Here is a 112620-nt window from a genome sequence, read left to right as displayed (position 1 = left end):
TCCAGATCGGGAAACATCGGGGTCGTTCCTCTCAGAAAGTCAGCGGCGGCGACGCTTCGGGCAGGCGCACGCCGAACGCGTGCCCACCCGTCCGCACCGGTCGCACTGGCGCAGGGGAGTCGACTTCGGGGCGCTCACCCGGATGCAGTTGGCGAGGTTCATGGGGATCACTCCTCGAAACGAGAGTCCCGGGTCGGCACACGGCACGGCCCGGGACCATCCGTCAGGGGGTGCGGCTCGAATCCGCACGTGGGTCGCCTTATCAGCGGAGGCGACCAGGCCATATGGGGCGATATCAACGAACCTGCGCACGGCGGGCCGTGGGCGCGCGGCACCGCGAGGTACCGCCTTCCCCGACAACCGTCGGCAACTTCGGTGCTCGCCACCTGAGAGGTGGCGCTTGTTTCAGCGCTAAAATTAGCGCTTACGTTGTGCGTAGTCAACCCATAGGAGGGCTACGATCAACGGCGTCAGGTCAGATGAGGTGGAGGCGCAGGGTGGAGAACTGGCAGGCCGTGGCCAACGCGATCAACGACCGCATGACTGAACTGCCCTTGTCGCAGAAGGAGTTGGCCGACCGGTCGGGCGTGTCGGTGGCCACGCTCCGGGAGTTGCAGCACGCCAAGGCCACCCGGAAGCGGTCCGCGCGTACGCTCGCCGCGATCTCCCAGGCGCTCGGCTGGCCGGACGGATACCTGCAAGCCCGGCTGACCGGAGGTGCACTGCCGGCCGGTGGCGGTTCGACCGCCTCGGAGAGCGAATTGTCGATTGTGCTGGCCAGGCTCGATGAACTGCACGTTGAGGTTCGCCGCCTGGCCGACGCTGTCGACCGCATCGCGGACGACGGTAAAGCCCGGTAGCGGCTGTCCCTGTCTTGTGTCGTTCATGCATCAAGGACACCAGTTGACGACTCACGATCGAACGGTCTTCGCACGTCAGCCAGGTGCACCAGGTAGGCACCGAGTAGGCACGACGGACTACGGCGCTCGACGCGGCCAGAGCCGAGGGGGTGACGGCCGTGCCGGCACGGGCGAGTGACGCTACGCCGAATCTCGCGCTCTACAACCTGCGTGACGCGGCTGGCCAGACACAGCAGGACGTCGCCGATGCCCTGAACCGCCTCGGCAGCCAGCGTGGCAAGCGGTTGGCGGTGACCGCCAACCAGATCAGCCGGTGGGAACGGGGCGTCACCCATCCGTCAGCGCTCTACCGCCAGCTCCTCGCCGAGCACTTCGAGGTATCCCTACAAGACCTCGGCCTGACCCGGCAACGGATCACCCCGACCACACCCGATACGTCAGAGACGGACACTCCCGGAGGCTTCGCCATCTACGACGTAGACACCAGACCCCGTCCCCGGGTTGAGGCCAGCCAGACGGAATGGCGCGCGGTCCGTCGAGCCCTGAACAGCCACCGCGTCCCGCTCGCCCGTCAAGCGGCCCACCTGTACGAACCGGAGAACCGCGTCGGCGACACCGGCCTGATCGCCACCCCTGCCTGGCTACCGGCATCCCCTGTGGACCTGACCCGGTTCGGAATCGGCCTGTCGCCCAACGGCAACACCCCGCCCGAGATCACCGGATCAGAGGATGCCTCGGCCGGCGTACGCCCGCTCGACTACACCGGCCAGCGCCACCAGCGTTACAGCCTCGCACTACGCGACGTCGAGCAGCCGCGACTGTTCGACAACCGGCTCTCCTGGTACCTCACCGGCGTCGACTGGACCAACCCGGAACAGGTCTTGACCTTCGGCACAGGCACATACTTCGGCGGGGTCGACGTCTCCGAGGCCCTGGCCCACGAGATGGCCAGCTTCCACGTGGCCGGCGACGGCAGCGGCATCGTGCCCGCGACCTGGCGCAACCTCACGTTCCGGCGACTGGTCGGCGACCCGTTCACCCCGCACCGCCGGCCAACCGTGCCATCGATCAACACCCTGACCCTACGGGCCGACGACGACGGCGTTACCTTCGTCCTGCACAACCGTGCCGCCGGCAACGTCGCGGTAGCCGGCGGGATGCTGCACATCATGCCGGCCGGCGTCTTCCAGCCGTCGAGCATCCTGCCCGCGGCCCAGGCCAACGACTTCGACCTGTGGCGCAACATTGTCCGCGAGTACAGCGAGGAATTCCTCGGCAACGCCGAACACGGCGGCGACGGCCAACCCGCCGACTACCGGACCGAACCCCTTGCCTCACTCGATCGCGCCTACCAGGCCTGCGAGGTCCGGGTGTACTGCCTCGGCGTCGCGCTCGACGCCCTGACCCTGTGGGGCGAGATCCTGACCGTCGCCGTCTTCGACGGCGCGGCCTACGACCGGCTGTTCGCCGACATGGTCAGCACCAACACCGAGGGCACCGTCGTCAAGACCGGCCGACTCAAACCCACCTCGGCGCTGCCGTTCACCCGGCACAACATCGAGGAACTGAACGCCAGCGGACGCCTCGCCCCGGCCGCGGCCGGGTGCCTGCAACTGGCGTGGGAGCATCGCAGGACCATCCTGGGGAGGAACTGACGTGGACGTTCTGGTCACCGGCGGACTCGGCTTCCTCGGCCACGCCGTCACCGTCGACCTGCTCGCCGCCGGCCACGAGGTCACCGTCATGACCCGCGGTCGAACCGATGCAAAGCCACCGGCCGGCGCCGACCTGGTCACCGGCGACATCCGCGACCGCGACCGGGTCGCCGACATCGTTAAGACAGGGGAGTACGACGGCGTCGTACACCTCGCCGCCCTGACCAGCGGCCGGGACTCCCACGCCGACCCGCTGACCTACTTCGACGTCAACACCGGCGGCACCCTGAACCTGCTCATGGCCCTCGACGCGGTCCGCGACCACCGCCCACCCGCATCCCTGGTCTTCGCCTCCACCAACATCGTGTACGGCTCCCAACACGCCGGAGCCCTCTCCGAAGACCTCGACCCACACCCCGAAAGCCCGTACGCCGCGTCCAAACTCGCCGCCGAGCAACTCGTAGCCGCCTACGCCTTCACCGGAGCAATCGGCGCGGTAACCGTACGTCCCTTCAATATCGCCGGAGCCGTTGACGGAGTCGGCGACACCGATCCCGCCCGCATCATCCCCAACATCTTTCGCGCCATTACTGGCCAACTTCCCCACGTCACCGTCAACGGCGACGGATCAGCAGTACGCGACTTTGTGCACGTCGCAGATGTAGCCGGAGCATTGCGCGTTGCGCTTTCGACGTGTGTTCCGGGTAGACACAATATATTCAACATTGGCTCCGGGGTCGGAGTGAGTATGGCGGAGGTCATTGCCACAGCGGAGCGACGTGCCGGAGTCGCGATCGCAATTAAGCACAACCCGCCCAAATCTGAGCCGCCTTATCTCACCGCAGATGTCGCTCAGGCGCGTGCCCAACTCGGCTGGAGTCCCAAGCGTTCGGATCTTTCACGAATTATTGATGACGCTTGGGCGGCGTGGCGGAAGCCTGGCCGCGTATCGGCAATGTGATGCGCGGTGGCTGGTCGAGGGAAATTTCTCGACCGGCCACCGCGATCGCCAGCAGTGTTCGCTTAGGAGTGGGCGCGTATCTTGCGGATCTCTACTAGAGTGGCTTGCGTGAGGCTGCCTAGATCAGCTCTAGGGCTGAATATCTCGCCAGGATGCGATGATTCGAGTAGTGTCGCGGAGACCTGCAAATCCCCTACTGGCTGGCGCCAGCGCTTTGCGGAGAGAGACGCTGATCATTTGCGCCATCTTAATGTATCCCTGAACTTCCTCTATCTGCTCGAAAGGTATGTTGGTGTCATCTAGTCCAGCTCGGATCTTCTCCAATTGTTCAGACATCTGCTCCTTCAGGAAGGGTACTTCGGAAGCTTGTATCTCGGCGACAACCTGTCGAATGGCAGCGTCAGCTCGTGAGGCGTGAACGGCAACCTCGGCGCCTGAGATGCCAAAATCGCTCGATGGTCCCTGAAGGGATTGCGCCATGACTGGTGCAGCTTTGGTTACGGCTTGAGGGCTTGGCTTGCTGCCGAGGCTCTCGAATTGTTCGGCGAGAACGCGGCTAAATTCTGCAAAATCTGCGAAGGCCTTATCGCCGCTCTCTGTCATCAGTTGGCACTCGTCTGTAAATATCTGCATCAGCTCGAACAAGCCTGGAGCATCGTCGGGTTCCGCTGATGGGGCGCCCGACTCATCTTCGATTGCGTTGGAGGTTGGAGTAAGCACGCTCTGATTTGCGGTGCGTCCGTTGCTGCGCTCTCTTTCGGCCAGATGGGTCTCTGCCTTCTCTACTGACCGAATGAGATTTAGTGTAATATCGTTCATTCTTGTCAACCACGCTCCGGAGTTGTACCCCTCTAGCATGGCTGTCTCTATGCTTTTGTGGTTCAGTTGTTCAATGATGCGCACTTCTTTTCGTTCGTCATCTGCGCGAATCCTATCGCCTCCGGCCAGGATGACCGGCAAGATGAGTCCCGTTACTTCCATGATTCGAGCATTCTCGTAGAATGCCATCAATTCTTCGCGGCAGCGTGGGCGCGTAAAATACTTCATTGAAATCATGGGTATGAAGGCGGTGGCCGACTTTACTGCTTCTGTTATCCCTGACCGCCAATCGTCGCCCCACCCCAAGTCGTCGCGATCAACAAAGACCTCCAGGGTTCTTCCGGTCTTGGCCTCATACATTCCCTGGAGGCTCTTTTTGAACTGATCGACAACGCCGTTGAATGTTTCATTATCTGACCGTGCGTAGCTAATGAAGCAGCGTATGGGGTCGTGTTGTTCGACAGTGTCCGTGGTAGGCAAGGTTCCCCCATGGTGAAGTAATTCGGATTCCGCGTTTGTATTGTGTGAAGAATGCTGCGCCTTACTGAAACGGGCAACGCGGCTCGAAGATTATATATTAGATCCACTGTGGATGCAAGTGGGATAATGGTCTATGTGCGGTGAGGGCTTGATCGCAACGTGCGGGTGGCAAATGGGTTGCGGGGTGCGTGGTGACAAGGGCGGGTCTCTTTGAGATCATGGGGTCGTGCCAGCAGAAGCTCACTTGCAGATGATTCAAACCGTAATTTCTCGACTAGCGTCGCAGTCGACGACTGTCAAGGGGTGGTGTGTGACGGTTACTGCCGCCATCCTTGGGGCTGCGGCCACGACTTCGGCTCATCCCGTGGTGGCGGCTATTGCAGGGTATGCCGTGTGTGCGTTTGCGCTCCTGGACGGATATTACTTGTCTCTAGAGCGGGCGTATAGGCGCCTATATGAGGCGGCGGTTGACGACGATTGTCCTCAGTGGAGCCTTGTGGTCGATCGCCCTACATGGCGGAAAGTGTTTAGGGCTACTGTGAGTCCGTCAATTATTGCGCTATATGGCGTGTCGCTTTTGGCTGCGGTTTCGGTGGGTATTTTCTTGATGTCAAAGTAAAAAATGAGTGGGTGGGTTGGGGTTGATTGCCTCGCATTTGTCCGACAGTGCGCAAGATCCTAGTTCTCTGCGGGCGGCACGTAAGGGTCTGCAAGCAAGCCTCTTTCGGGACATGCTCCGCGGGTGTGGATCGGCATCCAGATCCACGTAGTTAGTGAGAGTCGGCGTGCCAGATCCATGCCAGGAGCCCTGGTGATTGATGGGGTGAAGCGGGGACGGGCGGCGAGTTGGTGGCGGGTGGCGCGGCTCAACCCTGTGGCGGGTCGCCGACTGTCGTGAGATCGCCACTGGCAGTGTGGGGGTCAGGGGTTCGAGTCCCCTCGGCTCCACCCGTAAGTATCGAAGGCGTTCGTCAGACATGGCGGACGCCTTCGGTCTTCCCCCGGTCCGGTGGTCGCCGGGCGACTCGATCCGTCAGCGGCATTCACTTCAGCGTGTACGTCACATCGGCCGGATGATTCCCGGAAAGCGCCGTGGTGATCGACCCGAACTCCCGTACGGCCGCATTGCTCGCCTGGTGCGGAAACTCATTGATATCGGCCGTGGTCACGCGTGGGTCGGAGGACACTCACGCCATGGCTACGGTTACGTTGATTCGGGCTAACCCCGTGTTTCAGGCGTACGGCGAAGCGGCTTGGAACGTGGTCGCGGGTGACCGTGACAACTATTTCGGGTGGTCGGTCCGCCCGTTCCAGGCGAGAGACTCGGCGCTCCTGACCGGGGTCGCCGCCCACTCCGACAACAATCTCAACCAGAGCACCGACCTGATCGTGCGGCTCTCGCCCAATCAGGGGCCGGTCGGGTCCGGCGGACTGATCCGCATCACCGGGGTGATGGTCAGATGAGACTTCGGGTCGTCTACGACGAGGGCGGGCGTATCGTCGCCGCGGCCGCCGTACCGGAACGGGGCGACGACAGCGTCGTGGTGACGCCGCTGGCCGGACCTCGCCAGGTCGCGGCCGAGGTCGAGGTGCCCGACGAGATGGCCGGCGAAGAGCTTGACGTGATCTGTACCCGGATGCGGGTGGACCCGACGAACGGACGACTCACCGCCGACGAGACCGGCCGATGAGTCGGCGCCGCCCGGGGGCACCGCCCGGGGTGGCGGGTCCTGGTGGCAACCAGCCGCGACGGCGGCCGTGGTCGGATCGCGCCGACCACGGCCGCCGTACGCCGGTCAGCCCAGCTTGCCGGCGCCGGCTCCGGCGCGTACGAGGGACGGCACGCTGGACGCCGGGTCGAGCCGGTAACCGTAGTACGTACCCGGTTCGATGACCGAGCCGGCCGTTTCCGGTACGCCCGAGTTGACGAAGATGTTGTCGCGCTGCACCGCCCGGCCCGGCCCGCTGTCGGCGTAGCCGCTGGCGGAGAAGATCGGGTACGGCACGTTCTCGAAGTAGTTGCCCTCGACCACCACGCCCGCGTTCTCGGTCGACGCGACCGCGTACAGGTCGTTGTTGAGGAAGTAGTTGTTGTAGACGTGGACGGGTTCGGCGAACCGGATCCGCGGATGGCGCTGCCGGCTGTTGTCGAAGAAGTTGTGGTGGATGCTGACCTTCAGCTTGCCGATGTCGGTCGAACCGGCGCCGTCGGAGTGGCTGATCAGCATGCTCTTGTCGGCGTGGTCGAAGTGGTTCCAGGAGATGGTGACGTAGTCGGCGCCGCGGACCACGTCGATGGAGCCGTCGACCGCGCCGGTGAAGGTGTTGTGGTCGATCCAGATGTGGTGTGACTCCTGGCCCACGTTGATCGCGTCGTCGTCGGCGTCGGTGAACCGGATGTTGCGGACGATCACGTTGTACGACCGGTAGAAGTCGAGCCCGCCGCCGGTGATCTCGGCGGTGGAGCCGATCCCGATGATGGTCTTGTTGGGCCGTACGCCCTTCTTGCTGCTGATCCGGATCACCCCCTGGACCTGGATGACCAGCGGGCCGATCGTGTCGATGTATTCGAGGAAGTCGGTGGCGTTGGTGGCGGTGACCACCGGGCCGCCGGCCCCGCCGGTAGTGCCGTTCTGCCCGAGGGCGTTCAGGCTCGCGAAGCCGCCCGGCCGGTCACCCGCGGCCGGCGGCGGCGTGGTGGGTGGTGGCGTGGTCGGCGGTGGGGTGGTCGGGGGAGGAGTGGTCGGCCCCACCGTCGGCGTCACGGTCGGCGTCGGACCCGGCGTGACCGTGGAGACGGTCACGTCGTCGAAGTTGGCGCTGGCGTTGAAGGTGGCCAGGCCGACGCCCCCCGAGGCATACCGGGTGTCGGTGGCGACCAGCGGCGTGCCGCCGTCGACCTGGCCGGTCAGGGTGGTGCCGGACACCCGCAGGCTCAGCGTGTACCAGGTGCCGGCGGAGACCGGCACCGAGGCGCTGGCCAGCGTCGTGCTCGACCCGCCGGCCAGCCGCTTCAGCTCGACGGTGTTGTTGCCGCGCAGCGCCAGGTAGTAGTAGCTGGTGGTGGAGGTGACCCGGGCGAGTACGGCGGCGAACCGGTCGCTGCCGCCCAACGCCGTGGGCTTCACCCGGGCGGTCACCGTGTAGTCGGTCCAGTTCGCGGCGCCGGCCCGCGCCCTGGCGTTGGAGCTGGTGCCGGCCTGGCGCAGCACCGGCCCGCCGTCGGCGGCCACCGACCAGGTGCCGCCGGAGGTCGTCCAGCCGGTGTGGTTGCCGTCGTTGAAGTCGTCGGTGAACAGCGTCGCCGCCTGGGCGTTGCCGGCGACCGTGAGCATGGCGGTGGTGAGCAGTGCCGCGAGTCCGGCGGCCAGCGCGGCCCGGCGCCGTACGGAGGTTCGTCTCATCGGGTCAGCCCAGCTTTCCCACCCCGGCACCGGCCGGGACGATCGTCGGGATGTCGGCCGCCGGGTCCAGGCGGTAGGCGTAGAACCCGCTCGGTTCGGGCACCGTGCCCCGGGTCTCGATCGGATGGTTGCAGTCGACGAGGATGTTGCCGCGTTCGACGATGCGGCCCTGGTCGCCGCTGAACACCACCCGGCCGGGGTTGTTGACGCTGTAGAAGTAGTTGTTCTCCATCAGCACGGCGGCGTCGTACGTCGACGCGACGCCGTAGCTGTTGTCGAAGTAGTAGTTGTTGTAGACGTGCGCCGACGCGGAGAACCGGACCCGCGGGTTGCGCTGGTCGGAGCGGTCGAAGAAGTTGTGGTGGTAGGTGACCCGCAGCCGGCCGGTGTCCTGTGCCCCGGCGTCCTCGTCGTGCCCGAGCAGCAGCGTCTTGTTGTGGTCGAAGAAGTGGTTCCAGGAGACCGTGACGTGGTCCGACCCGCGCTTGATGTCGACCGCGCCGTCGTCGCCGTTGGAGAACGAGTTGTGGTCGACCCAGATGTGGTGCGAGAACATCTGCACGTTGATCAGGTCGTCGGTGGCGCCGGTGATGTGCAGGTTCCGGATGATGATGTTGTGTACGGCGTTCGCCGGCGGCGCGGTCACGTTGTCGTCGACCGGCAGGCCGATGTTGAGCCCGCCGCCGCTGAGCGTGGCGTTGCCGCCCAGGCCGACGATCGTCTTGTCCGAGGTCACGTCGTACATGCCGTCGCTTGCGCCGGTCGGCAGGTTGATGGTGCCGGCGACCTGGATGACGTACGGGCCGGGGCGGGCGATGTAGTCGAGGAAGCCGGCGGTGTCCCGTACGGTGACGACCGGTCCGCCGGCCCCGCCGGTGGTGCCGTTCTGCCCGAGTCCGGCCACGCTGGCCCACCCGTCGGGCTGCCCGGCGGGCGGCGGCGTGGGGTCGGGACCCGGCGTGGTCGGCGAGGGCGTGGGGCTGGTCGTCGGGCTCACGGTGGGGGTCGGGCTGACCGTCGGTTGTGGACCCGGGGGAGCGGTTTCGACCGTCACGTCGTCGAAGCCCGCGGCGGCGTACCGGGCCACCAGTCCTGCCTGACCGGTCAGGTAGGCGGCGTCGGAGGCGGTGAGCGTCGGCCCGCCGGTGACCCGGCCGGTGAGGCTGGTTCCGGAGACCTGCAGGCTCAGCGTGTACGCCGTACCGGTCGTGACGCCGAGCGCGGCGGTGGCCAGCGTGGTCAGCGTGCCGCCGGTCCGCTTGCCGAGCACGAGACCGCCGGCGGTGACGCCGAGGTAGTAGTAGTTGCCGCTGCCCTGGACCCGGGCGGCGACCCCGGCACCCGCGTCGGCGCCGCCCCACGTGGTGGGACGTACCTCTGCGGTGACCGTGTAGTCGGACCAGCCGGCCTGGCCGGTGCGGACCCGGGCGTCGGCGCTGGTGCCGCGCTGCACGAGCGCCGGGTCGCCGGCGACCGGCTCGACCCGCCAGGAGCCGCCGGACGAGCTCCAGCCGTTGTGGTTGCCGTCGCCGAAGTCGTCGGCGAACAGGGTGGCGGCCTGGGCCGGTGGCGTGACGGCCAGGACCAGGGCGGTCAGTGCTCCGGCCAGCCCGGCGGTGGCCGGTACGCGCCAGCGTCGGATGTTCACGGGTTGATCCTTCCCACGCCGGCGCCGGCCGCGACGAGCTGCGGGACCTGGGCCGCGTTGTCCAATGTGTACGAGTAGTAGGCGCCCGGTTCGCCGACCGAGCCGTTGACCTCGCAGGTGCCGGAGCGGAGGAAGACGTTGCCGCGCTGGACCAGCCGGCCGGGGCCGGAGTCGGCGTACCCGCTGGCCGAGTGGCAGGGGAAGGCGACGTCCTCGAAGTAGTTGCCCTCGACCAGGACACCGGCGTTCTCGACCGAGACGACGCCGTAGAGCCCGACGCCCTTGTAGTAGTTGTTGTAGACGTGCACCGGGTCGCCGAACCGCACGCGCGGGTGGCGCTGGTTGGAGCCGTCGAAGTAGTTGTGGTGGTAGCTGACCTTCAGGTATCCGATGTCCTGGGGGTAGGAGTCGGAGTGGCCGAGCAGCATGCTCTTGTCGGTCTGGTGGAACCTGTTCCAGGAGACGGTCACGTAGCTGGACCGGTGCTTGACGTCGACCGAGCCGTCGAAGCCCGGGTGGAACTCGTTGTGGTCGATCCACACGTGGTGCGAGCCGTTGTGGACGCTGATCGAGTCGTCGGAGGCGTTCCGGAACGTGATGTTGCGGATGATCACGTTGTTGCCGGGCCGGGTGGTGGTGCCCATCTGGAGGCCGCCACCGGTGATCTCGGCGGTGCCGCCCAGACCGAGGATGGTCTTGTTGGCGACCACGGTCACCATGCCGGAGACCTGGATCCGGCCGGAGACCAGGATGACGTACGGAGTGTTCGCCCCCGCGTAGGTGGCGAGGTCGGCGGCGGTGGTGACGGTGACGGTCGGGCCGCCGGCGCCGCCGGTGGTGCCGTCGAGCCCGAGCGCCGGCACGCTCGCGTAGCCGTCCGGCTGCCCGGCCGGCGGCTGCGGGGGCGGGGTCCCGGTCGGTGTCGGGGACGGGGTGGGGGTGCCGGTCGGCGGGGTCGTCGGCGTCGGGCCGGCGGCGTCGGTCACCCGTACGTCGTCGAAGGAGGCGCTGGCGTAGTAGGTGGCCAGCCCGATGCGGCCGGAGCCGATGGTGCCGTCGGTGGCGCTGACGATGGGGCGGCCGTCGACGAAGCCGCGCAGGCTGGTGCCGAACGCCTCCAGGCGCAGCGTGTACCACGTGCCGGTGGTGACGGTCGCGGGGGCGGCGGCGAGCGTGGTGTGCCCGCTCGATCCGCGCCGGCCGAGCAGCACCTGCCCGTCGCCGCCGAGCGCCAGGTAGTAGTAGGTGGTCGTGCTCTGCGCCCGGGCGAGCACGCCGGCGAAGCGGCCCGCGCCGTTGAACGCGGTCGGCTTCACCCGGGCCTCGACGGTCTGGTCGGTCCAGGTGTCACCGGCCCGGGCCTTGGCGTCCGAGCCGGTGCCCGACTGCCGGTAGACGGTCGACCCGTCGGTGTCGATCGACCAACTGCCGCCCGACCTGCTCCAGGCGCCGGCGTTGCCGTTTTCGAAGCTGTCGGTGAAGAGGGTCGCGGCGTGTGCGGAGGTGACGCCGGCGGCGGCCAGGGCCACGGTGACCGCGCCGGCCACCGCCACGGCCAGACCGGCCTGCCGGATAGATGATGAAAAGATCATATAAATCCCCCTCTCTAGCCGCGAGCGGATGCGCGCGGGCGAACGGTGATTCCGGAAAGGGTGGGACGGGCTGGTGTTAACACGGCCGTAACCAGCACTTCCAACGTAAGGAAAGGGCTTTCCTTGAGTCAAGGGCATAGACGTGCAAGAATGTTGCACCGCGTCGAGGCGGGGCGATGGGTGCTGTCGCCAAGGTCGGAGAGCCCGCCCGGTTTGTAGCCTCTCAACCCTTTCGCAGTCATCCCGGTTTGCAGTCCGGTTGCCGTGCCGGCCCGCCGGGGATCTCCGTGCGGCCAGGTCGCAGCGCTGTGGGAGGCTTTGGTCCATGGCGCACCCAGCGGGCGAACGGCAGCCGAGGATCGCGATCGCCGGTCTCGCGACCAGCCATCCCTTCTCCGACGCGGCCACCATCGGGCGGCTGCGCCCCGGCGCCGCCTTCGACGTGTGGGACGCCGACACGGACCGGGTCGCCGAGTTCGAGCGGCGCAACCCCGGCCACCACGCCCACGACCGGCTCACCGACCTGGTGGACCGCAAGCCGGACGGGATCATCCTGACCGTACGGCCGGACCAGGTCGCGGCGGCGCTCGACGTGCTGCTCCCGCTCGGCGTACCGGTGTTCGTCAACAAGCCGGCGGCCGCGACACGGTCGCAGCTGCGGGACCTGACCGCGCGGTGCGAGCCGGTCGCGCACCGCGTCCTGACCTCGTCGGTCCTGCGTTTCGCGGCGCCGGTGGCCCGCCTCGCGGGGCGGCTCGACCGCGACCGGGTGCTGTCGGCGCGGGCGGTGGTCCGTCACGACGTCGGCCGCTGGGCGCAGGGGTCGACGCCCTGGCAGGACGATCCGTCGGTCGGTGGCGGTGCGATCGTCACCATGGGCCTGCACGGGGTGGAACTGCTCGTCGCGCTGCTCGGCCGGCAGGCGCGGACCGTCGCGGCGACCAGTGCCCGCCGCGTCTATCCCACGTTGCGCAGCGCGGACTCCGCCACCCTGCTCCTGAACTGGGCCGACGGTGTGCAGGGCACGGTCGACGTGGTCGGTGCCGCAAAAACCGAGAGCTACGGCGTCAGCGTCGAGACGGCCGACGGCCCGATCGGGTTCGACCTGCCCGACGGGTCCGCCGACCCGTTCGGATACGCGCGTACGGTCGAGGAGTTCCTGGCGATGGTCGAGGTCGGCGCCCCCTCGCCGGTCGCCTGGCCGGAGACCGTCGCGATCCTCGACCTGCTGATCAGCGCGGTGGAGCTGGAGTCGCGCTCCAGTCGATGAGTTCCGCCAGGCGTTGCCGCGTCGCCGTGCTCCCGCCACCCTCGTGCCCGTTGTACGGCCACACCGTGATCCGCTTCTCGCCCGCGTAGTGGTTGTAGGCGGCGAAGACCGTCGACGGTGGACAGACCCGGTCCATCAGGGCGACCGAGAAGTGTGCCGGCGTGCTGGCCCGCGCGGCGAAGTTCACCGTGTCGAAGTACGACAGCGTGCGGAACACCTGCTCGGCCGCATCGTGTCGGGCGCCCAGGTAGCGGGTGATCTCGGCCCGCGAACCGGCCGCCCCGATCTCGATCGCCCGCCGGAACCCGGCGAACGCGGGCACGTCGAGCAACGCGACGCCGAGGTCGGTGCGTAGCCCGGCCAGCGCGATCCCGACCCCGGCGCCCTGGCTGCCGGCCACGATCGCCGTACGGGTGACGTACGGGGCGGCGACGGTCAGCGCGTCGACCGCCCGGTACGCGTCGACGTAGAGCCGGCGCAGGTAGGACGTCTCCGGCGACGCGATTCCGCGGGTGAGGAAGCCCGGCACCTCGCTCCCGGTGGCCTCGCCGGGGTCCGGGGTGCTGCCCGGGTGGTCGGACTCGGCGCCCTGGCCGCGTACGTCCATGACGAGGACGGTGAACCCGGCGGCGGCGAACGGCAGCCACTGGTGGGGCCAGCCACGGCCACGGCCGTACCCGGGCAGGTGCAGCACCCCGACGTCGCGGCGCGGGCCGGCGGTCGGGGTGAGCAGCCAGCCCCGGACGCGCTGCCCGCCGAATCCGGCGTAGTCGACGTCGTCGACCGCGATGCCGGGAAAGAGGGCCGGCTCGGGGTGCAGCCGTACGTCGGGGGTGCCGGCGTGCTCGTCGAGGGTGCGCCGCCAGAACCCGTCGAAGTCGGCGGGTTCCTCGCGCTCGGGCCGGTGTTCGCGCAGCACGTCGAGCGGCAGGTCGAACCAGCTCATGACCGGTCGGCTCCTTCCTGGTCGCGGGGGAGCGGCCACCAGTCCAGCAGCGACCGCGCCGAGTCGTCGTCGATGGTGGTGCCACCGGCGTCGCCGGTGACCGCGATGGCCGCGTACGGCGGTCCGCCCCGGTGCAGCGTGCGTTCGGTCGCCTCGGCCAGGTCGTCGGGGTGCAGGGCGGCGAAGGCCGGGCCGCCGTCGAGGGCGAGCCGGACGGCGGGGTCGGTCGGTGTGGCGGCCGGCGATTTCCAGAGTGGCCAGAGGGCGGCGGTGGTCGGGTGGCCGAGCCGCAGCGACGTGACGGTGAGCCGTTCGTCGGCGACGGCCGCGCAGGCGGTCTCCGCCAGGCGCTTGCCGAGGCCGTACGGCTGGGTCGAGTCGGGCCGGTCGTCGCGGGTGATGCGGCGCCGGCCATAGTCGCGGAACACCGACAGCGAGCTGACGTGGACGAACCGTGGCACCCCGGCGGCGTGGGCGGCGTACAGGGACTGGACGACGCTGCCGACGTTGACCCGCAGGGCGAGGTCGACGACGCGGGGGTCGGTGGCCGCCGCGCCGCGCGGGACGACGGCGGCGAGGTGCACGACGGCGTCGTGCCCGGGTACGGCGGCGCGCAGCGCCTCGGCGTCGGTGGCGTCGAGGGTCACCGGCCGGATGCCGGTGGTCCGGGGCGGGCGCAGGTCGGCGACGGTGAGTTCGTGCCGGTCCCGCCAGGCCGCGGTCAGCGCGGTGCCGACCGCGCCGGCGCCGCCGATCAGCAGGATTCGCATCGTCGGGTTCCTTCCGATGGTCAGGGGCCGAAGGCTATCTTGACATTAACGGTCCGGGCCGTAAATATGAGGTGACCCGACGTCGCTCGGACGTCGCTGCCTTTCGAGGAGAAGACCCACGATGACCGGGGACCATGGGGCACCGGCCGACGAGCGGGCACTTGAGCACCGATTGTCGGGCCCGGGTGCCGACCTCATCGACGACCTGAGCAAGCTCGACGGCGACCTGGTCGTGCTCGGCGCCGGCGGCAAGATGGGCCCGACGCTGTGCCTGATGGCCCGCCGGGCGCTGGACGAGGCCGGCCGCGCCGACGTCGCCGTACACGCCGTGTCGCGCTGGAGCGACGGCGCCGTACGGGGCCGGCTCGACGCCGGCGGCGTCGCCACGGTCGTCGCCGACCTCGCCGACCCGGCCGCCGCCGGAAAGCTGCCGGACGCCGGCAACGTCGTCTTCATGGTCGGGGCCAAGTTCGGCGTGACCGGCCAGGAATACCGGGCCTGGCTGACCAACGCGGCCCTGCCGCACACGGTCGCCCAGCGCTATCCCGACGCCCGGATCGCCGCCCTCTCCACCGGCAACGTGTATCCCCTCACCGACGTCCGCACGCCGTCACCGACCGAGCAGTCGCCGACCGGCCCGGTGGGCGAGTACGCGATGAGCTGCCTCGGCCGGGAACGGATCTTCGAGGCCGCCGCCGCGACCCGCGGCACCCGGATCTCGCTCGTCCGGCTCAACTACGCGGTCGAGCCACGGTACGGCGTACTGGCCGACCTGGCCCGCACCATCGTCGCGGGCGAGCGCGTCGACCTGAGCACCGGCTTCGTCAACATCGTCTGGCAGCGCTACGCCAACGAGGTCGTCCTGCGCTCGCTCGGGCACGCCGACCGCGAGCCGTTCACCCTCAACCTCACCGGACCCGAGACGCTCGCCGTACGGACCACCGCCGAGCAACTCGCCGCCCTGCTCGGCCGCGAGGTGAGCTTCGCCGGCCAGGAGTCGGACTGCGCGCTGCTCTCCGACGCGCGCCGATGTCACGAACTCTTCGGCTATCCCGACGTCGCGGCCGGCACGCTGATCCGCTGGCAGGCCGAGTGGATCGCCGCCGGCGGGACCCTGTGGGACAAGCCGACCAAGTTCCAGCGCCGGGACGGCCGGTTTTGAGCGCCGCCCCGCGCGACCGCATCGCGCCCTCCCGGATGCTCGCGACCCTGCGGGCGGGGCTCGTCGTACCGGCCATGCCGCTGGCCCTCGACGACGACCGGCGGTTCGACGAGCGCTACCAGGCGGCCCTGGCCAACTACTACGCGGCGGCGGGTGCCGGCGGCATCGCGGTCGCCGTGCACACCACCCAGTTCGAGATCCGCGATCCGGCCACCCGCCTGCTCGAACCGGTGCTGGAGGTGGTGGCCGACACCCTGGCCCGCACCGGCGGCGACCTGATCCGGATCGCCGGCGTCGCCGGCCCGACCGGCCAGGCGGTCGCCGAGGCCCGGCTCGCCGAACGCCTCGGGTACGACGCGGTCCTGCTCTGCCCCCCGATGGGCGGCGCGATGGACGAGCCGGGGATGCTCGACCGGGCCCGCGCCGTCGCCGAGGTGCTGCCGGTGATCGGCTTCTACCTCCAGGAAGCCGTCGGTGGCCGGCGGCTCTCGGCCGAGTTCTGGCGCGGATTCGCCGAGATCGAGGGGGTCGTCGCGATCAAGATCGCGCCGTTCGACCGTTACCGCACCCTCGACGTCGTGTCCGCCGTACTGGAGTCCGGCCGGGCCGACCGGATCGCCCTCTACACCGGCAACGACGACAACATCGTCCACGACCTGACCACCCCGTTCGAGACCCCGGACGGGGACCGCTGGATCGACGGCGGGCTGCTCGGGCAGTGGGCGGTCGGCACCAACGCCGCCGTACGACTGATGGAACTGGTCCGGGCCGTACGGGCCGGTGACGCCGCGAAGGCCGACCTGCTGAGCCGGCGGGCACCACAGCTCACGGTCGCCAACGCCGCCGTCTTCGACGCCGCGAACGCCTTCCGGGGCTGCATCGCCGGCGTCAACTACGTGCTCTGGCGCCAGGGCCTGCTGCCGAGCATCCGCTGCCTGAGCGATCGCGAGGTGCTCTCCCCGGGGCAGGCCGAGGCGATCGACGACGCGTTCCGGCGCTACCCGTGGCTGTCGGACGACGACTTCGTCAACGAGCACCGTCACGGGTGGTTCGCGTGACGCCGACGGGGCACCGTGCGCGGTCGCCCCGTACCGCACCACCGGCACGCAGTGGCTGCGAGGACGCACCACGCCATTGCACTAGGAGGACCAAGTGAGATCCCGTTTCCTGACGGCCGTGGCGCTCGCCGCCACCGCCGCGCTCGCCCTTACCGGCTGCGGTTCCGGAGGATCCGGCGACGGCGGATCGGAAGTGACCCTGTGGATGTACCCGGTCATCCCCGACCAGGACGCCAGCCAGAAGTTCTGGGCCGACTTCGAGGCCGACTTCGAGGCCGAGAACCCGGACACCAAACTGACCATCGAACTGCTCCCGTGGGACAACCGCGAGGAGAAGATCGGTACGGCGATCGCCGCCGGCAAGGGCCCCGACCTCGTCCTGCTGACCCCCGACCTGACGGCGAACTTCCACTCGACCCGCGGCCTCAAGCCGATCGGTGCCGCCGTCGACGACAAGTCGAAATACTTCGAGGGCGCGCTCGCCGGCGGCACCGTCGACGGCGAGATCTACGGCCTGCCGATCTACCAGACGTCGACGACCACGGTCTACAACAAGGCCGCCTTCGCCGATGCCGGGATCACCGACCTGCCGAAGACCTGGGACGACGTCCTCGCCGCCGCCCCCGCGCTGGCCGCCAAGGGCATCGCGGTCATGGACTACTCCGGCTCACCCGAGGTGACTCTCAACCAGAGCTTCTACCCGCTGCTGTGGCAGGCCGGCGGCACCGTCTTCACCCCCGACGGCAAGGACGTCGCCTTCGACGGTCCGGCCGGGGTCGCCGCCCTGCAGTTCCTGCTCGACCTGCAGGCCGTCAGCGGCCTGCCCGCCGACGCCGCCACCAAGCCCAACAAGGTCGAGGGCGGCCCGCTCGGGCTCGGCAAGGTGGCCATGGGCTACGCGGTCTCCAAGCCCGAGGCCCAGCAGATGCAGGCCGGCGTCGGCGCGGCCGAGGTCGTGGTCGGCCAGCCGCTGACCGGCGCCCAGCAGCGCTCGTTCGGCACGCCCGGCCTGATCACGCTGACGACCATCAACTCCGACGACAACGAGGAGGCCGCGCTCGCCGTCGCCCGCCGGCTCGCCTCGCCCGAGGTCCAGCACGAACTCAACGTGGCCTCCGGCACGTATCCGTCGCGGACCGACGTGCAGGCGCCGGGCACCGACGAGATCACCACCGCCTACCTGGAGGCGCTGAAGTTCGCGAACCCCGGCGAGGCCCACCCCGGCGCCCGCCAGGTGATGGCCGCCCTCGCCCCGCACCTGCAGGGGGCACTGCAGGGCAAGCGCACGGCCGCGGAGGCGCTCGGCGACGCGGCCACCGAGGCCCGCGGCATCCTCTCCCGACTGCGCTGAGTGGCGCCGTCGTGGGACGCCGACCCGGTCGACGCCCCACGGCGGCACCCGCCCGCCGGACCGAAAGCAGAGCCTTGACATCCTCCCCGTCCTAAAGGGAGGGGATTCCCGTGGTCGCCCTCGGGTTTTCCTGCTTCACCGTCGGCTGCCCCGAACGGAGGTTTCCCCGTTGAGGTCTTACACCTTCTCCACAGGCTGTCACCGCCAGTCCGGCGGCCAGAATGTTGCGTGAACGCGGCCTGCAGGTGCCGCAGCACCTGTTGCAGCGGCACCGAGGAGACGTCGTTGAGGAACGCCAGCTCGTCGGTCTTCTTCCACCCGGTCAGCATCGCCGACGTGGCGTTGTAGCTGACCCGCTCCCGGCGCAGCGTCCACGCCTCGGTACGGGCCGCGAGGGCCATGTTGTAGACCAGCCGGACGCACCCGAACGTGCGGGCAAGCTCAGCCGCCTGCGCGTTGCTGGGGTAGAAGCGGTACCTGAACGCCCGCTTCACCGCCTTCCTGGTCACGGCCCACAAACTAGCGGGCCAGCCATCGAACCTTGCGATGCCGCGCGGACAGACGCCCATCCACCCTGGCGGCGGATCAGCGATCCCCGCCCCGCTTCGCAGGAGTTCCGTTTCCTCTCCGGCCTGAAGACCGGAGTATCCGCAGAAGGAATCCGATGACCTCAATCTCCGCGCGGAGGCGCCCGTCGGCGACCCGACGTCGGTGGGCGAACACGAACGGCATGTGGGCCGGGATCCTGTTCGTGCTGCCGATGCTCGTACTCTTCGTCGTCTTCCGCTTCGTGCCCAGCTTCGGCGCGATCGGCATGAGTTTCACCGACTACCGGCTCAACGGGGACTTCGAGGTCATCGGCTTCGAGAACTACAGCCGGCTGGTGTCCGACCCGATCTTCCGCAACGCCCTGGTGACGACCCTGATCTACGCCGCGTTCTACGTGCCGCTGATCGTGGTCGTCTCGATGTTCACCGCGGTGGTGCTCGACAAGCTCGTCTGGGGCGTCGGCTTCTTCCGCGGCGCGCTGTTCCTGCCGTACGTCACCTCGTTCGTCCTCGCCGGTGTGATCTGGTACTGGATCTACTCGGCCGACGGTCTGGTCAACGGGCTCCTGCAACGGTGGGGGATCGACGCCATCCCGTTCCTGTCCGGCGACCAGTGGCAGGTGCTGGGGTCGCTGTCGGTGGTCTCGGTGTGGCGGGGGTTCGGCTATTCGATGCTGATCCTGCTCGCCGGCCTGAAGACCATCCCGACCGAACTCACCGAGGCGGCGAAGCTCGACGGGGCGAACGCCGTACAGCGCTTCTTCCGGGTGACCCTGCCGCTGCTGCGACCGGTCGTCTTCTTCGTGGTGGTCATCGAGACGATCGCCGCGTTCCAGGTCTTCGACACCGTCTACGTCATGACCGGCGGCGGCCCGGCCCGCGCCTCGTACTCGCTGGTCTACGCCCTGTACGACGAGGGCTTCAAATTCTTCGACTTCGGCTACGCGGCCACCATCGGCGTCGCCATCTTCGCGCTGGTGTTCGTCATCTCCATCATCCAGCGCCGCTTCCTCGATCGGGACGAAACATGAGCATCGCCGTTCGCGACCGCACCGCACACCAGCCCGGGCGCGGCCAGCAGCAGTCCGGCGGCCGCCCGCGACGGCCGCGCCGTACGGCGCAGATCTGGCTCGTCGTGCTCGCGAGCCTGCTGGCCCTCGGTACGGCCATCCCGTTCCTCGCCGTCTTCGTCCTCGCGTTGAGTCCCGAGGGTGCGCGGACGATCCCGTACCAGTTCCCGGACAGGTGGACGCTCGACAACATCGTGTCGGTGCTGTCGGCGCAGAGCTTCCTGCGCTGGACCTTCAACTCGCTGGTCTACTCGCTCGTCTCCGTCGTGCTCGTGCTGATCACGGCGGCGATGGCCGGCTACGCGTTCGCGAAGAAGCGGTTCCCCGGCCGGGACGCGCTGTTCTGGTCGTTCCTCGCCACGCTGATGGTCCCCGCGCAGGCGACGCTGATCCCGATGTTCGTGCTGGTGTCCAACCTGGACGGCATCGACACCTTCTGGGGGCTCATCGTGCCGACGCTGGCGAACTCGCAGTCGGTGTTCCTGATGCGGCAGTTCATCCGTGGCCTGCCGGACGAGCTCTTCGAGGCGGCGAAGGTCGACGGGGCAAGCGAATGGCGGATCTTCTGGCAGATCGTGCTGCCGCTGACCAAGCCGATCCTGGCGACGCTCGGCATCTTCGTGTTCCTGTGGCACTGGAACGACTTCCTGTGGCCGCTGATCATCGCGCAGACCGACGAGATGCGTACGCTCACCGTCGGCCTCGCCTCGCTCAACTCGGAGTCGGTCTCCGACGCGCGACTGATGGCGGCCGCCGCCGTCACCGTCATCCCGTGTCTGCTGATCTTCGCGGTGTTGCAGCGTTACATCGTCAACAGTGTCGCGTCGAGCGGGATCAAGGGGTGAGTGGGGCTCACAACCGCAGAAGGTATTGCGTGCGGGGACGGCCGGTGCTGCCGGTCGTCTCGATCCCGGCCCGCTCGGCGTAACCGGCGTACTCCAGCCGTTGCAGCATCCGCCGCGCGGTGCGCAGTTGCACGCCCAACTCGGCGGCGACGATCCGGGACGTGATCGGGGCGCCGGTGCCGCCCTCCCAGAGCTGCTGGAGGCGACCCAGCGTGGCGGCGGACAGGCCGACGCGGGCGGCGATGACGCCGATGGCGGGCGGGCCGGCCTCGTCGCCGCCGGGCTGCCGGCCACCGGAGGCGAGCAGCAGGTCGATGTCGTTGCGGAAGGCGGCGACGGCGGCCGGCCCCTTGTGCGCGTGCGCGCGGTTGAGCGCCCGGCGGGCCAGCCGCTCGGCTTCGGCGGCGGTGCGGCCGAGCCCGAACCCGACGTACGCGTCGATCGACGCCTCCTCGAAGCGGCGCAGGAACGGCGCGTCGGTGAAGTCGTTGGTGGCGCCCGCGAGCGCGCCGCGTGTCGTGACGAGCAGGTAGGTGCCGTCGCCGGTCCGCGAGAGCGTGCCGGCGAGCGCGGACACCTCGGCCGCCAGCCGTTCGGTGACGGCGCTGTCGGCGGCCCCGGCCGCGTCGACCAGGCCGAGGACGACCTGGGCGTCCTCGTGGATCTGGTTGGTGGTCGCGAGCAGGAGCTGGTGCAGGGCGGTGCGGACCGCGTGCGGCGACGGTGCCAGCCGGATGATGGTCATCTCGTCGCGCAGGGCTTCGTGGACGCTCGACACGCAGGTGATGGCCGACCAGGTCGGGTCGGGGTTGCCCCGGTGGAAGGCGATCAGCTGGGCCGAGTCGATGTCGGGCCGGTAGGCGACGGACCGGATGGCCGCCGGGTCGATCCCGACGGCGGTCGACAGGTCGCGGATCTCGGTGGTGCGGACCGTGTCGATCGACGTACGGGCGATGTCGCGGCCGGCGCTGGCCAGCCGGACCCAGGCTTCGAGCACCGTCTCCCGGGTGTAGTCGACGAAGGCGGACGGTCGCGGTGAGGCGTTGCCGGCCAGCGTGTAGGGCACGATGCCGGTGAAGAGCCACGCGTCGACCTGTGCGGAGTGGTCGCGTACGAGGGCGGGGGCGTCGGTCTCGTGGGCGTACGGGCAGCGGACGACGCTGACGCCGGGGGACTGCTCGCAGAGTGCGGCGACGCTGTCGACGAGGTCGACCGGGCCGACGATGCCAACGATGGTGGACAATCCGCTCCCTTCCGCCGGGGGGATTCATCGTCGCACACGATTGCGCCTGTTCCCCGGTCCCGCTAGCCTAGGGCGTCAATTACGGTCCAGACCTAAAGTCGAGCGGAGAATCGATGAGACTTTCCCGACACCGACGACTCCTTCTCACCACAGCACTCACCGCCGTGGCCGCCATGACGCTGTCCGGCACGCCCGCCCTGGCCGAGCCGCCGGCCCCCGCGCCGCCGCGCACCTCCGTCCAGCCGGGGCAGGAGGAGAACCTCGGGCAGACCATGCCCGACAAGATCCTTTCCCAGGACCAGTCCCAGGGCGTCGACGCCGCCGGAAACCCCCAGGTCTACTGGGTGACCGCCGGCAACGACGAGACGACCGCGATGTTCCAGGCCACCGACGTGCGCACCGGCCGGATCGTGTTCGCCGAACGGCTGCCCCGCGGCGTCAACAGTTGGGCGAACACGTTCTCGCCGGCCGAGGGTGCGGTCTACTTCGCCACGACCGAGGGCTTCTTCTACACCTGGACGCCCGGCGACCAGAGCGTCACCGCCATCCCGTTCCCGTACCCCGGGGAGGGGATCTGGCGGCTGGCCGCCGCGCCCGACGGGATCATCTACGGCGGGACGTACCCCGGTGGCCGGCTGTTCGCCTACGACCCGGCGACCGCGCGGTTCACCGACCACGGCCAGATCATCCCCGGCGAGACGTACGGCCGGGCACTCGCCATCGACGACGACCACGTCTACTTCGGCACCCAGCCGCGCGCCAAGCTGGCCCGCTTCGACCGGGCGACCGGCGAGGTGCTCCAGATGCCGCTGCCGGCCAAGTACGCCAACGAGGAAGCCGTCTACGACATGACGCTCGCCGGCGGCTACCTGCTCGCCCGCGTACAGAAGGTCAACGACCTGCTCGTCTTCGACACCGCCACCGCACAGCTCGTGCACGTGGTGCCGGCGATCGACGGCCGGGCCATCTCCGGACTCGACCCCACCGGGCCGTACGTCTACTACCGCCGGGTCAGCCAGGGCATCGTGCAGCTCAACCTGGAGACGTTCGAGGAAACGCCGCTCGGCTGGCGGCCCAACGCCATCCCCGGCACCTGGGCCTGGATCGACATGCAGTCGCCCGACTTCCCGGGCCTGTCGCTGTCGATGACGTTCTACAACGGCCGTATCTACGTCTACAACCTGCAGACCAAGAGGAACAAGTACATCAGCGAGGCCGGGCTGCAGGGCGCGCCGACCCCGCTGCAGGCGCTCGGCGTCGACCGGGCCGGCACCGTCTACTCCGGAGGGTTCCTCACCCCGCCCGGCATCTCGGCCTACAACCCCGACACCAAGGCCTTCCGCCTGCTGAACGGCGGCGGCCAGGTCGAGGGCTTCGGCCAGTTCGGCGACGACCTCGTCTACGGCCGCTACCCCGGTGGCACCCTCTACCGCTACGACCCGGCCCGGACCTGGTCGATGGGGACCAACCCCGGCGAGCCGGTGACGATCGGCCAGGAACAGGACCGCCCGCAGGCACTCGTCCAGGTCGGTGACCGGGTCGTCGTCGGCAGCGTGCCGATCTCCGGCCGGCTCGGCGGCGCGCTCAGCGTCTGGAAGCCGGACACCGGCGAGATCACCGTGCGGCGCGGCATCGTCGCGGACCAGAGCGTCGTGTCGCTCGCCGCCCGGGGCGACCTCGTCGTCGGCGGCACCTCGATCAACGGCGGGTTCGGGATCGACCCGGTCGCGTCACAGGCCGAACTGTTCGTCTACGACGTCACGACCGGGACCGTACGCGAGTCCCGGGTCGTGGTCCCCGGCGCACAGTCGATCAACGGGCTGCGCTTCGACGACGACGGCGTGCTGTGGGGCATCGCCGACGGCACGCTCTTCGCCGCCGAGGTCGACCCGGCCACCGGCACGATCGACGTACTGCGGGCGGAGAACCTGTTCGGCCTCGCCCGCACCATGTACGGGCAGGACCGGGCGCTCGCGTTCCGCGACGGCATGATCTACGCCACCTACGGCGGCCGGCTCTGGTCGGTCAACCCGGTGACGTGGAAGGCGCGGGTGCTCGCCGGTTCCGGGGCGGAGCACCTGGTGGCCGGGGTCGACGGCAGCCTGTACTACACCCGCGGGTTCACCCTCTACCGCTGGGTCTTCGACCCGGTCGCGGCGCCGCCCGCGTGCACCGAGACGATCACCGGCGGGCACCGTGGCCCGCTCCAGGTGTCCCGCGGCGTCACCTGCGTGATCGGTGGCCAGGTCAGCGGGCCGGTCACGGTCCGCCCCGGCGCCGGTCTCGTCCTCGACGGGGCCCGGGTCGACGGGCCGGTCACCGCGACCGGCGCCAGTCACCTCAGCACCTTCGACACCGAGGTACGCGGCCCGCTGAGCGTCAGCGCCTCGACCGGCCCGGTACGCGTCGACTCGTCGACCGTACGTGGCCCGGTGACCCTCACCGCCAACCGTGGCGGCGAGGTGACCGTGACCGCCACGACGGTCGGCGGCCCGCTCGCCTGCACCGCGAACACGACGACACCGGCCAACGCCGGCGTCGCCAACACGGTGTCCGGCCCGCGTACGGGGCAGTGCGCGGCACTGTGACCGACCGGCCGGTCCGCCCCGCCGCCCTTCCCCGGGTGGTGGGGCGGACCGGCCGCCCGTTCAGCGGGGCGAAGTCCCGGCCGCCTCGACCTCGTCGAGCAGCCGCCGGGTGAGGGCCAGCAGTGGGGCCCGCTCGGCGTCGCCCAGCCCGGCCGGCCGCCCCGGGTCGACGGCGAACTCGACGGGGATCCGCCCCTCGTCGGCGGCGATCCACGACATCCGCTGCACGTACCCGTCGTAGGGCGGGCGGAAGGTGGCCGCCGCGAACTCGTCGAGAATCCGCGACGGCGCGAACAGTTCGGCGCCCGGCTCGTGCGCGGCCCGGAACGCCGTACGGGTCAACGGCGTCGCGGCGGCGGCCAGCCCGACCAGCGCCCCCCGCGCACCCCACAGCAACGACGGCACGAACATCCGGTCCTCGCCGGTCAGCACCGTGACCCCGGCCGCCACCGCCGACCAGATGCCCGCCTGGCAGGCGATGGCGTCGGAAAGGTGGGCCGGCTTGTACGCGGTGACCGCCGGGTGGCCGAGCACCGCCGCGAGCGTCGCCGGGGCGTACGGGCCGGTGTAGAGGTCGAAGGCGATCAGGTCGAGCCCGCTCGCCCGGCTCAACCGGTCGAGCCGGCGCAACTCCACCCCGGGGTCGTCGCGGGCGGCCGGGGCGACGAGCAGCGCCGTCGCGCCCGCGTCCGCGGCGAGCCGACCCCAGCGGTCCAGGTCGTCGTGCGGCCACACGGCGGTCACCACGGTCGGGGTGAGCGCCCGGGCCGCCCCGACCAGCGCGGCCCGTACCGGCAGCGGCAGCCGGTCGCCCCGGCCGGTGTGGACCGCGACGGCCAGCCCGTCGGCGCCGTCGGCGACCACACCACGGAAGTACGCCGAGGTCACGTCGGGGTCGGCCGCCCCGCCGGCCGTCGTCGGGGTGAGCACGGCCGCGATGAGCGGGGCGGGTACGGGAAACCCGGCCGGCGGCGCGCCGGTCCCGCCGCCCGCACCGGAACCACCGCTCGTCTGATCATCGTTCAACATGGATCCGCCTCCGCCGACCGTGCCGGTCAACCACCCATCCTCCCCCTGACCTGGGACGATGGGGAATTGTCCACGGTCGTGCCGGCCTTCCTCAAGCCGGTGCCGGCCGGGCGGAGGTGCCGCGCCGCCGTTGCGTCCGCCAGCGTCACGGTCCGGTCGCCGTCGGTGTCGAACGGGCCCCGGAAAGCGCTCCCGCGAAGGCCCGGCCCGGCGCCGGCCGCCGACAAACGCAATTTCTTCTCAATGCTGGGCGGAGAGGGTTCCGCTGCGGCCGGCCGGCGGGACACCGTGATGGACACCACCACGCAGTCAAGGTGCATCCGGGAGCTGGCCATGAGAGCGATCCTTGAACCGCCACCCGCGCCACCGGGCACGGCACCGGCGGCCGCCGTGCCGCTCGACCGGCCCCGGCTGGCCGGCGCGTTCGAACTGGCCTGCCTGGTCCGGGCCACCGCGCTGACCCGGCCGTCGGCGACCCGGACGATCCGCTCGCCGTGGTTCGGGCCCGATCCGGGCGTCGTCGAGTTCAACGTCGAGGCCGCCGCCCGCCGTACCGCCCAACTGCTGCGCTACCTCGACGTGCCGGCGTACCAGGAGGCCTCCGTCGCCGGGCTGCGCCGGCGCTACGAGCTGTACCGGATCATCGTCCCGGAGGCGCACCGGACCGCCTACTCCACCCTCGTCGGCGTCGCCTGGCAGCAGGGCCGGGCCTCGGTCCTGAGCACCGTCGCGCTCGGTACGACCGCACCCGCCAACACCTGGCGGCTGCGGATGGCAGGCGCGGCCTGGCGCGGCGTCCTGCTCACCGCCGGGCGGCACATGCGCAAGCACATCCTCGGCGTACGGGTCACCGACCAGGACCTCGCCACGGTCCTCGTACGCGGCGCGCAACTGCTCGACGCCCACGCGTCGCTCGTCCGCCGGGGCGGCTCCTTCCTCATCAGCGTGCCGAACGGCCCCGCCGCCGGCCGGCTGCTGCGCGGTGCCCAGCTCTGCGACGCCGCGGTGCCCGAATCGACCGCCGGAGGCCGCCAGCCGTAGGACCGAGGTCGCCCTGCTTGCCGAACTGCCGTAGGTTCGGCAGCACTGCCGTGCCGACACCCCGGTCGGCCAGGCGGGAAGGGGCGACCGATGAGCCGATGTTGGCCACGGCGCCGGCCTCGGCCGGGCCGGTGCCGCGCCGGCCTGGCCGCCGTGCTTGCCGCCACCACCCTGCTCGGCCTGGCCGGCTGCACCGACGCCGCCACCGAGCCGATCCGGCTGGACATCGCCACCGGCAGCCGGGCCGGCGTCTACTACGTGTTCGGCCAGGCGTTCGCGGCCGTCATCAACCGGGAACTGCCGCACGTACGGGCCGACGTCGTCGTGACGACCGCCTCGGCCGAGAATGTCGCGCTGGTCGGCAGCGGCCGGGCCCAGTTGGGCTTCACCCAGGCCGACATCCTGCCGCCGACCGGAAACGAGGTCGTCGCCGTCGCCCGCGTCTACGACGACCTGCTGCACCTGGTGACCCGCTCCGACGGGCCGATCCGGCGGCTGGAGGACCTGCGTGGGCAGCGCGTCTCCGTCGGCGCCTCCGGCTCGGGCACCGAGATCACCGCCAACCGCCTGCTCGACGTCGCCGGCCTGGCCGACCGGCCGGGCGACCGGCACCCCGTACGGCTCGCCTACCTCAACCTCGACGCGTCGGCGGAGGCACTGCGCGACGGGAGGATCGACGCGTTCTTCTTCTCCGGCGGGCCACCGGTCAAGGCGGTCGAGCAGCTCGTCGCCGCCATGCCGGTGCGCCTGGTCGACCTGGAGATGTGGACCGAGCCGCTGCGCGAGCGCTACAGCGAGGTCTACGTCGGGCGGGACATCCCGGCGACCGCGTACGGCATCGAGCCGATCAGCACCGTCGCCGACCCCAACTACCTGGTCGTCGGTCCGTCCGTCCCGGAAGACCTGGTGTACGAGCTGACCCGGCTGCTGATGCAGCACCGCGACGAACTCGGGATCGCCCACCCGGCAGCCGGGCGGATGAACCTGCAGTCGGCGATCGCCACCGCGCCGCTGGCGCTGCATCCGGGCGCGGCCCGCTACTACCAGTCGGTCAAGCCCTGACCGGCTCGGCGGACTGGAACCACAGCCGGGCCTCGAGCCCGCCGCCGTCCGCCCGGCGCATGGTGAGCCGCCCCCCGGACGCCTCGACCAGCACCGCGACGATGGCCAGGCCCAACCCCGAACCGTCGATGTTCTGCGCGTCCGGGGCCCGCCAGAACCGTTCGGTGGCCTGCTCGAGCTGCGCGTCGCCGAGCCCCGGCCCGTCGTCGCGGACCTGCACCGCGACCCCGCCCTCGGTCGGGACGACCGACACCTCGATCGACCCGTCCGGGCCGCCGAACTTGACCGCGTTGTCGATGAGCGCGTCCAGGCTCTGGTCGAGCGCCGTCGGCACCGCCTGGACCAGCGCCACCGGTGGCGCCGGAAGCAGCGTCAACCTGATCCCGCCACGACGCGCCAGCGGCTCCCAGGCCGCCACCCGCGACTCGGCGACGGCGACCGCGTCGACGGTGACCAGCCGCCGCTGGCCGCGCTCGGCACGGGCCAGCGTCAGCAGCCCGTCGAGCACCTTGGCGAGCCGGTCGGTCTCCTCCAGCGCGAGCTGGTGCTCCTGCCGGCCGTAGTCGTCGGTCAGGCTCGGCCCCAGTTCCTCGACCCGCAGCCGCAGCGCCGTCAGCGGATTGCGGAGCTGGTGGCTGGCGTGGGCGACGAAGGCCCGCTGCCGCTCCATCGCGTCCGACACCGCGCCCGACATGTCGTTGAAGCTGCGGGCCAGGCGGCGCAGCTCGGGCGGGCCGGCCCGGTCGGAGATCTGGGTCCGGCCGTCACCCGCCGCGATCTCCAGGGTCATCGCGTCGAGCACCGTCACCGGCCGCAGCACCCAGTTGGCCATGCCCCAGGCGGTGACCACACAGGCAACGGCGGCGAGCAGACCGAAGCCGGTGAAGACCAGCAGCCACAGCATCACCGCCTCGCGGCGCCGGTCGGTCGGCGACACGGTGATCACCATGCCGAGGACCTCGCCGCCGTCGCTGATCGGCACCGCGACGACCAGGGGGTCGTCGCTCCACGGCCACAACTGCTCCTCGGACGCGTACTGCTGCCCGGCCAGGGTGACCCGCATCGCGGCGTCGAGTTGCCCGGTGTGCGGTCGCCGGCTGCCCGACCGCACCGCCGTACGGCCCTCCCGGTCGACGACGGCCGCGCCGATCCCGTACAACTCGTCGTAGCGGCGCAACTCGGCGGTGATGGTGCCGAACGCCTCCGTACGCAGCGCCGGCCGGGCCAGCGCGGCGAACCTCGTCGCGTCGGCGAGCCGGTCCGCCCGCAGCAGTTGGGTCTCCCGGCTGACCAGCGTGAACGCCAGCGGGATCTCCAGCGCCAGCAGCACCAGGGCGAGCAGCAGCAGATAGCTGAGCGCGAGTCGGCGACGCACGGGGGCTATTCGCCGCGCAGCCGGTAGCCGACGCCCCGCACCGACTCGATCAGCCGGGCGTCGCCGAGCTTCGTACGCAGCGAACCGATGTGCACCTCGACGGTGTGCCGGGCCACCCAGGTGGTCTGCCACACGTCGAGCTGGATGCGGTCGCGGGTGATCACCAGTCCGGGCTGGCGGGCGAGGGAGAGCAGGATGTCGAACTCCTTGCGGGTGAGCGTGACCGGGCGGTCGTCGACCGTCACCGTCCGGGCCGCGACGTCGATCCGCAGCCGGCCGGTGGCGATCACCTCCGGTTCCGGGGCGGCGTACGACGCGCGCCGCAGCACCGCCTCGATCCGGGCCTGCAACTCGTCCATGGAGAACGGCTTCACCATGTAGTCGTCGGCGCCGACACGCAGGCCGACGACCCGGTCACGTTCCTCGCCCCGGGCCGTCACCGCGATGATCCCGAGCCGGGCACTGCGTCCCCGCAGGGTACGACACACGTCGAGGCCGTCCCCGTCGGGCAGCGACAGGTCGAGCAGCACCAGGTCGCAGGGGGCGGCACTCAACGCCGCGGCGGCGGTCGCCGCGTGCTCGACGTCGTAGCCCCGGCGGGTCAGCGCCGAGTTCAACGCGGTGGCGACCCGCCTGTCGTCCTCGACCAGCAGAATCCGCATGCGTCAACTCCTCGGGCGGTGCGCCGGGCCAACGGGCGACCTTGATCGTGGCGCGGCCCGCACCCGGACAGCACACTCCAGCGTCAATGATCGCCACTTCGTGGTGACAATTGTCAACACCGACCGCAACGGCGGCCCGGACGGGCCGGCTGATCAGCCATGGCCGGGCCGACCGTCGGTGGCCGTTGCGCCGGACGTTTCGCGACGGGCGACGAGCAGCAGGTCGGCCACCTCGGTGTGCCCGCCGCGTACCGCCCAGTCCAGCGGAGAGCGGCCGGTGCCGTGGTCCTCGCGCCGGTCCGGGTCGGCCCCGTGGGCGAGGAGTTCGCGTACGACGTCGACATGTCCCCAACTCGCGGCGGCGCACAGGGGAGTGCCCTGATCGCCATGGCCGCTCTCCAGGTCCGGTGCGGCGCCGGCCGTGAGGAGCAGGCGGACAGCTTCGCCGGAATTCTGCACGGCGGCCACGTACAGCGGTGTGGTGCCGTCCCGATCCGGTGCGTCCGGATCGGCGCCGGCACGCAGGAGCCGCGCCACGGTCCGGGTCTCGGCGGTCAGGGCCGCCTCGACCAGCCGCCGTGCGTACTTCTTCCGCCGCCTGTTGTCGATGCCGGGAGCATACGTAGACGCGCGGGCCACGGCTGTCGGGCGCCGGACGCCCCGGCCAGGTGGCCGCGTGGGCGGATCAGCCCAGGGACTCGTCGTAGCGCTGCCGCAGCGTCGACCAGCCGTACTCCCGGGCGGCCTCGCCGACCACCCGGTCCACCTCGTGGCCGTCGAGCACCGTGGCGAGTACGGCGAGCGCGATGTGCCAGCCGGCGGCGTACATCCCGCGACCCGGGTGCTCGTCGAAGGTGTGCTCGAGGGTCAGCAGCGATCCGTCCGGGGTCGGGGCGAGGGTCCAGCGCAGCAGGTGGCTGCCCCAGCGGTGGACGAGTTCACGCGGCGGGTCGCAGACCAGCACCTCGGCGTCCTCGGGGTCGTCCTGCGGCGTCTCCCGGCTGGTGGCCGGCCCGACGGAGTCGAGGGGGCGGTCCGGCCCGACGGGCGACCAGGTGCGCAACTGGTCGGGCTCGGTGAGTTTCGGCCAGACCCGGTCGACCGGGTGCGGCAGTGCCCTGGTCATCGTCAGCACCCAGCGCCCGGCGACCTCGGCCAGCGTGGCGCCGGTGGCGTCGTCGTCGATCCGTGCGGTCACCGTCGAATCGGTCGCGGGCGCCGTGGGCCGTTCGCGTTCACTCACTTACTTCTCCTCGTCGAGGTCGCGCGCCAGCCGGTCGAAGCTGGCACTCCACATCTGGCGGTACGGCGTCACCCAGGCCAGCACGTCGGGAAGCGGGTCGACCGCCAGCCGGTAGACCCGGCGCCGGCCGGCGACTGTCGCGGTCACCGCGCCCGCCTCGCGCAGCACCCGCAGGTGTTTGGAGACCAGCGGCTGGGGCAGCCCGAGAGCGGTGATGAGCCCACCGACGTCGTACTCCTCGGCCCGTAGCAGGTCGAGGATGCGGCGCCGGGTCGGGTCCGCGATGAGGGTGAAACCGTCCACCAGTGAATCATGCCTCAGAGGTTATATGAATTTCAAGGCATATGTTGGTGCCCCGCGGCCGGACGGTCGCCGCGGGGCACCGATGCCGTCAGACCCGGCTCAGCGTGCGGCCGTGCTCGCGCGCCGACGACTCGGCGTCGGCCCGCAGTTGTGCGGCGAGGTCGCGGAAGTCGGCGAGCGCCGGGTTCTCACCGGCGAGGGTGAGTTCGGCCTCGACCACCTTCAGGTCGAGCTGCCACAGGTCGGCGAGGACCCGCCGGGTGTACGGCGTCGCGTGGTCCCAGCCCTCGCGCGGGGTCCCGGCTCCGTACCCGCCACCGCGGACCGTCACCAACACCGCGGGCTTGCCGGCGATCGCCGGCGGAACTCCGGCGGCCAGCCGGGGGTCGGTGATGGCCAGGTCCGTGTACGTCTTGAAGTGCTGGGACACCCCGTAGTTGTAGAGCGGTACGGCGAACAGCAGCGCGTCGGCGGCGACGAGTTCGTCGACGATGGCCGTGGCGAGCGCCTTGGCCGAACGCTGGCCGTCGCTCCACTTCTCGGCGGGGGTCTGTCCCGCGCTGACCGCGTCGGCCCATGCGGTGGCCGGGACCGGCTCGAGTCCGATGTGCCGGCGGGTGACCGGGGCGTCCGGATTGGTCTCGCGCCAGGCGGACTCGACGGTGTCGGCGATCTCGCGGCTGTGCGAACCGTCGATCCGGATGCTGGCGTCCAGGCGGAACAGGGACATGGCGCTCCTTAGGTAACGGACGCGGGAGCACTAGCCGCCCGCGTGGTACTAGCTAAAAGCTAGCATCCTCGGAAGAGCTAGTTCGCAGGCCGTTAACATGAACACATGCGGGCAGGGCAGCACGATGCGGCGAAGGGCGAGTTGCGGTGTGCCGGCGCCCTTGTCCGGGTCTTCGAGATCCTTGGCAAGCGCTGGAACGGCGTCATCCTCGCCACCCTGAAATCCGGTCCGGCGAGCTTTTCCGAGATCGCCCGCTCGGTCACCGGCATCAGCGACTCCGTGCTCTCCGACCGGCTCAGCGAGCTGGCCCGGGTGGACCTCGTGATCCGTACGGTGGTCGACACCCGCCCGCCGGCCGTCAGCTACGCGTTGACCCCCGCCGGTGACGCGCTCGTGCTCGTGCTCGACGAGCTTGCCGGCTGGGCCGAGGAGCACCTGCCGGACGCCTGAACCGCGCCCAGGCCACCCGCCCCGACGATCTGGCCCGACGATCTGGCCCGCGCCCAGGCCACCCGCCCCGACGATCTGGGCGGCAGAGACCTTATCCCCGGCGGATAACGTCCCTGCCGCCCAGATCAACGAGGTTGCCCCTCGGCCACATCAGCCGATCCGGACATCCGGGCGATTTACGGGCCGATCGTGACATCTGTCGGCCGGCTGCCGGGTGGAATGGCCGCCGGGTCGGGGGCGTTGTGCATGACCGCGGCCGAGGTGGCAGCACCCCGCCAGCCATCCGACGCCCCGGCTGGAAGTGCGGGCCGGAATGGCCCGGGCCGGCGGTGCGTTACACCCGGTCCGGACGTGCCTGGAAGTGCGGCCGGAATGGCCCGGGCCGGCGGTGCGTTACACCCGGTCCGGACGTGAGCAGCACCCCCGCCGCGTCGCGTCCGCCACAGTTTTGCCCCGCGTGAGAGGCATGCGTGAGGGCGGCAGCCCGAACACCCCCCGTTCGGTTGCCACCATCCCCCTCGAACAAAGGACACCCCGATCATGACTGTCTTCGCCACGTACACCCGCAAGGCCCTGCTCGCCACCGCCGGCATCGCCATGGCCGCCGGCCTGGCCGGCCCGACCAGCGCCGCCCTGGCCGCCGACCCCACCCCGACGCAGACCGTCGCGGTCGCGCAGGCCGTGGCAGAGCAGGCGGACAAGCCGACCACCGAACAGCTGATGCCGAACGGTGTCCCGGGCAACCAGTCCAGCTTCACCCCGAACCCGGAGCAGCTCGACAACGCCCGCAAGATCATCGACGCGGGTAAGGACCTCAACCTGCCGCCACGCGCCTGGACCATCGCGATCGCGACCGCGTTGCAGGAGTCGAAGCTGGAGAACCTCGGCCACCTCGGCGACCGCAACGACCACGACTCCCAGGGCCTGTTCCAACAGCGCCCGTCCAGCGGCTGGGGCAGCGTGGAACAGATCACCGACCCCGACTACTCCGCCAAGGCGTTCTACAAGGGCCTCACGCAGGTCGACGGCTGGGAAGACATGCCCCTGACCGTCGCCGCCCAGACCGTACAGGTCTCGGCCTACCCCGACCACTACGCCCAGTGGGAGAAGATGGCCGCCGACATCATCACCGACACCACCAACAAGTAAGAAGACACGCCACGACGTGGGCGCCTCCCTGTTCAGGGAGGCGCCCACGTTCGTGTGTCAGCCCGCCGGCCGGCCGTCGATCGGCAGCCGGAACAGCGCGTACGGCTTGCGCCGCAGGTCCTGGCCCAACTGGAACCTGGCCTGCCGGTGCAGTTGGTTCGCGGTGACGTAGAGGTAGCCGTCGCTGCTCACCGACATGGCGTCCGGCCACAGCAGGCGGGGATCGTGGGCGACCGTCTCGTACTCGCCGTCGGTGCGTCGGCGCAGCACCGCGTCGTGCTCGTACGCGGTCAGGTAGACCCGGCCCAGGTGGTCGGTCTCCAGTCCGGCGGCACCGCTGCCCTTGTCGCCCTCGTCGACGACCGTCGCCGCCACCGATGCGTCGTCGAGCGTGGGGTCGGCGAGTGCGTCGATCGAGACGCTGTAGAGGTGCCGGGACGCCAGCGGGCAGTAGTAGAGCCGGCTGCCGTCGGGCGAGATCGCCAGCCCGTCCGCGCCGACCGTGACCGGCCGGGCCGGCCCGTCGAGCGGCCGCTCCACGAACGGCCGGCCCTCCACGACCGGCCGGAACGTGCGCGGCCCCTCGGCCCGGGTCGACGGGTGACCCTCCAGCCGCCGCCAGGCGGCCCCGCTGACCAGGTCGACGACCACGATCGCGTTGGGTCCCTTGTCGGTGGCGTCGGTGACGAACGCCAGGCCGCCGGTACCACGTCGCAGGTCGATCCGTACGTCGCCCAGGTACGCCGTCGGTGGTGCCACCTCCGGCCCCAGGACGATCGTCTCCACGACGGTGTCGTCGGTCAGGTCGACGCAGACGAGCTTCGGCCCACCGGTGACCACCGGCCGGAACATCGGGCTGCCGGAGTCGAGGATCCACAGCCGGTCGGCGGTGTCGACGACGACGCTCTGCGCCGAGACGAAGCCGCGCGGATCGTCGTCGGTGCCGGGGGAGTTCCACCGCCGGTCCGGGTACGGCTCGCAGTGCCGGTTTCGTAGTTCGGTGACGGTGGCGGGTGCCTGCTCGTCCCACTGCGGGAAGTTGACGAAGATGCGCCCGGCGCGGGACACCGCCACCCCGGCCGGCATCGCCCCGCTGAAGGTGGCGACCAGTTCCAGGGGCACCACGGGATTCTCGGTGGTCAGTGGGACGCTCATCCTTCCCCTTCCTTCACCCGGTCCGGCTGCCTACCCGCCCGGCGGGCCGGTGAACCCGGTCAGGGCTTGAACTCGCTGCGCAGGCGCGGCAGCCACTCGGGATGCTTCTCCCGCAGGTACTGGATGAGCTTTTCGCGCAGTTCGCAGCGCAGGTCCCAGGCGCTCGGCCCGTCGCTGGCCGAGGCCAGGACCCGGATGCAGATCGACGTGTCGCTGCCGTCGACCACCTGGAGCACCCATTCGGACTGGTCCCACAGCGGGGTCTGCTCGAGCAGCCGGTGCGTCTCGGCCCGGATCTCGTCGATGTGTGCGGTGAAGTCGAGGTGCAGGGTGACGGCGGCCAGCACCCGGGCCTCGTGCCGGGTCCAGTTCTGGAACGGTTTGTTGGTGAAGTAGCTGGTCGGCAGCATGAGGCGGCGCTCGTCCCAGAGCCGTACGACGACGTGGGTGAGCTTGATCTCCTCGACCCGGCCCCACTCGCACTCCACGACGACGACGTCGTCGATGCGCAGGGCGTCGGTGAACGCCAGTTGCAGACCGGCGACCGCGTTGCCGAGCGTGGTGTGCGCGGCGAAACCGAGGATCACACCGGCGACACCCGCCGACGCGAGCACCGACGCCCCGAACGCCCGTAGCGGGCCGAAGGTCATCGCGGCGGTGCCGATGGTCAGGATCGTGATGACCAGCGCGGTCATCCGGCGCATCAGCCCGATCTGGGTACGGGCCCGGCGTACCCGCCGGTTGTTCGCGACGTTGACCGGCAGTCGCCGGAACGCGACATCTTCGGCGACGAACAGGTATTTGATCAGCAGCCACCCGGTCGCGGCGATCAGCCCGATCTGCACCCCGTGCCGGTAGCCGGCCAGCTTGCCGGAGGAGATGCCGGTGGCCGGCAGTACGTAGTACAGCGTGCCGAAGACCAGCATCGTCGCCCACGGCCAGAAGCAGGCCCGGTGGAACTTCATCAGGAACGGCTCGTAGCGGCGCCGGGCGATCCACCGCACCGCCATCCCGGTCAACCAGGCGACGAGGCAGGCGCCGGCGATCGCCGTGGCCACGACCAGGAACGCCTTCATCGCCGGCCCGCTTTCCCGGGTCCGGCCGCCTCTAACGTACGCCGGGCGGCCGGACCGGGAAGGTCAGCGGAGGCCGGTGACGGCGGCGTCGCGGGCACCCCGCCAGACGATGCCGGCCTCGCGGAAGCCGGCGGCGCGCAGTGCGTCGAGATGCCAGGAGAGCGTCGGGTCGGACTCGGTCGTGTGCCGGTCGGCGAAGACCTTTCGCCGTTCCTCCAGCAGCGGGCCGAGTTCCGGGTCCTTGGCGACGTGGTCCCACCACGCCTCCCACGACAGCACCGCGCCGGCGGCGTAGCGGGCCTCGCGCCGGGTCCGTTCCCGGTTGCCGAGCAGGACGGTCAGTTCCGGCAGCCCGTCGTCGGGCATGTGGTCGACGTTGATGAAGACCCCGCCGGGGCGGAGCACCTCCCGGATCTCGGCGTAGAGCGCGGCCAGCCGGTCCGGGGCGATCCAGTGCAGGGCGGTCGCGGTCAGCACCGCGTCGTAGTCACGGTGCGGCAGCGCCGTCGCCCAGTCCGGCGTACGCAGGTCCGCGGTGACCACCGTCGACCGGTCGTCGAGCGACTCCCGGGCGATGGTGAGCAGCACCGGGTCGACGTCGAGCAGGGTCGTGGTCGCGTGCGGGAACCGGCGCAGCGTACGCAGCGAGATCGAGCCGGTGCCGCCGGCCAGGTCGAGCACGGTCGGGGCCTGGCCGAGGCTGGTCGCCTCGACGGTGTCGAGCAGCGCCGCGAAGCGTTCCTCGCGGTCCGGCAGGTAGGCCTCCTGCTGCCGGTCCCAGCTCTCCTGCCAGGCCGCAGCATCGATCTTGTAAGGAGTCATAAGCGGTAGGGTAGTTACGTGCCGATTCGCTGTCGAGTGCGGGCACTCTAAGTCGCACCGCGCTAGCGTTTCGGGGGTGACTGGAGACACCGACACGGTCCTGCCCACCCCGCCCGCCGACCTGCCCCGCACCGTGGGCGAACTGCGTGCCGCCGGGCACTCTTACCGCACCGTCAAGCAGGAGCTACGGGAGAACCTGCTGGACCGGATGCGCTCCGGCGAGCCGCGCTTCCCCGGCGTCGTCGGCTACGACGACACCGTGCTCCCCGAGGTCGAACGGGCCCTGCTCGCCGGCCACGACCTGGTCCTGCTCGGCGAGCGCGGCCAGGGCAAGACCCGGCTGCTGCGCAGCCTGGTCGGTCTGCTCGACGAGTGGACCCCGGTGATCGCCGGATCGGAACTCAACGAGCACCCGCTGCACCCGGTCACCCCCACCGCCCGGGCGCTGGCCGCGCAGGCCGGCGACGACCTGCCGGTCGGCTGGCTGCACCGCTCGATGCGGTACGGCGAGAAGCTCGCCACCCCGGACACCAGCGTCGGCGACCTGATCGGCGACGTCGACCCGATCCGGGTCGCGCAGGGCCGGACCCTCGGCGACCCGGAAACCATCCACTTCGGACTCGTGCCGCGCACCAACCGCGGCATCTTCGCCGTCAACGAGCTGCCCGACCTGGCCGAGCGCATCCAGGTGTCGCTGCTCAACGTGCTCGAGGAACGCGACATCCAGGTCCGCGGCTACCAGCTCCGGCTGCCGCTCGACCTGCTCCTGGTCGCCAGCGCCAACCCCGAGGACTACACCAACCGCGGGCGGATCATCACCCCGCTCAAGGACCGGTTCGGTGCCGAGGTCCGCACCCACTACCCGCTCGACCTCGACCTCGAACTCGACCTGATCCGGCAGGAGGCCGACCTGGCCGCCGCCGTACCGGAGCACGTCCTCGAGGTGCTCGCGCGGTTCGCCCGGGCGGTCCGCGAGTCGCCCTCGGTCGACGCCCGCTCCGGGGTCTCGGCCCGCTTCGCGATCGCGGCCGCCGAGACCGTCGCCGCGTCGGCGCTGCGCCGCGCCGGCCTGCTCGGCGAGACCGACCCCGTCGCCCGGGTCGGCGACGCCGTCTCGGTCACCAGCACCCTGCGCGGCAAGGTCGAGTTCGAGAGCGGGGAAGAGGGGCGGGAGATCGAGATCCTGGCCCACCTGCTGCGTACCGCCACCGCCGAGACGTTCCGCGCCCGGCTGGCCGGCCTCGACCTGTCCGGCTTCACCGACCTCGTCGCGCGGGGCGACGTCGTCGAGACCGGGGAACTCGTCGCCGCCGACGAACTACTGCGCCAGGTCGGCACCGTACCGGGGCTGGCCAAGGTGCTCGACCGGCTCGGGCTCGGCGACGCGCCCACCCCCGGCGAGGCCGCCGCCGGCATCGAGTTCGCCCTCGAAGGGCTGCACCTGACCCGCCGGCTGGCCAAGGACCTGACCGACGACGGCCGCACCCGCTACGGCGTACGCGACCAGGGACGGGGCTGAGCCGTGACCGGCGGCAACCGCTACCGGTACGGCTCCTGGCGCGGCGGACCCGACCCGCTCGCCCCGCCGTACGACGTACGCGCCGCGGTCGACCAGGTCGGCGCCGAGGTGCTGGCCGGCGGCAGCCTGCGCCAGGCGCTGCGGGACCTGCTGCGCCGCGGGCCGCAGGGGCGGGGCGGCCTCGACGACCTGACCGCCCGGGCCCGGCGGCTGCGCCGCGAGGCGATGCGCCGGGGCAACCTCGACGGCGCCGTCACCCGCGCCCAGGCCCTGCTCGACCAGGCGCTCGCCGCCGAACGCGACGAACTCGCCGGACGCGACGACGACGACGCCCGGTTCGCGCAGGCGCGACTCGACAACCTGCCCCGGTCCACCGCCCGGGCCGTCGAGGAACTCGCCGACTACCGGTGGAGCAGCGACGAGGCCCGCGGGCTCTACCAGCAGATCCTCGACGGGCTCCGGGGCGACGTACTCGAACAGCGGTTCGCGGGCATCCGCGACGCGCTGCGCGACCCGGACCCCGCCGCCCGGCGCCGCCTCGAAGAGATGCTCACCGACCTCAACGCACTGCTCGACCGGCACGCCCGCGGTGCGGACACCACCGACGCGTTCACCGAGTTCATGCGCCGGCACGGCGACTTCTTCCCGGAGAAACCCGGCTCGGTCGACGAACTCGTCGACGCGCTCGCCCGCCGGGCCGCCGCCGGCGAGCGGCTGATGCGGTCGCTGTCCCCGCAGCAGCGCGAGGAACTGTCCCGGCTGATGGACCAGGCGTTCGGCGACGGGGCGCTCGCCGACCGGATGCGTGACCTGACCGCCAACCTGCGCACGCTGCGGCCAGACCTCGGCTGGGACCGCGCCGAGCGGGTCCGCGGCCGGGAAGACCTCGGCTACGGCGCCGCGGCCGGCGCGCTGGAGGAGATCGGCGAACTCGACGACCTGCTCGACCAACTGGGGCAGGAGCATCCCGGGGCGACGCTCGACGACATCGACGTCGAGGCGGTGCAGCGGTCGCTCGGCCGGGAGGCGGCCGACGACGTACGCCGGCTGCGGGAACTCGAACGCGAACTGCGCCGGCAGGGCTGGGTCACCCGCGACGGCGACGGGCTCACGCTCAGCCCGAAGGCGCTGCGCCGGCTCGGCGGGACCGCGCTGCGCCGCGTCTTCAACGACCTGTCCGGCCGCCGCCGCGGCCAGCACGACCTGCGCGACGCCGGAGCGGCCGGCGAGGTCACCGGCGCGTCCAGGCCCTGGGCGTACGGTGACGAGCAGCCGCTCGACGTCGTACGCACCGTCTCCAACGCGCTGCGGCGCGGGGCGGCGGTGCCGGTCCGGCTGGAGGTCGACGACTTCGAGGTGGTGGAGACCGAGCGCCGCGCGTCGGCGGCGGTGGCACTCTGCGTCGACCTGTCGTTCTCGATGATCTCCGAGGGCCGGTGGGGCCCGATGAAACAGACCGCACTGGCCCTGTCGCACCTGGTCGCGACCCGGTTCCCGCAGGACGCGCTGCAGATCGTCGGCTTCGGCCGGCACGCGCTGCCGTTGTCCCGGGAGCAGTTGGCCGCCGTCGAACCCGACCTCGTGCAGGGCACCAACCTGCAACACGCGTTGAAGCTGGCCGGCCGGCACCTGCGCCGACATCCCGGCGCCGAGCCGGTCGTGCTGGTGGTCACCGACGGCGAGCCGACCGCCCACCTCGAGGACGGCGAGGCGGTGTTCTCGTGGCCGCCGACGCTGGAGACGGTGCAGGCGACCGTGGTCGAGGTGGACGAACTGACCCGGTTCGGGGCGACGCTCAACCTCTTCATGCTCGGCGAGGACCCGGGTCTGCGCCGCTTCGTCGAGGCGGTGGCCCGGCGCAGCGGCGGCCGGGTCTTCACCCCGGACGCCGACGACCTCGGCCGGTACGTGGTTTCCGACTACCTGCGCGCCCGCCGCGGCCGCCGCGCCCGCTGACCGGGGAATCCTGCGGCGGGCTTATGCGGTGGGGGAGACGGCGTCGGGGGTGGGGTCCGGCCGCGGGCTGCCCGGCGGGCGGAAGGTGCGGCGGTACGCCGTCGGGGCGACCCCGATCGACCCGTGCAGGTGCTGGCGCAGCGAGGTCGCCGTACCGAACCCGGCCTGCCGGGCGACCTGGTCGACGCTCAACTCGGTCGTCTCCAGCAGCAGCCGGGCGTGGTCGGTGCGGTGCCGCAGCAGCCAGCGGGCCGGGCTGACCCCGGTCTCCTCCCGGAACCGGCGGGTGAACGTGCGTACGCTCATGTTGGCGTGCGCCGCCATCGCCCGCAGGGTGGGCGGGTCGTCGAGGCGTTGCAGCAGCCAGGTCCTGGTCGGCGCGGTCGTGGTGTCGTCGCCGGCCGGCACCGGCCGCTCGATGTACTGCGCCTGGCCGCCGTCCCGCCACGGCGGCATCACGCAGCGCCGGGCCGACCGGTTCGCCACCTCGCTGCCGTGGTCGGTGCGGATGATGTGCAGGCACAGGTCGATGCCGGCGGCCACCCCGGCCGAGGTGAGGATGTCGCCGTCGTCGACGAAGAGGACCTCGGGGTCGAGCCGTACGGACGGGAAGTGGTTGCGGAACCGGGCCGCGTACGCCCAGTGCGTGGTCGCCGGCCGGCCGTCGAGCAGTCCGGCGGCGGCGAGCACGAAGGCGCCGGTGCAGATCGACATGATGCGGGCGCCGCGTTCGTGTGCGGCCCGCAGCGCGTCGGTCAGTTCGGGGTCGAGGGTGCCGTCGGCGAGCGGCGGCCCGCCGTGGATGCCGGGCACGACGACGGTCTGCGCGGTGGTGAGGGCGGCCAGCCCGTGGTCGGGCAGCACCCGGTAGCCGGCGGTGCTGCGTACCGGGGCGGCGTCCTTGGTGCAGGTGGTGACGGTGTAGAGGTCGTCGCCGCCGGTCGGGGTCCGGGCGGTGCAGAAGACCTGGGCGGGGGTGCCGAGGTCGAGGCCGACCACCTCGTCGAGGGCGAGCACGACGACCCGGTGCGGGTCGGTGCCGGTGCCGTCCGCCGGCCGTGCCGGACCCGATCCGCCCCGCCGTTTTCCGTTCGCCGCTGTCATGGCCTGATTATTGCGCATGATGGCTTCCCGGCCACTGTCGCCGGACCTCCGGCCCGGCCAAGACTGGCCCGGTGAGTCGTACCCGTCTTGTGCACCCCGCCTGGATCGTCGCGGTGGTCGCCTTCGTCGCGCTGGTCGGCGCGGCCGGCTTCCGGGCCACCCCGGCCGTCCTGCTGCACCCGCTGCACGCCGAGTTCCGCTGGCCGCTCGCGACCATCTCGGCGGCAGTCTCGATCAACCTGCTGCTGTACGGCCTGACCGCGCCGTTCGCCGCCGCCCTGATGGACCGGTTCGGTATCCGGCGGGTGGTCTCGTACGCGTTGCTGATGGTGGCCGCCGGCAGCGGCCTGACCGTCTTCATGACCGCGAGCTGGCAGCTCATTCTCTGCTGGGGCGTGCTCGTCGGCCTCGGCACCGGCTCGATGGCCCTGGCGTTCGTGGCCACCGTCACCGGCCGGTGGTTCGTGAAGCGGCGTGGGCTGGTCACCGGGGTGCTGACCGCCGGTGGGGCGGCCGGCCAGCTCGTCTTCCTGCCGGTGCTGGCGAACGTGGTGCAGGCGTACGGGTGGCGGGTGGCGGCGCTGATCGTGGCCGGGGCGGCGCTCGCGGTCGTACCCGTGGTGGTGTGGCTGCTGCGCGACCACCCGGCGGACCTCGGCCTGCCGCCGTACGGCGGCACCGAGGTCGTGCCGCCGCCGGCCCCGGCCGGCGGGGCGGCGGCGCGGGCGGTCGGCGCCCTGGCCGCGGCCGCCCGCACCCGGGCGTTCTGGCTGCTCGCCGCCGGCTTCGCGATCTGCGGCGCGACCACGAACGGGCTGGTCGGCACCCATTTCATCCCGGCGGCGCACGACCATGGCATGCCGCAGACGACCGCGGCCGGGCTGCTGGCCCTGGTCGGCCTCTTCGACATCGCCGGCACGATCGCGTCCGGCTGGCTCACCGACCGGGTCGACCCGCGAGTGCTGCTCGCCGTCTACTACGGGCTGCGCGGGCTCTCCCTGCTGGTGCTGCCGAGCCTGTTCGCCGAGGCCGCCGGGCCGAGCATGCTGGTGTTCATCATCTTCTACGGGCTCGACTGGGTGGCGACGGTGCCACCGACGGTCGCGCTGTGCCGGGAGTACTTCGGCGACGCGGGTGCGGTCGTCTTCGGCTGGGTCTTCGCGTCGCACCAGCTCGGTGCGGGCTTCGCCGCCACCGCCGCCGGTCTGGTCCGCGACCAGCTCGGCACGTACGTGCTGGCCTGGTACGTCGCCGGCGGGTTGTCGATCGGTGCGGCGGTGCTGTCGATGATGCTGCGCCGCCGGCGGTCGGACGGCGGCGGGCGGCCCGAGGTCGCGGTCCTGCCGAAGTCGGACGCGCTGACCTGAGCCGGCCGGCTCAGGTCAGCAGCTTGGCCCGGAACGCGTTGGCGACCGCGTGGGCGCGGTCGTCGGCGCGGAGCTTGCGCAGGATCCGCCGTACGTGGGTCTTGACCGTCTCGCTCGACAGGTTGAGGTCGCGGGCGATCTGCAGGTTGGACCGGCCGTCCGCGATCAGCCGGACCACCTGCACCTCGCGGTCGGTCAGCCGGGACTGGCCGGGTTCGGTGGTGTTGCAGCGCTGGGTGGGGATGGTCGCCCGGGAGGCGTAGTGGTCGCCGCCGTTCGTCGCCCGGCGGGCGAGCAGCGGCGTCAGCCCGTTGGCGCGCGGGTGGTCGGCCGGCGCCTCGCTGGCGCAGAAGACGAGCAGGAGGTTGGCCAGTGCCGCCAGGCCGTCGTAGTCGACGCCCTGCACCCGGATCGGCATCGGGGACACCGGTATCGGGCCCGGCCGTCCGGACTCGCAGACCAGGATCCGGGCGGTCGGGAGCTGGAAGGCGATCCGGCGCAGGGCGGCCCGACGGTTGTCGCCGAGCGCGGTGGCGTCGAGGACGACGAGGTCGACCCCCTCGTCCGGGGCGCCGAACGGTTCCCGGCCGGTGACCCGCGCGGTGAGCACCGACGAGATCCCGAGTCGCATTGCGTAGGCGTTGATGCGGTCGGCGGTGCCGGCTGCCTTGACGCCGAGGACGACAGTTGGCATTGCGCCACCCCTTCAGAGCCTGCCGACGACATTGAGCAGACTAACTCCGGGAATCCCATTCTGTCACGCTTGCGTTACAGTCAGGTCGTCACGTGAATGGGTCGGGCTGGTGGCGGCGCGGCCCGTCTCAGCCGTGCGTCGCGGCCGGCCGGGGCGGCACCCCGAGCGCCGCACACGATTCGTGGTACATCCGCACCACCTCCTTGCGGACCTGCGGGCGTTGCGTCAACCGCTCGCCGAACGGGACCCGTACCGGCACCGGCTCCCCGTCGACGGTGGCGACGAAGTCGATCCCGTCGGCGTCCATGCCCGTCATCCGAGCGGCGGTGGCGGTCGGCCGGCCGCCCAGCGCCCGGCAGATCAGCAGCGAGTCGGCGGGGTGGTCGTCGTTCATGTGCCGGCTGATCGCGGCCACCACCTCCGCCGGGAACGGATCGACCGTACGGCCCAGCTCGGCCAGCACGGCCGTGTTGTGCCGGTACGCCAGCACCACCTCCTGGATCAGCCGGTCGAACTCGGCCTCCGGGATCGGCATCGCGTCGAGCCGGCGGCGGTAGGCGTCCTTGTAGGCCCGGGGGTCGTCGATGGCCGGGAAGCGGTAGAACTCGACGCCGCCGTCGTCGCCCAGCCCGTACGCCTGCGCGACCGCCCGGCCGACGAACAACCCGCCGGACAGGTCGCCCAGGTACCGGGTGTAGTGGTGGGCGACGAACCCGGCCGGCCAGGTTTGGCAGACCTCCCGCATCCGCTGCACGTACGCCGCCGTCGCCGGATTCGGCGCGATCCGGTCCGGCCAGCCGGCGCCGAACAGGAACTCCAGGTCGGCCACGAGCGACGGCAGCCGGGTGAGCGCGTCGTCGACGAAACCACCCGCGACCGGATCGCCGGCCATCGCGCCGGCGGCCTCCTCCAGCACCTCGTAGATGAAGTAGTGCTGGGCGACCAGATCGGCGTACGCGGCCCGGCTCAGCTCGCCGGCGGTGAGGGCGGTGACATAGCGTTCCGACTCGGCGGCCTCGTGGTCCTGCCGGGTGGCCGACCGCAGTCGCGCGGAGTACGACTCGCTTCGCTCGCTCATGGACCTTCCTCCGGGTGGGGCGCCGCCGGGCCGGCGACGGGCCTGGTCCGCGGGTGGCGGATCCCGCGTCCTCGGAGCCTGACACACCACCAGCGGCACACCAAGGGGCCGCGGCAGCGGTCGGAGTGGCGGCGGCCGGCGGTCAGTCGACCTTGAGCGTCCGGAACGGCTCCGGCACCCCGGTGTACGCCACCTCCGGATCGAGCAGCACCGCCCACGCCGGCCGGAACCGCGGGGCCCGGCGGTCCATCTCGATCCGCAGGTCGTCCAGCCACGGTCCGGTGATGCCGTCGGACCTCATCCAGCCCGGCCAGGAGTCGTAGTGCCGCTCGACGGTGTGGTCGTCGGCCGAGACCTCCAGCCGCAGGAAGATCCAGTGGCCGTGCGCCGGGTCGGCCTCGGCCTCGGCCTCCCATAGTTTCCTCGCCAGGTCGGCCGCCTCCCGGGCCACCGCCCACCGGTCGTCGTCCGGACGCTCGACCGGCGGTGCCTCGCCGGGACCGAAGCGCTGTGCGTGGTCCAGCACCTCGAACCGCAGCGAGCACCGGCCGTCGGGGCGGGCCCGGGATCGGGCCCACCCGATCAGGGCGGCCAGTTCGGCGGTCGGTGCCGGCGCCGGCCGGGGCAGTTCGGCGGTGGCCCGCATCGCCGCCCACACCAGGTCCTGCCGTTCGTCGTCGCTGAGCAACCGGACCCGGCGGGGTGGCTCCCCGCTCCCGGCCGGCACGGTCGGTGCCACACTGCCCGGAACCAGCCCGAACCCGGCCGCCGCCGCGACCCCGGCACCGAGGTCGACCGGGAGGCTGCCGATCCGGCCGACCAGTCGCTCCAGCACGCCGGCGTCGACCGTACGGGTCGCCGCGGCGTCGAGCAGTCGCGTCGCGGCATCGGCGACGGTGGCCCGCTCCGCGGCATCGTCCGGCTTGTGGCGCGCCCAGCCGAAGACGACCTCGCACAGGGCCCGGTGGGCCCGGTCCGCGCTGAGCACCGCCGGCAGCGCCGCCGCCAGTCCGTCGGCGAGCCCGTCGGGGTACGGCACCCGCGACCACCCGCCGTCGTACCAGTAGACGAACCCCAGCTGCTCGTCCTCGACGGCGCGGACCAGGTCGGCCCAGGGCAGCCAGGCCGGCCCCCCGGCGAGCAGATCGATCGGGGGGCTGGCGTCGACCGTCGCGGAATACTCGTGGTCGAACCCGTAGAGCACCGCCCGGCCGCCCTCGACCGGCACCAGGCGGCCCCAGTTGCCGCCGTGGTCGTCGCGGTGCGCGGTGCCGCCGTCGATCCACCACACATCGTCGTGACCGAGCGTGGTCAGAGCGGAGGCGATCGCGCCCCAGCGGGCTAGCAGTACGTCGGGTTCAGCGAGGTCGATCTGCACGTCGCCACCCTGCCAGAGGGTCGCAAACCGCTGTCGGCTATGAACGACGAATGGCGCGCTACCTGCTCTTTCCCGGTCGTCACCACCTCCTGACCCGATTCCAGGCCGAATATCTGAGCCGGCTGGCCGGCGCCGACCGCACGGTGGTCTGGGCTGTCACGTCCGCGAACCATGAGAACACGAAACGTAATCCGGTCCCGTTCCACCGGCGGGAGGCGGCGATCGAGCGGTTCAGCGTGCTCGCCGGGCTGCGGTCGGTTGTCGTGCCGGTCTTCGACACCGCGGCGACGGACCGGTTCGCCGAGGTCACGTGCAAGAACGTCGAGGCCGTCACCGGCCTCACGCTGACCCCGGACGACACCGTGGTGGCCTGCTCGACCCCGGAGGTGGCCGCGATGTACGCCCGGCTCGGCTTCCCGATCGCCGGGGTGGAGGCCGATGTCGAGCCCGCGCCGGACCGGCCGTGGGACGTGCTGCTGCGGCTGGCCGCGGGCGACCCGACGTGGCGCGAGCTGGCCCACCCGGCGTCCGTCGACGTCTTCGACCGCTACCAGCTCGACGAACTCGTACGCGCCGTCGTCAACGATCCGGTCGTCGGGGACGAGGGCGGGCTGACCGCGACCCGCGACTACCGGACGTACGCCGAGGCGTTCGCCGACGCGGCGCAGCGCAAGTGGGCCGCGGTCCGTGACCACGTACGGCCGGGCCGGATCGTCGACATCGGCTGCGGCGCCGGCGCGGTCCTCGAACTCGCCGATCGGGAGCCGGCGCTGCGGGAGAGCGACCTGATCGGCGTGGAGGTGGCCCGGCACCTGTTCGAGGAGTGCGTGCACAAGAAGGCGCAGGGCTTCTTCGCCAACCCCAACGTGTTCTTCTACCGGCGCAACGTCCTCGGCGGGGCGGTGTTCGCGCCGCGGTCGGTCGACACCACGATGACGTTCGCGCTCACCCACGAGATCTGGTCGTACGGTGACCGGATGGCGTCGTTGCGCCGCTTCGTGCGGGCGATCTACGACCACACGGTGCCCGGCGGAGTGTGGATCAACAGCGACGTGTGCGGACCGGACGGCCGTGACCGCCCGGTCCGGCTGCGGTTGTCCACCTCGGACGGTGCCAACCCGGCGCGGCCCCGTGACGACCTGGCGGCGCTGCCCGTGCCGGAGGTCGCCACGTACGTCGGCGGCCTGTCCACCCGGGCCCGGCTGGACCAGTTCGCGGTGGACTACCGCTTCCCGTTCGACCACCGCCCGGTCGACGGCGAACCGGAAACGGTCGAGTTGGCGTTCGGCGCCGCGATGGACTTCCTGACCCGCAAGGACTACACCGACAACTGGCTGTCGGAGACCCGGGAGCAGTTCTGTGGACTGGAGTACGCCGACTGGAAGGCGTTGCTCGCCGACGTCGGCTTCGAGGTCGACGCGGCCAGCGGGGCGTACCGCAACGACTGGATCGTGACCAACCGGCTCGCTCCGGTCGCGGATCTGTCCACACCCGACGGTGATCCGATCGGGTGGCCGGTGACCCATGTCCTGTCGGTCGCCCGCCGCCCGCTGAACACGTGAGCGGACGGTGCCGTACCGAATCCCGCCGATAAATCAAGATGGGGCGAATTTTTGACAGTTCCACCAGCGCAACCCCCATGAATGCTTCTGCCGTGGATAGGTTGGTCGCACTCCGGGTGTAGGTGGTCGCGGCCGTCCGCCAGTGCTGAGCCATACGCCCGGTCTGTTGGGTCGGAGCACGAGTGCCGGTCGTATTGGAGACGCTCGTTGGACAACGCTCAGATCAGGCCAGCCGAAACCCGGAACTGGCCCTCGGCCACCCTGCTCGGCCGACTCCGGGTAAAGACCAGGCAACTTCTGTTGGCGACGGGAACCGAAAAGAGATTTCCCGCCGAACAGGTGATTATTCGACAGGGCGACGAGGACGAGCACGTCTATCTTCTGCTGTCCGGGCTGGTCAAGGTGACCGCGCTCGATGCCGATCAGGAGACGTTCCTGGCGATCCGGGTCGGCGGCGATGTGATCGGTGAAATGGCAGCGCTGGAGAAGCGGCCCCGGTCGGCCAGCGTCGTCACGTCGGTCCCCACCGAGGCCCGGGTGATCCAGCGCGCCGAACTCCAGGCGTTCATCGAGCAGTGCCCGGACGGTGCGATCGAGTTGATGCGGATGATGAGCGAGCGGCTGCGGTGGTCGAACAGTCGGCGCATCGATCTGACCACGCGTAGCGCGACGGCCCGGGTGAGTCGAATTCTCTACGAGATCGCCCAGATCTACGGCAGGGAGGTGCCGGCGGGCTGGGATCTCGGTGTTCCGCTCACCCAGGCGGAGTTGGCGTCGCTGGCCGGCGTCGCGCGACGCACCGCGGAAAAGGTGCTGCATGATCTCAGCCAGCGCGGGCTGGTCAGCCCGGGTTATCGCCGCCTCGTTATCACTGACGTGCAGGGACTACGTGCCGAAGCGGAGGCGTCACCGTAAATTACGGGCAAGATCCCGCACTGGGGCGGATTGATCGTCGGGGATCTGGGTCAGCATGGGCGGCGCAAGGCTTCCCGACTCGGTGAAAGGCCCATCGGCGTGCCCCGATCAACACAGTTCGACCGGCGCTTCTGCGTCGGAGTGGATATGCAGGGATATGGCGGTCGCCCGGATCGCCGACAGAGCGAACTACAAAAGGATCTTGTCGCCATTCTGGACCGGGCGGCCGAGGCCGCCGGTCTGGACCGGTCGCGGTGGGTGACCCAGCCCAGTGGCGACGGCGAATTCGCGGTGCTCCCGCCGGACGAGCCGGAGCCGCGTGTCGTGGACGACTACGTCCGCGAACTCGCGACCGAACTGCGCCTGTTCAACGAGGGCCGACTGCCGGACTGGCAGATCCGGCTGCGGCTCGCCGCGCACCACGGCGTGGCGTACTCGGCCGCCAACGGTTACGCGGGCAACGCCCCGGTGACCGTCGGCCGCCTGATCGACAGTGATCCGGCCCGGCGGGCGCTGGCCGCCGCCCCCGAGGCCCCACTCGCGGTCATCCTGTCCCGGCTCGTCTTCGACGAGATCGTGGCGGGTGGCCACACCAGCCTGCGGCCCGACGACTTCCAGCCCGTTCAGGTGCGGGTCAAGGAGTACGCCGACCAGGCCTGGGTGCGGGTACCCGGGGTGGATCCCGCCCGGCTGCCCGGTGCGCAACCGCCCGACGACTCCGCCTACCGGCACTCGGCCCAGCGGGCCACCGTCGCCGGCGGCGGTGCGGTGCACCAGGCGGACCGGGACATCGACGCCAGCTCCGAGGTCCGGCACGGGCCGACGTACGTCAACCGGACCCGCATCGACGGCTCGGTGCACGCCCAGGTGTTCGGATTCAACTTCGCCGACCTGTCAGGCGGGGGCGGGACGCCGGATGAGTGAACCGGCCGCCGATGGCAGGGCACCCGCGGACGCCGGACCGGCGTCCGCCCCGCCGGCCGGACCCGATCCGGCGCCGGACCGGGCCGAGGACCTCGACGACGCGCTACACGGGGAGCTGCGTGACTCGGCCCGGTTCGTCAACGTGCAGTACTTCAACGGCAGAGTGGACGCGTCGGGTGCGACGTTCGGCGGTTCGTTCGGCCCCGGTCGCCGCCCGGGTAGCGCGACCGGCCCGCTGCGCCAGGAGGACGTCGACGCAGCCCTGCGGCACTACGTACGGCCCGAGCCGTACGCGCGGGCCCGCCGCCTGCTCCTCGACCGGCGCCTCGTCGTCCTGTGTGGACCGGCGGGGATCGGTAAGTACAGCGGCGCGATCGCGCTCCTGCGCGACGTCGCCGGTCGCGAGGGGCTGCCCACCAACCTCTCTCCGGCGCTGGCGTTCAGCGAACTCGCCGGGCAGAAGTTCGGCAACGCGAGCGGCTACATCGTGCGGGACCAGGCCCGGGACGCGAACACCGTCGCGGTACAGCAGTTCGAGATGCACCGCCTGCTCGGTGCCCTGAAGAACCGCTCCTACCTGGTGATCACCGTCGATCTCGGTCTGCGGCCACGTGGGCAACTCGCCGACCTCATGGTCGACTGGTCCGCGCCGGACAGCGATGAACTCTTCGACACCTGCACGGCGCACCTCACCGACCAGCTCCGGCACGGTCCGGGCACGGACGAGGTACGCGAACAGGTCCGCCGGCTGCACTCGCCGGGCGAGGTCGTCGCGGTCTGCGAACTGATGGCCGACGGCCCGCGGAAGGCACTCGCCGCTTTCGAGGACTCGCAGCGGGGCCGGGTCGCGAGCTGGTTCGACCAGGACCCGGAGTGGCCGGAGGTGCTGGCCGTCGCCGCGCTGGCCTTCGTCGAGGGCACCCCGGAAGCCGACTTCGAGCGGCTGGTCGCCCGGCTGGCGGAACTGCACCGCCAGGCCAGCGCGGCTTCGGCGGCGCTTCCCGCCGCGGGCCAGCCGCCGGACGCCGCCCCCACCCGCCAGGTCCGACTCGATCGCCGCCGGGCCGGTGGGCTGATCACCGTCCGGCCGTCGCCGCAGGCCGGTGCCGGCAATCCGGCGGTCGAGTTCCAGACCGACGACATGCGTCCCCTCGTCCTCGGCGAACTGCGCGAACGTTACGGCTACGCCCTGTGGGAGCCGCTGCGCAACTGGCTCCACGAGATCGCGGCGACCGCCCCGGTGTCCGACCTGCAGGTCCGTCTCGGAATGGGCATGGCGGTCCTGAGCCGGTTCGACTTCCAGGAGGTCGAGCACACCTTCCTCGACCGGTGGGCCGCCGGACTCGTCGCCGAACGGGCGGCCGCCGCCTGCACGCTGTCCTGGATGGGGTTCGACGGCTCGCACGCCGCGTCGGCGTTGACCGTCACCAAGCGGTGGGCGCTCAACTCCGGCCAGCGCCGGGCGGTCACCGCGGCCACCGCCCTGGGTGGGCCGCTCGGCCTGCGCTACCCCTCGGACGCGCTGCGCTGGCTGTGGACGCTCGCGATGCGTAACGCGCGAATCAGGCCGATCGCCTGCGACGCCCTCGGCGTCCTGTTCGCCGTAACGGCATCCGACCCGGCAGCGACCCGCAAGGTGCTCAACTTCCTGCAGCGGCAGATGCGTGACGTGATCGCCGACGGGGCGAGCCAACGTGATCGCCGGGCGACGTACGAGACCGTGCTGGAGATCATGGCCGCCCGGGACCCGCGGACCGACGAGCCGGTCGCCGCCCTGGTGCTGCGCGGCGAGCCGCGTAACGCGGACCGGCTCGGGGCCCTGTGGGCCGACCTGCTGGCCAGCGGTCCGCACCGCCATCAGGCCCGAACGGCGTTGCTGGTGGCCCTCGGCGCGCTGTCCGAGGACACCGCCGCCCTGCCCGCGGTGCGACGGTTCGGCGCCGCGATCCGTGGCGGGCTCAGCCATGGCCAGTGGAGGGCGCTCGAGGAGGGCCTGGAAGAGGGCCTCCTGCGGATCGACGAGGAGGCCGCCCGGGAAGGGCTGCTCAGCACCGTGTTCGCGGCCCTGCGTGGCCGCCGTACCCAGAACCTGTCCCCCCACCACCTGACCGGGAGATCGTTGTGAGTACCACTTTCTGGCCCCTGCTCACCGAGCGGACGCTCGGACCCGCGAAGTCTCGGCTGCTGTTGTTCGCCCGGCGTGACGTCGCCGAACTACCCCGGCAGGAGCCGGGGACCGCCCTGGTGTTCACCGTCGGCGACCGCTACGAGGTGCTCCACGAGCGCCGGCACCTGACCGGGCGCGAGGACATCGTCGTCGAGGCGGTGGCGGTCAGCCTCGTCGACGTCCGAGAACGGTTCGTGCCGGTCGACATCCTGATCCCGTCCGCCAGCGCGGCCGACGACTTCCGCATCCGGGTCGTCTTCCGGTGCCAGGTCACCGATCCGGAAGCCGTCGTACGCGACGGGCTGACCGACATCTCCGTCTCGCTCGGCGACTACCTGCGCCGGGACCGGCGGCTGGAGAGTCTCGGTGCCACGAGCAGCATCGACGACCTCAACGAGGTCCGTGAGTCGGTGACGGCTCAGGTCAAGGCGTACTGCACCGTGCACCCGCCCCGGCTGAGCGGGGTCGAGGTCGTGTTCTCGACCGTGGAGGTGAGCAAGCCGACCGGGCTGGTCGAACACGCGAGCAGGATGCGTGACGAGCAGTGGCGGCAGCTCGAGCAGCGGCTCCGGCGCTCGTTCGAGGCCGACGACGCCGGTTGGATCGCCGACCTGATCCGCAGCGGTCCGGAAGCGCTGGAGGCGCTGGCGATCAGTCGTGGGGACATCACGGCCGGGCAGGCGGCCGACCGCGCCTACCAGGTCACCGAGGAGAAGCAGCGCAAGCTGGCGGAGGTGCTGGCGCTGTTGCAGAAGGACGGGCATCTGGACCGGCTGCGGGTCGACGCGGACATCCTGGTGGACGCGTTCACCGACAGCATCACGCCGCGGCGCGCGACGGCCGGACCCGAACTGGTGAAGGTCGACCGGGAGCGGGAACGCCGGGGCCTCGCCGGCAAGCCGGCGCGTACCGAGGATCTCGTTCTCGACGAGGACGAACTGGACGACGATGACATCGAGCGGTGACCAGGAGACCCGGCGCGACAGCGCCGGGTCTCCCACCCCGGAGCCCGCCGGCGGCGGGGTCGAGGGCGGCGCCGCACCGGCCCCGGCCGACCCCGGGCCGGGCCGGTGGTTGCGGGTGCTGGCCGGGGTGGACGAGCAACTGCTGTCGTACGTGCCGACCGAACGTGCCCGCTACACGGCCCTGGGCGGCGTGGTGCTCGGCACCGCCGTCATCGCGGCGTTCTCGATGTGGAACGCGCTGGTCGCGGTGACCGGCGGTGCGCACGTGCTGATCCTGCTGCCGGTCCTGGTCTGGGCGCTGTTCGTGTTGAACCTCGACCGGTGGCTCGTCTCCAGTTCGGCCGGCACCCAGTGGCGGCGCCGGGCGTCGGTGCTGCTGCCGCGACTGCTGGTCGCGATCTTCTTCGGGTTCGTCATCGCGGAGCCGCTGGTGTTGCGGATCTTCGGTACGGCCATCGAGCAGCACATCCGCGACGATCGGGCGGAGCAACTGCGTACGCTGACCGCCAAGCTGACCGCCTGCAACCCGGTGCCGGGGCAGCCCGCCGACCAGCCGGCGGAGCGGCCGGCGGAGGGCTGCCTGGAGTACGTCATCTCGTTCCCGGCGACCCCGGCCGGCGTCACCGACCAGCTCACCGCGTTGCGGACCGCCGCCGCCGACCTCGACCGGCAGATCGCCGCCGACTCGGCGGAACTGGAAGAACTCAACGAGAAGGCGCGCCGGGAGTGTGCCGGCGATTCGGGGCCGGGATTCACCGGCCGGGTGGGGGAGGGCCCCAACTGCCGGCGCCTGCGTGGCGAGGCCGACCGGTTCGCCGCCAGCCATCCGATCGCGCAGGACAAGGTACGGCTGACCGGGATGCAGCAGCGGGTCGCGCTTCTCGAGGGTGAGGTGCGGCTGGGCAACGAGAGCTTCGAACAGGTCCGGGACGAGCGGATCGAGGAGCGGGTCGCGCAGATGAGGAGCCATCACGGGGCGATCGGCATGCTGGAGCGGTTCCAGGCGCTGCACGAGCTGATCAACGCGAATCCCGTCCTCTTCGTGACCACCTGGTTGATCCGGATCTTCTTCATCCTGATCGACTGCCTGCCTGTCCTGGTGAAGCTGTTCAACGGCGCGACGGCGTACGACCGGCTGGTCGACGAACGGGTCAACAGCGCCATCCGGATCTACAGCCGCGCGACGCGCGGCGCCGAGGTGTCGATCCTCGAAGAGTTGAACGTGCGCCAGTACGAGGCCGAGTCGGCGGCGCGTCAGGAGCGCGATCGCATCGACCTGAACGCCCGGATCCATGCCGCCGACATCCAGGCCGGGCTGGACCGCGCGGTGGAGAAGCTCGCGAACGACCTGCGCCGCGGCGCGCGCGAGGGGAACCGGCCAGGCGCGGACGGGCGGACGGCCCACCCGCACCTGAATGGATCACGGATCGGTTCCGATGGCTGACGGTGGCGGGGCGCCACCTGACCGACTGCACGAGGAGGACGGATGGATCCGACGTATCTGGTGGGGCTCGCCGAGGCCGGGGCGTTGGCGCTGGTGACAGCCATGGCGACGGACGCGTGGGCCGGCATCCGCTCGGGGGCCGCCCGGGTGCTGGCCGGCGGCGACGACGCGGATCGTGAGGCGGCGGCCGGCTGGCTCGACCGCACGCGGGAGTCGCTGCTGGCGGTGCCGGTCGAGCGGCAACCCGATGCGGTGGCCACGCTGCGGTCCACGCTCGACGAACTGCTCCGGGCCCGGCTGGCCGCGGATCCGACCGTCGGGGTCGAACTCGCCGAGATCGTCCGGCGGGTCGACGGCGGAGCCGGTCCGTCGGGCCCCGGCTCGCACCAGCACGCCCAGGTCATCGGCGGGTCGCACGTCTATCAGGCGGGTCGGGACATCCGGATCAGCGGCGGTCGCCGCAACCGCTGATCCGGCTCACGGGCGGGGCGTCGAGGGGGCGTCCCGCCCGCTTCTGCCGGTGCCGGACCGGTTACCGGTGGCCCGGTCCGTCCGTTGTCGGGGCTGGTGCCCGATTTGACGTAGCCGTTCGGAGGGGGCAACGTAGATCGCGGACGGCCGCCACTCGACCGTTCAGCTGATCCCGCCCGACTGGAGTCGGTGCGCCCGGAGTTTCCTGCCGACGTCGGGGCGCGGCGGCCATGGCCATCTCGACGGTTCACTGCCTGGCCGTGTCATCGGCGGCGGTCGGTCGGCAACGACAACCCGACACGAGAAACCATGAGGAGTTCTTCATGCTCACTCTGACGGACAACGCGGTGACCGTGATCCGTGACCTGACCACCCAGCAGGAGGTGCCGGAGGGGGCTGGCCTGCGTATCGCGACCGACACCTCCGCGGGTGCGCTGACCCTCGGCCTGGCCGACCAGCCGGCCCAGGGCGACCAGGTGGTCGACGACTCCGGTGCGCGGATCTTCCTCGACCCGGAGGCGGCCCAGATCCTCGACGACAAGGCCCTGGACGCGTCGGTCGACGCGCAGGGCGGTGTCCAGTTCGGCATCACGGAGCAGCAGGCGGGCTGACGCGGGCTTCGACGGCTCCGGGTGGCCAGCGGTACGGGCCACCCGGACCGGCGCGCGTCAGTCGACGACCCGGACGTCCTTCCAGAACGCCACCCGGTCGCGGATCATGGCTGCCTCGGGCTTCGGGTCCGGGTAGTACCAGACGGCGTCCGGGGACCGTACGCCGTCGAGTTCGAGGGTGTAGTAGGAGGCGGTGCCCTTCCACGGGCAGACCGTGTGCGTACCTGATTCGCGGATCAGGTCGTCGCGCAGTGCCGCACGCGGGAAGTAGTGGTTTCCCTCCACCACGACGGTGTCGGTGCTCTCGGCTATGACGAGGTCGTTCCAGACGGCTTTCGGCATACCAGCGACAGTAGGCCGCGGCCGGCCGCCCCGGCCAGGGTCGGGCGGGTCGGCCCAGGGTCGGGCGGGTCGGGCGGGTCGGGCGGGTCGGCTAGGTCCGGCCGTCGCGGCCGGGGGAGATGTGCCGGTCGTCCAGCGCGTCCCGCACCGTGATCGCCTCCATCGGGCAGGACTCGGCGGCGTCGGTGATCTCCTGCGACGGTTCGACCAGCTCGGCGAGCGCCACCGACGCGTCGGCGACGAGCACGAAGTGGTCGGGCGCCGCGCCCGCGCAGATACCCGAACCGATGCAGCGGCGTGGGTCGACGTGCACCCGCCAGAGTGCGCTCACCACGTCACCTCCCCCCGTCGTGGCCGGCTGGCCCGTACTCAAGGTGACGCTAGCTAAAATCACCGATTCGTGACGCCCCGTGTGCTGTTAGTGAGAATAGGTACATAGTGCTCGTTGGTACGGATCGAGGGACACCGCCGGCGCGGCGGTGCCCCTCGAATGCGTTTCAGCGACCCATGCCGCCGCCGAGCAGTGCCGCGAGCCGTTCCGTGACGGCCGGAGCGTGCAGGTGCAGCCGGGCGACGTTGACCGCGTCCTCGCCGAGTACGGCGAGCAGTGCCGTGTCGTTGACCGCGTAGACCGCGAAGTAGCCGTGCTGACCGCGCACAGTGGACTCCCGGAACGGGCCGTGCCGCAGCGCCAGTCCGACCTGCCGGCCGAGCCCGAACGTGGTCGCCGCGAGAGCGGCCAGGTCGTGCGGCTCGGCGTCGCCGGCGGGCAGGTCGTGTGCGATGAGCAGGCCGTCGACGCCGCCGAGGACGCAGCCGCGTACGCCGGGGATCTGGATCCGTAGGTCGGACAGTTGGTTGTGGATGGCTACGTACGGCACCGAATCGCCGCGGGGCGCCAGTCGGGGGCGCGGTTGGTCGGGGATCGACCGCGCTCCCGGCGGCTGGGCGACGCGGCGGGGCAGTGTGTAACCGCTGCCCCCGTTCACAGCTCCAGGCTCTCCTCGATCAGGCGGAGCTGGTGGCGGGCGAACGCGAGGTTGGCCCGGGTCTTGCTCACCGCCAAGTAGAGGAACAGCCCCTTGCCGGAGCGTGAGCTGAGCGGACGGATGAGGTGGTACTGGGTGTCCAGTGTGATCAGGATGTCTTCGATGCCGTCGGTGAGCTTCAGCATTTCGATTGTCCGCATCTTCGCCCGGACCACGTCTGTGTTCCCGGCGGCGGCGACCGTGAGGTCCAGTTCGGCGGACCCCCCGGCCACACCCAGCGTCATGCCGCTGGTGTAGTCGACCAGCGCAACGCCGATCGCGCCTTCGATGGACATTGCGCTCTTGAGCGCCACGTCGAGGTTTGCCACGCTGCTTGCCTTTCGCAATGAACGGCGTCATCGCGCCGGTCGCCCACCGCCGGACCGACGGTGGGTACGGCCGGCCGATCGGCCGACGCCGTGGGACGTTCCCCCCGGGGTCGAGATTTGCACACCCCTTGTCCGTTCGCACCGGTCGAAGTGTGTTTAGGCTGGACAGCTAACTCTGCGTTGACCTGTGCGTGAGGCGAACTCGTCGATACGACCGATGTCCGAGAGTGGACCGGATTTGCTTCCCGAGCCACCGGTGACACTGCGTGATCAACTATGGCCCCGGGTGACCCGCTCAGCGTGGCTCGTCGACCTGGCCGAGGGGTGGGCGGAACCGGCCCGCCGGCGGCGCGGCGCGGCCGGCCGGCCGGGCCGGTGATCGCCGGAGGTCGCGGTCGGGCCGTGGCGTGTCCGAACCCGGCGGGTCGTCGTCGGGCTCCGGCCCGGTCCGGGTCAGCTCCGACAGCACGTGTGCCAGGTGGTGCGAGGTGGCCCAGGCGATCCAACTCGTCGGCGTACCCGGTCCCGGGGTGCGGCGGGCCCGCCGGGCGATCTCCCGGTCGCCCCACGACAGTGCCGCGCCCGCCCAGTGCGGCGAGGAGGTGAGCCGGCCGCAGAGGTCGTAGAAACGGTCGTCCGGCCGGCCGCCGCCGTGCCGCGCCCAGCGGTAGATCCACCAGGCGTCCGGCGTGGTGTAGCGCATGGTGGGCAGCGGCCGGGACGGGTGGTCGCCCGGTCCCGGCTGGGGCGCGGTGACCCCGTGGTCGCCGAAGCCGACCGGCAGGTGCCGGATCCGCTGCCACAGATCGGCCTCCCAGCGCGGCAACCGGGTCGCGACGTTGCGCGGCAGGTGGGACAGGGTCGGCGGCATCGCACCCGCGGCGACGGTGACCGACCGCCACCGTTCGCCGATCGCCCAGCCCAGTACCCGCCGTACGGTGTGTTCGGCGTCGGGCAGGTCGCCCCGGTAGGTCAGGGGGCCGAGGTCGATGACGAGGTCGCAGCGCTCGGGCAACAGTCCGGTACGCCGCCACACCCGGTCGCAGGCGCGGGTCGCGGTCGCGGGGCCGGGTGCCTCGTCGGGGCGCAGGCGCAGGATGGCCCGCCGGTCGTGCATCCGGGCGGCGTCGCCGTACGCGGTCAGCCGCCGGGCGCTGTCGGTGACCCGGAGCACCGGCAGCATCGGGATGCCCCACTCTGCGAGGTATTCGGCGAGGTCCCGGGCCGGGTACGACAGCCCGCCGTCGGGCTCGGGCAGGTCGGCGAGGTCGACCCCGATCCGCAGCCCGTGGGGCAGCCGGTCGCCGGCGCTCCGGAAGAAGTCGTACGCGTCCTGCACCGGCCCCTTCGGGGTGGACTGCACGACCAGGATCGGGGTGACCGACGGGATCCAGCCGGCGTCGAGGTGCCCGAGCGCGTCCAACTCACCGCGCCGGGCGCGCAGGATCGGCCGGTAGACGGTCTCCTGTGGACGATCCGGATCGACGAACCCCGTCATTTACCCAATGTATCCAGGTGAATGCGAATGGTGACAGGTCGTTCCGTCGTACTTCTGATCAAGAATCAGCCACGACGGCCGCCGTCGCGGGCCGGTGGGATCCCGGCCCGTCCGACAATGATGGGCGTGGCGGCCCGGCGGCCGTGGCGGCTACCGGGCACGATAGGGACCGAACGGACGCACCGGGCGGTCCGTGGTCACCACGCGACGGCGCCGCCCCCGACCCCCGGGAGGTGGTATGACCAGCACCGAGCGGCGGCTTGCCGCGCTACGCGGGCCGGTCGCGCCCAGGCGGCACAACGCCCGTACGATCGCCGCCCTCACCGGCAACCCCGGCTGCACCCGCCGCGCCGTGCTCGACTCGGCCGGCATCGACAAGCAGCGGATCGCCGCCCACGTCGGTTATCCGGGCCGCTTCGGCCAGTCCCAGTTCGCCATCACCCGGGGCAACGCGTTCGAGGCCCGGGTCAAGGAGAACGGCTGCGCCGAACTGCTCGACCTGCTGCGCCAGCGGCTCGGCGTGCCGATCCCCGAGGCGGCGTACGACGACCTGGCCGGTACGCCGGCCACCGACATCGTCCAGCCGGCCGTCGACGGCGGCAACGCCGAACGGCACGCCCGCTCGATGGAACTGCTGGTGCGGGCCGCCACCGACGGCGGCCCGACCAGCACCCTGTTCGACCATCCGATGCTGCGGCTCGACGTCGCCGGCCGGCCGGTCTACCTCGAACCCGACCTGATCGCACTCCAGGTCGGCGGCCGGTTCCACGTCGTGGAGATCAAGTCGTTCGCGGTCGTCGACGAGCAGGCCGACGCGGCGAAGGTCTCCGCCGCGGCCACCCAGTCGGCCGTCTACGTGCTGGCGATGCGCCGGATGCTGGAGCAGGCCGGACTCGACCCGGAGATCGTCTCGCACGAGGTGGTGCTGGTCTGCCCGCGCGACTTCGCCAACCAGCCGACGGCCGCGCTCATCGACGTACGCAAGCAGTTGTCGACGCTGCGCCGGCAGCTCACCCGGATGGCCCGGGTCGACGACCTGCTGGCGCGGCTGCCCGGCGAACTCTCGTTCGACCTGGCCGTCGACGCGGACGGCACGCCGACCCGGTCGCCGGCCGAACTCGCCGCCGCACTGTCCGCGGTGGACGCCCGCTACGCGCCGGAGTGCCTGTCGGCGTGCGAACTGGCCTACTACTGCCGGCACGAGGCCGGGACCGGCACCGCCGCGCTCGGCCGGTCGGTACGTGAGGCGCTGGGCGGCATCGACTCGGTCGAGACCGTGCTCGCCCTGGCCGCCGGCGAGATCGAGCCCGACGACGACCAGGTCGAGGCGGCGCTGCGCCTGCGCACCGCCGCCCGGCTGCGGGCCGAGGCCCTGGCATGAGCGAGCCGTACGGCGCCGGCGGGGTGGCCGGGTGAGTGCCCTCGTCGCGCTGGCCCGGGCCAGGGCCGCCGCCACCGGCACGGCACAGCGGATCACCACGGTGCGGCACGTGCACATCGCCGACCGCCCGCTGGTCTTCGTACCCCTGGCGCTGGCCGGTGAGGCGAACGCCCCGCTGGGCTGCCTCGTCGGTCCGGCGTACGACGAGCCGACCCTGCTGGTGGTGCCGCAGCCGCGCAACCGCGACCAGCGGTTCGCCTTCGCCGACTCGCTCGCCGCCGTCATGCTGACCTATCTGGACAGCTTCCGCGGTGCCGCCGAGGCGGTGCCGACCGACCGGGGCCGTGACGTGCGCTACCGGTTCGTCGACGCGCCGCAGGTCCTGGTCCCCAACCCGGCCGGCATCGGGTTCGTCCGCCTGCTGGGCCGGTCGACCCGGTTCCGGCGTACCGACGGCGACTATCCGGTGCCGATGTCGGTGCCGTTGCTCGGCCGGTGGCTGACGTTCCTCGCCGACCGGGCCGAGATGCCCGGGTCGTCGATGCTGGTCGCCGCCACCGACGCGCTGTCGGCGCACTGGGTGACCGGGCAGAGCGCGCTGGAGGACGCCCACCTCGGCTCGCTGCTCGGCTGGATCTCGCCGCCGCCGGGCCGTACCGGCGCGCAGGCCGGGCGGGACGCCGAGGACCCGGCGGTCTGCCCGCCGGCCGGCCCGGCGACCGACCCCACCTTCGACAACGACGTACTGGCCCCGCTGGTCCGCGCGATCCGCGACGCCGAGACCGTCGGGGCCGGCGACGGTCCGGCCCACGCGCAAGGGCTACGCGCCACCGCCGAGCTGGCGGACGCCCTGCACGGCCAGCTCGAACCGACCTGGCGGGCCATGTGGGACGCGGTCACCCTGTTGCGCGAGCTGCCCGCCGGGGCCCGGGTCGCCGGGCGGTGGGCCGACGACCGGGACGTCTACAGCGACTACGCCGTCTACGTCGACGGCGGCCACCCGCAGGCGAGACGCGACGGTGCGGTCGCCGCCGCCCAGCGCCTGCACCGGCTGGAGAAGGCACTCACCTCCTACGCCGTGCAGCGGGCGTACGACGACCCCCTGGTCATGGCCGAATACCGGCTGACCGGCGAGGCGTTCGTCGGCGAGGTGACCCTCGCCGACGCGAAGCGGGTCGACGACAGCGGCAAGCGGCCGGTGCTGCGCCCCCGGATCCAGGTCGTCACCGCGGACCCGGTACGACTGACCCCCGGCACCGTCCTGATCTCACCGTCCCGGCCGGCACAGAAGGCGAGGATCTGCTTCGTCACGACCGCGCCGGGGGAGTCGAAGACCGAGGTGGTGCTCGAACTCTCCGGCGGCATGGGGCGGTCGCTGACCGCCGCGCCGGGCAGCGTGCCCGAGGTCGGGGAGCGGCTCTGCTACACCACGATCACCGACGGCTTCAGCCCGCCGGGCACCTTCCCGGCGCGGGAGGCGACGCCGTGGACACACGGCGGGCCACCGGTCGACGGCGCGCCCAGCGACGCCGAGGCGGCCGAAGACTGGTCCTGATCACGCCCGTCCCGGCTCGCCGTGGTCGTTGGCCCGGTCGTACGCCTCGCGGGCGGCGGCGATCGCGGCGCGGTGCCGTTCGGCCCATCCGGTCAGCTCGAGCAGCGAGCGGTACAGCTCGCGGGCCATGTCGGTGGCGACGTACTCGACGCGGGGCGGGACCGTGGGATAGACCGTGCGGATGAGCAGGCCGTCGCGTTCCAGGTTGCGCAGGGTCAGGGTGAGCATCCGCCGGCTGATCCCCTTGACGTTGCGTTCCAGTTCGGTGAAGCGCACCGGCCCGTGGGTCGCCTCGACCAGGATGCCGATGCTCCACTTGCCGCTGACCCGGTTGAGCACGTCGTAGACCGTGCACACCTGCGGGCTGTGCGCCTCGGCCGGCACATCCGTGTTCCCCTGGGACATGAAAGTGCCTCCTTCCGGCGTCGTTGATGGTCACACATCATGGGTTCAGTAACAAAAGGTGCCCCATTGAGTGCGCGCCGAATCCGTGAAGGAGAACGATGTCCGGACCCATCCTGGTCGGTGCCGCGTTCGGGGCGGTCCTGCCGGCCCTGATGGGGCAGGCCATGTCCGCCGCGACGCCGGACGACTCCGGCCTCGCGTCCGGGCTGGTCAACACGACCCAGCAGGTCGGTGCCGCGATCGGCACAGCGGTGCTGGCGACCCTGGCGTCGACGCGTACCGGTGCGTTGCTCGGGCAGGGGGAGAGTGTCGCTGTTGCCCTGGCCGGCGGCTTCCGGCTCGCGTACGCGGCCAGCGCCGCGTTCGCCCTGGCCGCGGCGGTGGTGGCGGTGCTCCTCCCGCGCCCGCCGGCGGAGGTGCCGGTGCCCTCGACACCTGATCACGGCGGCCGGCCCGGCCGGTGGCGCCGCCGGGGAGCCCGGGTCGGGTAACGTGCGACCACCGGTGGTGGCGAGTGTCCAGGGGGCGACGGTGACCGTGCGGATGACTCCGGCTCTGCCGCCCGGCGTCGAGGCCGAGCGGGTGGTCGAGGCGGTGCTGGCCGACCTGCGGTCCGGCCGGCACCGGGGCATCGTGGTCGACTCGCCGCCCGGCGCCGGCAAGTCGACGCTGGTGGTACGGGCCACCATCGAGCTGGCGGCGGCCGGTGAGCCGCTGATCGTGATCGCCCAGACCAACGAGCAGGTCGACGACCTGATCGCCCGGCTGGTCGGCGACGCCCCGGAGCTGCTGATCGGGAGATTGTCGGCCACCGACTACGTACCGTCGGAACGGGTCTCGGCACCGGGGACGGTACGGGTCGCGGCCAAGATCGGTGACCTGGGTGGTTCGGCGGTGGTCATCGGTACGGCGGCCAAGTGGGCGACCGTGGCGGACGGCTCGTGGCCGTGGGCCATCGTCGACGAGGCGTACCAGATGCGGTCGGACGCGCTGCTGCGGGTGGCCTCCCGGTTCGAGCGGGCGCTCTTCGTCGGCGACCCCGGGCAACTGGACCCGTTCTCGACCGTGGAGACGTCGCGGTGGACCGGGCTGACCTGGGATCCGATGCAGAGCGCGGTCGCCGTGCTGCTGCGGCACAACCCGGACCTGCCGGTGCACCGGCTGCCGGTCTCGTGGCGGTTACCGGCGTCGGCGGCACCGGTGGTGGCCGAGGCGTTCTACCCGTTCACCGGATTCCGGGCCGGCACGTCCGCCGCCGACCGGGTGCTGTCGCTGACCGGGCCGGGCGACGGCGGGCCGGTCGACGCGGCCGTCGACCTGGCCGCGGCGACCGGGTGGGCGCTCTACGAGCTGCCGGCCCGGCACACCCTGCGCACCGACGTCGAGGCGGCCGCCGCGTGTGCGGCCCTCGCCGTACGCGTGCTGGAGCGCGGTGCGGTGGCGGTGTCCGAACGCGCCCGATCGGGTGTTCCGATCGACGCGACCCGGATCGCGATCGGCGCCGCCCACCGCGACCAGGTCGCGGTGATCCGGTCGATGCTGCCGGCGTCGGCGGCCGGCGTCACCGTCGACACCGCGAACCGGCTCCAGGGCCGCGAGTACGACGTCACCGTGGTCCTGCACCCGCTCTCCGGCCGGCGGGACGCGACCGCCTTCCACCTGGAGTCCGGGCGGCTGTGCGTGCTCACGTCCCGGCACCGGCACGCCTGCCTCGTGGTCGCCCGGGCCGGCATCCCCGAACTGCTGGACGCCCACCCGTCGACCGAACCGGTGCACCTGAACGTGCCGGTGCGGTTCCCCGACGGCTGGGAGGCGAACCAGTCGATCCTGGCCCGGCTGCCCACCGTACGCCCCTGACCGGGCCGGCCCCGTCACCCCTTCCCGGCGGTCGCGCCGGGGCGCGGCGGATCGTCGCCGGACACGGAAAGCCGGATGGCCGGTCGGGATCCCGACCGGCCATCCGGATGTGTCGCGTCCCCGCCTAGTTGGTGAGGAACTTCTCGATCGCGGTGGTGATGGCACCCTCGTCCGGTGCCGCGTACGCCTTCATCGTCGACGAGTTGTAGGAGATGTAGCTCGGGCAGCGGTTGGCCGGAGCGTTGACCTGTTCGCCGGTGCCGAGCTTCTGTCCCGTCTTGGCGGCGTAGAACGTCACGTCGAGGCGCGATGAGATGTAGTCGACCTGGATCGGCTTCTCGTCGCGGTCCTTGTAGTCGCACTTCTTCGGGGTGCCCTCGCTGCCCGGCACCGTCGTCAGGCAGGCGACCACGCTGACCGTGGTGAAGTCGGCGGACTTGGCGTAGAACGGCTTGTCGTAGCCGACCGAGCGGGTCCGCCAGTCGTTGGTCCGCTCCGGAGAGTTGGAGAACGCGTAGACCTTGGTGGTGTTGCTGCCCGCGGTGTAGTCGGCCGCGTTGAGGATGGCGCCGCCAGCGCACACCTCCTCGAAGTCACTGCTGTACTTCGCGGTCACCGCGTTGTTGTTCGGCGCCGGTGGGGCCTCGGACGACGGGGCGGCGCTCGGCTCGGTCCCGCCGGGCTCCTCCGTCGTGGACGTCGTCGGTCCCGTCGTCACCTCGGGCTCGTCGTCACCGCCGGCGAGCAGCGCGATGCCCAGACCGCCGACGGCCAGGAGCAGCACCAGGACGGCGACGCCCATCCCGATCAGCAGACCGTTGGACTTTTTCGGCGGCTGTCCATATGGCGGGACAGGTTGGGCGTACGTCGGCTGCGGAGGGTAGTCACCCATCGGCGGCCCAGACATCGGAGTGGTCGGGGGACCGTAGGAGGGTCCGCTCGGCGCCCCGTAGGAGGGGCCGGCCGGCTGGGCCCACCCTCCCATGGTGGGGTCGGGCTGACCAGGTGCCGGAGACCCGGGGGGTGTCCAGCCGCCGGATGTCGGGTCCGGCGGGCCTGAGTAGGGCGGGTAGGGGTTACTCATCGTGCGTCCTTACTAGCGTGCCGACTTCGTTGAGAGCCCAGCGCATCTCCACGACCGGCGTCGCCGACCGCTCGTCGGGTCTAACATGATCGGTCCAGGTTTGTAAAACCGGGCTTTACCTCAGATTCCATAGTGAAGCTGCGCAATTCTCAACCCCACTCCGAGGATGTCGTACCCGTCTGTGAGGGTATGTGGTCATGGCAAGGCGGGAAGATCCGGTCGTCCCCGGGGCGCGGTTCACGGCCCGGGGCGCCCGCGATTTCACGCTGTGTAGGCATGCCATTCCGGTCACGTTGCGTAGGCGGGCGCCGGACCATCGCTCGGGGCCGGCTTCCCGACCGTCCGATCGGAGGCTCACTCCGGATGCGGGATCTTGGCGATCGAGCCGCGGGACGCCTCCACCGTGTAGCGGCGGGCAGAGTGGGCCAGCTTGTCGGTCGCGGCCCGCACCAGGTCGATGCCGAGCACGTCGGCCAGCCGGGTGAGGTAGATCATCACATCGCCCATCTCGGCCCGCACCCGCTCACCCGCGGGGCCGGCCATCACCTCGGCCGCTTCCGCCGGGGTCAGCCACTGGAACTCCGCGACCAGTTCGCCGACCTCGCCCGCCAACGCCATGGCCAGGTTCTTCGGGGTGTGGAACCGCTGCCAGTCGCGTTCGGCGGCAAACTCCCGTAGCCGGAGGGTGAGCTCCTGGACGGACGGTTCGGGAGCTTCCGGAGTGGGGGAGGGACGGCCGGTCGTCATGGCCGCTGACCCTAGCCGCCGGACTGAATAGGGTTGGTGGGTGGTCGTCGCGGCCCTGGCGAGTTTTCGCCGTGGCCCCGGGACGTGCCGCCGGCCACCACCGCCCACGCACCGCCCACCGAGGGGAGCCAGCCATGGCCCGCAGCATCGCCACCAACGACCGGGTCGACCGGGCACGTCTCGTGGAGTTCCTCACTCCGCGCCACCGCGCCATCGTGATGACCACCCGGCCGGACGGGCGCCCCCAGGCGTCGCCGGTGACCTGTGGCGTCGACTCCGCCGGCCGGCTCGTCATCTCCACGTACCCGCAGCGGGCCAAGGTGGTCAACATCCGGCGCGATCCCCGGGTGTCGGTGTGCGTGCTCTCCGACGACTGGAACGGGCCGTGGGTGCAGGTCGACGGCACCGCCGAGGTGCTCGACCTGCCCGCGGCGCTGGAGCCGCTGGTCGAATACTTCCGGGTCATCTCCGGTGAGCACCCGGACTGGGACGAGTACCGCGACGCGATGCGCCGGCAGGGCAAGTCGCTGATCCGGGTCACCGTCGAGCGGTGGGGGCCGGTCGCCACCGGCGGCTTTCCCGCCCACCTGGCCACCGACTGACCGCGCTGCCCCGCCGGCCGGGCCGACCACGCCCGGCCGCCTGACCCACCGGCCGGACGTGTGGCCGGGCCGGGTCAGAGGAAGGGCGCGGGGAACGGGCGGCGGTCGTAGCGCTCCGCGATCGTCGCGAGTTCCGGCAGCTCCGACCAGTTGGTCCAGTCGCTGTTCAGGGTCAGCCGCTTGCCGACGCGTTCGAGCACGATCTGCTCGAAGTCCATCAACAGCATCCCGTCCTGGCGGTCCAGGTCGAGCAGGCCCATCACCGCCCGGATCATCCGGGCCAGGTTCGTCCGGCGTTCGGCATGGTCACCCTCGTTGACGAGGTCGAAGGCCACCGACATCCGTGGCGCGAACCCGATCGCCTCGCCGGTCGAGCGCGCGTCACCGCGGTCGAGCGTCTGGAGGATGACCCGCATGCCGGGGCGCTCGATCTCGGCGTCGTTGACCACCTGTCCGGCGACCTCGTGTGCGACGACGGACAGCGCTTCCGCCAGCTTCGTACGGGTTCTGCTCTGGAACGTGTATTGCAGCGCCACGCCCCCAGCATGACCCGGCGACGTCCCCGCGCGGAGCCGATCGGCGCTTCCGGGACGGCCGTACGCGCGTTCAGTGCCAGCCGATGACGGAGCTCACCTCGTCGACCATCTGCCACCACCAGGCAGCGGCGCGGAACCGCTCGAACGCCTCGGTGCCCGTCTGGAGCACCGCCGCGTCGAGCCGGCCGGCCGAGGTCGCGGCGGCCGTCAGGGGACCGGCGGTGCGGCCGATCCGTTCGGTGTCGAGGACCAGCGACCGCCGCCGTAGCACGGTGAACAACCGGCGGATCAGTTCGACGTGCCGGTTGATCTCGTCCGGGCCGATCTGGGAGGTGTGGTCCGGCTCGACCGGGGTCAGCCGCCCGTCGGCGGTGCGGTACATCGGTATCGAGTCGGCCTCGCACCCGGCGGCGAGGATCCGGCCGAGCCGGACGAAGTCGTAGCTGGCGTCCGCGGGGATGGTGAGGTCACCGGCGCGCGGGTCGGGCGACAGCGCGGCCCACGGGTGCACGGCGGTCAGCGAGGGCTGCTCACGCAGGAGCGTGGTGAGCCGGTCGACGCCGCGTACGGCCACCAGGCGGCGATCGGCGATCAGGAAGTCGGCGCGCGCGGGGGCGGCCGTCAGGCTGAACGCGGTGCCGGCCGGCAGGACGATCGACAGCGGTACGGCGCTCGGTTCGCGCTGCGCCGGCGGCTGCGGGGCGTGGACCGGTGGCGGGGCGCCGCCGTGCTGCGGAAAGTGCCCGGTGTGTGCCGGCTGGCCCATCTGCTGTGGCTGGGCGGGGTGCGGGTGCCCGGGGATCGGCGCGTGCACCGGCGGCCCGGGGGCGCGCTGGGGGGCGTGCGCCGGCGGATGGACGCCCGCGGGTGTCACGGGGTGCGTGGCGGTCTGCGGGTGCCCCGGGTGCGCGGGGCGGTATCCGGGTGGGGCCGCCATCGGCCCGGCCGGTCGCTGCTGCTGGTGTTGGGGGTAGGCCGGGCCGGGGCGCTGGTGCTGCGGGTGGACCGGTGGCGGCATCACCGGTCGTTGCTGCTGGGTGTGTTGCGGCGGTGGCTGCACCACCGGTCGCTGCTGCTGCTGGTGTTGGGGGTAGGCCGGGCCGGGGCGCTGGTGCTGCGGGTGGACCGGTGGTGGCATCACCGGTCGTTGCTGCTGGGTGTGCTGGGGCGGTGGCTGCACCACCGGTCGCTGCTGCGGGTGGTGCGCAGGGTGGTGCGGCGGCTGGGGGTGCGGTGGCTGGGTGTGCTGCGGCGGTGGGATGTGCTGCTGGGGGTGCGGTGGTTGGGCGTGTGGCGGCACGACGGGGCGCTGCGGCTGCGGGTGGTGTTGCGGCTGCGGGTGCGGCTGGCCGTGCGGCGGGGCGGGGTGCTGGGGCGGGGCCACGTGCGGCGGCCGGTAGGGCGGCGCCGGCGCCTGTTGCGGGTGCGGAACCGGCCGGTGCTGCGGATGCGGCACGGGTGGCTGCTGCGGGCCGGGGCGGAAGTGCGGCTGCGGCATCGCCGGCCGGTGCTGCGGGTGGCCGCCGTGCGGCGGCATCGGGCGGTAGGGCGGTCCGCTCGACGGCGGTCCGCTCATCGGCGGCCCGCTCATCGGGGCGATCGGGCCGGCGGGGGGACCGCTCATCGGGGCGATCGGGCCGGCCGGCGGTCCGCTCATCGGGGCGACGGGGCCGCCCGGAGGCCCGCTGATCGGGGCGGCGTAGGTGCGCGGGTCGATCACGGCCAGCGCGGCGGCCGGCACGTAGAGGCTGCCCTCGGCGACCACCATCTCCGGCTGTTCGAGCGTGGTCGGCGCGATCTGGAGCGTACGGTGCAGCAGCGTCGCGACCAGCGGGATCCGGCTCGACCCGCCGACCAGGAACACGCCGGCGATCCCGGCGGCGGGCACCGACGCGGTGCGGATCGCGTTCTGGGTTGCCAACAGCGTCCGGTCGAGCACCGGCCGGGCGAACTTCTCCAGTTGCTCGCGGCCGACCGGCACGTCGACGTCGACGACCGGCACGTGCACGATCGCCGACGGTGCCCGGGACAGCATCTCCTTGGCGCCGCGGACGTCCTCCCAGAACTGCTGGCTCATCCGGCGCTCGGCCGAGGTGTTCGGGGTGATCAGGCGCTTCCAGCCGTCGGGGTCGCGTTCGGCGAACACCTCACCGAGGTATTCGACCACGGCCGCGTCGACGTCCAGCCCGCCCGCGTCGGCGACGCCGTCGGTGGACAGCACCTGCAGGTTGTCCGGCGTACGGCGGACGACGGTGGCGTCGAACGTGCCGGCGCCGAAGTCGTAGACGACGAGGTTGCGGCCGATCGGCAGCTGGTGGCGCAGGACGGCGATGAAGTAGCTGGCGGCCGCGACCGGCTCGGGGACCAGCCGGGCGTTGTGCAGGCCGGCCCGGGCGGCGGCGTTGGCCAGCATCGCCCGGCGCTGCGCGCCCCACTCGACGGGGTGGGTGAGCACCGCCTCGGTGATCTGCCGGCCGCCGACGCGGGCCGCCTCGGCGTGGACCCGGCGCAGGACGGCGGCCATGAGGTCGACGACCGGTAGTTCGACCTCGCCGAGGAGCACCGTGCCGTCGTCGACCCGGCGCTTGGGGTTGCGCTCGAAGCGGTCGGGGTGGACCCGGGAGTGCTGGACGGCGTCGCGGCCGACGACCATGTCCCCCTCGGGGGAGGCGTAGACGGCCGACGGCATCTGCGGCGAGCCGTCGAAGAGCAGGGGGCGGCACCGGCCGTCCGGCCACCGCAGCACCGCTACGGTGTTGGACGTGCCAAGGTCGACCCCCAGTCGCAGCCCCGCCACCATGATGCGAGTTTAGATCGGGCCGGGTAGCGCCGACTGAGTCGCTGTGCTCAGGCGTCCGTCCACGTCATCCCCCTATCAGACGATCTCGGCGCAGCTCTGGGTGTTATGTCGGTATTCTCGGATCGCGAAGCGGGTGGACAAGCCGGTCACGCCAGCGCCATCCGGGCCCACCGGCTCGGTGTAAGGGTCATCACCCGGAACGGACAGTTGCGGTCGGTCAACATCGTGTAGGCGTGGATGGCCCGCTCGGCGGCATCCTGGGCCTGCTCCGCCGCGGTCATCCCCCGCCCACGGTTGCGGAACAGCGCCCCGTAGAACGCCGAACAGAAGACCCCGCTCTCGTGCCAGCCGATCTGCCCGGAGGTGCCGATGTAGGTCACCTCGCCGTGCAGGCAGTCACGGACCGCCTTCTGCCAGGCGCCGGTGCCGGTGCGGCAGCCGTCGGCCAGGATCGCCCCGGTCGAGATGCCCTTGCCCTGCTGGGCGGCGGTCTCGCCGAGCTGTTCCAGCGACACACTGGTGCGCCCGTCGCTGCTGCTGAAGGTCGGCGTCACGCTGTGGTCGCCGTGTGCCATCACGTGCAGCACGTCGCACGACGCGGTGAACGCCGACAGCACCGTGCTCGGATCACGGGACCGGACGAAGTCGATGTCGACGATCGGCGCCTCGAAACCGGCGTTGATGTTCTGCAACGTGGACTGGACGAAGGTCATCGCCGCGTCGAACGAGGCATCCAACCCGATATCGAGCAGGCTCACACGCTTCGCCCTCATCGGCGTCGTCCTCCCCAGGTCGCGACGGTTGCCGGCCCGCCGGTGCGGTACCGCCGGCCCGATGGATCACCGGGCCGGCCGTATCGGCGGCCGTTGCAGCCGACCGTACGGGCTGCCGGCGCCGGCTGTCCTCCCCACGAGTGGACCACGGGGGTACGACCTTCCGGCCCATTGCGTGTCCCGGCACCGTCCGGTTTGGTGCGTCCGCGCAGCTCACGGTTGGAATGGCGGGACCGGCGGGGTAGTGTCGACCGCGGACGCACCCGGCGGCGACAGGGCCCGTGCAGCAGGGCCTGCAGGGGCAGGGCCTGCAGGGGCAGGGGAGCACAAGGCCGCGGGAACGGGCCCGTGGGGTCGGGGACACAAGAGCGCGCGGCGCCGCCCGACCGCTGTCGTAACGTCGCCGCGCTCTGGCCGTCTCCCACCGCCGCAGCCATCCGGCCGTACGTCAGCGGGGACCTGGCTCGACCGGCACCTCGTCGTCCCGGTCTGTGTGCGTGCATGCCCAGGACCGGCCCAACGCAAACCCGGCGAGCGGGCAGTGTGTCGTCGTCCGTTCGGTGGAGTGCGCGGCCGGGGCATCGGGTATTGAACCGGACATGGAACACTTCACGATCGCCACCGAGGCGGAGAAGAGCGCCGATTTCCGTCGGGTGCTGTGGACCGGGCAGCGGACCCAGTTGGTCATCATGACGATCCCGCCGGGCGGCGAGATCGGCGAAGAGGTGCACGAGGGGATCGACCAGATCCTGACCTTCGTCAGCGGCGTCGGCGAGGCCGTCGTCAACGGCGAGACCCGCCGGGTGAACCAGGGCGACCTGGTGGTCGTACCGGCCGGTCAGAAGCACAACTTCGTGAACACCGGCCCGAACCCGTTGGTGCTCTACACCGTGTACGGGCCGCCGGAGCACGCCGACGGGGTGGTGCACCGGACGAAGGAGGAGGGCGACGCGGCCGAGGCGGCCGGCGAGGACGAACCGCCCGGATCGTGAGCGCCGGTGACCGGGCGCGCGGTGCCCCGACGCGCGGGGTTCACGTGCCGACCAGCCGCTCGGTGACCGACCGGAGCCGGGCCCGGAACGCGGGGTCGTATGCCTGCTCCCGGGCTCGGGATTCGTGGTCGCGGTCGAAGTAGCGGCCGGTCACCCCGGCCAGCGCCGGATCGACCACCAGCCGCAGGGTGGCCCGCAGCCCGTCCTCCAGCGACTCGACCCGGTCCATGCCGGCGTCGCGGACCATCGTGGTCGGCATCAGTGTCGCCGGGTGCAACGCGTTGACGGTCACCCCGCTGCCGGCGAGGTCGTGGGCCAGGTCGAACGTGTCGGCGATCAGGGCCAGCTTCGCCCGCCGGTAGGCCACGAACCGGTCGTAGTCGTGCTCGAGCATCAGGTTGTCGAGGTCGACGTCCGCCTGGCCGATCGAGGCGACGTTGACGATCCGGGCCGGGGTGGCGCGCCGCAGCAGCGGCAGCAGCAGCCGGCTGAGCAGGTACGGCGCCAGGTAGTTGACGGCCAGCCGCAGTTCGTGGCCGTCGGGGGAGAGCCGCCGTGGCTCACCGGCCGGCCCGAAGCCCACCCCGGCGTTGTTGACCAGCACGTCCAGCCGGTCGTGCTCGGCGCCGACCCGCGCGGCGAGTTGTCGTACCCCGGCGAGTGAGGAGAGGTCGGCCCGGACCGCCAGTGCCCCGGTGGCGGCGGCGATCTCGGCGAGCCGTCGTTCGTCGCGCCCGTGTACGACCAGCTGGTGGCCCTGGGCGGCGAGGGTCCGGGCAAGGGCCCGGCCCAGCCCGTCGGACGCCCCGGTGATCATGATCAGAGCCATTCTCCGACCCTATCCACCCCGGTGGGTCAGCCGGTCGGTTGGCCACCCGGTCAATAGTTAAGAGTATTGACAGTTCGATCAACGCCTTCCTAGGTTGGGGCGGTGCAGACCGGCAACACCGCAGTCAGCAACTTTCCCGTCGTGGTGACGGCCACCTTCGTCGCCGAATCGCTGGCCACCCCACTCGCCTGGTGGTCGGCCGAACTCGACCTGCCGCAGGACGTCACCTTCGCCCCGTACGGGCAGGTCTTCCAGCAGTTGCTCGGGGTGCCGGCCGCCGGGGCGACCGTCGCGCTGATCCGCCCCGAAGACTGGGCCACGGCCGCCGGCCGCGACCCGGAGCGCGGCGCGGCCGGACCCGACACCGGCGATCCGGCCCCCGGGCTCGGCGCCGACGGTCGGGCGACCGTGGCGTCCGCCGCCGACGACCTGGTCGAGGCGGTACGGGTCGCCGCCGGCACGACCCCCCGCCTGATCGTCGTCCTCTGCCCGGCCTCCCCGGCGCTGCTCGCCGACCCGGTCGACGGCCCCTTCCTGCGGGCCACCGTCCGGCGGCTGGCCGACGGCCTCGGCGCCGTCGCCGGGGTGCACCTGCTCACCGACGCCGACACCCTCGACGCGTACGGCCCACGCGGTTACGCCGACGAGTACGCCGACCGGCTCGGCCACGTGCCCTACACCCCCGAGTTCTTCTCCGTGCTCGGCACCGCGGTCATGCGCCGGCTGCACGCGCTGCGTACGCCCCGGCCCAAGGTGCTCGTCGTCGACGCCGACAACACGCTGTGGGACGGCGTGGTGGGCGAGGACGGCGTCGACGGCATCCACATCGGACCCGACCGGCGGGCGCTGCACGAACTGCTCGTCGCCCAGCAGCGCGCCGGCCGGCTGATCTGCGTCAGCAGCAAGAACGCCGAGGCCGACGTGCGGGCGGTGTTCGCCGGGCGGCCGGAAATGGGCATCGGCCTTTCGCACCTGACCGCCCTACGCGCCGACTGGCGGCCGAAGTCGGTCACCGTACGCGAACTCGCCGCCGAACTCGACCTCGGCCCGGACAGCTTCGTCTTCCTCGACGACAGCCCGGTCGAGTGTGGCGAGATGCGCGCCGCCTGCCCCGAGGTGCTGACCGTCCAACTGCCCGCCGACGCCGCCGGGGCGCTGCGTACGCTGCGGCACTGCTGGCCGCTGGACGTGCTCGCGGTCACCGACGACGACCGGCTGCGCACCGAGCACTACCGGCGTGAGCGCCAGCGCCGCGAGCTGCGTGGCTCGGTCGGCACCGTCGCGGAGTTCGTCGCCGGGCTGCGGCTGGCCGTCACGGTCGCGCCGGCGACACCCGACCAGGTCGAGCGGCTCGCCCAGCTCACCCAGCGCACCAACCAGTTCAACCTCACCACGGTACGGCGTACCGCCGCCGAACTCGTCGGGAGCGGACTGGAGTGCCACGCGGTCGAGGTGACCGACCGCTTCGGGGCGTACGGGATCGTGGGTCTGGTCCTGTCCACCACCACCGGGCCGGCGCTGGCCGTCGACACCTTCCTGCTGAGCTGCCGGGTCCTCGGCCGCGGCGTCGAGCACCGGGTGCTGGCCGCGCTCGGCGAACTGGCCCTGGCCCGGGGGCTCGCCGACGTCACCCTGCCGGTGGTCGCGTCGGCCAAGAACCGGCCGGCCCGCGACTTCGTGCACGACGTCGCCGGCGAACCGGTCGCCGAGGCCGACGGCCGCCAGCTCTTCCGGCTGCCCGCCGCGACCGCCGCCGGGGTGCGGTTCCGGCCACCGGCCGCCGCCACCGCACCGCCACCCCCGGCCCCCGCCGGGGCGACCCCCGGCCCGCCGCCCGCCGCCTGGCGGCTGGTCGAGCGGATCGCGACCGAACTGCGCGACGCCGCCGCCCTGCACGCCGCGGTCCACGCCCGGCCGGCGAGCCCGCTGCCGCTCGGTTCCGCCACCGGCACCGAACTCACCGTCGCCCAACTGTGGACCGACGTGCTCGGCGTGCCGCCGCGCTCGGTGCACGACAGCTTCTTCGCGCTGGGCGGCCAGTCGCTGCACGTGGTGCAGTTCATGGCCCGGGTACGCGCCGTCCTCGGCGTCGAGCTGCCGGTCGAACTGCTCTTCACCCCGGCGTTCACGGTGGCGCAGGCGGCCGGTTCGATCGACGCCGCCGGCGGCCGGGCGGCCACCGACCTCGACGGGCTGCTCGCCGAGGTCGAAGCCCTCTCCGACGACGAGGTGGCCGCCCTGCTCGCCGCCGAGAGCGGCTGACCCGATGACCACCGTCGTACTGACCACCCACGGCACCAACGGGGACGTGCTGTCGTTCGTCCAGCTCGGCCGGGCGCTGGCCGGCCGGGGACACGACGTCACGATCGCCACCCACGCCCGCTACGGCCCGACCGCCCGCGCCGCCGGCATCGGGTTCGTCGCCCTCGACACCGAGCAGGAGTACGTCCGCTACCTCGCCGACGCCCGCGACATGCTGGACGCCCGGGTCGGCTCGGCGAGCCTGCCCGACCTGCGCGGCCACTACGAGCGCAACGACCTGTTCGGGCAGATCCGGCGTGAGGTGGAGGTGGTCGCGGCACGACACCGCCCGGGGGAGACCGTCGTCGTCGGCCGGCACACGTCCGGGCTGTCCGCGCTGATCGCCGCCGAGGCGTTCGGGGTGCCCGCCGTCTGGGTCGCCATGACCCCGGCCCAGCACCTGCTGCTGCCGGTGCAGGCCCACGTGCACCGCACCGAACTGGCCGCCGGTGTCGACGCCGTACGGGCCGACTTCGGCCTGCCGCCGGTCACCGACTGGCCGGCGTGGATGTCGGGCGCGGCCCGGCAGATCGGGCTGTGGCCGAAGTGGTTCGACGCCGCCGGCCCGCCGACCCCGGCCGGCGTGGACCGGGTCGGGTTCCTGCTCAACGACGCCGCCGAGTCCGGTGCACCGCCGGCGGAGCTGACCGACCTGCTCGCCGCCGGTGAGCCGCCGGTGCTGGTGGCGGCCAGCTCCGGCCAGATGCTGTGGGAGCCGTTCTACGCGGCGGCGCTGGCCGCGTGTCGCCGGGCCGGCCGTCGGGTGGTGCTGGTCAGCCCGCATCCGGAGAGCCTGCCCGATCCGCTGCCACCCGAAGTCACCTGGTTTCCTAGGTTGCCCTACCGGGAGGTGGTACCGCACATGGCGGCGGTGATCCACCACGGCGGGATCGGCACCCTCGGCCGCTGCCTGGTCTCCGGCGTACCGCAACTGGTGCTGGCGCACAGCTTCGACCAGCCGGACACCGGCGCCCGGCTGCAGCGGCTCGGCGTCGCGCGCTGGCTGCCGTCGACCCGGTGGGACCCTGGCCTGGCCGGGGAACTGCTGGTGGAACTGCTCACCGAGCCCCGGTACGCCGATCGCAGCCGCCGCTTCGGCGCCGCCATCGACATCGCGGCCACCGCGGCCGCCGCCTGCGCCAGCATCGAGTCCGTGCTGACGGTCCCGGCCGGTCGGTGACCGAACGGAGTGCCCAGCGAGTTAGGCCTAACATGCTAGGCTTCCTGGGTGGTCCGGTATACGGAAGACGCCCTGCGAGATGTGATCGCGCGGTACGAGGCCAGCAAGGACGAGGCGCTCGCTCGACGCGACGCCCAGTTGCGCGCCTTCCACGCCGATGGTTGGCGGCCGGTCGACCTCCAACGGGTGACGGGATACAGCCGCGAGACCATCCGGCAGGCGTTGCATCCGGAAGCCAGGCGCGCCGCCAACCACAGCCGGCGCAAGACGAGTGCCGCAGATCTGAGGCCACCCGAGGACTACGTCCCGTACGGTGCGCGGAAACCGTACGTCGTCGCCGACACTCTCGATGACCTGCGGGGTCCCACGGCGGGCACGGTCACGCTGCCGCGTCATCTCGACTGGTCCGGTGACCCCGCTTACGATCTCGACCGGCCTGCCCGCCTCGCCGCGATGTACAAGACCGTCCTCAACGAGGCGAGTACCGTCCAGGATCTGCGCACCTGGATCGACGGAGAGGTACTGGTGCGACTCTGGCCGCAGCTCTGGCTTCCGCCACGCCTACGGCTGCTCTGGGAACGCAGGTTCCCCGAACTCGCCGCGACCGGCGCGGCAGCCGCGTAACCCGTGGACCTGTTTCACGAGCAGTTGGCCCGAACCGGGCTCGCCGCGGCCGAGACGTACGGCTTCGCCCTCGCCGGCGACCACGCGTCGAAGGTGGAGCTGGGGGTGGACTGGCGGGCCAACGAACCCATCCAGATGGCGATCGGGCCGGTCCTGCACCCTGATGACGCCGTCGCGAACAAGGTGGCCGCGCTCTACGGGCGTGCCCTTGCCCGTGACTTCATCGATGTCGACGCTGTAGTTCAGTCCGGCCGGTACGACCGGGACGCGGTGCTGCGTCTTGCCGAGCGAGCCGACAGCGGGTTCGACCGGCGCATGTTCGCCGTTGCGCTCGGACAGGCACGACTTCTCGACGACGACGACTTCGCGGCCTACGGCATGGGCGGCCAGGATCTCGCCGACCTGCGCGCCCGGTACGCGGCATGGCGGACGGAGTTGGTCGAAGGCGCCTGACGGTCCCGTGCCCTTTCCCACCGGGCTCGTTCGGGCCATCCACATGGCGGTGGTGTCCGGTCGAACCCGCCGTGGATCGGTCGGATCCGCGCGACGTCACCGGTTGGTGGTGGTCGGAGATGACGGACGGGCCGCCACGACGTCGCGCGGATCAGGTGTGGGTTGTCGGTCTGACTATCGGGTACGGCTCATCCGGGTCGTGCCGGGATCGCCGATCCGTGGGCCGACCTCGGCGAGCATGTCGAGAACCAGGGCGGCGGTCCAGCTGAACGCCCCGGCGCCGATGCCGTCACCGGTGATCGGGTGGAAATATTCGTAGTAGCCGGACCGGCGTACCAGGTCCAGCATCGCGGTGCGCAGCGTCGCCGCGTGCCCGGCGTACCCGTGGGCCGCCAGCCCTCGGGCGAGCAGCCAGTTCGCGTTGATCCAGACCGGGCCCCGCCAGTAGCGGTTGGCGTCGAAACTGTCGGCCGTCCGGTCGGAGCTCGGGATCGGCATCAGCTCGTTGATCCCGAAGCGGGCCGACTCGGCCTCCGCCACGACCTGCGCCACGATGTCCCGGGGCAGGTCGCCCAGGATCAGCGGGAAGAGGCCGTTGACGCAGCGCTGCGTGCTGAGTCTGCCGGTCTTCAGGTCCAGGGAGCGGAAGGTGCCGCTCTCCGGATCGTAGAGCCGTTCGACGATGCTGCGGGTGATGGTCGCCGCCCGGTCGCGGTGCGGTGCGGGGTCCGCGCCGACGACGGCCGCGATCCGGGCCAGCGCGTGTTCGGCCGCGCCCAGCAGCGAGTTGTACGCCGGGCACTCGACGACGAACAGGTGCCGGTCGACCAGGTCGGCGTCGGAGTAGCCGCCGTTGCGGTAGGTGGCGGCGATCGCGATGTAGCGGGCGTAGTCGTCGTTGGTCGGCCGGTGGTCCGCCGCCGCCCGCTTGAGGTCCTGCCGCTCGTAGCGGATCAGGAGGTCCTCGTCGGCGGTGACGTTCGCCAGCGCCATGTCCCAGGATGGGCTGTTGTCGAGCCCCGATTCCCACGGGTGCACGATGCTGGCCAGTCCGGTGCCGCTGACCCCGCGTGCACCGATCAGGTAGTCCTGTAGCGCGACCAGACGTGGGTAGAGCCGGCGCAGTTCCTCGGCGGAGGCGTCGCCGGGTGCCCGGCGGTAGACCTCCCACGCGGCGAGCGCGTGTGCCGGCGGCTGCACCAGTCCGGTGGAGAAGCGGGGCGGTCGCCCCGACATGGCAGGGACGTCCCAGAAATCGGGACCGGGGAAGTAGTCGCGCTCGGCGACCCCCAGATCGAACACGATGTGCGGCACCCGGCCGTCCGGCCACTGGGCCTCGAAGAGGCTGCGCAGGTCCCGCCAGGCCCGGTCGGGCGCGATGTGCGCCAGGCCGATGCTGATGAAGGCGGAGTCCCAGCTCCACTGGTGTGGATAGAGGGTGCCCGATGGAACGGTGTGGTCGGTTCGCCAGTTGGCGTCAAGGACCTCGGTGGCGGTCCGCCAAAGCGACTCGTCGTCCTCGGAGAGAGGATGCGGTGCGGGCGAAACCGCGGTCAAGCGATTCACGCGGCCATCTTTCCCGTTACCGAGCCCTATTAACGAGCGGCCTTACCGATGTCTCGTTACGCGGAAGATCGCTTTCTGGTTACCGGACGTTCAGGTTGCCAGGCCGGATGGGCGCACTCTAGCGTCAAGTGGTTGCTTCTGTCGGGATGTCGACGGATCCGGTGACTGACGATCGGCTCAGTGACGAGTCGGCCCGAACCCCTCCACCGCAACGGTTTCCGGATACTTCAGGCCGGCGCCGGTGTTGAGCACCACCACCTGTTCGTCCGCGCGGATCCAGCCGTCGGCGCGCAACCGCCGGGCCGCGGTCAGGCCGGCCGCCCCCTCCGGGCACAGCAGCAAACCCTCACGGGCACCGAATTCCCGCAGGTCGGCAAGGATCTCCGAATCGTCGACCGCGATCGCGGTTCCACCGGTACCGGTGACCGCGTCGAGGATCAGCTCGTCGCCCAGCGGCGCCGGCACGGTGATCCCGAAGGCGACGGTGGCGGCGTCGACCCACGGCTCGGCCCGCCGCGCACCGGCCTCGAAGGCCCGTACGATCGGGGCGCAGCCGCTGGACTGGACCGCCACCAGCCGGGGCATCCGGTCGTCGATCCAACCCAACTCGCGCAGTTCGCCGAGTGCTTTGTGAATTCCGATCAATCCGACCCCGCCGCCGGTCGGATAGATGATCACGTCGGGCACCCGCCAGCCGAGCTGTTCGACTATTTCCAGGCCCATTGTCTTCTTGCCCTCGAGCCGGTACGGCTCTTTCAGGGTGCTGGCGTCGAAGATCGTGCCGCCCGACCCGGCGAGGATGCCGGCGACGTGCCGCCCGGCGTCGTTGATGAGGCCGTCGACCAGAAGCAGGTCGGCGCCGGCGGCGATGCACTCGTTGCGGGTGATGGCCGGAGCGCCCAGCGGCATCGCGATGGTGGCCCGCAGCCCGGCGCGGGCCGCGTACGTCGCCCAGGCCGCACCCGCGTTGCCGTTGGTCGGCATGGCGACATGCCGGACCCCGAGTTCGCGGGCGCGTGACACGCCGACGGCCGCGCCACGGGCCTTGAACGAACCGGTGGGGACCAGGCCCTCGTCCTTGATCAGCAGGTTGGGAAGTCCGATGTGCTCGCCGTAGCGGGTGGCCGGCAGCAGCGGCGTCCAGCCCTCGCCGAGGGTGACGGCGTTGGCCGGGTCGGCGACCGGCAGCAGTTCCCGGTAGCGCCAGAGATCGGCGCCCCGGCCGGTGAGGTCGGCGGGGGAGACCGCGGCGCGGACCGCGTCGAGGTCGTAGCGGGCCAGCAGCGGCGATCCGCATCCGCACAGGTTCTGCGGGCGGTCGGCGGGATGCCGCGTACCGCAGCGGGGGCAGTCGAGGTGGGTCAGGAACACGGCACTCCCTCCGGCGGCGGTCCTTCCATGATCCACGCTGCCCGCCCAACGGCCAGCCGGGTCCAACGTGCGAGACTCGGGAGGTGTCCCCGCCCGGCCAGATCGTCCTGCTCAACGGCACGTCCAGCTCCGGGAAGACCAGCCTCGCCGGGCAGTTGCTGACCGTGCTCGACGGGCCGCGCTTCCGCCGGCCCTATTTTCACCTGTCGGTCGACGCGTTCGGCGCGATGCGGGCCGCGCGACCGACCACGCAGCTGTCGCCCGCCGAGGTGACCGACGTGCTCACCCGGACCCGCGCCGGCTTCCACCGGGCGGTCGCCGGCATGGCCCGGGCCGGCAACGACGTGGTCGCCGACCATGTGCTCAGCGAGCCGTGGCGGCTGCGGGACTGCCTGGAGGTCATGGCGGGGCTCGATGTCGTGCTGGTCGGCGTGCACTGTTCGGCCGAGGAGTTGGCGCGACGGGAACGGGTCCGTGGCGACCGTCAGATCGGGCAGGCGGCGGCGCAGGTCGAGCGGGTGCACGCGCACGGCGTCTACGACGTCGAGTGCGACACGACGACCACCACCCCGTACGACTGCGCGGTGCGGATCAGGGACTTCCTGCTGGCCCGGCCGCCCGGCCCGACGGCGTTCGACCGGCTCCGGGCGGCGGCCGCCGGGCGGCCGTACGGGCGGTGACCGCCGGCCGGCCGGCGTAGGGTGCGACGGAGAGGTCCCGTCGTTCGCGGAGGTACGCCCGATGACGTCCCCGTCCGTCACGCTGACCGGTGGCGTGACCATGCCCCTGCTCGGCTTCGGCACCTGGAAGACGACCGGCGAGGAGTGTTACCGGGCGGTCCGGGAGGCGCTCGACGTCGGCTACCGGCACATCGACACCGCCACCATGTACCGCAACGAGGACCAGGTGGGCCGGGCGGTGCGGGACAGCGGGGTGCCGCGCGAGGAGGTCTTCGTCACCACCAAGCTGCTGCCCGAGCAGGCCGACCGGCCGCGCCCGGCGATCGACGCGAGCCTGGCCGCACTCGGCTTCGACCACGTCGACCTGTGGCTGATCCACTGGCCGCCGGCCGGCACCGCGTCGCCATCGACGTGGCGGGAGTTCCTGGCCGTACGCGAGCAGGGGCTGGCCCGGGCGGTCGGGGTGAGCAACTACGACGTCGACCAACTCGACGAGCTGGTCGGGGCGACCGGGGTGGCGCCCGCGGTCAACCAGGTCCGGTGGAGCCCGTCGCTGTACGACCCTCAGGTCGTGGCCGCGCACCGCGAACGCGGTGTGGTGCTGGAGGGCTACAGCCCGTTCCGCAGCACCGACCTCGGCGACCCGGAGCTGGTCCGGATCGCCGAGGCGCACGGTGTGTCGCCGGCCCGGGTGGTGCTGCGGTGGCACCTGGAGCACGGCATCGTGGTGATCCCGAAGTCGGTCACCCCGGAGCGGATCCGGGACAACTTCGACCTGTTCGGTTTCCGGCTCGACGACGACGAGACACGCCGGATCGACGCCCTCGCCCGCTGAGCCGCGACTCAGGACTTGGTGACGGCCAGCTGGAGTTCGGTGACGCCCTCGGCGGTGTTGTCCGCGCAATAGTCGAGGTAGACCTCGCGCACGTACCCGTCGGTCCGGTATCCGTTGTCCTCGACCCACCGGGCCAGGATCTGGATGCTCTGCTCGACGTTGTCCATCGGTCCGCGGTGGATGATCGTCGCCGCGGTCGGGATCGCCGGCACCTCGACGATCTCGAAGTCGTACCCGTCGTGCGACCCGGCGTCGACCTGGGCGGTGGCGTGCACGACGACCGCCTCGCCGGGGCCGTCCGGTGCGGGGGTGTAGTAGGCGATGCCGGGACCGGTCTGCTTCACCCCGGCCACCGCGAGCCGCCGGTGGAGTTCGGCGTAGAGCGGCTGGATGACCGGGCCGATGTCGACGGTCTCGTAGGTCGGGGAGACGGCGGTCAGTTCCGCGACGCGGACCGGGCCGACCGGCTTGAGTACGACGTCCTCGGTGGGCATGTCGCCCTCCTTCTCGATCAACTGGAGCCTCGCCTCGATCCCGGTGAGCCGGGCCGCGTCCGCCTCGATCTGGGCCTCGAGCTGGGCCCGGCGCAGGCGCAGCATGCCGCGCAGCGCGTCGGTGCCGAGGTCCTCGTCGAGGATCGCCTGGACCTGGGTCAGCGTGAAACCGAGGTCCTTCAGGGCGATCACCCGGTTGAGTCGCCCGAGTTGGGCGGCCCGGTAGAAGCGGTAGCCGGTGGCGGGGTCGACGGTGGCCGGGGTCAGCAGCCCGATGGCGTCGTAGTGACGCAGCATCCGGACCGACACCCGGCCCAGTCTGGCGAAGTCTCCGATACTGAACATGGCACGTCCTACCGTGGGGCCTCACACGGTGTCACAGTCAAGGCCGGTGCGCGGCCCGTTCCGGCGCCGGACCCGTCGGCTCCTACGCGGAGATCAGGCGGCGGGCGGCGCGTACCTGCTCGACCGCGCGGCCGAGCGCGGACACGACGCGGTCCTCGGTGTCCGGGCCGATCCGGCCGGCGGGCACCGACAGGCTGATCGCGTCGGTGGCCGGGGCGTGCAGCGGTACGGCCATCGCGAAGCAGACGATGCCCTCGGTGTTCTCGCCGCGGTCGACGGCGTATCCACGGCCGCGGACCAGGTCGAGTTCGGCGCGCAGGGCGTCGGGGTCGGTGACGGTGTCCGGGGTCAGCGCGGCCAGCGGCCAGGTCAGCAGCTCGTCGAGGGACTCCGACGGGCGTTCGGCGAGCAGCACCTTGCCGAGCGCGGTGGCGTGCGCCGGCAGCCGGCGGCCGATCGCGCTGTAGAGCCGCAGCGGGTGCACCGATTCGCGTTTGGCCATGTAGACGACGTGGGCCCCGTCGAGGCGACCGAGGTGCACGGTCTCGCCGAACTCGCGGGACAACCCGTCGAGTACGGCGCCGAGCAGGCCGACGGTGTCGTCGGTCTCCAGGTAGGCGGCGCCGACCTGGAGGGCGCGTACGCCGAGGCCGAACCGGGTGCCGGTGCCGTCGGCCTCCACCCACCCGCGCTGGACCATGGTCCGCAGGATGCCGTGCAGGCTGCTCTTCGGAATGCCGAGGGTGCGGGCGAGGTCGACCAGTGAGCGCCGTTCCGGCGAGGCCGCCAGCGCCTCCAGCACGTCCAGGGTCCGGCCGGCGGATTTGACCGGTTGGTAGGCGTCGCCCGTCGTCATGGCGGTCACTCTAGCCGGGTTGACATCCTCGACCACCGGGCTAGGGTCACAAGTGTGACCAACGTTCATGATTCTGAACAGCAATCGCTCGATGTGACCGCCGCCATCGCCGCCGGCCGGATGCTGCCGGTCGTCGTGCTCGAAGACGCCGCCGCCGCCACCCCGCTCGCCGACGCCCTGGTCGCCGGCGGCCTGCGCAGCGTCGAGGTGACCTTCCGTACCGCCGCCGCCGCGGACGCCATCCGCGCCATGTCCACCAACCCCGACCTGCTCGTCGGCGCCGGGACCGTGCTGTCCCCGGCCCAGGTCGACCAGGCCGCCGAGGCCGGCGCGAAGTTCGTGCTCAGCCCCGGCTTCAGCCCGAGCGTCGTCAAGCGCTGCCAGGAACTCGGCCTGCCGATCTTCCCCGGCGTGGCCACCGCCACCGAGATCCAGATGGCGCTCGACGCCGGGCTGGAGATCGTCAAGTTCTTCCCCGCCGAGCAGCTCGGCGGAATTCCGATGATCAAGGCGCTGGCCGCGCCGTTCCGCTCGGTCCGGTTCATCCCCACCGGCGGGGTCAACACCGGCAACCTCGCCGACTACCTCGCCGTGCCGTCCGTGTTCGCCGTCGGCGGCACCTGGATGGTCGCCCCCGACCTGCTGCGCGCCGGCCGGTGGGACGAGGTCACCGCCCTCACCGCGGCGGCCGTCGCCGCCGCCCGACCCGCCCCGGAGGCGTGACGATGCTCCAGATCCGGCCCGCCGACCAGTGCCGCTACGACCTGGTGTCGCTCGGCGAGATCATGCTGCGGCTCGACCCGGGCGAGGGGCGGGTCCGCACCGCCCGCAACTTCCGGGCCTGGGAGGGCGGCGGTGAATACAACGTCGCCCGCGGGCTGCGCCGCTGCTTCGGGCTGCGCACCGCGGTGGTCACCGCGTTCGCCGACAACGAGATCGGCCGGCTGCTGGAGGACCTGGTCCTGCAGGGCGGCGTCGACACGTCGTTCGTCAAGTGGGTGCCGTACGACGGGCTCGGCCGCTCGGTCCGCAACGGCCTCAACTTCACCGAGCGCGGGTTCGGCGTACGCGGCGCGGTCGGCACCTCCGACCGGGGGCACACCGCCGCCAGCCAGCTGCGGCCCGACGACGTCGACTGGGACCACCTCTTCGGCACCCTCGGTGTGCGCTGGCTGCACACCGGCGGCATCTACGCGGCCCTGTCCGAGATCACCCCGGACACCATCGAGGCCGCCATGTCCGCCGCCCGCCGGCACGGCACGGTCATCTCGTACGACCTGAACTACCGCCCCAGCCTCTGGAAGGCGGTCGGTGGACAGGCCCGGGCCCAGGAGGTCAACCGCCGGCTGGCCCGCTACGTCGACGTGATGATCGGCAACGAGGAGGACTTCACCGCCTCGCTCGGCTTCGAGGTGCCCGACACCGACGAGAACCTGTCCGAGCTCGACGTCGCCAACTTCCAGAAGATGATCGGCGAGGTCACCAAGGAGTACGACAACTTCTCCGTGGTCGCCACCACCCTGCGTACGGTGCGCACGGCGACCGTCAACGACTGGGGCGCGGTCGCGTGGTCGGCGGAGAGCGGCTTCGTCGAGGCCACCCACCGTCCCGGCCTGGAGATCATGGACCGGGTCGGCGGCGGTGACAGCTTCGCGTCCGGTCTCGCGTACGGCCTGCTGGAGAAGGGCGATCTCGCGACGGCCATCGAGTACGGCGCGGCCCACGGGGCGCTGGCGATGACCACCCCCGGCGACACTTCGATGGCGAGCCTCAAGGAGGTTGAGTCGCTGGTCAAGGGAGGCGGAGCCCGGGTCCAGCGCTGATCTTCCACCGGAGGGGTCTGTCGCGGCGCCGTCGCGCGAAGTAGTCTCTTGGCTTCAACGCGTGCCCAACCCCTCGGAGGCGTTGCACAAATGGGCGGATCCTCCCTGCGCGTCCTCATCGTGGGGGCGGGCATCGCCGGGCTGGCCACCGCGCGGGCCCTGCGCCTCGCCGGCTTCCGCCCCCGGGTGGTGGAGCAACTCCCCGCGTCGGCCGTCCCCGGCGCGGGGATCTACCTGCCCGGCAACGCCGCCCGGGCGCTGCGCGCCCTCGACGTCGACGGCCCGGTCCAGCGCCTCGGCGAGGTCATCACCCGCCAGCACTTCCTCGACCAGCGTGGCCGCCCGTTGTGCGAGGTCGACCTGCTCGGGCTCTGGGACGGGGTCGGCGAGTGCCGGGCGTTGCCCCGGTCCGAACTGCACCGGGTGCTGCTCACCGCCGCCGGTGGCGACGTACACCACGAGACCGGGGTGACCGGGCTCCACCTCGGCGCCCGGACCGTCACGGTCGGCTTCGGCGACGGCACCAGCGCCGAATTCGACCTGGTCGTCGGCGCCGACGGCCGCCGCTCCGCGGTCCGCTCGCTCGCCGCGCTCGGTGGCGCGGCCCGCCCGGTCGGTCAGATCGTCTATCGCAGTGTCGTCACCGGCGGCCCCAAGATCACCGAGTGGACCGGGCTGCTCGGCCGGCGGTCCGGGTTCATCGCCGTGCCGATGGGGGCCGGCCGGCTCTACTGCTACGCCGACGAGGCCGGCGACACCCTGCCCGACGATCCCCGGGCCCGGCTCGCCGAACTGTTCGCCGACTACGGCGACCCGGTACCGGAGATCATCGAGGCGATCGACAGGATCCAGGTGGCCCGGACCGACGAGGTCGAACTCGGGCGCTGGTCACGTGGCCGGGTGGTCCTCGTCGGTGACGCCGCCCACGCCACCTCACCGACCCTGTCCCAGGGCGCCGCCATGGCCTTCGAGGACGCGGTCGTGCTCGCCGACACGCTGCGTCACGGTGACGACGTCGAAGCGGCGCTGGAGACGTACGAGAGCCGCCGCCGGCCGCGTACGAAGTGGGTGCTGGACCGTACCCGCGACCGGGAGCGGACGCGTGACGTCCCGGCCGCGCTGCGCGACCCGCTGCTGCGTGGGCGGGGCGGGCGGATCTTCGCCGAGCACTACCGTCTGCTGGTCGATCCGATATAGCCATCGGCCCTGCACCACCACCCGCCGCAAAACCCGCCGGTAGAGGGGACTATCCTCGCTGCGAGGTACGCCCGCGGATCAACGACAGAGCGTCAACGACGAGCGCGTGCCGAGTGTGACCAACGAGAACCGGAGGCCGCTCGTGACCACCGTCGGACCGAAGCCGATCGTGACCCGGCCCTGGCCGGTCCATCAGCCGGTAAAGGGCTCGGCCATCGCGCGGATCCTGCGTACGACGGACGCGAAGCAGATCGGGATCATGTACATGATCACCGCCTTCGTGTTCTTCCTGATCGGCGGCCTGATGGCGCTGATCATGCGGGCCGAGCTGGCCCAGCCCGGGCTGCAGTTCCTCTCCCCGGAGCAGTACAACCAGCTCTTCACCATGCACGGCACGATCATGCTGCTGTTCTTCGCGACGCCGATCGTCTTCGCGTTCGCGAACTACATCGTGCCGATCCAGATCGGCGCGCCCGACGTGTCGTTCCCCCGGCTGAACAGCTTCGCGTACTGGCTCTACCTCTTCGGTGGCACGCTCGCCATGGCCGGCTTCCTCACCCCGGGTGGCGCGGCCGACTTCGGCTGGTTCGCGTACGCCCCGCTGAGCAGCGTCGAGCACTCGCCGGGCGTCGGCGCCAACATGTGGATCGTCGGTCTGGCCATCTCCGGTCTGGGCACCATCCTCGGCGGCGTCAACCTGATCACCACGATCCTGACGCTGCGCGCGCCCGGCATGACGATGTTCCGGATGCCGATCTTCACCTGGAACATCCTGGTCACCAGCCTCCTGGTGATCATGGTCTTCCCGCTGCTGGCCGCCGCGCTGTTCGCGCTCGCCGCCGACCGGATCCTCGGCGCCCACGTCTACGCCCCGGAGACCGGCGGCCCACTGCTCTGGCAGCACCTCTTCTGGTTCTTCGGCCATCCCGAGGTCTATATCGTGGCGCTGCCGTTCTTCGGCATCGTCAGCGAGATCATCCCGGTCTTCTCCCGTAAGCCGATCTTCGGCTACAAGGGCCTGGTCGGCGCCACCATCGCCATCGCGGCCCTGTCGATGAGCGTGTGGGCGCACCACATGTTCGCCACCGGCCAGGTGCTGCTGCCGTTCTTCAGCTTCCTGAGCTTCCTCATCGCCGTACCGACCGGTATGAAGTTCTTCAACTGGATCGGCACCATGTGGCGCGGCCAGATCAGCTTCGAGACACCGATGCTGTGGTCGATCGGCTTCCTGGTGACGTTCCTCTTCGGCGGCCTGTCCGGCGTGCTGCTCGCCAGCCCGCCGATCGACTTCCACGTCTCCGACTCGTACTTCGTCGTCGCGCACTTCCACTACGTGCTCTTCGGCACGATCGTGTTCGCGGTGTTCGCCGGCATCTACTTCTGGTTCCCGAAGATGACCGGCCGGATGCTCGACGAGCGCCTCGGCAAGATCCACTTCTGGATGACCCTCATCGGCTTCCACACCACGTTCCTCGTGCAGCACTGGCTCGGCAACGACGGCTTCCCCCGTCGCTACGCCGACTACCTGCCGATGGACAACTGGGCCACGCTCAACACGATCTCCACGATCGGGTCGTTCATCACCGGTATCTCGACCCTGCCGTTCATCTGGAACTGCTGGAAGTCGTACAAGACCGGCCCCATCGTCGAGGTCGACGACCCGTGGGGCCACGGCAACTCGCTGGAGTGGGCGACCAGTTGCCCGCCCCCGCTGCGCAACTTCGACCGGATGCCCCGGATCCGCTCCGAGCGGCCCGCGTTCGACCTGAAGTTCCCGCACCTGGCCGCCGGCCACCAGTCGCTGGCCGGGCCGCCCGAGGGTGGCGCGAAGCCGCTGACGAGCGAGTCCGACGGCGGCGCCAGCTACACCGAGGACGTGGCGAGCGACCTCGACCGCCGCTGACCCGCACCACTCGCGAAGCGCCGGCCTCCGTACGGGGGGCCGGCGCTTTCGTCTGTGCTGCCCTTTGCCGCCGGGCTGGCAGCGCTGCGACCGCCCGCCGCGCGGGATGACGTCGATCTGAGCGGGAGAGACCCTACCGGCGGCCGATAAGGTCCCTCCCGCTCAGATCAACACCTGCTCGGGCTGGCGCGGCCCGGCGTGCCGCCGGGGGCGGCGCGGCCCTGGCGTGCTGCCGGGGCGGGCACGGCGGCGTGCTGCCGGGGCCGCGTGCTGTCGTCGGGCCGGCCGCCCGGTCAGACCTCGACGGGGACCAGGGGAGCGCGGCGTCGCCGGAGTCCGGCGGGCAGGGCGAGGAGCGCCACGAGCGCCCCGACCGCGCCGGTGGCGGCGAAGCCCCAGGCCGGGCTGGAGGCGTCGATCACGGCGCCGGCGAGGGGTGCCCCCAGCGCGATCCCGACCGTCATCGCCGAGCCGTGCAGGCCCATCGCCTCACCCCGGGCGGACGCCGGCGCCAGCCGGCTCACCGCGTCGGCGGTCGCGGCGATCGTCGGGGCGCACAGTGCCCCGGCCGGCAGCAGCGCGATCGCCAGCAGCCACCACTGGCCGCCGCCGAGCCCGACCGGGATGGTGCAGAGCGCGAGCGCGCCCATCAGCCCGACCGGCGGGACCGGTCGCGACGCGGAGCCGTACGCGAACCCACCCACCAGCGAGTAAGCGGCCCAGACGGCGAGGACCAGCCCGGTCCACGCCACCTGGCCGGACTCCCGCAGCACGGCGACCACCGCCACGTCCGTGCCGCCGAGGACCAGGGTCGCCGCGGCACTGACCGCGAGTACGCCCACCAGTCGCGGCGTCAGCCACTCCCGGCGCCGTACGGGGGCCGCGGCGGTGGCCTTCTCGGCGGCGGTGCGGACCGGCGGGTTGAACAGGAAAAGGGTGATACCGGACAGGACGATCCCGCTGCCGACGGCGAGCATCGTCACCCGGGGCGAGAGCGCCGTCGACAGGAACACGGCGAGCGCCGGACCGATCATGAACGACAGTTCGACCGACATCGAGTCGAGCGCGTACGCCGGACGCCGGTGCGCCTCGGGGGCGAGCGCCGCGATCGACTGCCGGACCACGGAGAAGACCGGCAGGGTGAGCAGCCCGCCGAAGAAGGCGGCGACCAGCAGCACCGGATACGGCAGCGCCTGGGCGACCGCCCAGAAGATCGCCTCGGCGACGGTGGTGACGGCGATAACGGGACGTAGACCGTGCCGGTCGACGAGCCGGCCGAGCAGTGGTGCGCCGATCGCCGTGCCGACCGTCATGGCGCCGCCGACGAGCCCGGCCGCCGCGTAGCCGCGCTCGAGGTCGAGTACGACGTGCAGGGTCAAGGTGATGCCGGCCGCGGTCACCGGCACCCGGGCGAGTACGGCGATGAGCAGCAGCGGCCGGATGCCGGGCAGCCCGAGCGCCTGACGGTAAGGGGTGAGCTTCATGTTGGTGCGTACCTCCGGGGACATCCTCGCCCCTGGGTACGACGCCCCCGCCACCGGATTCCCACCCCCGCGCCGGCCCACCCGGTGGCCCCGCGCCGGCCCACCCGCCCGCCCGGGTCGATCAAGGGCAGATCATGCCGCGAAAGCCGCGGAACACCCCCGACTTCTCCTTGATCGACCCCGCGGGGCGACCCCACGGGGCGACCCCATGGGGCGGGCCCCACGGGCGGCCCCGCGGGCCCCACGGGCGGGGCCCGCGCGGCGGGCCGGGTGGGCTACTGGACGGACGGGGTGCCGGTCAGGGTGACGTCGGCGGAACGCAGGTCGTTGAGCGCCAGGTCGGTCGTGACCCGGGACACGCCGGCGGTCAGGTCGAGCAGCACCGTCGTGGCGAAGCCCTCCCGTGCCGCGTCCAGCGCGGTCGCGCGTATGCAGTGGTCCGTCGCGATCCCCACCACGTCGACCGTGTCGACGTCGCGGGCGCGCAGCCAGTCGGCCAGGCCGACGTCGCCGTCGGCCCGTCCCTCGAAGCCCGAGTACGCCGCCGCGTACTCGCCCTTGTGGAACACCGCCTCCACCCGGTCGGTGGCCAGCTTGGGGTGGAACTCGACGCCGTCGGTGCCGACGACGCAGTGCGCCGGCCACGACGACACGAAGTCCGGCGGGTTGCCGAAGTGGGCGCCCGGGTCGATGTGGTGGTCCTTGGTCGCGACGACGTGGTCCCAGCCACCGTCGTTGCCGGCCAGCACCCGCGAGATCGCCTCGGCGACCTCGGCACCGCCGCCGACGGCGAGGGAACCGCCCTCGCAGAAGTCGTTCTGTACGTCCACGATGATCAGGGCTCGGGCCATTGGGGGCAGACCTTTCAGCTTGTCGGTACGACGGTGACCGGGATCGCGGGGTCACCGGCGGAGAGCTTGAGCCCTTCCCACGGTATCGAGATCAGGCACTGACGCAGATGGTCGCGGGCGGCGGCCAGCGGCGGCTGGGCCGCCGGCTCGCCACTGATGACGTACGACGTCTGCAGCAGCCGGTCGTTCGGCTTGTGATCGGGTACGCCCTGCGAGACGACGATCTCCTCGGTGGCGGTGCCGGTCGGCTTGTGCCGGCGTACGGCGACTTTCCGCCCACCGACGGTGGCCTTGTTCTCCGACCGCTTCACCACGGGCCGGCCGTCGACCTCGACGAGCTTGTAGACCAGGCCGGCGGTCGGGGCTCCGGAGCCGGTCACCACCGACGTGCCGGCGCCGTACATGTCGACCGGCTCGGCGGCGAGCGCGGCGATGGCGTACTCGTCGAGGTCACCCGAAACGATGATCTTCGTCTCGGTCGCGCCGAGCGAGTCGAGCAGTTCCCGGGAGTGCTGGGCCAGCACCGACAGGTCGCCGGAGTCGATCCGTACGGCCAGCAGGTCCGGTCCGGCGACGGCGATGGCGTTGCGGATGCCCTGCGCGATGTCGTACGTGTCGACCAGCAGCGTGGTGTTCTTGCCCAGCGCGGCGACCTGCGACGCGAACGCGGCCGGCTCGTCGTCGTGCAGCAGCGTGAACGCGTGGGCGGCGGTGCCGGCGGTCGGGATGCCGTAGCGGTGGCCGGCGGCCAGATTGGAGGTGTAGGCGAAGCCGGCGAGGTAGGCGGCGCGGGCGGCGGCGACCGCGGCCTGCTCGTGGGTGCGTCGCGCGCCCATCTCGATGACGGCGCGGCCCCGGGCGGCGGTGACCATCCGGGCGGACGCGGCGGCGATCGCGCAGTCGTGGTTGAGCACCGACAGCACCAGCGTCTCCAGCACCACGCACTCGGCGAAGGTGCCGGACACGGTCAGGATCGGCGAGCCGGGGAAGAAGAGTTCACCCTCGGGATAGCCGTCGATGTCGCCGGTGAAGCGGTAGTCGGCCAGCCACTTGGCGGTGTCGGCGTCGACGATTCCGGCCCGCCGCAGGTAGGCGAGGTCGTCCTCGGCGAAGCGGAAGTCGCGCAGCATCTCGACGAGACGGCCGGTGCCGGCGACCACACCGTAGCGGCGGCCGGTCGGCAGCCGTCGGGTGAACACCTCGAATACGCAGCGCCGGTCGGCCGTGCCGTCCTTCAGGGCGGCGTTGACCATCGTCAGTTCGTATTGGTCGGTGAGCAGCGTGGGGTGCAAGGTGGTCACTCCTGAGAGCCTAGGTGCTGTGTCCGCGGGCCGTCGCCGAGGTCCGGGCCGGTCCCGCCGGGCCGGGCCGGCCGGGTGCCGCCGGTCACACCGGCCGCACGGCGGCGCCGGGGCGCGGAAACGCATGGCCGGACGGCTCTTGCCAACGCCGGCCGGCGCGCTGAGAATGGGCCCAACCATTGCCGCCGGTCGCCGCCGCGATCAGCAGGCGGAGCCCCTCCGTGCGGCCGACACCGCGCCACGGGTCCGTCCGCGGAGCAGGGCACGCCATGCCGTGCGTGAGTTCCGTCGACGGGCCGCAGTCTCAGTTGCGATCCCGGTCACCAGTTGAGAAGCGTCACCACCCCTGACGTGAGGGGCCGGCGGTGCGGCGTTCCGGTCGTCCGCTCCGCCGCCGGTCCACCGGCGTCGAGGAGGCCACCGCCATGGAGCCTGCCACGCTGCTGCCCACCCAGGATCCGCCCGGTCCGGGAGACGCGCGCCATCCGGCGCCGCGGTCCGGGACGGGGGCGGTCCGGATTCCGCGCCGGCGCCGCCCGGTACGGCTGCGGACCACGCTGGCCGCCGCGGTCCCCGACGAGCCGCTGGCCGTCGTCGTCGCCGGCCCATCCGGGCACGGCGCGGTGCTGGGCGCGCTGCTCGGCGGGGCGGTGCCGCTGTCGAGGCCGTCCGGCAACGCGTTCCTGGTCGTCGGGCACGCGGCCGACCCGGCCGTGGTCGCCCACCTGCCCGGGCGCCGGGAGCCACAGCCGTACGCGCCGGACAGCCCACGGACCCGCCCACCCCGGCGGATCGAGGTGTCGCTGCCCGACCCGCTGCTGCGCCACTTCACCCTGGTCGACGCACCGGACACCGACGACCTGGACGCCGCCGGGACACGGCTGCTGCTCGACGTGGCCGCCCGGGGCGCGCTGCTCTTCGTGCTGCCCGCCGGCCGGCAACCGGACCGGCCGGAGATCGCCCTGCTGGCCGGGGCCGCCCGGGCGGGCGTACCGGTGCTGTTCGTCGTCACGCCGGCTCCCGACCCGGCCGCGGCTGCCGACGGTGGGACGGCCGCGCAGCGTTCCGCCGTGCTGGCGGCGGTTCCGGCGCTCGCCGGGGCGCCGTGGTGCGCCGTCGACCCGGCCGGTGCCGACCCGGCCGACCTGCGCCGGGCCCTGGTCGAGTGGGCCGGTGTGACCGACCTGCGCCGAAGCGCCGACCGGCCACCGCCCCCGGCCACCGGCGCCGTACGGGTCGTCGCCGACGCACCCGACGCGGACTGGGCGGCGTGGCTGGACCGGCTGGTCCGCTCGGCCGCGCACCTGGCCCGGCAGCGGCTCGCCGTCGAACTCGCCGGCATCCACCTGCGCTGCCTGCGCGACATCGTCGCCGGTGCCGGGCCGGCCGGCCTGCCGGACCGGTTCGACCGGGAACTGCACGCGCTGTCGGTGCTCGCCACGGCCACGGCGGACGCGGAACTGGCCCGGATCGTCGAGGAGACCGCCCGCCGCCTCTTCGACCGCACCGACCGGGACGTCCGGCACCGGCTGGCCGTCGCGGTACGCCGCGGGCTCGCCGACGACCCGGCCGCGCCCGGTCTCGAGCGGGTGCTCCTGGTCACCACGACCGCCGGGGTCGCCACGGTCACCGGTCCGGCGGCGGTGGCGGCACTCCAGGCATACCCGGCGCCGGCGGCACCGGCGGTGCTGCCGCCCTTCGGGCTGGCGCTGTCCGCCGGCTGCTACGGCCACTGGCGCAACCCGACCAACGCCGATCCGGCGCGGGCCCGGGCCTGGCTGCAGCGTGCGGTACGCGCCGTCGAACTGGAACTGCTGGCCGAAACCTCCCGGCGGTACGGCGCCGCCGGCCGTTCGCTCACGCTCGTGACCACCGAGGCGCTCGACCACGGCATCCTGCTGGCCTGATCACCGGACTTCCGGCCTGCTCACCCGGCTGCCGGCCCGATCGCCGGAAAACGGCACAGCGGACCGGACATCTGTGGCGGTTCCGGTTCATCGGTTCCCCGGCATCGGTGGCACGATGGGTGCCATGGCGGCTCCACAGGTTGCACCGGCAGAGGTCCCGATCACCGAAGAGGTGCCGGCCGAGGACCGGCCGTGGGTGACGATCGTCTGGGACGATCCGGTCAACCTCATGTCCTACGTGACGTGGGTCTTCCAGAAGCTCTTCGGCTACAGCAAGGAGAAGGCCGAACGGCTCATGCTCGACGTGCACCACAAGGGCCGGGCGGTGGTGTCGAGCGGCGCCCGCGAGCGGATGGAGCACGACGCCTCACGGCTGCACGCGTACGGTCTGTGGGCGACGGTCGACAAGTCATGAGCGAGCGGAGCGAGAGGGCCGTGAGCGAGCGGAGCGAGGGAACCGTCGGGTTCAGGGGTTGGCACGCCGACCCCGAGCGGAGCGAGGGGGCGGCGTGAGCATGTTCCGGCGTCAGGGTGAGTACTGTGTCGCCACCTTCGCCACCGACGAGGTGCGGGTGCTGCGCAAGGTCGCCGGCGAGGTGGTGGGCCTGCTCACCGACGGGTTCGACCACGACGACCCGGTGGTGGGCCGCCTCTTTCCGGACGCCTACCCCGACGAGCCGACCGAGTCGGCCGAGTTCCGCCTCTACACCGAGGGCGACCTGAAGACCGCCAAGATCGACCAGGCGGGCGCGGTCCTCGCCGCCCTCCCCGACGCCAGCGGCGGCGAGGTACGCCTCGACGGCGAGGCGGCCGAGGCGTGGCTGCGGGCGCTGAACGACGCCCGGCTGGCGATGGGGGTGCGCCTCGACCTGAAGGACGGCACCGATCTCGGCGAGGAACTCGACGACGCGGTGTTGCAGGACCCGACCTCGTCGCGGGTCTTCCAGCTCTCCGTCTACGCCTACCTGGGTTATCTGCAGGAGTCGCTGCTCAACGCGCTGATCGACTGAACCGCGCGGGCCGGGAGCGGCGGCGGTGCCGCTAGGGACGTCCGGGCGGTGACGCCGACCACGTGGTGGACAGGACCGGCACCGGACGCTGGTGAGGCGGTAGGCTGGCCCTCGTGCTGACCATCGACCGGGCGATCATCGACGCGATCGTCGCTCACGCCCGCCGGGACCATCCGGACGAGGCGTGTGGCGTCGTCGCCGGTCCCGCCGGGTCCGACGTGCCGACCCGGCACATCCCGATGGACAACGCCGCCCGCTCGATGACCTTCTACGAGTTCGACTCGATGGAGCAGTTGCGGGTGTGGCGCGAGATGGACGACCGCGACGAGGAGCCGGTCGTGATCTACCACTCGCACACCGCCACCGAGGCGTATCCGTCGCGCACCGATGTGTCGTTCGCCGGCGAACCGGGCGCCCACTACCTGCTCGTGTCGACCCGTGACCCCGACACCGAGGAGATCCGCTCGTTCCGCATCGTGGACGGGGTGATCACCGAGGAGCCGGTCCGGATCGTCGATGCGAACGTGGACCCGAACGCGGTCCAGTCCTACATGTTCGGGCAGAGCCCGACGACGGTCGACTACGAGTGTTCCGGTCGCTGATTCCCGCAGCAGCCCGACCCACCGCAGTCTTTCTCCCGATCACCGTCGTTTCTTAGGAGCACGTCAATGGCTATCGAGGTTCGTATCCCCACCATCCTGCGCACCTACACCGGTGGCGCGAAGGTCGTCGAGGGCAGTGGAGACACCCTGGGTGGACTCCTGGCCGACCTGGACGCCAAGTTCGCCGGCCTGCGCGGCCGGCTCGTCACCGACGAGGGCACCCTGCACCGCTTCGTCAACGTCTACGTCAACGACGAGGACGTCCGTTTCCTCGGCGCGCTGGACGCCAAGCTGTCCGACGGCGACAGCGTGACCATCCTGCCGGCCGTGGCCGGTGGTGCGTTCGGGTTCGCGGCCGCGGCCGCGATGCTCGGCCACCGCGCGCCGGTCGCCGCCCGCTGAGGCCGGGCCGGCATGGCACGGTACGACAGCCTGCTCGACGCCTGCGGCGGCACGCCGCTCGTGGGCCTGCCCCGGCTCTCGCCGACGGTGCCCGACGGGGCGCCGCCGGTGCGGCTGTGGGCGAAGCTGGAGGACCGTAACCCGACCGGCAGCATCAAGGACCGTCCGGCGCTGTTCATGGTCCGCGAGGCCGAACGCGCCGGGCGGCTCCGCCCCGGCGACACGATCCTGGAGCCGACGAGCGGCAACACCGGCATCTCGCTGGCCATGGTCGCCAAGCTGCGCGGCTACCGGCTGGTCTGCGTGATGCCGGAGAACGTCTCCGCCGAGCGGGTCCAGCTGCTCCGCATGTACGGCGCCGAGATCATCTTCTCGGCGGCGGCGGGCGGTTCCAACCAGGCGGTCGCGACCGCGAAGCAGATCGCGGCCGAGCACCCGGACTGGGTGATGCTCTTCCAGTACGGCAACGAGGCCAACGCCCGCGCCCACTACGAGTCGACCGGCCCCGAGCTGCTGCACGACCTGCCCTCGATCACCCACTTCGTCGCCGGGCTGGGCACCACCGGCACCCTGATGGGCACCGGGCGCTACCTGCGGGAGAAGGTCGAGGGCATCGAGATCATCGCCGCCGAACCGCGATACGGCGAGCTGGTCTACGGGCTGCGCAACATCGACGAGGGCTACGTGCCGGAGCTCTACGACGCGTCCGTGCTGACCCGGCGGTTCTCCGTCGGCACCCGCGACGCGGTGCTGCGTACCCGGCAGCTTGTCGAGGTCGAGGGGATCTTCGCCGGGTTCTCCACCGGCGCCATCCTGCACGCCGCCCTGGCGGTCGCGCACGAGGCGGTCAAGGCGGGGCGTCGGGCCGATGTCGCGTTCGTGGTGGCCGACGGCGGCTGGAAATACCTGTCGACCGGCGCGTACGGCGGCACCCTCTCCGACGCCGAGGACGCCCTCGAAGGCCAGCTCTGGGCCTGACCTGATTCCTTTCCACGCCTGAACCCGACGACGCCGGCCGCGGCATCCGCGGCCGGCGTACGTCTTTCCGGCGGGGCGCCGGGGCGTCAGAGGGCGACGATCGTCAGGACCAGGTTCAGCAGCAGCGGCACCGTCGCGCCGCCCAGCATCAGCCACGGCAGCCGGCGCCGCTGGATCGACAGGAAGCCGCCGACGGTCAGCGTGATCCCCGCCAGGCCGCCGATGATCAGCGCCGGCTCGTACCAGAACGGGTCGGTGCCGGACAGGATCGCGTACAGGCCGCGCAGCGCCACGGCCATGCCGACCAGGCCCAGCGCGGTCGCCCAGGTGCACAACCCGACCATCCGTCGGCCGTCGGGCGCCGGGTCCCCGGCGCCGGGCAGCCGGAACAGGCTCGCCAGCCCGCGCCGGGGAAGGAAGACCTCGTCGCGGGAGCCGAGCCGTACGGTGGTGTCGCTCGCCGCCCGCTGCACCCAGAACGGTCGGTCGGGCGCCGCGTTTCCGCTCCGGCGCGGCGCCGGTTCGGTACCGGACCCGCTTTCCGGCGCGGCTTCCACCGGCTCGGTGGCGTCCGGCGGAGTCGCCGTCGACAGGTCCGGATCGTGGCGCTGCGCTACCGGAACCGCCGGCGTCGGAATCGGTTCGGTAACCGCCTCCGGGTCCACCTCGGCGGGCAGTGTGCCGGCGCCGAGCGATGGGCTGTCAGCTTGCGGGGCCACGTGTCACCGTCCTGCGATCTGTCGCGGTCCACGCGTACCCGTGGACCTTCACGCTGTGCAACGGATCTGTGTGACGGCGCGTAACGGTGCGGTCGGTCGCAACCCGCAGGCGGCGTACCCTCCGGTGGTGTCGCCTTGATGACAAGTTGGATCAGACCTTTCGTCGCCATGCTGGTCACCGCGTAGGCTGCGTGCCGTGACGGACTCGCCAGTACGGATCTTCAGCACAACGGTCGGCGGGCTGTCGGTGGCCGGCGACCCCTCCGGGACAGTCGGATGCGGCTGACCGTCCTGGGCTGCGCCGGCAGTTTCCCGGGGCCCGACTCGGCCTGCTCGGCCTACCTGGTGGAGGCCGACGGCTTCCGCCTCCTGATCGACTTCGGCTCCGGTTCGCTGTCCGCGTTGCAGCGCTACGCGGGGCTCTACGCCGTCGACGCGATCCTGCTCACCCACCTGCACGGCGACCACATGCTCGACGCGTGCACCTACATCGTGGTCCGCCGGTACGCCCCGCAGGGGCCGCTGCCCCCGCTGCCGGTGTACGCCCCGGCCGGCGCCCCGGACCGGATCGCGGGCGCATACAGCAACGAGCCGGACTCGGTCGACGACGTCTACACCTTCTACGGGCTCCAGCCGGGCAGCTTCCCGATCGGCCCGTTCACGGTGACCGTCGACCGGGTCAACCACCCCGTGGAGACGTACGGGGTGCGCCTGGAGTGGCAGAACCGGGTGATCACCTACTCGTCGGACACCGCACCCTGCGACGCGCTGATCCGGCTGGCGCACGGCGCCGACCTGTTCCTGTGCGAGGCGAGCTATCTCGACGAGGTCGACAATCCGCCCGACCTGCACCTGACCGGCCGGGAGGCCGGCGAGATCGCGACGAAGGCGGGGGTGGGCAAACTGCTGCTCACCCACCTGGTGACCGCCTGGGGCAGCGAGGCGACCACCCTGGAGGAGGCCGAGTCGGCGTTCGACGGCCCGCTGGAAATCGTCCGGCCGGGCGCCCGCTACGAACTCTGATCCCGGCCGGCAGGCTTGATCCGGCCACCAATAGGGTGTCGGGATGGCGCGACCTGACGGGCGGCGGCCCGACCAACTCCGACCGGTGACGTTGACCCGGCAGTGGAGCATGCACCCCGAGGGCTCGGTGCTGGTGGAGTTCGGCGACACCCGGGTGTTGTGCACCGCGAGTGTCACCGAGGGGGTTCCCCGCTGGCGCAAGGGTTCGGGGCTCGGCTGGGTGACCGCCGAATACTCGATGCTGCCCCGCGCGACCACGACCCGGTCGGACCGGGAGAGCGTGAAGGGCCGGGTCGGCGGGCGTACCCACGAGATCTCCCGGCTGATCGGCCGCAGCCTGCGGGCGACGATCGACCTGAAGGCACTCGGCGAGAACTCGATCGTGCTCGACTGCGACGTGCTCCAGGCCGACGGCGGCACCCGTACGGCGGCCATCACCGGCGCGTACGTGGCCCTGTCCGACGCGGTCGACTGGCTGGCCGAGCGCAAGGCGCTGGCCGGTAAGCCGGCGAAGGTGCTGCACCGGTCGGTGGCCGCGGTCAGCGTCGGCGTCATCGAGGGCGAGCCGCGGCTGGATCTGTGCTATCTGGAGGATGTCGCCGCCGAGGTCGACATGAACGTCGTCTGCACCGGTGAGGGTGACTTCGTCGAGGTGCAGGGGACCGGCGAGTCCGGGGTGTTCGCCCGCGACCAGCTGGACGCGTTGCTCGATCTCGGGGTGGCCGGCTGTGCCGAGCTGGCGCAGGCGCAGCGGAAGGCGCTGGGCAAATGACGAAACTGCTGCTGGCGACCCGTAACGCCAAGAAGCTTGTCGAACTCCAGCGGATCCTCGACGAGGCGCTGGGTGTGCGGCGCGTCGAACTGGTGGGGCTGTCCGACGTACCGGAGTATCACGAGGTCCCGGAATCCGGCCTGACGTTCGGCGAGAACGCGCTGCTCAAGGCCCGGGAGGGGTGCCGCAACACGGGGCTGCCGACGGTCGCCGACGACTCGGGGCTGGCCGTCGACGCGCTGAACGGGATGCCGGGCGTGTTCAGCGCCCGCTGGTCCGGCCGGCACGGTGACGACCAGGCCAACCTCGACCTGGTGCTGGGCCAGATCGGTGACGTGCCGGACGAGCACCGGGGCGGGGCGTTCGTCTGCGCCGCCGCGCTGGTGCTCCCCGGCGGCAAGGAACACCTGGTCGAGGGACGCCAGGCCGGCCGGATCCTGCGGGCGCCGCGCGGCGAGGGCGGGTTCGGGTACGACCCGATCTTCCTCGGCGAGGGTCAGACCCGGACGAACGCCGAGTTGGCTCCCGCCGAGAAGGACGCGATCAGCCACCGCGGCAAGGCGTTCCGGTCCCTGGCGAAGGTGATCGCCAAAATCCCCCTGGCCGGCTGACCTCTGCCTCCGCCCCGTGGGCTTTTGATCGTCTGCGGTTCAGGCGCTCCGCGTACGGCGTGTCGAACACCTGAACCACAGACGATCGAGGCCGGCCGGTCTCGCTGCGGCCCGAGGTGGTTCCGGCTGCGGTGCGGATACCGCTGTTGTGGTCCACAGCAAGTTCGCTGTGGATACGCCGAATTCGCTGTGAGGCGCCACGGCACATCCGGCGACCACGCGCCAGGTCCAACGGGTGACCGATGATCGTCTGCCGCTCAGCCAGCCGACACGCCGCACGGGTACCGGCGGAACAGCAGACGATCACCCTCGACGCAGATTGCCGCCCCGCCCGTGCCCGCCGCCCTGCCGCCCCGCCCGTGCCCGCCCCAGCCCGCCCCTCCGCGACGATCAAGGAGTTGTCGTGGTGGGAATCGGGGCAGAACGGGCACAGTTAGTCCTTGATCGACGCGGCGCACGCCCGGCGCGCCGCGGTGGCACATGCGACGCGGCACACGCGGCATGGCGACACGCGCGGCGCACGCGCGACGCGGCGCCCGCACGGCCCGACCGGGCCGCCGGGGTGGGTCAGTGCAGGGGGCCGGTCGTCGATTCGATGGTGGTGCGTAGTGCCCTGCCGGACACCGTCGCTCTCGCCTGCTCCAGGACCGGGGCTAGGTAGATGTCCGGGCCGGGTTCGCCCGCGTAGCCGGCGACCGCCGCCACCGCGGCCTGCCCGGCCGGGGACGGGGTCAGCGGCGCCCGCAACTGCAACCCGCGTACGCCGGCCAGCAGTTCCACCGCGAGCAGGCTGGTCAGGTTGTCCAGCACCGTACGCAGTTTGCGGCAGGCGGCCCAGCCCATCGAGACGTGGTCCTCCTGCATGCCGCTGGTCGGCACCGAGTCGACCGATGCCGGACCGGCCAGCCGCCGGTTCTCGGCGACGATTCCGGCGGCGGTGTACTGGGCGATCATCAGCCCGGAGTTGACGCCGGGGTCGGGGGAGAGGAACGCCGGCAGGTCGCGGGAGCGGGTCACGTCGAGCAGCCGGTCGACGCGGCGTTCGGCGATGGCGCCGACCTCGGCGGCGGCGATGGCGAGGAAGTCGGCGGCGAAGCCGAGTGGGGCGCCGTGGAAGTTGCCGGTCGACAGGACCCGCCCGTCGGGGAGTACGACCGGGTTGTCGACGACGCTGACGAGTTCGCGGGCGGCGGTCGTCTCGACGAAGGCGAGGGTGTCGCGGGCGGCGCCGGCGACCTGGGGGGCGCACCGGATCGAGTAGGCGTCCTGCACGGCGTGGGCCAGGTCGTCGCGGTGCGAATCCATGATCGCCGAGCCCTGGAGCAGCCGGTGGATGTTGGCCGCCGACACCGCCTGGCCGGGGTGCGGCCGGATGGCGTGCAGTTCGGGCAGGAACGGCCGGTCGGAGCCGAGCATCGCCTCGGTCGACAGGGCGGCGGTGACGTCGGCCATGGTGAACAGGTGGGCGGCGTCGTCGATGGCGAGCAGCAGCATGCCGAGCATGCCGTCGGTGCCGTTGATCAGCGCCAGCCCTTCCTTGGCCGACAGTTCGACCGGGGTGAGGCCGGCCCGGCGTAGCGCCTCGCCGCCGTCGACGCGCTGCCCGTCGGGGGCGAGTACCCAGCCCTCGCCGAGCAGCACCAGCGCGCAGTGGGCGAGCGGGGCGAGGTCGCCGGACGCGCCGAGTGAGCCGTGTTCCGGCACCCACGGGGTGATGTCGTGGTTGAGCAGGTCGACCAGGGCCTGCGCGACGAGGGGCCGTACGCCGGAGTGGCCGAGTGCCAGCGAGCGGACCCGGAGCAGGATCATCGCCCGGACCACCTCGCGCGACACCGGGGCGCCGATCCCGGCGGCGTGTGAGCGGATCAGCGCGTGTTGCAGTTCGGCCCGCCGTTCGGGCGCGACGAACGTGTTCGCCAGCGCCCCGAATCCGGTGGAGACGCCGTAGACCGGCCGGCCGTCGCGCTCGATCTTGTCCACGATGGATCGACTGGTGGCCATCGCGTCCACGGTGGACGGGGCGAGGGTGACTTTGGCCGTGCCGCGCGCCACGGCGAGCACGTCGGCGGGGGAGACCCCGGTCGGCTGGACGACTACGTCAGGCATTGCGGCACTCCGTTGTGCAGGACTTCGCTGATCAGTGGAACCCCCGGCCGGTAGGCCAGGTGCAGGTGCGACGGCGCGTCGAGGACCGTCAGGTCGGCGCGGGCCCCCGGGCGCAGCATGCCGACGTCGGTGCGGCGCAGCGCCCGCGCCCCGCCGGCCGTCGCCGCCCACACCGCCTCCGCCGGGCTCATCCCCATCTCGCGTACGGCGAGCGCGACGCAGAACGGCATCGACGACGTGTACGACGATCCGGGGTTGCAGTCGGTGGCCAGCGCCACCGTCGCCCCGGCGTCGAGCAGCCGCCGGGCGTCCGGGTACGGCGACCGGGTGGAGAACTCCGCTCCCGGCAGCAGGGTGGCCACGGTCTCGGAGCCGGCGAGCGCGTCGACGTCGGCGTCCGACAGGTGGGTGCAGTGGTCGGCGCTGGCCGCCCCCAGTTCGACCGCCAGCTGCACCCCGGGTCCGGGGCCGAGCTGGTTGGCGTGCAGCCGTACGCCGAGGCCGGCCGCCTGCCCGACGGTCAGGATCGCCCGGGTGTGGTCGGCGTCGAACGCGCCCCGCTCGCAGAACACGTCGATCCAGCGGGCGTACGGCAGCGCCGCCCGCAGCATCGGCCCGCAGACCAGCCCGACGTAGTCGTCGGGGCGGTCGGCGTACTCGGCCGGCACCACGTGCGCGCCGAGGAACGTCGTCTCGTCGGTGACCTCGCGGGCGATCCGCAGGGATCTGGCCTCGTGACGCACACTGAGGCCGTACCCGCTCTTGATCTCGATCGTGGTGGTGCCCTGCCGCAGCGCCTCGCGGCGCAGCCGGTGCACGGTGCCGCGCAGTTCGTCGTCGGAGGCGGCGCGGGTCGCGGACACGGTGGTGCGGATGCCGCCGCCGGTGTAGCGCTCGCCGGTCATCCGGGCCGCGAACTCGGCGGCCCGGTCACCGGCGAAGACCAGGTGGGCGTGGCTGTCGACGAAGCCGGGCAGCACCGCGGCGCCGTCGGCGTCGAGCCGGTGATCGGCGGCGGGCGCGTCGGCGGCCCGGCCGATCCAGGCGATCCGGCCGTCCTCGACCAGGACGGCGGCGTCGCGGACGATGCCGAGCAGGCCCTCGCGGGCCGGGTCGTTGGTGACCAGCTCGCCGATGTCGTCGATCAGCAGGTTCACGCCACATCCTCCCCGTAGGAGACCGCCACCGAACGGGCCAGTTCGGCCGGCACGTCCACGTTCACGTGCCGGCCGTCGCGGACCACCACGACACCGTCGACCAGCACCAGGTCGACGTCGGCGGCGGTCGCCGCGAACAGCGCCCCGACCGGCTCCACCCCGGCCGTACGCACGCTGTCGAGGCGTACGGCGACCAGGTCGGCGCGGGCGCCGACCGCGATCCGGCCGGCGTCGGTCCAGCCGAGCGCCCGGTGGCCGGCGGGGCCGGCGGCCCGCAGCAGCTCCCCGGCGCCGAAGTGCCCGCGCCGCCGCGTCCGCAGCCGCTCGTCCAGCTCCACCGCCCGCGCCTCCTCGAACAGGTCGATGACGGCGTGGCTGTCGCTGCCGAGGCTGAGCGGGCTGCCGGCGTCGGCTATCGCCCGCGCCGGCCCGATCCCGTCGGCGAGGTCGCGTTCGGTCGTCGGGCACAGGCACACCCCGGTCCCGGACCCGCCGAGGGTGGTCAGGTCCGCCCGGGTGATGTGGGTGGCGTGGACCGCCGTCGTGCGCGGCCCGAGCGCGCCCGCGCCGGCGAGCAGCCCGGTCGGCGTGGTGCCGTGGTACGCCAGGCACGCCTCGTTCTCGGCCGGCTGCTCCGACAGGTGCGCGTGCAGCGGTGCGTCGTGCGCCGCCGCCCAGCCGGCGACGTCGCCGAGCTGCGCGGCCGGCACCGCCCGCACCGAGTGGATCGCGGCACCGAGCCGGGCGTGGTCACCGGCCGGCCGGAACGCGTCCACCCGGGCCGCCCAGCCGGCCGCGTCGCCGTCACCGAACCGCAGCTGCGGGCCGGTCAGCGGCTTGCCGTCGACGGTCGCCGTCAGGTAGCAGGTGTCGAGCAGGGTGAGCCGTACGCCGGCCTGCGCCGCCGCCTCGACCAGCGCGGCACCCATCGCGTTCGGGTCGGCGTACGGCCGCCCGTCCGGCGCGTGGTGCAGGTAGTGGAACTCGCCGACACAGGTGATCCCGGCCAGCGCCATCTCCGCGTACGTCGCCCGGGCCAGCGCCAGGTAGGAGTCCGGGTCGAGCCGGGTGGCGACGTCGTACATCCGCTCCCGCCACGTCCAGAACGTGCCGCCCCCGGTGTGCGTACGGCCGCGCAGCGCCCGGTGGAAGGCGTGCGAGTGGGCGTTCGCGAGCCCGGGCAGCACCAGTCCGGCCAGCCGGGTCGCGTCCGGCGGGGCCGGCACGCCGGCGTCGATCGCGGTGAACCGCCCGTCGGTCACCTCGACCAGTACGTCCGGGTCCGGCCCGGGCCGCCCGTCGAGCCAGGCGTACGCGGCGTGCCAGCGGGTCACCGGCATGCCAGCTCCTCGATCACGTCGGCGAGCGCCGCCACCCCGGCGACGCAGTCGTCGTCGGTGGCGTGCTCGGCCGGTGAGTGCGACACCCCGGTCGGGTTGCGGACGAACAGCATCGCCGTCGGCAGGTGTGCGGCCAACACCCCGGCGTCGTGGCCGGCCCCGGTCGGCAGCACCGGCGCCCCGCCGAGCAGTTCGGCGAGCCGCCCGGCGAGCGGCCCGTCGAAGTCGACCACGCCGGTGAACGACTCCCGGGTCACCGCGACCGTGGTGCCGTCGCGGCCGGCCCGGTCGACCGCCTTGCCCCGTACCGCCTCGACCAGACCATCCAGTGCGGCCGGGTCGGCGGCCCGGGCGTCCAGCCAGCCCCGGACCAGTGCCGGGACCGCGTTGGTGGCGTTCGGCTCGACCGCGACCCGGCCCACCGTGGCGTGCGCGCCGCGCAGCCGGGCCTCCTTGTTCGCCGCCAGCACCGTGAACGCGTACGTCAGCATCGGGTCGCGGCGGTCGGCCATCCGGGTCGTACCGGCGTGGTTGGCCTCGCCGTGGAAGTCGAACCGCCACCGGCCGTGCGGCCAGATCGCGCTGGCCACCCCGACCGGCGCGTCCACGTCGACCAGGGCCCGGCCCTGCTCGACGTGCAGTTCGACGAACGTGCCGAACCGGCCCAGCAGCCCCGGCACCGGGCCGGCCGGGGGCCCGCCCAGCGCCTGTCCGAAGGTGATCCCGTCCCGGTCGGTCAGCGCCGCCGCCCGCTCCGGCTCGATCGCCCCGGTCAGCAGCCGCGACCCGAGGCACGGTACCCCGAACCGGGCGCCCTCCTCCTCGGCGAACGCCGCCACGCAGACCGGCCGGGTCGGGGTGACCCCGCGTTCCCGCAGGGCGTCGACGGCCAGCAGCGCGCTGACGATCCCCAGTGGACCGTCGTAGCCGCCGCCGTGCGGCACCGAGTCGAAGTGGCTGCCGGTCAGCACCGCGTCACCGGCGCCGGCCGGCCCCCACCAGGCGAACAGGTTGCCGTTGCCGTCGTCCTCGACCGGCATGTCGCGGTCGGCGGCCTGCCGGCGGAACCAGTCCCGCAGCCACCGCTCCGGCTCGGTGAACGCGTAGCGCAGGTAGCCGCCGCTGACCGGGTCCCGGCCGATCGGGGCGAGTTCGTCCCACAGCTCCCGGAAGCCGGTCACGGGCGGGCCATCGGGATCTGGACGCCGTGCTCCCCGGCGACCTCGGCGGCCAGTTCGTAGCCGGCGTCGACGTGCCGGATCACACCCATCCCCGGGTCGTTGGTCAGCACCCGCTCGATCTTGCGCCCGGCCAGTTCGGTGCCGTCGGCGACGCAGACCTGCCCGGCGTGCAGCGACCGCCCGATACCCACCCCGCCACCGTTGTGGATGGAGACCCAGGAGGCGCCGCTCGCCGTGTTCACCAGGGCGTTCAGCAGCGGCCAGTCGGCGATCGCGTCGGAACCGTCGCGCATCCCCTCGGTCTCCCGGAACGGGCTGGCGACACTGCCACAGTCCAGGTGGTCGCGGCCGATCACCACCGGGGCCGACAGGTCACCGGAGGCCACCATCTCGTTGAACCGCACCCCGGCCTTGTCCCGTTCGCCGTACCCGAGCCAGCAGATCCGGGCCGGCAGCCCCTGGAACGCGACCCGTTCCCCGGCCAGCCGGATCCACCGGGCCAGCGCCTCGTTCTCCGGGAACAGGTCCAGCACCGCCCGGTCGGTGGCCGCGATGTCGGCCGGGTCGCCGGAAAGCGCCGCCCACCGGAACGGCCCCTTGCCCTCGCAGAACAACGGCCGGATGTACGCCGGCACGAACCCCGGGAAGTCGAACGCCCGCTCGTAGCCGTGCAGCTGCGCCTCGCCCCGGATCGAGTTGCCGTAGTCGAACACCTCGGCACCCGCGTCGAGGAAGCCGACCATCGCCTCGACGTGCTTCGCCATCGACGCCCGCGCCCGGGCCGTGAACTCCTCCGGCTTCGCCCGCGCGTAGTCGCCGGCCTCGTCCGGCTCGACCCCCTCCGGCACGTACGACAGCGGGTCGTGGGCACTGGTCTGGTCGGTCACCACGTCGATCTCGACGCCGCGGCGCAGCAGCTCGGGGAAGACCGTCGCCGCGTTGCCGACCACCCCGACCGACAGCGCCCGCCGCCCGGTGCGGGCAGCCGTGGCCAGCGCCACCGCCTCGTCCAGGTCGGCGGCGACCACGTCCAGGTAACGGGTCGCCACCCGGCGGTCCAGCCGGGCCCGGTCGACGTCGACGACCAGGCACGCCCCGCCGTTCATCGTCACGGCGAGGGGCTGCGCCCCACCCATCCCGCCGCAGCCGCCGGTCAGCGTCAACGTGCCGGCCAGCGTGCCGCCGAACCGTTTCGCCGCCACCGCCGCGAACGTCTCGTACGTGCCCTGGAGGATGCCCTGCGTCCCGATGTAGATCCACGAACCGGCGGTCATCTGGCCGTACATGGTCAGGCCCAGGTTCTCCAGCCGGCGGAACTCCGGCCACGTCGACCAGTCACCGACCAGGTTCGAGTTCGCCAGCAGCACCCGCGGCGCCCACTCGTGGGTGCGGAACACCCCGACCGGCCGGCCCGACTGCACCAGCATCGTCTCGTCGTCGTCCAGCTCGGTCAGCGTCCGCACCAGCGCCCGGTAGGACGGCCAGTCCCGGGCCGCCCGGCCCGTCCCGCCGTACACCACCAGGTCGTCGGGGCGCTCGGCCACGTCCGGGTCCAGGTTGTTCATCAGCATCCGCAGCGCGGCCTCCTGCGGCCACCCCTTCGCGGTACGGGTCACCCCGCGCGCCGCGCGAACCGGTCCGTCCATCGGTCTGCCTCCTTCGGGGCGTTTCTCAGGCGTGCTCGGGCGTTCTCAGGCGTGCTCAAGCCACGAACACGTTGCGGCTGGCCGCCGACTGCTCGAACTGCTCCAGGCGACGCTGCGCGTCGGCCGGCGCCACGTCACAGATCGCCTGCAACAGCACCATCGCCATCGTCATCGGCGCGGTGTGCAGGTCGAAGACGAGCTGCGTGCCGACCGCCGCCGGCAGCACCACGTCGGCGTGCTCGGCGACCGGGCTGACCGCCGAGTCGGTGATCGCCACCACCGACAACCCGGCGGCCCGCGCCTCGCGTACCGCCTCGATCGACTCCCGCGGGTAGCGGGGCATCACCATCGCCAGCAGCGCGGTCGCCCCGGCGGCCCGGGCCTGGTCGAGCCGGTCGGCGAGCAGGCTCCCCCCGGAGTCCAAGACTCGTACGTCCGGCAGCACCTTCGCGGCGAAATAGGCGAAGTACGCGGCCAGTGGCGCCGCCGACCGCAGGCCGAGCACCGGCAGCGGCCGGCTGGCCGCCAGCAGCGACCCGGCGACGGTCAGCGGGTCGCGGTCACCGAGCTGTCCGGCGAGCCGGTGCAGGTTGTCGACCTCGTCGTGCACCGCCCGCTGCAACTCGTTGCCGGTCGCCGGGCCGGCGGCCGTCCCGTTCCCGGCACCGGCGAACTCCCGCAGCCGGCGGCGCAGCGCCGGGTAGCCGTCGTAGCCGAGCGCCATCGCGAACCGGGTCACCGACGGCTGGCTCACCCCGGCCAGTTCGGCGACCTCGGCCGCCGACAGGTACGCCGCCGACGCGGTGTGCCGCACCAGGCTGTGCGCGATCCGGCGCTGGGTCGGGGTCAGCCGGACCCCCTGGAACAGGTCGAGCACCCGGTCGGCGGTGGGTCCCTCGGGGCTCTTCCGATTCATGAGGCGAGGATATGCATGAAAATATTCAGAGCGCAACGGTTGCCATGGACTGTGATAGATATTCGGGCGTGACCGGTACAAACCTCCGGCGCCGCATCGCGCGCACCCCGCTCGCACCCGTCGCCGCGTTCCCCAAGAGGCTCCTCCGGGTGGCCCGCCACGACGCCCGCGTCCTCGGCGTCTCCGCCCGCTGGCTGTTCACCTCCCGCGAACACCACAACTACACCTACGACCTGACCCCGCTCAGCCGCGAACACCTCGCCTGGTTCGTCAGCGTCACCTGCGACCTGCCCGTCGCCCAGGTCCGGACCTACCTCGCCGAGATCGAAACCGACGACACCCTGCGCCGGCACATCGAACAAACCACCGCCACCTCCGCCCGGCGCGGCCTCGCCGACCGCCACGTCCGCTACGCCCGCCGCATCGGCTGGTACGCCATCGTCCGCGCCACCCGACCCGCCCACATCGTCGAAACCGGCGTCGACAAAGGGCTCGGCACCTGCGTGCTCGCCGCCGCCCTCCTACGCAACACCGCCGACGGCCACCCCGGCCGGGTCACCTCGCTCGACATCAACCCCGAAGCCGGCTACCTCGCCCAGGCCCGCCCCTGGTCCGACGTCGTCGACCTCGTCATCGGCGACTCCATCGCCAGCATCGGCGCCCTCGACCGCCCCGTCGACCTCTTCCTGCACGACAGCGACCACAGCGTCGCCCACGAACGCCGCGAATTCGAAGCCGTCGAACCCAGACTCGCCCCCGGCGCCCGGCTGCTCACCGACAACGTCACCGTCACCAACGTCCTCGCCGAACACGCCGAACGCACCGGCCGCCGCTTCCTCGCCTACCGGGAGAACCCGGCCCGGCACTGGTTCCCCGGCGACGGCATCGGAATCGCCTGGTAGACCCGGCCCCGCAGCCCGCCGCCCGCCCTGTGGCAGGCTGGCCGGATGCGGCTCGCGTCCCTGCACACCCACCCCGTCAAGGGCTGCCACCGGCTCGACCACGACACCATCCACGTCGAGCCGTGGGGCCTCGCCGGCGACCGCCGCTGGCTCATCGTCGACGAGCACGGCACCGGCGTCACCCAACGCGACACCGCCGCACTCGTACACGTCCGGCCCGCACCACGCCCCGGCGGCGGACTCACCCTGCACGCCACCGGGCGGCCCGCGCTCGACGTACCCGAACCGGCGCCGACCGGCGACGCGCTCGACGTACACATCTTCGTCAACCGCACCCCGGTCGCCGCCACACCCGCCGGCCCGGCCGCCGACGACTGGCTCAGCACCCTGCTCGACCGCAAGGTACGCCTCGTCTGGCTCGCCAACCCCGCCGACCAACCCATCGGCACCGAACTCAGCCGCCCCGAAGACCGGGTCAGCTTCGCCGACCGCTACCCGATGCTGGTCACCAACAGCGCCTCCCTCGACGCCCTCAACAGCCTGCTGCTCGAAGCCGGCGACGCCGAAGCACCGATACCGATGAACCGCTTCCGCGCCAACCTCGTCGTCGGCGACGCCGAACCCTGGGCCGAAGACAACTGGATCGGCCGCCGCCTCCGGTTCGGAAACATCGTCATGCGCGCCGTCAAACCCTGCGCCCGCTGCCTCGTCACCACCATCGACCAGGAAACCGGCGAAAAGGGCCGGCAGCCGCTGCGGCTGCTCGCCCGGCACCGCAACCACGACCAGAAACTGCTCTTCGGCGTCAACCTGATCCCCGACGACACCGGCCCCGTCACCGTCGGCGACCCCGTCGAGGTGATCTGACCCGCTTGCGGTGCCGGCCCCGACTCGGGCAGCATCAGCCGCCGTGAGCGAGCGAACCATAAGGGGCCACCGCCGCGTGCCCCGCCGGCCGTACGCCCGCTGGCTCGCCGCCGGAGGCCTGACCGCCGTCGCCGGCCTCGCCGTCCTCCTGCAGACCGGCGTGCCGGCCGCCTGCGCCGTACCGACCACCGCCCGAAACGGAAAGGCCACCTTCTACGACTCGAACGGCGGCGGTGGCAACTGCTCCCACGTCGGCCCGCCCGCCAACCGCATGTACGTCGCCCTCGGCCCCACCGAATACGACGACGCGGCCGCCTGCGGCAGCTACCTCGACGTGACCGGCCCCAAGGGCAAGGTCCGCGTCATGGTCATGGACCAGTGCCCCGAATGCCCGCCCGGCCACATCGACCTCTCCCGTCAGGCGTTCGCGAAGATCGCCGACCCGGTCCAGGGCATCGTCCCGGTCACCTACCGGCGCGTCGTCGACCCGGTTCTGCCCGGCCCGCTCGCCTTCCGCATCAAGGACGGCGCCTCCAGTGGTGGTTCGCCGTACTCGTCACCAACCACGGCAACCCGCTCAGCAAGGTCGAGGCCAGAGCACCCGGCGGCGGCTGGAAAACCGCCGTACGGCACGACTACAACTACTGGATCATCGAGGGCGGGCTCGGCCCCGGCCCGTACGCGATCCGGGTCACCGACGACCGGGGCCGGCAGGCCGTGGCCGAAGGAATCCGGATGGCGCCCGAACAGACCCAACAGACCAACATCTCCATGTACGGCGCACCGGCCCGCCCCACCACCGCCAGCCCGTCGCGTCCACCGACCCCCACCGCCGAGCCCTCCCCGACGGTCGAGCCCACCCCGACGGCGGTGGCCGCCAGCGAGGACGTACCCGAACCGACGGCGCCCGCCGCCAGCGGCTCAACCACACCGGCCACCTGCCACTGACTCGAACCGCGGTGCCCGGCGCCCCGTCTTTATGTGTCCCAGGGCCACGGGTTGCCAGCCGGGGAGACGGCGGGTCGCTGCCGCGCCCCACAGCGAATCCGCTGTCAATCCCCAGTGGCGGCCACTTGGTGGGGAGGTATGTGGCCGCCAGCGGTCACTCAGCGTTGCCGGGTGCTTCGTCGTTCTTGAGCGGTCCAGGCGGCAGCTAAGGGCCTGGCTCTGGTGGGACCTGGATGGTGTTGTTGCACCTGCCGTAGCGGCATGTGCTGTGGTGGAGGCACCACAGCACGAAAGGCTCGGTCTGCGATGTATCCCTCCGTCACGCCTCCCCGCCAGGTCAAGATCGGTGATGCGGCCGCGTTCGCCGGGACCACCCCGCGTGCCATCCGCCACTACCACGAGATCGGTCTGTTGCCTGAGCCCGAGCGAGGCGTGGACGGCCGCCGCTACGGCTACGAAGACATGATCCGCATTCTGTGGGTCCGCAAGATGGCAGGAGCCGGCATCAGCCTGGACGACATGCGGGCCGCCTTCGACGAATCCCGGCGCATGGAGCAGATCCTGAGCAGGCTGGAGGAAACCCTGGCGGCACGGGAGGCCGAGATCAAACGTCAGCGTGCGGCTGTCCAGCGCCTGCAGGCGGTGGGCAGCCCGCTGGGGCTGCTCTCCGAACTGGTTACGGACCGGCTCGGCCACCTGCCCCCGAGCGTCCTGCGAGCGTCGGATGTGGAAGCCCTGCTGGTCACGGAACGGATCTTCGGGCCGCTGGGCGCCGCCATCCAAGCCAGTGTGTTCATCGTGCTGGCTACCCACCCCGATCTGAGGGCCGAGCAGGACCGTCTCGACGCAGCTGAGGCCGCCCTCGACGACGGCGTCGAGCCCGATGACCCGCGCGTCGAAGAGCTCGCCGTACAGCGATGCGCCCAACAACTGGCCCTGGATCAGGCCATCGAGGCAACGGGGCTGGACAGGGCCGAGGAGAAGCTCTTTGAGATCTACGACGCCGACCTGAAGGGGGAGGAGGACACGCAGATGAGCGCTTTCGAAGCGGTCAACAAGATGCCCTACGGATTCTCTCCCGCTCGGGTGCGCTGCACGGAACTCACGGCACAACTCCTCGCGGAGGCCTACTCCGCACACAGCTGATCGCCTGTGCCTGGCACCGAATCATGGCCCGGCAGTCGGTCACGTCCAGTCGCCGATGACCGGTCGTCTCTTGATCGTTTGCGGTTGGGACACTCGACACGCTGGGCCCTGAACGCCTGAACCGCAGACGATCATGACAGCTGCCGGCGGGACCCGCCGCAGGAAAGCGGCCGGAACAACCGACGCCGAGGCTCAGCGCAGCGACAACCACATCAGAACCTCGTCGCGGTCGTCGTCGGCTGCCACCCGCAACGCGCCCGGCAACCGACCCACCTCCTTGTAACCGCACCGCGCGTAGAACTCCGTCACCCCGGCCCCGTCCCGGACCGTCAGGTGCAGCGCGTCCAACCCCATCTCCCGACCGACCCGCTCCGCCTCCCTGACCAGCGCCGCACCGTAACCGAGGCCCTGCCGGTCCGGGTGCACCATCACCCGCTTCAGGATCCGCCAATGGTCCTTGAGGACGAAGTTGTTGTCGGTCACGAACAGCATCGCGACCAGCCGCCCGCCCTCGAAGCCGGCCAGCAGCCGGTCCCGTCCCTCGTCGACCGCCGCGAACTCGGCGCGTGCCGTCGGCCACACGTCGTCCGGAGTGACCTGCCCCACGAATCCCACCGCGCCGCCGGTGTTGGTCACCGTGCACCACAGGTCGACGATCTCGTCGCGCAGGACGCCGGTCAGCGGGGGGTCGAGTACGAAACGCAGGCCCATGCCCGCAATCCTGCCGCCCCGCACCGACGGACCCGACGTGTCGTCGGCCACGGCCGGGCTGATGGTGCGGGAGAGGGGATTCGAACCCCTACGTCCTTTCGGACAACAGGACCTAAACCTGCCGCGGCTGCCGTTACGCCACTCCCGCCGACGCCAAGAGTCTAGAGCGCCGGGCGGCGACGGTGTTGAGGCCCACCTCGCGCAGGATGCTGGATACCGTGCCGTGGCTGACGGCGCCGGCCGGATCGAGCGCGCGTAACCGGCGGGCGATCGCCTTCGGCCCGTCGCCCGGGTGGGCCAGCGCATGCGCGATGATCCGGTCCCGCTGCGCGACGGTGCGCGAGCGTGGCCCGCCCCGCCTGGTGACCAGCGAGCCGGCTTCGGCCAAGCGCCGTCGGAGCCGGTAGAAGTGGTTGCGGTGGCATCCGATCAGTCGGGCCGCCGCCACGACCGTCAGATCACCGTGATCTACCCGGTCGATGATGTCCCGGACGGCGTCGTCGTCCGGTCGATCGCCGCTGGTGCCGCTGTCCTGGGTCGTGAACTCGACCGATCTGGTGGACGGCCGGCGGTTGCGGCCGGCGTACGTCGATGTCTGGCTGTGGCAGTTGGGGCACAGGAACCGCAGATTGTCCGGCCGGCAGTCCCAGAACTCGCCGTTGACGTGGTCGACGTGCAGGGTCAGCGGGCGGTCGTTCCACACCGATCCGATGCCACACGCCTGGCACTTGAGCGGGACACCGGATTCGACGAGTGCCCGCCGCAGGACCTCGGGATGCGCCCGTCGCCGGTCGGTGGCCCGCAGGACCAGCACCTCCTCGGGACGCAGTCGGCGCGGGGACCGCCGGCCCCGGTTGTGCGCCCGGCCCAGGAAGTGCGAGGTGTCGATGCCCAGGACGTCGATGCGACGCCGTAGGTGTGCGTGGGAGCCGCCGTTGAGCGGGAGGCCGAGGTGCCGCAGCACCCCGGCCATGCTGTGGCTCGCCGCCACCGCCTCCGCGAGTACCTGCTTCGTGTACTTCACCACGTCCCCGACGCTAAGCAGGTTGCCGGAAGTTATGTCCGTAACTCGCCCGAGTTGGCGTAGCTCCACATAGAAAGACCCCGTCGGGGGTTTGATCGAGTTACCACA

The 112620-nt window shown here is 71.8% G+C and carries 107 protein-coding genes, 1 tRNA gene and 2 pseudogenes (1 of these 110 only partly in view); 57 read left to right on the top strand and 53 right to left on the bottom strand.

The window, feature by feature from the left end; translation table 11 throughout:
- Positions 1-17 carry the 5' portion of a DUF6284 family protein gene (locus AB0I42_RS03040; RefSeq protein ID WP_357533655.1) on the bottom strand. The gene continues 226 nt to the left of window position 1, outside the view, so the window shows 17 of its 243 coding nt (coding positions 1-17); it begins with the start codon at positions 15-17; its stop codon lies off the left edge, out of view.
- A gap of 480 nt (positions 18-497) precedes the next feature.
- On the opposite strand from AB0I42_RS03040, the gene AB0I42_RS03035 reads away from it, so the two are divergent.
- From AB0I42_RS03035 to AB0I42_RS03025, 3 genes are all read left to right on the top strand, one after another.
- Positions 498-860: a helix-turn-helix transcriptional regulator gene (locus AB0I42_RS03035; protein ID WP_357533653.1), complete on the top strand. Its 363-nt coding sequence runs from the start codon at positions 498-500 to the stop codon at positions 858-860.
- Between the two features lie 158 nt (positions 861-1018).
- On the top strand, positions 1019-2515 hold the full coding sequence (locus tag AB0I42_RS03030) for a helix-turn-helix transcriptional regulator (RefSeq protein ID WP_357533652.1): 1497 nt from the start codon (positions 1019-1021) through the stop codon (positions 2513-2515).
- A 1-nt stretch (position 2516) separates the two neighbouring features.
- Positions 2517-3476 (top strand): NAD-dependent epimerase/dehydratase family protein, encoded by a 960-nt coding sequence (locus AB0I42_RS03025; protein ID WP_357533651.1) that lies wholly within the window; start codon positions 2517-2519, stop codon positions 3474-3476.
- Positions 3477-3605: 129 nt separating this feature from the next.
- On the opposite strand, the gene AB0I42_RS03020 is transcribed toward AB0I42_RS03025, so the two are convergent.
- Both AB0I42_RS03020 and AB0I42_RS03015 read right to left on the bottom strand, forming a co-directional pair.
- Entirely contained in the window at positions 3606-4775 is a 1170-nt protein-coding gene (locus AB0I42_RS03020; RefSeq protein ID WP_357533649.1) for a toll/interleukin-1 receptor domain-containing protein, read from the bottom strand.
- 1043 nt (positions 4776-5818) lie between these two features.
- Positions 5819-5944 (bottom strand): hypothetical protein, encoded by a 126-nt coding sequence (locus tag AB0I42_RS03015; RefSeq protein WP_357533647.1) that lies wholly within the window; start codon positions 5942-5944, stop codon positions 5819-5821.
- A gap of 25 nt (positions 5945-5969) precedes the next feature.
- Here AB0I42_RS03015 and AB0I42_RS03010 point away from each other — a divergent pair, with 25 nt between their 5' ends.
- Complete coding sequence (locus AB0I42_RS03010; protein ID WP_357533645.1) at positions 5970-6239, top strand: hypothetical protein; 270 nt, start codon at positions 5970-5972, stop codon at positions 6237-6239.
- The gene (locus AB0I42_RS03005) at positions 6236-6466 is read left to right on the top strand and encodes a hypothetical protein (protein WP_357533643.1); all 231 of its coding nucleotides are present in this window, start codon (positions 6236-6238) and stop codon (positions 6464-6466) included. Before AB0I42_RS03010 ends, AB0I42_RS03005 begins: the two co-directional genes overlap by 4 nt.
- Before the next feature lie 105 nt (positions 6467-6571).
- Here the strand turns inward: AB0I42_RS03005 and AB0I42_RS03000 are convergent, their stop codons facing one another.
- The 3 genes from AB0I42_RS03000 to AB0I42_RS02990 are packed head-to-tail and all read right to left on the bottom strand — an operon-like array spanning position 6572 to position 11419.
- Positions 6572-8179, bottom strand: a complete 1608-nt coding sequence (locus AB0I42_RS03000; RefSeq protein ID WP_357533641.1) for a LamG-like jellyroll fold domain-containing protein — start codon at positions 8177-8179, stop codon at positions 6572-6574.
- 4 nt (positions 8180-8183) lie between these two features.
- The gene (locus AB0I42_RS02995) at positions 8184-9827 is read right to left on the bottom strand and encodes a pectate lyase (protein WP_357533639.1); all 1644 of its coding nucleotides are present in this window, start codon (positions 9825-9827) and stop codon (positions 8184-8186) included.
- The gene (locus AB0I42_RS02990; protein ID WP_357533637.1) at positions 9824-11419 is read right to left on the bottom strand and encodes a family 16 glycoside hydrolase; all 1596 of its coding nucleotides are present in this window, start codon (positions 11417-11419) and stop codon (positions 9824-9826) included. The genes AB0I42_RS02995 and AB0I42_RS02990 overlap by 4 nt, the downstream gene beginning before the upstream one ends.
- 325 nt (positions 11420-11744) lie before the next feature.
- Between AB0I42_RS02990 and AB0I42_RS02985 the strand changes: the two genes are divergently transcribed.
- Positions 11745-12689, top strand: a complete 945-nt coding sequence (locus tag AB0I42_RS02985) for a Gfo/Idh/MocA family oxidoreductase (protein ID WP_357533635.1) — start codon at positions 11745-11747, stop codon at positions 12687-12689.
- Here the strand turns inward: AB0I42_RS02985 and AB0I42_RS02980 are convergent.
- Positions 12652-13635 carry an acetylxylan esterase gene (locus tag AB0I42_RS02980; RefSeq protein WP_357533633.1) on the bottom strand — a complete coding sequence of 328 codons (984 nt, stop codon included), beginning with the start codon at positions 13633-13635 and terminating at the stop codon, positions 12652-12654. The two genes, AB0I42_RS02985 and AB0I42_RS02980, sit on opposite strands and share 38 nt — an antisense overlap.
- On the bottom strand, positions 13632-14405 hold the full coding sequence (locus AB0I42_RS02975) for an NAD(P)-dependent oxidoreductase (protein ID WP_357533631.1): 774 nt from the start codon (positions 14403-14405) through the stop codon (positions 13632-13634). Before AB0I42_RS02975 ends, AB0I42_RS02980 begins: the two co-directional genes overlap by 4 nt.
- Before the next feature lie 121 nt (positions 14406-14526).
- Between AB0I42_RS02975 and AB0I42_RS02970 the strand changes: the two genes are divergently transcribed.
- From AB0I42_RS02970 to AB0I42_RS02960, 3 genes are all read left to right on the top strand, one after another.
- The gene (locus AB0I42_RS02970) at positions 14527-15567 is read left to right on the top strand and encodes an NAD-dependent epimerase/dehydratase family protein (protein WP_357533629.1); all 1041 of its coding nucleotides are present in this window, start codon (positions 14527-14529) and stop codon (positions 15565-15567) included.
- A complete protein-coding gene (locus tag AB0I42_RS02965) occupies positions 15564-16625 on the top strand; it encodes a dihydrodipicolinate synthase family protein (protein WP_357533628.1) in 1062 nt (353 codons plus the stop codon). The genes AB0I42_RS02970 and AB0I42_RS02965 overlap by 4 nt, the downstream gene beginning before the upstream one ends.
- Positions 16626-16719: 94 nt before the next feature.
- A complete protein-coding gene (locus AB0I42_RS02960) occupies positions 16720-17976 on the top strand; it encodes an extracellular solute-binding protein (RefSeq protein ID WP_357533626.1) in 1257 nt (418 codons plus the stop codon).
- Between the two features lie 380 nt (positions 17977-18356).
- Here the strand turns inward: AB0I42_RS02960 and AB0I42_RS02955 are convergent.
- A pseudogene (locus tag AB0I42_RS02955) lies at positions 18357-18545 on the bottom strand (helix-turn-helix domain-containing protein); the annotation flags it as partial.
- 95 nt (positions 18546-18640) lie between these two features.
- Here AB0I42_RS02955 and AB0I42_RS02950 point away from each other — a divergent pair.
- On the top strand, positions 18641-19555 hold the full coding sequence (locus AB0I42_RS02950; RefSeq protein WP_357533624.1) for a sugar ABC transporter permease: 915 nt from the start codon (positions 18641-18643) through the stop codon (positions 19553-19555).
- Positions 19552-20439, top strand: a complete 888-nt coding sequence (locus AB0I42_RS02945; protein WP_357533622.1) for a carbohydrate ABC transporter permease — start codon at positions 19552-19554, stop codon at positions 20437-20439. Before AB0I42_RS02950 ends, AB0I42_RS02945 begins: the two co-directional genes overlap by 4 nt.
- A 7-nt stretch (positions 20440-20446) precedes the next feature.
- Here AB0I42_RS02945 and AB0I42_RS02940 read toward each other — a convergent pair whose 3' ends face one another.
- On the bottom strand, positions 20447-21682 hold the full coding sequence (locus tag AB0I42_RS02940; RefSeq protein WP_357533620.1) for a hypothetical protein: 1236 nt from the start codon (positions 21680-21682) through the stop codon (positions 20447-20449).
- Between the two features lie 113 nt (positions 21683-21795).
- On the opposite strand from AB0I42_RS02940, the gene AB0I42_RS02935 reads away from it, so the two are divergent.
- On the top strand, positions 21796-24270 hold the full coding sequence (locus AB0I42_RS02935) for a hypothetical protein (RefSeq protein WP_357533618.1): 2475 nt from the start codon (positions 21796-21798) through the stop codon (positions 24268-24270).
- Positions 24271-24330: 60 nt separating this feature from the next.
- Here AB0I42_RS02935 and AB0I42_RS02930 read toward each other — a convergent pair whose 3' ends face one another.
- Positions 24331-25299 (bottom strand): hypothetical protein, encoded by a 969-nt coding sequence (locus tag AB0I42_RS02930; protein ID WP_357533617.1) that lies wholly within the window; start codon positions 25297-25299, stop codon positions 24331-24333.
- A gap of 333 nt (positions 25300-25632) precedes the next feature.
- Between AB0I42_RS02930 and AB0I42_RS02925 the strand changes: the two genes are divergently transcribed.
- Together AB0I42_RS02925 and AB0I42_RS02920 are read left to right on the top strand one after the other, a co-directional pair.
- On the top strand, positions 25633-26340 hold the full coding sequence (locus AB0I42_RS02925) for a hypothetical protein (protein WP_357533615.1): 708 nt from the start codon (positions 25633-25635) through the stop codon (positions 26338-26340).
- A gap of 90 nt (positions 26341-26430) precedes the next feature.
- Positions 26431-27402 (top strand): TAXI family TRAP transporter solute-binding subunit, encoded by a 972-nt coding sequence (locus AB0I42_RS02920; RefSeq protein WP_357533614.1) that lies wholly within the window; start codon positions 26431-26433, stop codon positions 27400-27402.
- Here the strand turns inward: AB0I42_RS02920 and AB0I42_RS02915 are convergent.
- From AB0I42_RS02915 to AB0I42_RS02890, 6 genes are all read right to left on the bottom strand, one after another.
- The gene (locus tag AB0I42_RS02915) at positions 27392-28777 is read right to left on the bottom strand and encodes a HAMP domain-containing sensor histidine kinase (protein WP_357533612.1); all 1386 of its coding nucleotides are present in this window, start codon (positions 28775-28777) and stop codon (positions 27392-27394) included. The genes AB0I42_RS02920 and AB0I42_RS02915 overlap by 11 nt on opposite strands.
- 5 nt (positions 28778-28782) lie before the next feature.
- The gene (locus AB0I42_RS02910; protein WP_357533611.1) at positions 28783-29439 is read right to left on the bottom strand and encodes a response regulator transcription factor; all 657 of its coding nucleotides are present in this window, start codon (positions 29437-29439) and stop codon (positions 28783-28785) included.
- Positions 29440-29592: 153 nt separating this feature from the next.
- Entirely contained in the window at positions 29593-30078 is a 486-nt protein-coding gene (locus AB0I42_RS02905; RefSeq protein ID WP_357533609.1) for an ankyrin repeat domain-containing protein, read from the bottom strand.
- Positions 30079-30124: 46 nt separating this feature from the next.
- Positions 30125-30682, bottom strand: coding sequence for an SRPBCC family protein (locus tag AB0I42_RS02900; protein ID WP_357533607.1), 558 nt, complete (start codon positions 30680-30682; stop codon positions 30125-30127).
- Positions 30683-30985, bottom strand: a complete 303-nt coding sequence (locus tag AB0I42_RS02895) for a metalloregulator ArsR/SmtB family transcription factor (RefSeq protein WP_357533605.1) — start codon at positions 30983-30985, stop codon at positions 30683-30685.
- A gap of 88 nt (positions 30986-31073) precedes the next feature.
- Positions 31074-31715: an NAD(P)H-dependent oxidoreductase gene (locus tag AB0I42_RS02890; RefSeq protein ID WP_357533603.1), complete on the bottom strand. Its 642-nt coding sequence runs from the start codon at positions 31713-31715 to the stop codon at positions 31074-31076.
- Positions 31716-31820: 105 nt separating this feature from the next.
- Between AB0I42_RS02890 and AB0I42_RS02885 the strand changes: the two genes are divergently transcribed.
- Together AB0I42_RS02885 and AB0I42_RS02880 are read left to right on the top strand one after the other, a co-directional pair.
- On the top strand, positions 31821-32165 hold the full coding sequence (locus AB0I42_RS02885; RefSeq protein ID WP_357533601.1) for a helix-turn-helix domain-containing protein: 345 nt from the start codon (positions 31821-31823) through the stop codon (positions 32163-32165).
- A 540-nt stretch (positions 32166-32705) separates the two neighbouring features.
- The gene (locus AB0I42_RS02880) at positions 32706-33314 is read left to right on the top strand and encodes a hypothetical protein (protein WP_357533599.1); all 609 of its coding nucleotides are present in this window, start codon (positions 32706-32708) and stop codon (positions 33312-33314) included.
- 57 nt (positions 33315-33371) lie between these two features.
- Here AB0I42_RS02880 and AB0I42_RS02875 read toward each other — a convergent pair whose 3' ends face one another.
- From AB0I42_RS02875 to AB0I42_RS02865, 3 genes are all read right to left on the bottom strand, one after another.
- Positions 33372-34469 (bottom strand): L-dopachrome tautomerase-related protein, encoded by a 1098-nt coding sequence (locus AB0I42_RS02875; RefSeq protein WP_357533597.1) that lies wholly within the window; start codon positions 34467-34469, stop codon positions 33372-33374.
- 59 nt (positions 34470-34528) lie between these two features.
- The gene (locus tag AB0I42_RS02870) at positions 34529-35545 is read right to left on the bottom strand and encodes a mechanosensitive ion channel domain-containing protein (RefSeq protein WP_357533596.1); all 1017 of its coding nucleotides are present in this window, start codon (positions 35543-35545) and stop codon (positions 34529-34531) included.
- 63 nt (positions 35546-35608) lie between these two features.
- The gene (locus AB0I42_RS02865; RefSeq protein ID WP_357533594.1) at positions 35609-36367 is read right to left on the bottom strand and encodes a class I SAM-dependent methyltransferase; all 759 of its coding nucleotides are present in this window, start codon (positions 36365-36367) and stop codon (positions 35609-35611) included.
- 76 nt (positions 36368-36443) lie between these two features.
- Between AB0I42_RS02865 and AB0I42_RS02860 the strand changes: the two genes are divergently transcribed.
- Positions 36444-37886 (top strand): sigma 54-interacting transcriptional regulator, encoded by a 1443-nt coding sequence (locus AB0I42_RS02860; protein WP_357533592.1) that lies wholly within the window; start codon positions 36444-36446, stop codon positions 37884-37886.
- 3 nt (positions 37887-37889) lie between these two features.
- Complete coding sequence (locus AB0I42_RS02855) at positions 37890-39842, top strand: hypothetical protein (protein ID WP_357533590.1); 1953 nt, start codon at positions 37890-37892, stop codon at positions 39840-39842.
- 21 nt (positions 39843-39863) lie between these two features.
- On the opposite strand, the gene AB0I42_RS02850 is transcribed toward AB0I42_RS02855, so the two are convergent.
- A complete protein-coding gene (locus AB0I42_RS02850; protein WP_357533588.1) occupies positions 39864-40946 on the bottom strand; it encodes a DJ-1/PfpI family protein in 1083 nt (360 codons plus the stop codon).
- Positions 40947-41017: 71 nt separating this feature from the next.
- Here AB0I42_RS02850 and AB0I42_RS02845 point away from each other — a divergent pair, with 71 nt between their 5' ends.
- A complete protein-coding gene (locus AB0I42_RS02845) occupies positions 41018-42313 on the top strand; it encodes an MFS transporter (RefSeq protein ID WP_357533586.1) in 1296 nt (431 codons plus the stop codon).
- A 10-nt stretch (positions 42314-42323) separates the two neighbouring features.
- Here the strand turns inward: AB0I42_RS02845 and AB0I42_RS02840 are convergent, their stop codons facing one another.
- The 3 genes from AB0I42_RS02840 to AB0I42_RS02830 all read right to left on the bottom strand — a co-directional run bounded on the left by AB0I42_RS02840 (position 42324) and on the right by AB0I42_RS02830 (position 45463).
- A complete protein-coding gene (locus AB0I42_RS02840; protein WP_357533584.1) occupies positions 42324-43007 on the bottom strand; it encodes a response regulator transcription factor in 684 nt (227 codons plus the stop codon).
- Between the two features lie 127 nt (positions 43008-43134).
- Entirely contained in the window at positions 43135-44085 is a 951-nt protein-coding gene (locus tag AB0I42_RS02835) for a biliverdin-producing heme oxygenase (RefSeq protein WP_357533582.1), read from the bottom strand.
- 142 nt (positions 44086-44227) lie between these two features.
- On the bottom strand, positions 44228-45463 hold the full coding sequence (locus tag AB0I42_RS02830; protein ID WP_357533581.1) for a hypothetical protein: 1236 nt from the start codon (positions 45461-45463) through the stop codon (positions 44228-44230).
- A gap of 50 nt (positions 45464-45513) precedes the next feature.
- Here AB0I42_RS02830 and AB0I42_RS02825 point away from each other — a divergent pair, with 50 nt between their 5' ends.
- The 8 genes from AB0I42_RS02825 (at position 45514) to AB0I42_RS02790 (ending at position 54522) form a co-directional block, all read left to right on the top strand.
- Complete coding sequence (locus AB0I42_RS02825) at positions 45514-47025, top strand: class I SAM-dependent methyltransferase (RefSeq protein WP_357533580.1); 1512 nt, start codon at positions 45514-45516, stop codon at positions 47023-47025.
- 300 nt (positions 47026-47325) lie between these two features.
- Complete coding sequence (locus AB0I42_RS02820) at positions 47326-47940, top strand: Crp/Fnr family transcriptional regulator (RefSeq protein WP_357533579.1); 615 nt, start codon at positions 47326-47328, stop codon at positions 47938-47940.
- A 258-nt stretch (positions 47941-48198) separates the two neighbouring features.
- Complete coding sequence (locus AB0I42_RS02815) at positions 48199-48864, top strand: hypothetical protein (RefSeq protein ID WP_357533577.1); 666 nt, start codon at positions 48199-48201, stop codon at positions 48862-48864.
- A complete protein-coding gene (locus AB0I42_RS02810; RefSeq protein WP_357533575.1) occupies positions 48857-50989 on the top strand; it encodes a hypothetical protein in 2133 nt (710 codons plus the stop codon). Before AB0I42_RS02815 ends, AB0I42_RS02810 begins: the two co-directional genes overlap by 8 nt.
- Complete coding sequence (locus tag AB0I42_RS02805; RefSeq protein WP_357533573.1) at positions 50986-51996, top strand: hypothetical protein; 1011 nt, start codon at positions 50986-50988, stop codon at positions 51994-51996. Before AB0I42_RS02810 ends, AB0I42_RS02805 begins: the two co-directional genes overlap by 4 nt.
- Positions 51980-53440: a DUF4407 domain-containing protein gene (locus AB0I42_RS02800; protein ID WP_357533571.1), complete on the top strand. Its 1461-nt coding sequence runs from the start codon at positions 51980-51982 to the stop codon at positions 53438-53440. Before AB0I42_RS02805 ends, AB0I42_RS02800 begins: the two co-directional genes overlap by 17 nt.
- A gap of 42 nt (positions 53441-53482) precedes the next feature.
- Positions 53483-53911, top strand: a complete 429-nt coding sequence (locus AB0I42_RS02795; protein WP_357533569.1) for a hypothetical protein — start codon at positions 53483-53485, stop codon at positions 53909-53911.
- A 323-nt stretch (positions 53912-54234) separates the two neighbouring features.
- The gene (locus tag AB0I42_RS02790; RefSeq protein WP_357533567.1) at positions 54235-54522 is read left to right on the top strand and encodes an adhesin; all 288 of its coding nucleotides are present in this window, start codon (positions 54235-54237) and stop codon (positions 54520-54522) included.
- A 57-nt stretch (positions 54523-54579) separates the two neighbouring features.
- Here the strand turns inward: AB0I42_RS02790 and AB0I42_RS02785 are convergent, their stop codons facing one another.
- From AB0I42_RS02785 to AB0I42_RS02765, 5 genes are all read right to left on the bottom strand, one after another.
- Positions 54580-54864 carry a DUF427 domain-containing protein gene (locus AB0I42_RS02785; RefSeq protein ID WP_357533565.1) on the bottom strand — a complete coding sequence of 95 codons (285 nt, stop codon included), beginning with the start codon at positions 54862-54864 and terminating at the stop codon, positions 54580-54582.
- A 91-nt stretch (positions 54865-54955) separates the two neighbouring features.
- Positions 54956-55195: a ferredoxin gene (locus AB0I42_RS02780; protein WP_357533564.1), complete on the bottom strand. Its 240-nt coding sequence runs from the start codon at positions 55193-55195 to the stop codon at positions 54956-54958.
- A gap of 166 nt (positions 55196-55361) precedes the next feature.
- Positions 55362-55745 (bottom strand): roadblock/LC7 domain-containing protein, encoded by a 384-nt coding sequence (locus tag AB0I42_RS02775; RefSeq protein ID WP_357533562.1) that lies wholly within the window; start codon positions 55743-55745, stop codon positions 55362-55364.
- Between the two features lie 104 nt (positions 55746-55849).
- A complete protein-coding gene (locus AB0I42_RS02770; RefSeq protein ID WP_357533560.1) occupies positions 55850-56221 on the bottom strand; it encodes a hypothetical protein in 372 nt (123 codons plus the stop codon).
- A gap of 295 nt (positions 56222-56516) precedes the next feature.
- Complete coding sequence (locus AB0I42_RS02765; protein ID WP_357533558.1) at positions 56517-57719, bottom strand: beta family protein; 1203 nt, start codon at positions 57717-57719, stop codon at positions 56517-56519.
- Between the two features lie 238 nt (positions 57720-57957).
- On the opposite strand from AB0I42_RS02765, the gene AB0I42_RS02760 reads away from it, so the two are divergent.
- Together AB0I42_RS02760 and AB0I42_RS02755 are read left to right on the top strand one after the other, a co-directional pair.
- Entirely contained in the window at positions 57958-59100 is a 1143-nt protein-coding gene (locus tag AB0I42_RS02760; protein WP_357533556.1) for a hypothetical protein, read from the top strand.
- A 31-nt stretch (positions 59101-59131) separates the two neighbouring features.
- The gene (locus AB0I42_RS02755; protein WP_357533554.1) at positions 59132-60655 is read left to right on the top strand and encodes a hypothetical protein; all 1524 of its coding nucleotides are present in this window, start codon (positions 59132-59134) and stop codon (positions 60653-60655) included.
- On the opposite strand, the gene AB0I42_RS02750 is transcribed toward AB0I42_RS02755, so the two are convergent.
- Entirely contained in the window at positions 60656-61060 is a 405-nt protein-coding gene (locus AB0I42_RS02750; RefSeq protein ID WP_357533553.1) for a helix-turn-helix domain-containing protein, read from the bottom strand.
- A gap of 98 nt (positions 61061-61158) precedes the next feature.
- Between AB0I42_RS02750 and AB0I42_RS02745 the strand changes: the two genes are divergently transcribed.
- Both AB0I42_RS02745 and AB0I42_RS02740 read left to right on the top strand, forming a co-directional pair.
- Positions 61159-61551: a hypothetical protein gene (locus AB0I42_RS02745; protein WP_357533552.1), complete on the top strand. Its 393-nt coding sequence runs from the start codon at positions 61159-61161 to the stop codon at positions 61549-61551.
- A 52-nt stretch (positions 61552-61603) separates the two neighbouring features.
- On the top strand, positions 61604-62917 hold the full coding sequence (locus tag AB0I42_RS02740; RefSeq protein WP_357534122.1) for an AAA family ATPase: 1314 nt from the start codon (positions 61604-61606) through the stop codon (positions 62915-62917).
- A gap of 124 nt (positions 62918-63041) precedes the next feature.
- Here AB0I42_RS02740 and AB0I42_RS02735 read toward each other — a convergent pair whose 3' ends face one another.
- Together AB0I42_RS02735 and AB0I42_RS02730 are read right to left on the bottom strand one after the other, a co-directional pair.
- Positions 63042-63809: a hypothetical protein gene (locus AB0I42_RS02735; RefSeq protein WP_357533550.1), complete on the bottom strand. Its 768-nt coding sequence runs from the start codon at positions 63807-63809 to the stop codon at positions 63042-63044.
- Positions 63810-64355: 546 nt separating this feature from the next.
- Positions 64356-64748: a nucleotide pyrophosphohydrolase gene (locus AB0I42_RS02730; RefSeq protein ID WP_357533549.1), complete on the bottom strand. Its 393-nt coding sequence runs from the start codon at positions 64746-64748 to the stop codon at positions 64356-64358.
- Positions 64749-64882: 134 nt separating this feature from the next.
- Here AB0I42_RS02730 and AB0I42_RS02725 point away from each other — a divergent pair, with 134 nt between their 5' ends.
- Positions 64883-65350, top strand: a complete 468-nt coding sequence (locus AB0I42_RS02725) for a PPOX class F420-dependent oxidoreductase (RefSeq protein ID WP_357533547.1) — start codon at positions 64883-64885, stop codon at positions 65348-65350.
- 74 nt (positions 65351-65424) lie between these two features.
- Here the strand turns inward: AB0I42_RS02725 and AB0I42_RS02720 are convergent, their stop codons facing one another.
- The 3 genes from AB0I42_RS02720 to AB0I42_RS02710 all read right to left on the bottom strand — a co-directional run bounded on the left by AB0I42_RS02720 (position 65425) and on the right by AB0I42_RS02710 (position 69459).
- The gene (locus tag AB0I42_RS02720; RefSeq protein WP_357533545.1) at positions 65425-65886 is read right to left on the bottom strand and encodes a SitI3 family protein; all 462 of its coding nucleotides are present in this window, start codon (positions 65884-65886) and stop codon (positions 65425-65427) included.
- A gap of 70 nt (positions 65887-65956) precedes the next feature.
- Positions 65957-68686 (bottom strand): Hsp70 family protein, encoded by a 2730-nt coding sequence (locus tag AB0I42_RS02715; protein WP_357533543.1) that lies wholly within the window; start codon positions 68684-68686, stop codon positions 65957-65959.
- A 146-nt stretch (positions 68687-68832) separates the two neighbouring features.
- Entirely contained in the window at positions 68833-69459 is a 627-nt protein-coding gene (locus AB0I42_RS02710) for a hypothetical protein (RefSeq protein ID WP_357533541.1), read from the bottom strand.
- A gap of 599 nt (positions 69460-70058) precedes the next feature.
- Here AB0I42_RS02710 and AB0I42_RS02705 point away from each other — a divergent pair.
- Entirely contained in the window at positions 70059-70451 is a 393-nt protein-coding gene (locus AB0I42_RS02705) for a cupin domain-containing protein (RefSeq protein WP_357533539.1), read from the top strand.
- 40 nt (positions 70452-70491) lie between these two features.
- Here AB0I42_RS02705 and AB0I42_RS02700 read toward each other — a convergent pair whose 3' ends face one another.
- Complete coding sequence (locus tag AB0I42_RS02700) at positions 70492-71280, bottom strand: SDR family NAD(P)-dependent oxidoreductase (protein ID WP_357533537.1); 789 nt, start codon at positions 71278-71280, stop codon at positions 70492-70494.
- 102 nt (positions 71281-71382) lie between these two features.
- Here AB0I42_RS02700 and AB0I42_RS02695 point away from each other — a divergent pair, with 102 nt between their 5' ends.
- Genes AB0I42_RS02695 through AB0I42_RS02680 form a run of 4 tightly spaced genes read left to right on the top strand, consistent with a single transcriptional unit; the run spans position 71383 to position 75838 of the window.
- Positions 71383-73542 carry an HAD-IIIC family phosphatase gene (locus AB0I42_RS02695; protein ID WP_357533535.1) on the top strand — a complete coding sequence of 720 codons (2160 nt, stop codon included), beginning with the start codon at positions 71383-71385 and terminating at the stop codon, positions 73540-73542.
- A gap of 4 nt (positions 73543-73546) precedes the next feature.
- The gene (locus tag AB0I42_RS02690) at positions 73547-74761 is read left to right on the top strand and encodes a nucleotide disphospho-sugar-binding domain-containing protein (RefSeq protein WP_357533533.1); all 1215 of its coding nucleotides are present in this window, start codon (positions 73547-73549) and stop codon (positions 74759-74761) included.
- Between the two features lie 48 nt (positions 74762-74809).
- Entirely contained in the window at positions 74810-75385 is a 576-nt protein-coding gene (locus AB0I42_RS02685; RefSeq protein ID WP_357533531.1) for a hypothetical protein, read from the top strand.
- Positions 75386-75388: 3 nt separating this feature from the next.
- Positions 75389-75838 carry a nucleotidyl transferase AbiEii/AbiGii toxin family protein gene (locus AB0I42_RS02680; protein ID WP_357533529.1) on the top strand — a complete coding sequence of 150 codons (450 nt, stop codon included), beginning with the start codon at positions 75389-75391 and terminating at the stop codon, positions 75836-75838.
- Between the two features lie 174 nt (positions 75839-76012).
- Here AB0I42_RS02680 and AB0I42_RS02675 read toward each other — a convergent pair whose 3' ends face one another.
- Together AB0I42_RS02675 and AB0I42_RS02670 are read right to left on the bottom strand one after the other, a co-directional pair.
- Positions 76013-77404: a hypothetical protein gene (locus tag AB0I42_RS02675; RefSeq protein ID WP_357533527.1), complete on the bottom strand. Its 1392-nt coding sequence runs from the start codon at positions 77402-77404 to the stop codon at positions 76013-76015.
- Between the two features lie 177 nt (positions 77405-77581).
- Complete coding sequence (locus tag AB0I42_RS02670; RefSeq protein WP_357533525.1) at positions 77582-78775, bottom strand: threonine synthase; 1194 nt, start codon at positions 78773-78775, stop codon at positions 77582-77584.
- Between the two features lie 83 nt (positions 78776-78858).
- Here AB0I42_RS02670 and AB0I42_RS02665 point away from each other — a divergent pair, with 83 nt between their 5' ends.
- Positions 78859-79455: an AAA family ATPase gene (locus AB0I42_RS02665; RefSeq protein ID WP_357533523.1), complete on the top strand. Its 597-nt coding sequence runs from the start codon at positions 78859-78861 to the stop codon at positions 79453-79455.
- Positions 79456-79516: 61 nt separating this feature from the next.
- The gene (locus AB0I42_RS02660) at positions 79517-80290 is read left to right on the top strand and encodes an aldo/keto reductase (protein WP_357533521.1); all 774 of its coding nucleotides are present in this window, start codon (positions 79517-79519) and stop codon (positions 80288-80290) included.
- 8 nt (positions 80291-80298) lie between these two features.
- On the opposite strand, the gene AB0I42_RS02655 is transcribed toward AB0I42_RS02660, so the two are convergent.
- Positions 80299-81129: a MerR family transcriptional regulator gene (locus AB0I42_RS02655; RefSeq protein WP_357533519.1), complete on the bottom strand. Its 831-nt coding sequence runs from the start codon at positions 81127-81129 to the stop codon at positions 80299-80301.
- 82 nt (positions 81130-81211) lie between these two features.
- Entirely contained in the window at positions 81212-81985 is a 774-nt protein-coding gene (locus AB0I42_RS02650; RefSeq protein WP_357533518.1) for an IclR family transcriptional regulator, read from the bottom strand.
- A gap of 54 nt (positions 81986-82039) precedes the next feature.
- Between AB0I42_RS02650 and eda the strand changes: the two genes are divergently transcribed.
- From eda to ctaD, 4 genes are all read left to right on the top strand, one after another.
- The gene (eda, locus tag AB0I42_RS02645; RefSeq protein WP_357533515.1) at positions 82040-82708 is read left to right on the top strand and encodes a bifunctional 4-hydroxy-2-oxoglutarate aldolase/2-dehydro-3-deoxy-phosphogluconate aldolase; all 669 of its coding nucleotides are present in this window, start codon (positions 82040-82042) and stop codon (positions 82706-82708) included.
- Between the two features lie 2 nt (positions 82709-82710).
- Positions 82711-83808, top strand: a complete 1098-nt coding sequence (locus AB0I42_RS02640) for a sugar kinase (protein WP_357533513.1) — start codon at positions 82711-82713, stop codon at positions 83806-83808.
- A gap of 90 nt (positions 83809-83898) precedes the next feature.
- Positions 83899-85005 carry an FAD-dependent monooxygenase gene (locus AB0I42_RS02635; protein WP_357533511.1) on the top strand — a complete coding sequence of 369 codons (1107 nt, stop codon included), beginning with the start codon at positions 83899-83901 and terminating at the stop codon, positions 85003-85005.
- Between the two features lie 142 nt (positions 85006-85147).
- Entirely contained in the window at positions 85148-86908 is a 1761-nt protein-coding gene (gene ctaD / locus AB0I42_RS02630; RefSeq protein ID WP_357533509.1) for a cytochrome c oxidase subunit I, read from the top strand.
- A 293-nt stretch (positions 86909-87201) separates the two neighbouring features.
- Here the strand turns inward: ctaD and AB0I42_RS02625 are convergent, their stop codons facing one another.
- The 3 genes from AB0I42_RS02625 to AB0I42_RS02615 form a co-directional block, all read right to left on the bottom strand.
- Entirely contained in the window at positions 87202-88416 is a 1215-nt protein-coding gene (locus tag AB0I42_RS02625; protein WP_357533507.1) for an MFS transporter, read from the bottom strand.
- Between the two features lie 251 nt (positions 88417-88667).
- Complete coding sequence (locus AB0I42_RS02620; RefSeq protein ID WP_357533505.1) at positions 88668-89243, bottom strand: isochorismatase family protein; 576 nt, start codon at positions 89241-89243, stop codon at positions 88668-88670.
- 14 nt (positions 89244-89257) lie between these two features.
- On the bottom strand, positions 89258-90544 hold the full coding sequence (locus AB0I42_RS02615; RefSeq protein ID WP_357533504.1) for a nicotinate phosphoribosyltransferase: 1287 nt from the start codon (positions 90542-90544) through the stop codon (positions 89258-89260).
- A 425-nt stretch (positions 90545-90969) separates the two neighbouring features.
- Between AB0I42_RS02615 and AB0I42_RS02610 the strand changes: the two genes are divergently transcribed.
- From AB0I42_RS02610 to AB0I42_RS02585, 6 genes are all read left to right on the top strand, one after another.
- Entirely contained in the window at positions 90970-92451 is a 1482-nt protein-coding gene (locus tag AB0I42_RS02610) for a hypothetical protein (RefSeq protein WP_357533502.1), read from the top strand.
- A 124-nt stretch (positions 92452-92575) separates the two neighbouring features.
- The gene (clpS, locus tag AB0I42_RS02605) at positions 92576-92866 is read left to right on the top strand and encodes an ATP-dependent Clp protease adapter ClpS (protein WP_357533500.1); all 291 of its coding nucleotides are present in this window, start codon (positions 92576-92578) and stop codon (positions 92864-92866) included.
- A gap of 100 nt (positions 92867-92966) precedes the next feature.
- Entirely contained in the window at positions 92967-93461 is a 495-nt protein-coding gene (locus tag AB0I42_RS02600; protein ID WP_357534120.1) for a DUF2017 domain-containing protein, read from the top strand.
- A 113-nt stretch (positions 93462-93574) separates the two neighbouring features.
- A complete protein-coding gene (locus AB0I42_RS02595; protein WP_357533498.1) occupies positions 93575-94063 on the top strand; it encodes a M67 family metallopeptidase in 489 nt (162 codons plus the stop codon).
- A 66-nt stretch (positions 94064-94129) separates the two neighbouring features.
- Positions 94130-94465: a MoaD/ThiS family protein gene (locus AB0I42_RS02590; RefSeq protein WP_357533496.1), complete on the top strand. Its 336-nt coding sequence runs from the start codon at positions 94130-94132 to the stop codon at positions 94463-94465.
- Between the two features lie 12 nt (positions 94466-94477).
- The gene (locus AB0I42_RS02585; protein WP_357533494.1) at positions 94478-95443 is read left to right on the top strand and encodes a pyridoxal-phosphate dependent enzyme; all 966 of its coding nucleotides are present in this window, start codon (positions 94478-94480) and stop codon (positions 95441-95443) included.
- Between the two features lie 86 nt (positions 95444-95529).
- Here AB0I42_RS02585 and AB0I42_RS02580 read toward each other — a convergent pair whose 3' ends face one another.
- A complete protein-coding gene (locus AB0I42_RS02580) occupies positions 95530-96162 on the bottom strand; it encodes a hypothetical protein (protein WP_357533492.1) in 633 nt (210 codons plus the stop codon).
- Between the two features lie 276 nt (positions 96163-96438).
- Here AB0I42_RS02580 and AB0I42_RS02575 point away from each other — a divergent pair, with 276 nt between their 5' ends.
- Genes AB0I42_RS02575 through rdgB form a run of 3 tightly spaced genes read left to right on the top strand, consistent with a single transcriptional unit; the run spans position 96439 to position 98568 of the window.
- Entirely contained in the window at positions 96439-97185 is a 747-nt protein-coding gene (locus AB0I42_RS02575) for an MBL fold metallo-hydrolase (RefSeq protein WP_357533490.1), read from the top strand.
- Between the two features lie 43 nt (positions 97186-97228).
- Complete coding sequence (rph, locus tag AB0I42_RS02570; RefSeq protein ID WP_357533489.1) at positions 97229-97957, top strand: ribonuclease PH; 729 nt, start codon at positions 97229-97231, stop codon at positions 97955-97957.
- Positions 97954-98568, top strand: coding sequence for an RdgB/HAM1 family non-canonical purine NTP pyrophosphatase (rdgB, locus tag AB0I42_RS02565; protein ID WP_357533487.1), 615 nt, complete (start codon positions 97954-97956; stop codon positions 98566-98568). Before rph ends, rdgB begins: the two co-directional genes overlap by 4 nt.
- 567 nt (positions 98569-99135) lie before the next feature.
- Here rdgB and hutH read toward each other — a convergent pair.
- Genes hutH through AB0I42_RS02535 form a run of 6 tightly spaced genes read right to left on the bottom strand, consistent with a single transcriptional unit; the run spans position 99136 to position 106914 of the window.
- A complete protein-coding gene (gene hutH / locus AB0I42_RS02560; protein WP_357533485.1) occupies positions 99136-100674 on the bottom strand; it encodes a histidine ammonia-lyase in 1539 nt (512 codons plus the stop codon).
- Complete coding sequence (gene hutI / locus AB0I42_RS02555) at positions 100662-101831, bottom strand: imidazolonepropionase (RefSeq protein ID WP_357533483.1); 1170 nt, start codon at positions 101829-101831, stop codon at positions 100662-100664. Before hutI ends, hutH begins: the two co-directional genes overlap by 13 nt.
- Positions 101828-103165: a formimidoylglutamate deiminase gene (locus AB0I42_RS02550; RefSeq protein ID WP_357534119.1), complete on the bottom strand. Its 1338-nt coding sequence runs from the start codon at positions 103163-103165 to the stop codon at positions 101828-101830. The genes hutI and AB0I42_RS02550 overlap by 4 nt, the downstream gene beginning before the upstream one ends.
- Positions 103162-104352, bottom strand: coding sequence for an allantoate amidohydrolase (locus AB0I42_RS02545; protein ID WP_357533482.1), 1191 nt, complete (start codon positions 104350-104352; stop codon positions 103162-103164). The genes AB0I42_RS02550 and AB0I42_RS02545 overlap by 4 nt, the downstream gene beginning before the upstream one ends.
- Positions 104349-105998 (bottom strand): urocanate hydratase, encoded by a 1650-nt coding sequence (hutU, locus tag AB0I42_RS02540; RefSeq protein ID WP_357533480.1) that lies wholly within the window; start codon positions 105996-105998, stop codon positions 104349-104351. The genes AB0I42_RS02545 and hutU overlap by 4 nt, the downstream gene beginning before the upstream one ends.
- Before the next feature lie 55 nt (positions 105999-106053).
- On the bottom strand, positions 106054-106914 hold the full coding sequence (locus tag AB0I42_RS02535) for a MurR/RpiR family transcriptional regulator (RefSeq protein ID WP_357533478.1): 861 nt from the start codon (positions 106912-106914) through the stop codon (positions 106054-106056).
- 68 nt (positions 106915-106982) lie between these two features.
- On the opposite strand from AB0I42_RS02535, the gene AB0I42_RS02530 reads away from it, so the two are divergent.
- The 5 genes and pseudogenes from AB0I42_RS02530 (at position 106983) to AB0I42_RS02510 (ending at position 110777) form a co-directional block, all read left to right on the top strand.
- On the top strand, positions 106983-107816 hold the full coding sequence (locus AB0I42_RS02530) for a class I SAM-dependent methyltransferase (RefSeq protein ID WP_357533476.1): 834 nt from the start codon (positions 106983-106985) through the stop codon (positions 107814-107816).
- 45 nt (positions 107817-107861) lie between these two features.
- Positions 107862-108683 (top strand): MOSC N-terminal beta barrel domain-containing protein, encoded by an 822-nt coding sequence (locus AB0I42_RS02525; protein WP_357533474.1) that lies wholly within the window; start codon positions 107862-107864, stop codon positions 108681-108683.
- Positions 108684-108693: 10 nt separating this feature from the next.
- Positions 108694-109158, top strand: a pseudogene (locus tag AB0I42_RS02520) (expansin EXLX1 family cellulose-binding protein); the annotation flags it as partial.
- Between the two features lie 260 nt (positions 109159-109418).
- A complete protein-coding gene (locus AB0I42_RS02515; RefSeq protein ID WP_357533472.1) occupies positions 109419-109631 on the top strand; it encodes a hypothetical protein in 213 nt (70 codons plus the stop codon).
- Between the two features lie 306 nt (positions 109632-109937).
- Positions 109938-110777 (top strand): MerR family transcriptional regulator, encoded by an 840-nt coding sequence (locus AB0I42_RS02510; RefSeq protein WP_357533470.1) that lies wholly within the window; start codon positions 109938-109940, stop codon positions 110775-110777.
- A 192-nt stretch (positions 110778-110969) separates the two neighbouring features.
- On the opposite strand, the gene AB0I42_RS02505 is transcribed toward AB0I42_RS02510, so the two are convergent.
- The 3 genes from AB0I42_RS02505 to AB0I42_RS02495 all read right to left on the bottom strand — a co-directional run bounded on the left by AB0I42_RS02505 (position 110970) and on the right by AB0I42_RS02495 (position 112515).
- On the bottom strand, positions 110970-111488 hold the full coding sequence (locus tag AB0I42_RS02505) for a GNAT family N-acetyltransferase (protein WP_357533469.1): 519 nt from the start codon (positions 111486-111488) through the stop codon (positions 110970-110972).
- Positions 111489-111550: 62 nt separating this feature from the next.
- A tRNA-Leu gene (locus AB0I42_RS02500) sits at positions 111551-111636 on the bottom strand.
- On the bottom strand, positions 111622-112515 hold the full coding sequence (locus AB0I42_RS02495) for a helix-turn-helix domain-containing protein (RefSeq protein WP_357533468.1): 894 nt from the start codon (positions 112513-112515) through the stop codon (positions 111622-111624). The genes AB0I42_RS02500 and AB0I42_RS02495 overlap by 15 nt, the downstream gene beginning before the upstream one ends.
- Between the last annotated feature and the right edge of the window lie 105 nt (positions 112516-112620).

The organism is Polymorphospora sp. NPDC050346 (assembly GCF_040655695.1).
GTDB classification, from domain to species: domain Bacteria; phylum Actinomycetota; class Actinomycetes; order Mycobacteriales; family Micromonosporaceae; genus Polymorphospora; species Polymorphospora lycopeni.
Note: the sequence above shows the minus strand (reverse complement) of the source record. Positions and strands in the feature narration are given on the sequence as shown.

Bases quoted from the DNA above. Each gene is read 5' to 3' on its own strand.
- AB0I42_RS03005 (WP_357533643.1), top strand. From the start codon at position 6,236: ATGAGACTTCGGGTCGTCTACGACGAGGGCGGGCGTATCGTCGCCGCG.
- AB0I42_RS02575 (WP_357533490.1), top strand. From the start codon at position 96,439: ATGCGGCTGACCGTCCTGGGCTGCGCCGGCAGTTTCCCGGGGCCCGAC.
- AB0I42_RS02730 (WP_357533549.1), bottom strand. From the start codon at position 64,748: ATGACGACCGGCCGTCCCTCCCCCACTCCGGAAGCTCCCGAACCGTCC.
- AB0I42_RS02710 (WP_357533541.1), bottom strand. From the start codon at position 69,459: ATGAGGGCGAAGCGTGTGAGCCTGCTCGATATCGGGTTGGATGCCTCG.
- AB0I42_RS02880 (WP_357533599.1), top strand. From the start codon at position 32,706: ATGACTGTCTTCGCCACGTACACCCGCAAGGCCCTGCTCGCCACCGCC.
- AB0I42_RS02885 (WP_357533601.1), top strand. From the start codon at position 31,821: ATGCGGGCAGGGCAGCACGATGCGGCGAAGGGCGAGTTGCGGTGTGCC.
- AB0I42_RS02525 (WP_357533474.1), top strand. From the start codon at position 107,862: ATGCGGCTCGCGTCCCTGCACACCCACCCCGTCAAGGGCTGCCACCGG.
- AB0I42_RS02970 (WP_357533629.1), top strand. From the start codon at position 14,527: ATGACCGGGGACCATGGGGCACCGGCCGACGAGCGGGCACTTGAGCAC.
- AB0I42_RS02655 (WP_357533519.1), bottom strand. From the start codon at position 81,129: ATGTTCAGTATCGGAGACTTCGCCAGACTGGGCCGGGTGTCGGTCCGG.
- AB0I42_RS02920 (WP_357533614.1), top strand. From the start codon at position 26,431: ATGAGCCGATGTTGGCCACGGCGCCGGCCTCGGCCGGGCCGGTGCCGC.
- AB0I42_RS02975 (WP_357533631.1), bottom strand. From the start codon at position 14,405: ATGCGAATCCTGCTGATCGGCGGCGCCGGCGCGGTCGGCACCGCGCTG.
- rph (WP_357533489.1), top strand. From the start codon at position 97,229: ATGGCGCGACCTGACGGGCGGCGGCCCGACCAACTCCGACCGGTGACG.
- AB0I42_RS02745 (WP_357533552.1), top strand. From the start codon at position 61,159: ATGTCCGGACCCATCCTGGTCGGTGCCGCGTTCGGGGCGGTCCTGCCG.
- AB0I42_RS02890 (WP_357533603.1), bottom strand. From the start codon at position 31,715: ATGTCCCTGTTCCGCCTGGACGCCAGCATCCGGATCGACGGTTCGCAC.
- AB0I42_RS02725 (WP_357533547.1), top strand. From the start codon at position 64,883: ATGGCCCGCAGCATCGCCACCAACGACCGGGTCGACCGGGCACGTCTC.
- AB0I42_RS02740 (WP_357534122.1), top strand. From the start codon at position 61,604: ATGACTCCGGCTCTGCCGCCCGGCGTCGAGGCCGAGCGGGTGGTCGAG.
- AB0I42_RS02535 (WP_357533478.1), bottom strand. From the start codon at position 106,914: ATGAATCGGAAGAGCCCCGAGGGACCCACCGCCGACCGGGTGCTCGAC.
- AB0I42_RS02765 (WP_357533558.1), bottom strand. From the start codon at position 57,719: ATGACGGGGTTCGTCGATCCGGATCGTCCACAGGAGACCGTCTACCGG.
- hutU (WP_357533480.1), bottom strand. From the start codon at position 105,998: ATGGACGGACCGGTTCGCGCGGCGCGCGGGGTGACCCGTACCGCGAAG.
- AB0I42_RS02790 (WP_357533567.1), top strand. From the start codon at position 54,235: ATGCTCACTCTGACGGACAACGCGGTGACCGTGATCCGTGACCTGACC.
- hutH (WP_357533485.1), bottom strand. From the start codon at position 100,674: ATGCCTGACGTAGTCGTCCAGCCGACCGGGGTCTCCCCCGCCGACGTG.
- AB0I42_RS02590 (WP_357533496.1), top strand. From the start codon at position 94,130: ATGGCTATCGAGGTTCGTATCCCCACCATCCTGCGCACCTACACCGGT.
- AB0I42_RS02950 (WP_357533624.1), top strand. From the start codon at position 18,641: ATGACCTCAATCTCCGCGCGGAGGCGCCCGTCGGCGACCCGACGTCGG.
- AB0I42_RS02715 (WP_357533543.1), bottom strand. From the start codon at position 68,686: ATGGTGGCGGGGCTGCGACTGGGGGTCGACCTTGGCACGTCCAACACC.
- AB0I42_RS02620 (WP_357533505.1), bottom strand. From the start codon at position 89,243: ATGGCCCGAGCCCTGATCATCGTGGACGTACAGAACGACTTCTGCGAG.
- AB0I42_RS02625 (WP_357533507.1), bottom strand. From the start codon at position 88,416: ATGTCCCCGGAGGTACGCACCAACATGAAGCTCACCCCTTACCGTCAG.
- AB0I42_RS02840 (WP_357533584.1), bottom strand. From the start codon at position 43,007: ATGCCAACTGTCGTCCTCGGCGTCAAGGCAGCCGGCACCGCCGACCGC.
- AB0I42_RS02865 (WP_357533594.1), bottom strand. From the start codon at position 36,367: ATGACTCCTTACAAGATCGATGCTGCGGCCTGGCAGGAGAGCTGGGAC.
- AB0I42_RS02825 (WP_357533580.1), top strand. From the start codon at position 45,514: ATGGCGCGCTACCTGCTCTTTCCCGGTCGTCACCACCTCCTGACCCGA.
- AB0I42_RS02705 (WP_357533539.1), top strand. From the start codon at position 70,059: ATGGAACACTTCACGATCGCCACCGAGGCGGAGAAGAGCGCCGATTTC.
- AB0I42_RS02985 (WP_357533635.1), top strand. From the start codon at position 11,745: ATGGCGCACCCAGCGGGCGAACGGCAGCCGAGGATCGCGATCGCCGGT.
- AB0I42_RS02800 (WP_357533571.1), top strand. From the start codon at position 51,980: ATGACATCGAGCGGTGACCAGGAGACCCGGCGCGACAGCGCCGGGTCT.
- AB0I42_RS02980 (WP_357533633.1), bottom strand. From the start codon at position 13,635: ATGAGCTGGTTCGACCTGCCGCTCGACGTGCTGCGCGAACACCGGCCC.
- clpS (WP_357533500.1), top strand. From the start codon at position 92,576: ATGGCGGCTCCACAGGTTGCACCGGCAGAGGTCCCGATCACCGAAGAG.
- AB0I42_RS02990 (WP_357533637.1), bottom strand. From the start codon at position 11,419: ATGATCTTTTCATCATCTATCCGGCAGGCCGGTCTGGCCGTGGCGGTG.
- AB0I42_RS02760 (WP_357533556.1), top strand. From the start codon at position 57,958: ATGACCAGCACCGAGCGGCGGCTTGCCGCGCTACGCGGGCCGGTCGCG.
- AB0I42_RS02700 (WP_357533537.1), bottom strand. From the start codon at position 71,280: ATGGCTCTGATCATGATCACCGGGGCGTCCGACGGGCTGGGCCGGGCC.
- AB0I42_RS02910 (WP_357533611.1), bottom strand. From the start codon at position 29,439: ATGCGGATTCTGCTGGTCGAGGACGACAGGCGGGTCGCCACCGCGTTG.
- rdgB (WP_357533487.1), top strand. From the start codon at position 97,954: ATGACGAAACTGCTGCTGGCGACCCGTAACGCCAAGAAGCTTGTCGAA.
- AB0I42_RS02505 (WP_357533469.1), bottom strand. From the start codon at position 111,488: ATGGGCCTGCGTTTCGTACTCGACCCCCCGCTGACCGGCGTCCTGCGC.
- AB0I42_RS02750 (WP_357533553.1), bottom strand. From the start codon at position 61,060: ATGTCCCAGGGGAACACGGATGTGCCGGCCGAGGCGCACAGCCCGCAG.
- AB0I42_RS02835 (WP_357533582.1), bottom strand. From the start codon at position 44,085: ATGAGCGAGCGAAGCGAGTCGTACTCCGCGCGACTGCGGTCGGCCACC.
- AB0I42_RS02510 (WP_357533470.1), top strand. From the start codon at position 109,938: ATGTATCCCTCCGTCACGCCTCCCCGCCAGGTCAAGATCGGTGATGCG.
- AB0I42_RS03010 (WP_357533645.1), top strand. From the start codon at position 5,970: ATGGCTACGGTTACGTTGATTCGGGCTAACCCCGTGTTTCAGGCGTAC.
- AB0I42_RS02925 (WP_357533615.1), top strand. From the start codon at position 25,633: ATGAGAGCGATCCTTGAACCGCCACCCGCGCCACCGGGCACGGCACCG.
- AB0I42_RS02935 (WP_357533618.1), top strand. From the start codon at position 21,796: ATGAGACTTTCCCGACACCGACGACTCCTTCTCACCACAGCACTCACC.
- AB0I42_RS02660 (WP_357533521.1), top strand. From the start codon at position 79,517: ATGACGTCCCCGTCCGTCACGCTGACCGGTGGCGTGACCATGCCCCTG.
- AB0I42_RS02650 (WP_357533518.1), bottom strand. From the start codon at position 81,985: ATGACGACGGGCGACGCCTACCAACCGGTCAAATCCGCCGGCCGGACC.
- AB0I42_RS02515 (WP_357533472.1), top strand. From the start codon at position 109,419: ATGGCGCCCGAACAGACCCAACAGACCAACATCTCCATGTACGGCGCA.
- AB0I42_RS02785 (WP_357533565.1), bottom strand. From the start codon at position 54,864: ATGCCGAAAGCCGTCTGGAACGACCTCGTCATAGCCGAGAGCACCGAC.
- AB0I42_RS03000 (WP_357533641.1), bottom strand. From the start codon at position 8,179: ATGAGACGAACCTCCGTACGGCGCCGGGCCGCGCTGGCCGCCGGACTC.
- AB0I42_RS02640 (WP_357533513.1), top strand. From the start codon at position 82,711: ATGCTCCAGATCCGGCCCGCCGACCAGTGCCGCTACGACCTGGTGTCG.
- AB0I42_RS02945 (WP_357533622.1), top strand. From the start codon at position 19,552: ATGAGCATCGCCGTTCGCGACCGCACCGCACACCAGCCCGGGCGCGGC.
- AB0I42_RS02600 (WP_357534120.1), top strand. From the start codon at position 92,967: ATGTTCCGGCGTCAGGGTGAGTACTGTGTCGCCACCTTCGCCACCGAC.
- AB0I42_RS02870 (WP_357533596.1), bottom strand. From the start codon at position 35,545: ATGAAGGCGTTCCTGGTCGTGGCCACGGCGATCGCCGGCGCCTGCCTC.
- AB0I42_RS02635 (WP_357533511.1), top strand. From the start codon at position 83,899: ATGGGCGGATCCTCCCTGCGCGTCCTCATCGTGGGGGCGGGCATCGCC.
- AB0I42_RS02585 (WP_357533494.1), top strand. From the start codon at position 94,478: ATGGCACGGTACGACAGCCTGCTCGACGCCTGCGGCGGCACGCCGCTC.
- AB0I42_RS02850 (WP_357533588.1), bottom strand. From the start codon at position 40,946: ATGACAGCGGCGAACGGAAAACGGCGGGGCGGATCGGGTCCGGCACGG.
- AB0I42_RS02610 (WP_357533502.1), top strand. From the start codon at position 90,970: ATGGAGCCTGCCACGCTGCTGCCCACCCAGGATCCGCCCGGTCCGGGA.
- AB0I42_RS02690 (WP_357533533.1), top strand. From the start codon at position 73,547: ATGACCACCGTCGTACTGACCACCCACGGCACCAACGGGGACGTGCTG.
- AB0I42_RS02930 (WP_357533617.1), bottom strand. From the start codon at position 25,299: ATGTTGAACGATGATCAGACGAGCGGTGGTTCCGGTGCGGGCGGCGGG.
- AB0I42_RS02795 (WP_357533569.1), top strand. From the start codon at position 53,483: ATGGATCCGACGTATCTGGTGGGGCTCGCCGAGGCCGGGGCGTTGGCG.
- AB0I42_RS02735 (WP_357533550.1), bottom strand. From the start codon at position 63,809: ATGGGTGACTACCCTCCGCAGCCGACGTACGCCCAACCTGTCCCGCCA.
- AB0I42_RS02875 (WP_357533597.1), bottom strand. From the start codon at position 34,469: ATGAGCGTCCCACTGACCACCGAGAATCCCGTGGTGCCCCTGGAACTG.
- AB0I42_RS02810 (WP_357533575.1), top strand. From the start codon at position 48,857: ATGAGTGAACCGGCCGCCGATGGCAGGGCACCCGCGGACGCCGGACCG.